Origin of the sequence: Methylobacterium sp. WSM2598 (assembly GCF_000379105.1) — a bacterium.
Lineage (GTDB): Bacteria > Pseudomonadota > Alphaproteobacteria > Rhizobiales > Beijerinckiaceae > Methylobacterium.
This window is the reverse complement of record NZ_KB900609.1, coordinates 5,368,783-5,480,005: the sequence shown is the minus strand read 5'-3', so window position 1 is coordinate 5,480,005 and position 111,223 is coordinate 5,368,783. Positions and strand designations below refer to the sequence as shown.

Sequence of the window (111,223 nt, the reverse complement as noted above, 5' to 3'; positions counted from 1 at the left end):
GTCACGCGGAACTCGGCGAGCTTGCGCTTCGGCTCGACCTTGGCGATCGCGAAGCGGCCGCGCTCGGCCTTGGACACGTTCTTGACCTTGGCCTTGCCGACGCCGACCTGCAGCGCGACGTAGCCGTTCTTCTCGACCGTGCGGTGGGCGACCACCTGGCACTGATCGACCTTGAGCACGGTGACCGGAACATGCTCGCCGGCGTCCGTGAAGACGCGGGTCATGCCGACCTTCTGTGCGATGACTCCTGAGCGCATGGTTCTCCCCCGCGCGGTTCTGCCCGAAGCTCCAGCGATCCGTCCGGATCCTAGAGCTTGATCTCCACGTCCACGCCCGCGGCGAGGTCGAGCTTCATCAGCGCGTCCACGGTCTGCGGGGTGGGGTCGACGATGTCGAGCACGCGCTTGTGGGTGCGCATCTCGAACTGCTCGCGCGACTTCTTGTCGATGTGGGGCGAGCGGTTGACGGTGAAGCGCTCGATCCGGGTCGGCAGCGGGATCGGCCCGCGGACCTGGGCCCCGGTCCGCTTCGCCGTCGAGACGATCTCGCGGGTCGACGTATCCAGGATGCGATGATCGAACGCCTTCAGGCGAATGCGGATGTTCTGGCCGTTCATGATGTTCTCGTCCTCGCGACGGGGAAGGGGCGGGCTCGAGGGCCCGCCCCCTCACCTGTCCCGTTGGCTCTGAGCGGGCTCTTGGTTACTCGGAGATGGAGGCGACGACGCCGGCGCCGACGGTGCGGCCGCCCTCGCGGATGGCGAAGCGCAGCTTCTCCTCCATCGCCACCGGCACGATCAGCGTCACGTCCATCGTCACGTTGTCGCCCGGCATCACCATCTCGGTGCCCTCGGGAAGCTGAACCACCCCGGTCACGTCCGTCGTCCGGAAGTAGAATTGCGGACGGTAGTTCGTGAAGAACGGCGTGTGCCGCCCGCCCTCCTCCTTCGTCAGGATGTACGCCTCCGCCTTGAACTTCGTGTGCGGCTTCACCGAGCCCGGCTTGCACACCACCTGACCGCGCTCGACGTCCTCCCGCTTGGTCCCGCGAAGCAGCACGCCGACGTTGTCCCCGGCCTGACCCTGGTCCAGCAGCTTGCGGAACATCTCCACGCCCGTCACCGTCGTCTTGGTGGTCGGACGGATCCCCACGATCTCGACCTCCTCGCCCACCTTGATGATCCCGCGCTCGACACGGCCCGTCACCACCGTGCCGCGCCCCGAGATCGAGAACACGTCCTCGATCGGCATCAGGAACGGCAGGTCGATCGGACGCTCCGGCTGCGGGATGTACTCGTCCACCGTCTTCATCAGCTCGAGGATCGCGTCGTGACCGATCTTCGGCTCCCGGTTCTCCAGCGCGCACAGCGCCGAGCCCTTGGTGATCGGGATGTCGTCGCCCGGGAAGTCGTACTTCGACAGAAGCTCCCGCACCTCAAGCTCCACAAGGTCGAGAAGCTCCGGGTCGTCGACCATGTCGACCTTGTTCATGAACACCACCAGCGCCGGAACGCCGACCTGCCGCGCCAGCAGGATGTGCTCGCGCGTCTGCGGCATCGGGCCGTCCGCCGCCGACACCACCAGGATCGCGCCGTCCATCTGCGCCGCCCCGGTGATCATGTTCTTCACGTAGTCCGCGTGACCGGGGCAGTCCACGTGCGCGTAGTGACGGTTCGGCGTCTCGTACTCCACGTGCGCCGTCGAGATCGTGATCCCCCGCGCCTTCTCCTCCGGCGCCTTGTCGATCTGGTCGTAGGCCGTGAACGTCGCCCCGCCCGCCTCCGCAAGCACCTTCGTGATCGCCGCCGTCAGGGACGTCTTGCCGTGGTCAACGTGCCCGATCGTCCCGATGTTGCAGTGCGGCTTCGTCCGCGAAAACTTTTCCTTCGCCATCGCCAATCTCCGTCACGATCTGTCTGGTCAGGTCGGGTCCGCGCGGGTCGCCGCGTCGGGCCCTCTCGGGGTCGGGGCGCCCGGCCGTCGGCCGGGGCCCTCGGGGTCGTCAGGCGTACTTCGCCACCACCTTCTCGGCCTCGCCGCGCGGGACCTCCTCGTAGTGGTCGAACTGCATCGTGAAGTTCGCGCGCCCCTGGGTGAAGGAGCGGAGCTGGTTCACGTAGCCGAACATGTTCGCGAGCGGCACCATCGCGTTGATGACGTTGGCGTTGCCGCGCATGTCCTGGCCCTGGATCTGGCCGCGCCGGGAGTTCAGGTCGCCGATGACCGAGCCGGTGTAATCCTCCGGGGTCACGACCTCGACCTTCATCACCGGCTCGAGCAGGACCGAGCCGCCCTTCTGAAGGGCCTCGCGGAGCGCCGCCCGCGAGGCGATCTCGAAGGCGAGCGCCGACGAATCGACCTCGTGGTAGGCGCCGTCGATCAGCTCCACCTTGATGTCGACCACCGGGAAGCCCGCCAGGATGCCCGCGGTGAGCACGCTGTTGAGGCCCTTCTCGACGCCCGGGACGTACTCCTTGGGCACCGCGCCGCCGACGATCTTCGACTCGAAGGCGTAGCCGGCGCCCGGCTCGTTCGGCTCGACCACCAGCTTCACCCGCGCGAACTGACCGGTGCCGCCGGTCTGCTTCTTGTGGGTGTAGTCGATCTCGGTCCGGCGGGTCAGCTTCTCCCGGTAGGCGACCTGCGGCTGGCCGATATTGGCCTCGACCTTGTAGGTGCGCTTCAGGATGTCGACCTTGATGTCGAGGTGGAGCTCGCCCATCCCCTTCAGGATGGTCTGGCCCGATTCCGGATCGGTCGAGACCCGGAAGGACGGGTCCTCGGCGGCGAGCTTCGAGAGCGCGATGCCGAGCTTCTCCTGGTCCGCCTTCGACTTCGGCTCGACGGCGATCTCGATGACCGGCTCGGGGAACTCCATCTTCTCGAGGATCACCGCCTTGGTCGGGTCGCAGAGCGTGTCGCCGGTGCGGGTGTCCTTGAGGCCCGCCAGCGCCACGATGTCGCCCGCGTAGGCCTCCTTGATGTCCTCGCGGTTGTTGGCGTGCATCAGCAGCATGCGGCCGACGCGCTCGCGCTTGTCGCGGGTCGAGTTCAGGAGGTTGGCGCCCGACTCGACCTTGCCGGAATAGATGCGGCAGAAGGTGATGGTGCCGACATGCGGGTCGTCCATGATCTTGAACGCCAGCATCGAGAAGGGCTCGGCGTCGGACGGCCGGCGGACGACCTCCTCCTCGGTCTTGTAGTCGATGCCCTTGATCTCGCCGCGGTCGGCGGGCGAGGGCAGGTAGTCGACCACGGCGTCGAGCAGGGGCTGCACGCCCTTGTTCTTGAAGGCCGAGCCGCAGAGCACCGGGTGGAAGGCGCGCCGCTGCACCGCCGTGCGCACGAGCCGGCGCATCGTGTCCTCATCCGGCTCGACGCCGTCGAGGTAGGCGGTCATGGCGTCGTCGTCCATCTCGACGCAGGCCTCGATGAGCTTCGTGCGGTACTCCGCCGCCTGCTCGGCGAGGTCGGCCGGGATCGCCTCCTCGGAGAAGTTGGCCCCGAGCGCCTCGCCCGACCACACGATCGCCTTCATCTTGATCAGGTCGATCACGCCGCGGAAGTTGCTCTCGGAGCCGATCGGCAGCTGCAGGCAGACCGGCTTGCCGGCGACGCGGTCGATGATGTCGGCGACGCACTTGAAGAAGTCGGCGCCGATCTTGTCCATCTTGTTGACGAAGACGACGCGCGGGACGTCGTACTTGTCGGCCTGGCGCCACACGGTCTCGGTCTGGGGCTCGACGCCCTGGTTGCCGTCGAGCACGCAGACCGCACCGTCGAGCACGCGCAGCGAGCGCTCGACCTCGATGGTGAAGTCGACGTGGCCGGGAGTGTCGATGATGTTCAGGCGCTTGTCGCGCCAGAAGCAGGTCGTCGCGGCCGAGGTGATCGTGATGCCACGCTCCTGCTCCTGCTCCATCCAGTCCATCGTGGCGGCGCCCTCGTGGACCTCGCCGATCTTATGGGACTTGCCGGTGTAGTAGAGGATCCGCTCGGTCGTCGTGGTCTTGCCGGCATCGATGTGGGCCATGATGCCGAAGTTGCGGTAGTCCTCGATCGCGTGCGTGCGGGGCATCGGGGGTGCTCCTGGAAAGCGGGAGAGACCGCTGGTTACCAGCGGTAATGCGAGAAGGCGCGGTTGGCCTCGGCCATCCGGTGGGTGTCTTCCCGCTTCTTGACGGCGGCGCCGCGGTTGTTGGCGGCATCGAGGAGTTCGGCGGAGAGGCGCTCGACCATGGTGCGGTCGTTGCGCGAGCGCGCGGCCTGGATCAGCCAGCGGATCGCCAGGGCCTGCCGGCGCTCGTGACGGACCTCGACCGGCACCTGGTAGGTGGCGCCGCCGACGCGCCGCGAGCGCACCTCGATCGCCGGGGCGACGTTGTCGAGGGCGGCGCGGAACACCTCGATCGGGTTGGCGCGGGCCCGGCTCTCGATGATGTCGAAGGCGCCGTACACGATGCTCTCGGCGACCGACTTCTTGCCCTCGTACATGACCGAGTTCATGAACTTGGTGAGGACCACGTCCCCGTACTTGGGATCCGGGATGATCTCACGCTTCTCGGCAGAGTGGCGGCGGGACATCGCGCGCTTCCTTCAGGTCTTGCAATACGATCTGGTACGCCCCGCGCAGGCCGCCTTGAGCATCGAGGCCGGCGGCATCCTTGCGGGGCAGGCGATGGGGCAACGGGTCGGAGGGGCTTACTTCGGCCGCTTGGCGCCGTACTTCGAGCGGCGCTGCTTGCGGTTCTTGACGCCCTGGGTGTCGAGCACGCCGCGCAGGATGTGGTAGCGCACGCCCGGCAGGTCCTTCACGCGGCCGCCGCGGATCATGACCACGGAATGCTCCTGGAGGTTGTGACCCTCGCCCGGAATGTAGCCGATCACCTCGAAGCCGTTGGTCAGGCGGACCTTCGCCACCTTGCGCAGCGCCGAGTTCGGCTTCTTCGGCGTCGTGGTGTAGACGCGGGTGCAGACGCCGCGCTTCTGCGGGCAGGCATCCAGGGCCGGCACCTTGTTGCGGCTCTTCTGGATCTTCCGCGGATTGGCGATCAGCTGGTTGATCGTCGGCATGCCATTCCTCTCGCAACGCATCGCCGTCCGGGGCGATCGTCAGAATTCCATCTCGTCCGGGCGGGCCGGCGCTTTCAGGTCAGCGCAACGCAAATCGCGCCCCAGGCTGAAAACCAGCCTTTGGCGCGCCATGCGAGCAGAGGACCACCGGAGCGCGAGCTCCCGCGGTCATGCCGGTCTGACACGTGTCAGTCGGTTTGAAGTTCGGTCGCGTTTAGGCGGCGTGGATCGAGGCTCGAAGGGCACGTCGATCAGCTGCCGCCTACGGCCAGCCGTTCAGTGGGAGGGGTCCTAGTCCTTCGGGGTGGCGGTGTCAAGCGTTAAGGCCGGGTTTCGCGGCGCGCGGGTGCGTGCGGCCGGACGGGAGGGGCCTTCGCGTCGCGGGAGCGTCCCCGTGCGGGCGCCTGAGGTGCAGCGTGACGCCGGCGAGGGCGCGGCGTCGTGCCCCCGCCCCTGGGATGGGACGGGCGCAAGAGAAAGGGCCGGCACCGCCCCTGGGCGGCGCCGGCCCTCGCTGGGGCGCGACGGTCTGCCCTCGCCTACTCGGCGGCGGGCAGTTCCTGCAGGGCCGCGCCGCTCTCGGCGGTCTTCTGGGCCATGATCAGCTCGTCGCGGCGCCGCGCGATCGACTTGATGTCGGCGATCATCGCGCCCGTGCCCGCCGGGATCAGCGAGCCGACGATCACGTTCTCCTTCAGCCCCTCGAGGGTGTCGACCTTGCCGTTGACCGCCGCCTCGGTGAGGACGCGGGTGGTCTCCTGGAAGGACGCCGCCGAGATGAACGAGCGGGTCTGCAGCGAGGCCTTGGTGATGCCGAGCAGGACGGGCACGCCCTGCACCGGCTTCTTGCCCTCGGAGACCAACTGCTCGTTGATCTCCTGCAGCTCCGTCCGGTCGATCTGGTCGCCGGTCAGGATCTCGGAATCGCCGCTGTCGGTGATCTCCACCTTCTGCAGCATCTGGCGGACGATCACCTCGATGTGCTTGTCGTTGATCGACACGCCCTGCAGCCGGTAGACCTCCTGGATCTCGTTGACGAGGTAGGCCGCGAGCTCCTCCACGCCCTTGATCGCCAGGATGTCGTGCGGCGCCGGGTTGCCGTCGACGATGAAGTCGCCGACCTCGACCACGTCCCCGTCCTGAAGGTGGATGTGCTTGCCCTTCGGGATCAGGTACTCGACCGGCTCGGACCCGTCATGCGGGGTGAGCGACAGGCGACGCTTGTTCTTGTAGTCGCGCCCGAACGAGATCGTGCCCGACTTCTCCGCGATGATCGCCGCGTCCTTCGGGCGCCGCGCCTCGAACAGCTCCGCCACCCGCGGCAGACCGCCGGTGATGTCGCGGGTCTTGGCGCTCTCGGTCGAGACGCGGGCCAGGATGTCGCCGGCCTTGACCCGGGCGCCCGGATCCACGCCGATGATCGCCTCCACGGGCAGCAGGGCGCGGGCGTCGGAGCCGCGGGGCAGCTTCAGCACCTTGCCGTTCTGGTCGTGGATCGCGAGCGCCGGGCGCAGGTCGGCGGTGCGCGCCGAGCCCCGCCAGTCGATGACGACGCGCTTGGCGATGCCGGTCGACTCGTCGGTGGTCTCGGTGATCGACTGGCCGTCGATCAGGTCCTCGTAGGCGACGATGCCGTCGACCTCGGTCAGGATCGGCCGGGTGTAGGGGTCCCACTCGGCGATGCGCTGGCCGCGCTTGATCGAGTCGCCCTCGTCGACCCGGACGCGGGCGCCGTATTGCAGGCGGTGGACCGCCCGCTCGGTGCCGTCCGGCCCGACGATCACCACGGCCACGTTGCGGCCGATGGCGATCAGGTCGCCGTCCGAGTTGCGGGCGAGGCCGCGGTTGCGGATCCTCACCGTGCCCTCGAAGCTCGACTCGATGAAGGACGAATCCGCGATCTGGGCCGCGCCGCCGATGTGGAAGGTCCGCATCGTCAGCTGGGTGCCCGGCTCGCCGATCGACTGCGCCGCGATGACGCCGACCGCCTCGCCCTGGTTGACGGGGGTGCCGCGGGCGAGGTCGCGCCCGTAGCAGGTGGCGCAGACGCCGTTCTTGGTGGCGCAGACCAGCACGGAGCGGATCTTCACCTCCTGGATGCCGGCCTTGTTGATGGCGTCCAGGTGGCGCTCCTCGATCATCTGGCCCTTGGGCACGATGATCGAGCCGTCCTGCGCGACGAGGTCCTCCGCCGTGGCGCGGCCGAGGATGCGGGTCGCGAGCGTCGCCACGACCTGCCCGGCATCGATGATCGCCCGCATGCGGATCCCCGCATCGGTGCCGCAATCCACCTCGCGGATGACCGCGTCCTGCGCCACGTCGACGAGGCGGCGGGTCAGGTAGCCCGAATTCGCGGTCTTCAGGGCGGTGTCGGCGAGGCCCTTGCGGGCGCCGTGCGTCGAGTTGAAGTACTCGAGCACGTCCAGGCCTTCCTTGAAGTTCGAGATGATCGGGCTCTCGATGATCTCGCCCGACGGCTTCGCCATCAGGCCACGCATCGCCGCGAGCTGCTTCATCTGGGCCGGCGAGCCGCGCGCGCCGGAGTGGCTCATCATGTAGATCGAGTTGACCTGCTTGTCGGCGCCCTTCTCGTCCTTCTGCACCGAGGAGATGCGGTTCATCATCTCGCTGGCGAGCCGGTCCGAGCACTTCGCCCAGGCGTCCACGACCTTGTTGTACTTCTCACCCTGGGTGATCAGACCGTCCTGGTACTGCTGCTCGTAGTCCTTCACCAGGGCGCGGGTCTCGTCGACGATCGTCCACTTGTTCTCCGGCACGACCATGTCGTCCTTGCCGAAGGAGATGCCGGCCTTGAAGGCGTGGCTGAAGCCCAGGCCCATGATGCGGTCGCAGAAGATCACCGACTCCTTCTGACCGCAATGGCGGTAGACGGTGTCGATCATCGCCGAGATCTCCTTCTTGGTCATCAGCTTGTTGACGACGTCGAAGGGAACCTTGGGGTGGCGCGGCAGCACGCTGGAGAGGATGACGCGGCCGGGCGTGGTGTCGTAGGTGCGCGTGACCTCCTCGCCGTCCGGGCCGAGGCCCTTCCAGCGCCACTTGATCTTGGAGTGCAGCGTCACCGCCCGCGAGGCCAGGGCGTGCTCCAGCTCGCCGAAATCGCCGTAGACGCCCTGCATCGGGTTCTGCGGGTTGTTCGACTTGTACTCGCCTGGCGCGCCGTCGGCGACGATCGACAGGTAGTAGAGCCCGAGCACGATGTCCTGCGAGGGCACGATGATCGGGGCGCCGTTCGCCGGGTGCAGGATGTTGTTGGTCGACATCATCAGCACGCGCGCTTCCAGCTGCGCCTCGAGCGACAGCGGGACGTGCACGGCCATCTGGTCGCCGTCGAAATCCGCGTTGAAGGCGGCGCAGACGAGCGGGTGCAGCTGGATCGCCTTGCCCTCGATCAGCTTCGGCTCGAAGGCCTGGATGCCCAGCCGGTGCAGCGTCGGCGCCCGGTTCAGCATCACCGGGTGCTCGCGGATCACCTCGTCGAGGATGTCCCAGACCTCCGGCTTCTCCTTCTCGACCAGCTTCTTGGCCTGCTTCACCGTGGCCGAGAAGCCCTTGGCGTCGAGGCGCGCGTAGATGAACGGCTTGAACAGCTCAAGCGCCATCTTCTTGGGCAGGCCGCACTGGTGCAGCTTCAGTTCGGGGCCGACCACGATGACCGAGCGGCCCGAATAGTCGACGCGCTTGCCGAGCAGGTTCTGGCGGAACCGGCCCTGCTTGCCCTTCAGCATGTCGGCGAGCGACTTCAGCGGGCGCTTGTTGGCGCCCGTGATGACGCGGCCGCGGCGGCCGTTGTCGAACAGCGCGTCGACCGCCTCCTGCAGCATCCGCTTCTCGTTGCGGATGATGATGTCGGGCGCGCGCAGCTCGATCAGCCGCTTCAGGCGGTTGTTGCGGTTGATGACGCGCCGGTAGAGGTCGTTGAGGTCGGAGGTCGCGAAGCGGCCGCCGTCCAGGGGCACCAGCGGCCGCAGGTCCGGCGGGATCACCGGCACGACCGTCAGGATCATCCATTCCGGCTTGTTGCCCGAGAGCTGGAACGCCTCGATGATCTTGAGGCGCTTGAGCAGCTTCTTGGGCTTCAGGTCGGAGGTGGTCGTGGCGATCTCCTGGCGCAGGTCGGCCGCGATCTTCTCCAGGTTGAGGTCCTGGAGGATGCGCCGGATCGCCTCGGCGCCGATCATCGCCGTGAAGGAATCCTCGCCGTACTCCTCCTGCGCGCGCAGGTACTCCTCCTCCGAGAGGAGCTGACGCTCCTTGAGGGGGGTGAGGCCCGGCTCGATGACGACGTAGGACTCGAAGTAGAGGATGCGCTCCAGGTCCTTGAGCGCCATGTCGAGCAGCAGGCCGATGCGGCTCGGCAGGGACTTCAGGAACCAGATATGGGCCACGGGCGCCGCGAGCTCGATGTGGCCCATGCGGTCGCGCCGCACGCGCGCGAGGGTGACCTCGACGCCGCACTTCTCGCAGATGACGCCCTTGTACTTCATCCGCTTGTACTTGCCGCACAAGCACTCGTAATCCTTGATCGGCCCGAAGATCCGCGCGCAGAACAGGCCGTCCCGCTCCGGCTTGAAGGTCCGATAGTTGATGGTCTCGGGCTTCTTGATCTCACCGTAGGACCAAGACAGGATCTTCTCAGGCGACGAGATCGAGATCTTGATCTGGTCGAAGCTCTGAGGCTGAGCCTGCTGGTTGAAAAGATTCATGACCTCTTGGTTCATGATCATCTCCTTGAAGCGGACGTGTCACCCGGGGCGGGTGGGGTGACGCGTCGCGCTTGAACTCCGCGAAGGGTCGTGTCTCCCGCAGACCGGGAGGCGCCTCCCGGCCGGGCCGGGAGGCGTGAGCGGGCGCGCGAGGCCGCGGGATAGCTCCCGCGTCGCGCCCGCCGCGTCGGGTCGGTCCTACTCGGCCGCCTCCGGCGGCGCCTCGAGCTGGTCGTTGGCGGCGCGCTTGGAGGAGATCAGCTCGACGTTGAGGCCGAGCGAGCGCATCTCCTTCACCAGCACGTTGAAGCTCTCCGGGATACCGGCCTCGAAGGTGTCGTCCCCGCGCACGATGGCCTCGTAGACCTTGGTGCGGCCGGCGACGTCGTCCGACTTGACCGTGAGCATCTCCTGCAGCGTGTAGGCCGCCCCGTAGGCTTCGAGCGCCCAGACCTCCATCTCGCCGAAGCGCTGGCCGCCGAACTGCGCCTTGCCGCCCAGCGGCTGCTGGGTGACGAGCGAGTAGGGGCCGATCGACCGGGCGTGGATCTTGTCGTCCACGAGGTGGTGCAGCTTGAGCATGTAGATGTAGCCCACCGTGACCTTGCGGTCGAAGGGCTCGCCGGTGCGCCCGTCGTAGAGCGTCGACTGCCCCGAGCGGTCGAGCCCGGCCATCTCCAGCATCGCCTCGATGTCGGCCTCCTTGGCGCCGTTGAAGACCGGCGTCGCCATCGGCACGCCGCGGCGCAGGTTGTTGCCGACCTCGGCGAGTTCGCGATCCGACAGGCCCTCCAGCTCGGAGGGGCTGTAGATCCGGCTCATCTGCTCGCGCAGGGGCTGCGCGTCCTGATTGCGCAGGTAGGCGTCGACCGCCTGCGCCACCTGGCGCCCGAGCCCGGCGGCCGCCCAGCCGAGATGGGTCTCGAGGATCTGCCCGACATTCATGCGGCTCGGCACGCCGAGCGGGTTGAGCACGATGTCCGCGTGCGTGCCGTCCTCCAGGAACGGCATGTCCTCGATCGGCACGATCCGGGACACCACGCCCTTGTTGCCGTGGCGGCCCGCCATCTTGTCGCCGGGCTGGATCTTGCGCTTCACCGCCACGAAGACCTTGACCATCTTCATGACGCCGGGGGGCAGTTCGTCGCCGCGCTGCAGCTTCTCGACCTTGTCGAGGAAGCGCTGCTCCAGGCGCTTCTTCGACTCGTCGTACTGCTTCTGCATCGCCTCGATCTCGGTCATCATCCGATCGTCGACGACCGCGAACTGCCACCATTGCGAGCGGGGATAGTCGGCCAGCACCTCGCGGGTGAGGAGCGTGTCCTTCTTGAACCCCTTCGGGCCGGCGACCGGGGACTGCCCCACCAGCACGTCGGCGAGGCGCGCGTAGGTGTTGCGGTCGAGGATCGCCTGCTCGTCGTCCCGGTCCTTGGCGAGGCGCTCGATCTCCTCGCGCTCGATGGCCTGGGCGCGCTCGTCCTTGTCGACGCCGTGCCGGTTGAACACCCGCACCTCGACGATGGTGCCGGTGACGCCCGGGGGCACGCGCAGGGAGGTGTCGCGCACGTCCGAGGCCTTCTCGCCGAAGATGGCGCGCAGGAGCTTCTCCTCCGGCGTCATCGGGCTCTCGCCCTTCGGCGTGATCTTGCCGACCAGGATGTCGCCCGCGTGGACCTCGGCCCCGATATAGACGATGCCGGCCTCGTCGAGGTTCTTGAGCGCCTCCTCGGAGACGTTCGGGATGTCGCGGGTGATCTCCTCCGGCCCGAGCTTGGTGTCGCGGGCCATCACCTCGAACTCCTCGATGTGGATCGAGGTGAACACGTCATCCTTCACGATCCGCTCGGAGAGCAGGATCGAGTCCTCGAAGTTGTAGCCGTTCCAGGGCATGAACGCGACGAGCACGTTGCGGCCGAGGGCGAGCTCGCCGAACTCCGTCGAGGGGCCGTCCGCGATGATGTCGCCCTTCTTGACGACCTCACCGACCCGGACCAGCGGCTTCTGCGTGATGCAGGTCGACTGGTTCGAGCGCTGGAACTTCTGCAGCCGGTAGATGTCGACGCCGGGCTTGGTCGGGTCGGTCTCCTCGGTGGCGCGGATGACGATGCGGGTGGCGTCGACCTGGTCGATCACCCCGGCGCGGCGGGCCGCGATCGCCGCCCCCGAATCGCGGGCGACCACCGCCTCCATGCCGGTGCCCACGAAGGGCGCGTCGGCCCGCACCAGCGGCACCGCCTGGCGCTGCATGTTCGAGCCCATCAGGGCCCGGTTGGCGTCGTCGTTCTCCAGGAACGGGATCAGCGCCGCGGCGACCGACACCAGCTGCTTGGGCGACACGTCCATCAGGTCGACGCGGTCGGGGGCGACCACGATCACCTCGCCCGCGCGGCGGCAGACCACGAGGTCCTCGGTCAGGCGGCGCTCGGCATCCATCGCGGCGCTCGCCTGCGCCACGTAGTACTTCGCCTCCTCCATGGCCGAGAGGTAGACCACCTCGTCGGTCACGACGCCGCCGCGCACCCGGCGGAACGGGGTCTCGATGAAGCCGTACTTGTTCACCCGCGCGAAGGTGGCGAGCGAGTTGATGAGGCCGATATTGGGCCCCTCCGGCGTCTCGATCGGGCAGATGCGGCCGTAATGGGTCGGGTGCACGTCGCGCACCTCGAAGCCCGCGCGCTCGCGGGTGAGACCGCCCGGCCCGAGCGCCGACAGGCGGCGCTTGTGCGTCACCTCGGAGAGCGGGTTGGTCTGGTCCATGAACTGCGAGAGCTGCGACGAGCCGAAGAACTCGCGCACCGCCGCCGCCGCCGGCTTGGCGTTGATCAGGTCCTGCGGCATCACGGTGTCGATGTCCACGGAGGACATCCGCTCCTTGATGGCGCGCTCCATGCGCAGGAGCCCCAGCCGGTACTGGTTCTCCATGAGCTCGCCGACCGAGCGGACGCGGCGGTTGCCGAGGTGGTCGATGTCGTCGATCTCACCCTTGCCGTCGCGCAGGTCCACCAGCGCCTTGACCACCGCCAGCATGTCCTCGCGCCGCAGCGTCCGCATCGTGTCGGGCGCGTCGAGGTCGAGGCGCATGTTCATCTTCACGCGGCCGACCGCCGAGAGGTCGTAGCGCTCGGCGTCGAAGAACAGCGAGTGGAACATCGCCTCGGCGGTGTCGAGGGTCGGCGGCTCGCCCGGACGCATCACCCGGTAGATGTCGAACAGCGCGCCCTCGCGGGCCGAGTTCTTGTCGACCGCGAGCGTGTTGCGGATGTAGGGACCGACGTTGACGTGGTCGATGTCGAGCACCGGGATCTCCTCGATCCCGACGTCGGAGAGCCCCTTCAGCAGCTTCTCGCTGATCTCGTCGCCCGCCTCCGCGTAGATCTCGCCGGTCTTGTAGTTGACCATGTCCTCGGCGATGTACTGGCCGACCAGATCCTCGTCGGTGGCGCGCAGCGCCTTGGTGCCCTTCTCGGCGATCTGGCGGGCGGCGCGCGCGGTCAGCTTCTTGCCGGCCTCCAGCACGACCTCGCCCGAATCGGCGTCGATGAGGTCGGTCGTGGCCTTGAAGCCCTTCAGGCGCTCGGCGTCGTAGGGCACGCGCCAGTCGCGCCCGTCCCGCGCATAGGTGATGCGGTTGTAGAAGGTCGACAGGATCTCCTCGCCGTCGAGGCCCAGCGCGAACAGCAGCGAGGTGACCGGGATCTTCCGCTTGCGGTCGATGCGCGCGTAGACGATGTCCTTGGCGTCGAACTCGACGTCGAGCCAGGACCCGCGATACGGGATGATGCGCGCGGCGAACAGCAGCTTGCCCGAGGAATGGGTCTTGCCCTTGTCGTGGTCGAAGAAGACGCCCGGCGAGCGGTGCATCTGCGAGACGATCACGCGCTCGGTGCCGTTGACGATGAAGGTGCCATTCTCCGTCATCAGGGGCATATCGCCCATGTAGACGTCCTGCTCCTTGATGTCCTTGACCGACTTGGCCCCGGTATCCGGATCGACGTCGAACACGATCAGGCGCAGCGTGACCTTCAGCGGCGCCGCGAAGGTGATGCCCCGCTGGCGGCACTCGTCGACGTCGTACTTCGGCGCCTCGAAGGTGTACTTGACGAACTCAAGCAGGGCGGTCGAGGAGAAGTCGGAGATCGGGAAGACCGACTTGAAGACGGACTGCAATCCTTCATCGGGACGGCCGCCCTCGGGCTCGTCGACCATCAGGAACTGGTCGTAGGACGCCTTCTGGACCTCGATGAGGTTCGGCATCTCGGCGACTTCCCGAATCTTGCCGAAGAACTTGCGAATGCGCTTGCGACCGACCAGCGTGTTGGCCATAGGTGACCTCGCTCCTCATCCACCGCCTCACGGGGCCGGAGGGACGCGGGGGGCCCCCTGCCGGGGCACCCCTGCCGCATCGACCTTCCCGGCCGGACCGCTTGCGGCGATCCTCACCCGAACGGAAACATATGGGGATCCATGCCCAGGATCCCGAGGGGGCGTCGAAGCAGCGCGCTCTTCGCCGGAAAACGCTCTAGCCCGCGGGCGCGAACCCGCGGGCTGGAGGGGCCGCGGCGCGCCGGCCTGAGCCGGCGGCCGCGACGCGAAGGTCCGGGCCCGTGCGGACCCGCATCGCCTTACTTGAGCTCGACCTTGGCGCCGGCCTTCTCGAGCTGGGCCTTGAGCTTGGCGGCGTCGTCCTTGGACACGCCCTCCTTGACCGGCTTCGGAGCGCCCTCGACCAGGTCCTTGGCCTCCTTGAGGCCGAGGCCGGTGATCGCGCGGACCTCCTTGATGACCTCGATCTTCTTGTCGCCGGCCGCGGCCAGGACGACGGTGAACTCGGTCTGCTCCTCGGCGGCCGGGGCGGCGGCGCCGCCGGCGGCCGGGCCGGCGGCCACGGCGACGGCCGCGGCGGCCGAGACGCCCCACTTCTCCTCGAGCATCTTCGCGAGCTCGGCGGCCTCGAGGACGGTCAGGGACGACAGGTCGTCGACGAGCTTGGCAAGATCAGCCATTTTCAGTTCCTGCGTGTTGTCGGTTTGAACGGTTGCGATGCGAGCGAAGCGCCGTCAGGCGGCCTCGTCCTTGTTCGCCGTGTCGGCATAGGCCCCGAACACGCGGGCGAGCTTCGCCGCCGGCGCGTTGACGACCTGGGCGATCTTGGTCGCGGGCGCCTGCACGAGGCCCACGATCTTGGCGCGCAGTTCGTCGAGGGACGGCAGCGTGGCCAGGGCCTTCACGCCGTCCGGGTTCAGGGCCGTCGCGCCCATGGCGCCGCCGAGGATCACGAGCTTGTCGTTACCCTTGGCGAAGTCCACCGCCACCTTGGCGGCCGCGACCGGATCGCTCGAATAGGCGAGCAGGGTCGGGCCCTTCAGGAGGGGCTTGATGGAGGCGACGTTCGTGCCGTCGAGAGCGATGTTGGCGAGGCGGTTCTTCGCGACCTTCACGGTGGCGCCGGCCTGCTTCATCTGCCTGCGCAGCTTCTGCATGTCGGCGACCGTGAGGCCCTTGTAGTGGGCCACGACGACCAGCGAGGTGGTGGAGAACACCTCGTTGAGCGACGCGACGAGATCAGCTTTTGCTGCTCTGTCCACCGGGCTCTCTCCGGTTGGCGGGACCGGGATGGTCCCACCGGTTGCACTTGCCGCCCGTGCTGAGCCGGGGCCTCGGAAGACCGCGGCGGCGCGAGCGACGCTTCACGGCCCTGTCCCCAACCGGCGGCCTTGCGGTCGCTGACGTTGGGTGAGATGGTTCAAACCGACGCCCTGCCCGCCCGCGAGGGCGGCGGGGGCGGAAAACTCGGTCTTCCCCGTCTGTGCAGGCTGGGGAATTAAGCCGGCGAGCCGGCGCCTGCAGTCTCGGACAGGACATGGCCGGACGGGGCGCGAGGGGAAACCCCTTGTGCCCGCCGGCCATTCGTCACCCGGTTGCCCGGGGACATCTCGTCAGGCCACGACCGATCGGTCGAGTCCTCTCAATGGTGTGAAAACGTGGAGCGCGGTCTATAGCGGCGTGCAAGCGCCCTGCCAAGTGGGGAGCGAGGTGGGGAACGAGGGATATTCGGTCGCAGGGCGTTGCCGCGCCCCTCCCCGGCAGCCGGCGCGGCGGCCGGCGCGCCCGGCGGCCGCCGCGGGCCGTCAGGCGGCCCGGACAGTCTCGAGGAAGCGCCGCACCTCGGCGGCGAGGTGGTCCGATTCCTCCGACAGGGCCGACGCCGCCGCCAGCACGTGGTTGGCTGCCGCCCCGGTCTCCTCCGCCGCCCCCGCCACGCTGGCGATGTTCCCCGTGACCTCGCCGGTCCCGGTCGCCGCCTGCGTGATGTTGCGGACGATCTCCTGGGTCGCCGCGCCCTGCTCCTCCACCGCCGCCGCGATGCTCGTCGCCACGTCGCTGATCTCCCGGATCCGCGAGCCGATGCCCCCGATCGCCCCCACCGCCTGCCGCGTCGAGGCCTGGATCCGGCCCACCTGCGCGGAGATCTCCTCCGTCGCCTTGGCGGTCTGGTTGGCGAGCTCCTTGACCTCGGCGGCGACCACCGCGAATCCCCGGCCCGCCTCGCCGGCCCGGGCCGCCTCGATCGTGGCGTTGAGGGCCAGCAGGTTGGTCTGGCCCGCGATCGTCGTGATCAGCGAGACCGCCTCGCCGATCTTGGCCGCCGCCCCGGCGAGGTCCTCCACCACGCCGGCCGTCGTCCCGGCCTCCGCCACCGCCGTTCGGGCGAGCTGGGTCGAGCCGGCGACCTGCCGGCCGATCTCCTGCACCGAGGCCCCGAGTTCCTCGGCGGCGGCCGCCACCGTCCCCACGTTCGAGGCGGCCTGCTCGGCGGCGGCGGCCACCGAGGCGGATTGCACCGCGGTCTGCGAGGCGGTGGCGGTCATGGTCCGGGCGGTCGCCTGCAGCTCGGAGGCCGAGCGCGACACGGCGCGCACGATGCCGCTCACGGCGCGCTCGAAACCCTCCGCCATCTCGTGGGTGGCGGCGCGGCGCTGCGCCTCGGCCCCGGCCCGCGCCAGGGCGGCCTCCTCCTCCAGGACGCGGCTGCGCAGCAGGTTGTCCTTGAACACCTGCACGGCGGCCGCGAGGGCGCCGATCTCGTCGCGGCGGCCGCCGCCCGGCACCGCCACCGCCGTGTCGCCCTGCGCGAGGCGCTCGGCCGCGACGGTCATGGCCGAGAGGGGGCGGATGATGCCGCGGGCGATGAAGGCGATGCCGCACGCCGCCAGGAGGACGCTGAGGACGAGCAGCCCGGCAAAGACGGCGAGGTTTTGGGTGGCGCTCCGCGCCGCCCGCGCGGCCGCCTCGTCGAGTTCCACCACGAAGGCGGTCGGCACGGCCCCGATGGTGTTGAGGGCGGGCGTCGAGCCCTTGCGCCACTCCGCCACGCTCGGGCGCGGCAGGTCGGGCGAGGCCAGCACCTCCTGGATCCTGCGCAGCGTGTCCTGGTAGGCTCCCTTGTAGTAGCCCGCGTCGGCGTCGGCGATCGCCGCGCGGAGCGCCGGCGCCATCCCGGTCCGGGTGCCGATCTCGCGGGCGGCCGCGAAGGCGAAATCCGAGACGCGGAACAGGGCGTTGATGCTCTGCTGCTCGGTGGGCGTCATCGGGCGCTTCTGCGTGAGCAGTTCGTTGATCTGGACGTTCGCGCTGCCGGCGAGGCTGCGCGCCGCCCAGGACATCGTGCGGCCCAGGATGAGGTCGGAGAGGGTGGGATCCTCGGCGCGGATCTCCGCCTCGACCGCCACCAGCAGCGCCTCGCCCGCCGCGACGAAGCGGTCGCGGCCGGCCATCACCCGCCCGATGATCTCCTTGTCGCGCTCCGCCAGGGGTCTGGCCAGCGCCGCGTCGCTCTCCTGGCGCAGGCGCCGCCACTCCGCCATGACCGCGCGCACCGCCTCCGCGGCGGCGCGGATCGCGGGATGCTCCACCTCTTCGAGCCGGGCCAGGGCCGGCGGCAGGGCGGCCTCCAGCGCCGCCCTCCGCTCCGCGGCCTCGCTGCGCAGGCTCGCCGCCTGGTCCACCTCGATGCGCAGGGCGGCGCTGAGGGCCCCGCCCTCGAACCGCATCGCGCTCAAGGTGTCCAGGAGGGCGCGATCGACGCTGGCGAGACGCGACACCTCCTCGGCCAAGCTCCAGCGCCGCCAGGATTCGTGCAGGCTGCGGCCGCAGAGCGCGATCACGATGATCACGAAGAGGGCGAGAATGGCATTCAGCCGATGCTTGATCTGCATGATCGACTCTGTCTCGAGGGCAGGGCGCCGCGAGCAGCACTTTCGATGCCCGTGCGTGGGCAAATTCTGCTCCCGGGAAACCTGTTCTGAAACAGTTGACGCAAGGTTAAATAAGTCTCCGGGCGAATTCGGAATCGATCCCGGGCCGCGGCCGCGCCGAATTTTCCGAGACTCGGGGATCCGCAACCGGCGCTGACGCTGGCGAAGGGCGGGAGCGGAGTGCGGCGGCGCGGCGCGAAGACTGGCGCGACGCGCCGCGGGTGCGGCGACGTCGTGCGATCAACGCGAGCGCGCGGCCCGACGCAGCGCGGGGGCGCATTCCTCAGGCGGGCTTGCGCTCGGAGCGGGTGCGGCGCCACCAGCCGACCGCGCCCTCCTTCGACCTCTCCACCGGGCGGGTGGCGTAGAAGGAGGCGTTCTGCTTGCCCTCCAGCGCCTCGCGGGTGAAGCGGATCAGGTGGTGGGCGACGAAGCCCATGTTGAACACCGCCTCGACCTGGCCGCGCCGGAGGGCGTAGCCGGCCGCCCGCCAGAAGGCGCGGCGGTAATCCGACAGCAGCCCCACCCGCACCGCGATGTTGAAGCCCATCACCAGGGCGCGCCGGAGATTGTCCCGGGTCAGGCGGTTCCGCGCCGGGATGGGGACGCGGTTGACGTAGGTCACGTCGATCTGGTGGCGGAAGCGGTCGAACAGCCGCTCGGGCGCGTAGGCGTGGGCGATGGCACGCCGCCAGCTCGCCACCACCTCGTCGTGCGGGCGCAGGAAGCGCACGTTGGATTCGAGGCGCGGGTCGTCCACCAGGCGCCCCTCCTTCGCGAGGCGGTCCCAGAGCGGCGTGCGCGGCAGCGCCTGGAGCAGGTTCATGGTCAGGACCGGCACCCCGGACCGGTCGATGAAGGCGACGAGCTTCTCCTCGGACTCGGCGGTCTCGGTGTCGAGGCCGAGGATGATCCCGGAGGTCACCTCCAGGCCGTAGGAATTCAGGGTCGCGATGCCCTCCAGCATCGGCACGGCGGCGTTGTGGGTCTTGTCGATCACCTTGAGCGCGTCGAGTTCGGGCGTCTCGATCCCGACGAACACCGTGACGAAGTTGGCCTCCCGCATCAGCGCGAGGATCTCGGGCTGCTTGGCCATGTTGAGCGTGGCCTCGCAGGCGAATTGGAGCGGGTAGCCCTTCCGCTTCTGCCACGCGACCAGGTGCGGCAGCATCTCCCGCGTGGCCTTGCGGTTGCCGATGAAGTTGTCGTCGACGAAGTAGACCACGGCCGGGTGGCCGGGCTGGGCCACGATCGCGTCGAGTTCCGCGAGGAGCTGCTCGGGGGTCTTCAGCCGCGGCTGGCGGCCGTAGAGGGCCGGTATGTCGCAGAACTCGCAGCGGTAGGGGCAGCCCGAGGAGAATTGCAGCGAGCCGATCAGGTAGCGGCGGAGCGGCACCTGCGCGTAGGCCGGGGCCGGGAAATCGGACAGGCCGAGGCGCTCCCCGGTCTCCAGGCGCAGCTGCGCGGGCGGCCGGGCGACGTCGGCGTCGAGCCGGCGGATGAGCTCGTCGGTGGCGTCGCCGATCTCGCCGATGTGGAGGTAGTCGAAGTCCGGATACTGCTCGGGCGCGCCCGAGACCGAGGGCCCGCCCAGCACCGCGACCCGGCCGGCCGCGTGGGCGCGCTCGCCGATGTCGCGGATCTGCGGCGCCTGGACGTGCATCCCCGAGACGAAGACCGCGTCCGCCCAGGCGAAATCCTCGGGCGCGGCCGGAGCGATGTTCTCGTCGACGAAGCGGACCTGCCAAGCCTCCGGCAGGTAGGCGGCGATGAGCAGCAATCCTTGCGGCGGCATGAACGCCTTGACCCCGCCCATGAGCGGGTAGGCGTGCTGGAACGTGCCGAAGGACGGCGTGTAGGCGGGGAAGACGCACAGGATGCGTCGCGTGGAGGAGACCGGGACGGTGCTACGCATACGCCCTATCTAGCACAGCAGGACGCGGCGGCGCCCCCCCGCGCCGCGCGGATTTCGCGCGCTCCGTGCACGCGGCACCTCCTGCGGGCGGGTCCCGCCGCGCGGCCAGGCGCCGCGCCGAGGCACGCGGGGGAGCGGCGCGGATGCGCCGGCCCGCGGCCGCGCCCGAAAAGAAACGCCCGGCCGCGAGGCCGGGCGCTCGGATCTCGCCGGAGCGGAGGGATCAGGCCGATTGCGCGGCGAGCACGCTCGCCGGGTCGACCTTGATGCCCGGGCCCATCGTCGAGGAGACGGCGATGCGCTGGATGTAGGTGCCCTTGGCGCCCGTCGGCTTGGCGCGCGCCACCGCGTCCGCGAAGGCGCGGGCGTTCTCGACGATCTTCTGGTCGTCGAACGACACCTTGCCGATCCCGGCATGCACGATGCCGGCCTTCTCGACGCGGAACTCGACCGCGCCGCCCTTGGCGGCGCCGACCGCGCCCTTCACGTCCATGGTGACGGTGCCGACCTTCGGGTTCGGCATCAGGCCGCGCGGGCCCAGCACCTTACCGAGACGGCCGACGAGCGGCATCATGTCGGGGGTCGCGATGCAGCGGTCGAAGTCGATCGTGCCGCCCTGGATCGTCTCCAGCAGATCCTCGGCGCCCACGATGTCGGCGCCGGCCGCGCGGGCCTCGTCCGCCTTGGCGCCGCGGGCGAAGACCGCCACGCGGACCGTGCGGCCCGACCCGTTCGGCAGGTTGCAGACGCCGCGCACCATCTGGTCGGCGTGGCGCGGATCGACGCCGAGATTCATCGAGATCTCGAAGGTCTCGTCGAACTTGGCCTTCGAGCGGTCCTTGATCATCTTCACCGCGTCGGTGAGGGAGTAGACCTTGGTCGGGTCGATGCCCTCGCGCGCGGCGCGGATGCGCTTGCCTTCACGTGCCATGCGTCCCTCCCCTTAGCCGGTGATCTCGAGACCCATGGCCCGGGCGGAGCCGCGGATCATGGCGACGGCGGAATCGACCGAATCGCAGTTCAGGTCGGGCATCTTCTTCTCGGCGATCTCGCGGATCTGCGCCTCGGAGATCCGGCCGGCGGGCGCGCCCTTGCCGGGGGTCTTCGAGCCGGAGGCCGGCTTCTTGCCGATCTTCATGCCGGCCGCCTTCTTGAGGAAGAACGAGACCGGCGGCTGCTTCATCTCGAAGGTGAAGGAGCGGTCCTGATACGCGGTGATGATCACCGGGATCGGGGTGCCCTTCTCGATCTGCGCGGTCTTCGCGTTGAAGGCCTTGCAGAATTCCATGATGTTGAGGCCGCGCTGACCGAGCGCGGGGCCGATCGGCGGGGACGGATTGGCGGCGCCGGCCGGCACCTGAAGCTTCACGTAGCCCGTGATCTTCTTCGCCATGGGACTGCTCCCGTTCTGTGCCTCGCGCCCTCAGGGGCTCGACGAGGCGGTTGCAGGTCGCGGTGCGGCCCGGATGCCCCGGCGGCGAACCGGGCGGGCCTCCCGCGGGTGAGGCGAGGGGCGAGCGGCGCGTGGCGAAGGGTCCTCGTGCCGGCGGACACATGCCGCCGGCGCGACGCCCCAATCGCTCTTGCCCGTTCGCCCTTCGCGGAACGGTCAGACCTTCTCGACCTGACCGTATTCGAGCTCGACCGGGGTCGCCCGGCCGAAGATGGAGACCGCCACCTTGAGGCGGGAGCGGCTCTCGTCGACTTCCTCGACGACGCCGTTGAAGGAGGCGAAGGGGCCGTCCGCCACGCGCACCGACTCGCCGACCTCGAAGGAGATCGAGGCCTTGGGGCGCTCGGTGCCCTCCTGGACCTGTCCCTTGATGCGCTCGGCCTCGGCGTCGGGGATCGGCACCGGCTTCGACTTGTCGGCCCCGAGGAAACCCGTGACCTTCGGGGTGTTCTTGATGAGGTGGTAGACCTCGTCGGTCAGGTCGCACTTCACCAGCACGTAGCCCGGAAAGAACTTGCGCTCGGCGTCGACCTTGCGGCCGCGGCGCACCTCCACGACCTTCTCGGTCGGCACCATCACCTCATCGAATTTGTCGAGCAGGCCGCGCTGGGCAGCCTGGTCCTTGATCGACTGCGCGACCTTGTTCTCGAAATTCGAATAGGCGTGGACGATGTACCAACGCTTGGACACGGCGTCTCTCTCCTCGGGCCCCGTTCTCGGGCCTCAGGCTCCAATGCCCAGGACCAGGGTGACGAGGTAGCGCAGCACCTGATCGACGACGACGAAGAACAGGCTCGCCAGCACCACCATGACGAAGACCATCAGGGTGGTGATCAGGGTCTCCTTGCGGGTCGGCCAGGTGACCTTCCGGCCCTCGTCGCGGACCTGCTGCAGGAACTCGAAGGGCCCGACGCGCTTGGGCGCCGGCCGCACCGGAGGCGGCGTCGGCCCGGCGCCGCGGGGCACGGGCGTGCCGCGGGTCGCATTGCGCCCGAGGTCCACTTTCTTGGTCGCTTCGTTCGATGCCATGATCCGACAGCCGTCGCCGCTCGAAACCAACAGGGGCGCGGGGCCTGGACAAACCCCCAAGCCCGCGCCGCCCGTCTGTTCGATCTGGGATGGGCGATGCCTCTAGCGCAGTTGCGCGGGCTTGTCGATGGGCCTGTGGGCCGCGACGTCACGCCACGAGCTTGGCCGCAAAGGTGATCCGGCCGCCAAGGTGATGTCGTCCGGAGCGGCCCCTGGCAGGAGTGGAGGGACTCGAACCCCCAACCCCCGGTTTTGGAGACCGGTGCTCTGACCAGTTGAGCTACACTCCTGCAGCGCCGCGGCGCGCCCGCTCCATGCCGCAACAAGGCGCCGGATGCAAGGGAAATGTCCCCCGTGATCCGGCCACGGGGCGCGCCGCCGGGCGGCGCGCGGGCTTGGCATCCGCTGTCCGGACGTGATCGTCCCGACAGCGGATCAGGCCGCGCGCACGGTCTCGACGAAGCGCGCCACCTCCGCATTCAGCCGCTCGGATTGCCGCGACAGGTCGGAGGACGAGGCCAGCACCTGGGCGGCCACCCGGCCGGCCCCCTCGGCCGTGCTCGCCACCCCGGAGATGTTGCGCGTCACCTCGCCGGTGCCGGCGGCCGCCTGGGTCACGTTGCGCACGATCTCCTGGGTCGCCGCCTCCTGCTGCTCCACCGCGGCGGCGATCGCCGCGGCGACGTCGCTGATCTCGCGGATCTGCGCCGTGATGGCGCCGATGGCCGAGACCGCCTGGCCGGTCACGCCCTGGACCTCCGCGATCTGGGACGAGATCTCGTCGGTGGCCCGGGCGGTCTGGTTGGCGAGTTCCTTGACCTCGGCGGCGACCACCGCGAAGCCGCGCCCGGCCTCGCCGGCCCGGGCGGCCTCGATCGTGGCGTTGAGGGCGAGAAGGTTGGTCTGGCCCGCGATGGTTGAGATCAGGCCGACCACGTCGCCGATCCGGGACGCGGCCTGGCTCAGGGCGCCGACGAGCCCGGCGGTCTCGTCCGCCCGCCGCACCGCCGTGCGGGCGAGCCCGGCCGAGCCCTGTACCTGCCGGCCGATCTCCCGCACCGAGGCGCCGAGCTCCTCGGCCGCGGCCGCCACGGTATTGACGTTCGAGGCCGCCTGCTCGGCCGCCGCCGCCACGGCGGCGGCCTGGCTCGCCGTCTCGGCCGCGCTCGACGTCATCCCGCGCGCGGTGTCCTGGAGTGCGCCGGCCGAGGAGGACACGACGCCGACCACGCCGCCGACCGCCCGCTCGAAGCCGTCGGCCATCTCCGCCAGCATGCGCTGGCGCGCGGTCTCCTTCGGGCCGACGTACCAGCCCCCCCTCATGACGCCGTTCGGGTGCAGGTCGCGGCTGTCGTACTCGACGAGGGGCTGGAGCGCGATCGGCCCTCCGCGTTGCGGGTCCAGTAGGGCAGCGCGCGGCCGCTCTGGTCGGATCCGGCGTCGCGCCGGCCGGCGAAGCGCGCGTCGCTGCCGTCGAGCGCGTCGGGCTCCCAGGCGCTGTAGGTTCCGTTGAATTCGGGATTGCGCTTCAGGGTGCTGAGCAGGATCTCGCTCAGCTGGCCGCGCCGCACCTCCGGGTGCGACGCGCTCGCCTTCCCGGACGCGATCACCTCCAGGGCCCCCGCGCAGGGCCCCCGCGCCGTTGCGCGCGGCCGCGAAGGCGAAATCGACCTTGGTCTGGATCACGGCCGCCTGATTGCCGGCCACCGCCCGCAGGTTCTCCTTGGCCTTGGCGTCGAGGATGCGCTCGACCGCGTCGGTGGCGAAGGCGCCGTTGCCCAGCGACGAGGAGGCGCCGAGCCCGAGGAGGAGGCCGGACACGACGATCACGCAGGCCCCCGAGACGGCGACCATCCTGAACGTGATCGACTGAAACACGCCGATTCTGCCGACCGCAGTGGTTTGCCGAGTATCCATTCCAAGCTCCCGAAGGGATCGCCGCGCGTCCGGTGCGTGACGACGGCTCCTGTCCAGGACAGGACACGATACAGGGCGAGTGCCGCAAGGTGATCTCCCAGGTCAGAGATGGCCTTCCATCATCTCTCAACGAGGCCTGGACGACGCGGCGGGCTGAATGACGTTACGTCCCAGCGCTGGGCGCCAGCATAGTCGCGCGCCCGGACAGCCGCGGGATCGCCGCCTCCACGGCCGCCGTCGAAGAATTCCTTATTGGATCGTCTTTGGTTCACAATTTTTTAACTCTATCTGACGCAGTGATATGATCGCGCCGGGGAATCTCCCTACCTGAATACATGGCCATTCCGAGGATTATCATGCTGAATCAGATCTCGATTCGAATAAAGATGATCATTTGTGCGTCAACCATGCTTCTCCTGACGATCGCGACGGCCTGGCTCGCCAACCATCAGATGAGCGTGCTGAATGAGGCGGCGTCGGATCTCCGCCTCAACGTTCTCCAGGCGACCCAGGCGCTCGGCCAGGTCCAGGCGCAGGCCTTGCGCGTGCGCATCAACGGAAGCCGCCTGCTCTCCGCGAGGACGCCGGAGCAGCAGCGCGACGCGGCCACATCGATGCAGCAGCGCTACCGGGAACTCGCCGCGGCGGAGGAGAAGTTCCGCCGCCTCGCCCTGGCCGAGGCGGCGAGCCTCTTCGACACCTACACCCGGCAATGGAAGGCCTATCTCGACCTTCAGGCGGAAGCCGTGGCGACCCTCGAACGGGGCGACGCGGCCGCGGCGATGGAACTCTACAATGGCCGGATGTCCGACGCGATCCGGGCCGTCATCGCGACTCTGGTGAAGCTCGTCGAACTCAACACCGCCTCCGCGGCGGCCAGCGGCGACGCCATGACCAGCACCTTCGACAACGCCCAGATCCAGCTCATGGGCTTCATCATGGTGGCTGCCCTGATGGCGGCGGGCGCGGCCGCGATGATGATCCTCGCGGTCAGCCGCCCCCTCGGCCGGATGACGGCGACGATGCATCGGCTCGCCGCCGGCGACACCGCGACGGAGATCGCGGGCCTCGACCGCCGGGACGAGATCGGCGAGATGAGCCGCGCCGTCCAGGTGTTCAGGGACGGCATGATCCGGGCCGCCGAACTGGAGGCCCAGACCGCCCGGGCCCGGGCCGAGGCCGAGGACCAGCGCCGCGCGGGCATGCGCGAGATGGCCGCCGGCTTCGAGGCGGTGGTGGGAGGCATCGTCGCCTCCGTGACCACGGCCGCGGCGGAGCTGCAGGCCACCGCCCGGACCATGAGCGTGACCGCGGGCGAGACCGCGAGCCAGTCGACGAGCGCCGCCGCCGCGGCCGAGGAAGCGTCCTCGAACGTCCGCACCGTGGCGGCCGCGGCCGAGGAGCTCGGCAGTTCGGTGCAGGAGATCGGCCGGCAGGTCGACGGCGCGGCCGAACTCGCCCAGGCGGCGGCCGCCGAGGCCGACCAGACGGCGACGATGGTGCAGGACCTGAGCCGGGCCGCTTCGCAGATCGGCGACGTGGTGAGCCTGATCTCGACCATCGCGGGCCAGACCAACCTGCTGGCCCTCAACGCCACGATCGAGGCCGCCCGGGCCGGCGAGGCGGGCCGGGGATTCGCGGTGGTCGCCGCCGAGGTCAAGGAGCTCGCCAACCAGACCGCCAGGGCCACGGAGGGGATCTCCGGGCAGATCGGCGCGATCCAGACCTCGACCAATCAGGCAGTCGGCGCCATCGGCGGGATCGTGCGACGGATCCAGGAAATCCGCACCGTGGCGATGGGGATCGCCGCCTCGGTCGAGGAGCAGGGCGCGACCACCCAGGAGATCGCCCGCAACGTGGCCGAGGCGGCGAGCGGCACCGGGGAGGTCACCTCGCATGTCGGCAGCGTCGCGCGGGCGGCGGAGCGGACGGGTGCCGCGGCCGGCCAGGTGCTCGACGCGGCGTCGAGCCTGTCCCGGCAGTCGCAGCAGCTCGACGCCGAGGTGGCGCGGTTCCTCGCCTCGGTGCGCGCCGCCTGAGCGGCGCGGTGCGCGCCGCCTGAGCGGCGGGACGCGGATGCGCGAACGGGGCGGGCGCGTGGCGCCCGCCCCGTTCGCGGCCGGGGGCCCGGACGGCGTCCGGGCCGATCGGGGAGTGCCTACTCGGAGATGGAGGCGACGACGCCGGCGCCGACGGTGCGGCCGCCCTCGCGGATGGCGAAGCGCAGCTTCTCCTCCATCGCCACCGGCACGATCAGCGTCACGTCCATCGTCACGTTGTCGCCCGGCATCACCATCTCGGTGCCCTCGGGAAGCTGAACCACCCCGGTCACGTCCGTCGTCCGGAAGTAGAATTGCGGACGGTAGTTCGTGAAGAACGGCGTGTGCCGCCCGCCCTCCTCCTTCGTCAGGATGTACGCCTCCGCCTTGAACTTCGTGTGCGGCTTCACCGAGCCCGGCTTGCACACCACCTGACCGCGCTCGACGTCCTCCCGCTTGGTCCCGCGAAGCAGCACGCCGACGTTGTCCCCGGCCTGACCCTGGTCCAGCAGCTTGCGGAACATCTCCACGCCCGTCACCGTCGTCTTGGTGGTCGGACGGATCCCCACGATCTCGACCTCCTCGCCCACCTTGATGATCCCGCGCTCGACACGGCCCGTCACCACCGTGCCGCGCCCCGAGATCGAGAACACGTCCTCGATCGGCATCAGGAACGGCAGGTCGATCGGACGCTCCGGCTGCGGGATGTACTCGTCCACCGTCTTCATCAGCTCGAGGATCGCGTCGTGACCGATCTTCGGCTCCCGGTTCTCCAGCGCGCACAGCGCCGAGCCCTTGGTGATCGGGATGTCGTCGCCCGGGAAGTCGTACTTCGACAGAAGCTCCCGCACCTCAAGCTCCACAAGGTCGAGAAGCTCCGGGTCGTCGACCATGTCGACCTTGTTCATGAACACCACCAGCGCCGGAACGCCGACCTGCCGCGCCAGCAGGATGTGCTCGCGCGTCTGCGGCATCGGGCCGTCCGCCGCCGACACCACCAGGATCGCGCCGTCCATCTGCGCCGCCCCGGTGATCATGTTCTTCACGTAGTCCGCGTGACCGGGGCAGTCCACGTGCGCGTAGTGACGGTTCGGCGTCTCGTACTCCACGTGCGCCGTCGAGATCGTGATCCCCCGCGCCTTCTCCTCCGGCGCCTTGTCGATCTGGTCGTAGGCCGTGAACGTCGCCCCGCCCGCCTCCGCAAGCACCTTCGTGATCGCCGCCGTCAGGGACGTCTTGCCGTGGTCAACGTGCCCGATCGTCCCGATGTTGCAGTGCGGCTTCGTCCGCGAAAACTTTTCCTTCGCCATATCCCTCACCTGCGGCAAGCCCGCCCACGACGTCACGAGCCGGGCGGAAGGCGCGGCCCGCTTAGAGGGTTAGCGGCGCCGGATCAAGCCCGGCGCTGCGGCGCCGGATCAAGCCCGGCGCTCCAGCCCGCCCCCGCGCCAGGGAGGGCGCGCGTTCCCAGCCGACCGGCCGCGTGCTACCTCGGCGCGTGGGAGAGGCGGGCCGGGCGATGGCGGGCGGGGACAGAACGGTGCGGGCGGCGATCCGAGGCCGCGTTCAGGGCGTCGGCTTCCGGGCCTGGACCCGGGACGAGGCGACGCGCCTCGGCCTCAGCGGCCACGTCCGCAACTGCCCGGACGGGAGCGTGGAGGCCCTGCTCTCCGGTCCGGCCGAGGCGGTCGAGCGGATGGTCGCGGCGCTGCGCCGGGGCCCGGCCGGGGCCCGCGTCTCCGAGGTGGCGGTGGAGGCCTCGCCGGAGACGGCGCCCTCGGGCTTCGCGATCCGGCACGGCTGAGGCCGGCGCCGCGTGGGCGACTTCTCCCTCCTCGATCTCGCCGCGGTGGTGACCTTCGCGGCCGCCTGGATCGGCTACGGCGTCGCGGTGGAGCGGCTCTCGCGGGGGCGCAACAGCCTCAACCGGATGATGAACCTCTACCGCCACGCCTGGACCGAGCAGCTCGAACTGCGCGAGAACCGGGTGGTCGACACCACCATCAACGCCTCGCTGCAGAACGGCACCGCCTTCTTCGCCTCGACCTCGCTGATCGCGCTCGGCAGCGTCCTCACCCTGACGCGCTCGGCCGACGACGTGCTGACCCTGTTCTCGACCCTGCCCTTCGGCATGCAGACCACCCGGACCACCTGGGAGATCAAGGTGGCGGGGCTGGCGGTGATCTTCGTCTACGCCTTCTTCAAGTTCGCCTGGGCCTACCGGCTGTTCAACTACGGGGCCATACTGATCGGCGCGGTGCCGCCGCGGGGCGGCGACCCGGACGCGATCCGTCACGCCGCCAAGCGGGCCGCCACCATGAACGTGGTGGCGGGGGCGCATTTCAACCGCGGCCAGCGGGCCTGGTTCTTCGCGCTGGCCTATCTCGGCTGGTTCGTCAGCCCCTACATCCTGTTCGCCACGACCGCCGCCGTGGTTTACGTGATGTGGAAGCGCCAATTCGCCTCCGAGGCGTGCCGCGCCCTGCAGGAGCCCGATGACACCGCACCCTGACGAGGCCGCCATCGCCGAGACGCTGCTGCGCCTCGTCGCGGAGCGCGGGCCGGACAAGACCATCTGCCCCTCGGAGGTCGCCCGGGCGCTGGGCGGCCCGCACCCGGACGGCTGGTCCCCCCTGATGCAGCCGGTCCGCCGTCAGGCGGTGCGGCTCATGAAGGAGGGCCGGATCGCGATCCTGCGCAAGGGACGCGTGGTTCCCGATCCGGACGCGTTTCGCGGGGTCTACCGCCTCTCCCTGCCGCGCTGACCGCGCGGAGGCGAGTGCGCGGAGGCGAGTGCTTGGCGGAGACGGCTACTTGGCGGAGACGGCTACTTGGCGGCGGTCTCGGCCTCGTAGCGCGCCCGCGTCTCGGCGTTGGGCGGGTAGAGGCCCGGCAGGGGCAGGCCCTTCTCGACCTCGCGCATGATCCAGAGTTCGAGCCGCTCCTGCTCGACGGCCGCCAGGGCGACCTCCTGGGCGATGGCGGCCGGGATCACCACGGCGCCGTCCCCGTCCGCCACGATCACGTCGTCGGGGAAGACCGCGACGCCGCCGCAGCCGATCGGCTGGTTCCAGCCGACGAAGGTGAGGCCCGCCACCGAGGCCGGGGCGGCGACGCCCGCGCACCAGACCGGCAGCCCGGTCCCGGCGACGCCCTCGCCGTCGCGCATCACCCCGTCCGTGACCAGGGCGGCGACGCCGCGCTTGTGCATCCGCGCCGCCAGGATGTCGCCGAAGATGCCGGCCTCGGTCACGCCCATGGCGTCCACGACCGCGATGCAGCCCTCCGGCATCGCCTCGATGGCGCCGCGGGTCGAGGTCGGGCTCGACCAGGATTCGGGGGTCGCGAGGTCCTCGCGGGCGGGGACGAAGCGCAGGGTGAAGGCCGGGCCGACGATGCGGGCATTCGCCGCGAAGCGCGGCTGCGGCCCCTTCATCCAGCAGCGGCGCAGGCCCTTCTTCAGCATCACCGTGGTCAGGGTCGCGGTGGTGACGGCCTGCAGCGCGTCGATGAGGGTCTTGTCGAGGGGCATGGCGTCGGTCCCGGTGGGAGAAACAGGCTGGGGCGAGGGGCTTAGCGGATGGGCGGGCGCCGCAGAAGGCCCGCCGCCGCCGGCCGGGCGGCCGCTCAGGTGATCGGAACGGTCAGCACCTTCGCGGCGGCCGGCCGGGCCGCGATCCGCGCATACCAGGCCTGCAGGTTCGGCCGGGGCTCGCGCGGGACGGCGAGGTGCAGCCAGCGATGGGCCGCGCAGCCGAGCGCGATGTCGGCCGCCGTGAAGGCGTCCCCGACCGCGAAGGGCCGGCCCGCGAGATGCGCGTCGAGGATCGCCGCGGCCGCCTCGCCCGCCGCCACCGAGCGGGCGATCAGGTCCGGGTCGCGCCCTTCGGCGGGCAGGCGGACCGTCTGCCAGAAGGCGTCGCGCATGGCGGGCGTGAAGGTGGTGGCCTGCCAGTCGAGCCACTGGTGGACGTGGCCGCGCGCCCGCTCCTCCTCCGGCATCAGGGCGACGCCGCCCCGCGCCGCCGCCGCGGGGCCGTGCGCCTCGGCGAGGTAGCGCAGGATCGCGTTCGATTCCCAGAGCACGTAGCCGTCCTCCTCGAGGACGGGAACGAGGCCGTTCGGGTTCAGGGCGAGGTAGTCGGGGTCGCGGACGCGCCCGAAGGCCCCGCCCGCCTCCACCCGCTCGCAGGCGAGGCCGAGCTCCTCGAGCGCCCAGACCGCCTTCTGCACGTTCACCGAACTCAGCCGTCCCCAGAGTCTGCGCATCGCTCGTCTCCCTCGGGCGGATAGGCGTGGGCGCGCCCCTCCGGATCGGTCACGGTGAAGCCGCCCGGCCGCGGCTCCAGGTAGGCGGGCCCCACCGGCACCTTGCCGTGCCCGCCCGGGATGTCGAGCACGTAGGTCGGCTGGCAGAGGCCGGAGACGCGCCCGCGCAGGCCGCGCATCAGCGCCTGCCCCGCGGGCAGGCTCGTGCGGAAGTGGCCCGTGCCCGGCGCGAGGTCGCCGTGGTGGAGGTAGTAGGGCTTGACCCGGTTCTCCACGAAGGCCCGCATCAGCGCGGCCAGCGTCTCGGGATCGTCGTTGACGCCGCGCAGCAGCACCGATTGCGACACGAGCGGGATGCCCGCATCGACGAGCCGCGCGATCGCGGCGCGCGCGGCCGGCGTGAACTCGCCCGGATGGTTGGCGTGCAGCGCCACGAAGACCGCCCGGCCGAAGCGCTTGAGGGCCGCCACCAGGGCGGCGTCGACGCGCTCCGGCTCCACCGCCGGCACCCGCGTGTGCAGGCGCAGCACCCGGACGTGGTCGGTCGCGGCGAGGGCCGCGCCGATCCGCTCCAGGCGGCGGGGGCTGAGCAGGAACGGGTCGCCCCCGGTGACCACCACCTCCCAGATCTCCGGCCGGGCCGCCACGTAGGCGAGGGCCGCGTCGAGCTGCGCCTCGCTCAGCGCCCCCATCCCGTCGGGCCCGACCACCTCGCGCCGGAAGCAGAAGCGGCAATAGACCGGGCAGACGTGCAAGGGCTTCAGCAGCACCCGGTCCGGGTAGCGGTGCACGATGCCCGGGAGCGGCGCGTGGGCCGCGTCGCCGATCGGGTCCGCCCGCTCGCCGGGCGCCGCGTCGAGCTCCTCGGCCCGGGGCAGGAACTGGCGGCCGATCCCGTCCTCGGGCGTCTCGATCAGGTCCGCCATCGCGGGCGTCACCGCGACCGCGTAGCGGGAGGCGACCCGCTCCAGGGCGGGGAGCGCGGCCCGCGGCACCAGCCCGGCCTCGACCAGGGAGGCGGGGTCGCGCAGGGTGCGACGGCTCACCGGCCGGGCTCCGCCACGGGGGTCCAGATCACCTCCTCGATGCGGCGCGCGCCGGTCGCGAGCATCACCAGCCGGTCGAAGCCGAGCGCGATGCCGCTCGCCTCCGGCATCCGCGCCAGGGCGGCGAGGAAGTCCTCGTCCACCGGGTAGCGCTCGCCGTAGATGCGCTCCTTCTCGTCCATCTCGGCGGCGAAGCGGCGGCGCTGCTCGTCCGCGTCGGTGAGTTCGCCGAAGCCGTTGGCGAGTTCGACCCCGCAGGCATAGAGCTCGAAGCGCTCGGCGACCCGCGGATCGGCCGGGCTCGGGCGGGCCAGCGCCGCCTCGGGGATCGGGTAGTCGCACAGGATCGTCGCCCTCCCGAGCCCGAGGTGCGGCTCGACCCGCTCGACGAGGACGCGGCTGAACAGGTCGGCCCAGGTGTCGTCGGGTGCGGTGCGGATGCCGGAAGCGGTCACGGCGGCGCGCAGCCCCTCCCGGTCGGTGGCGCCGTCCGGCGCCACGGTGGCGAGGAGGTCGATCCCGGCATGGCGCGCGAAGGCCTCCGCGACCGTCAGGCGCTCGGGCTGCGCGAAGGGGTCGGCCTCCCGGTCGCGGTAGCGCAGCCGCTCCGCCCCGGCCGCCTCGGCCGCCCGGGCGAGGAGCGCCGCGCAGTCGCGCATCAGCGCCTCGCAGCCGTCCCCCGCCCGGTACCACTCGACGAGGGTGAATTCCGGATGGTGCAGCGGGCCGCGCTCCCGGTTCCGGTAGACCGGCGCGAAGACGACGAGCCGCCGCTCCCCGGCCGCCAGCAGCTTCTTGCAGGCGAATTCCGGCGAGGTGTGGAGGTAGAGGGGCTGGCCGCGGCCGTCCGGCCCGATCGCCCGGGTGGCGAAGGCGCTGAGATGGGTCTCGTTGCCCGGAGAGACCTGCAGGGCGGCGGTCTCGACCTCGACGAAGCCGCGCTCCGCGAACCACGCGCGCAGGGCGGCCTTGATCCGGTTGCGGGCCAGCAGGCGGGGCCGGCGGTCGGCGTGGACGTGGGGGGCCCACCAGGGCGAGGCGGAGGTCATCGGGTCGGAACCGGTCGCGACTGGCGGTCGCGCGTCAGATGCGATAGGGCGGGCGCTCGGGCTCCCGCTTTCGCCAGCGGCTTGCGGGACGCCGACCGTCTCTGTCAACGCTCGCTGTTAGGACCCGACCCGTGAAGGTGATCGCCAGCTCGCTTCGCAAAGGCAACGTCGTCGAGAAGGACGGCCGCCTCTACGTGATCCTCTCCGCCGAGAACATCCATCCCGGCAAGGGCACCCCGGTCACGCAGCTCGACATGCGCCGCATCACCGACGGCGTGAAGGTCTCGGAGCGCTACCGCACCACCGAGCAGGTGGAGCGGGCCTTCGTGGAGGACCGGGAGCACACCTTCCTGTACAAGGACGGCGAGGGCTCCCACTTCATGAACCCGGAATCCTACGAGCAGGTGGCGGTCCCCGACGACGTCATCGGCGATCAGGCCGCCTACCTGCAGGAGGGCATGGCGGTGATGCTCTCGCTGCACAACGGCGTGCCGCTCGCCATCGAGCTGCCCCAGCGCGTGACCCTCGAGATCGTCGAGACCGAGCCGGTCACCAAGGGCCAGACCGCCTCCTCGTCCTACAAGCCCGCCGTGCTCTCGAACGGCGTGCGCACCCTGGTGCCGCCCCACATCACCACGGGGACCCGCGTCGTCATCATGACCGCGGACGGTTCCTACGTGGAGCGCGCCAAGGACTGACCCGCCGGGGTCACTCGGCAGCCCCGTCGTAGCAGGATTGCGACAGGGCCACGGCCCGGGCCTGCTGCGCGGGGGACAGGGCGCCCTGCCCGGCGGCCTGCCACAGACCGTCCTCGCGCAGCCGTCCGAGCAGGCAGCGTGCCGCGGCCCGGCAGCGCGCGGGGCTGCCGCCCGCCACCGCGCAGGTCTGCGCGTAGTCGCGCCGGAAGCCCGCCTCGCCGGCCCGCGGATGCGGCCCGGTCAGAGCCGCCACGCCCGACAGGAGGGCGAGCAGCAGCGGCTGGTGCAGGAGGTAGATCCCGAGGCTGCGCCGCCCCGCCCCGGCGAGCAGCCGCGCCCCCCGCGAGGCCGGTCGCCACGCCCCGAGGCGCGACGCGGCGAGGCGGGGCCGGGCGATCCGCCCGAGGGCGACGCCCGCGAGCACGCAGCCGAACCAGGGGATCATCGGCACGTAGTCGTTGGTGGCCGGCACCTCGGGGGCGAGGCCGAGGACGAGGAGCAGCGGCGCGGGAAGGGCCCACGGCGCGGCGAGCGCCGGGGCGTCGAGGAGCGCCGGCGCGGCCAGGATCGCCGCCGACGCGGCCGCGACGAGCCACGGCGGCAGGCGCAGGGCCGGCAGGGCGAGCAGGCTCGACAGGGCGATGCAGTGCAGGACCCCGAAGAAGATCCAGCTCTCCGGGAACAGGATCCGGGTGGCGAGCGAGATCCCCGCGGCGGCCGCCCCGATGCGCGCGAGCCGCCCCAGGAAGGGGCCGGGCCGGAAGACCTTGCCCTGGGCGAGGACGAGGCTCACGCCGGCGAGGACCAGGAAGCTCCCGGCGATCGCGTGCGCCGCCGCGCGGCCCGGCGGCGTCAGCGCGAGGTTCTCGGGCGTCAGCCGCAGGAAGCCGAGGTCCCAGGTGGCGTGGTAGAGCGCCATCGCGGCGAGCGCCGCCCCGCGCGCCGCGTCGATCACGGCGAGGCGGCCCGCCGCCGGGGCGGCCAGAAGGCGGCGAAGGGCCGCGACGGGGAAGCGGGGCAAGGGGGCCTCGGCTGCGTTCGGCGCGGCGCTCCTAGACGAGCCGCGGGCCGCGGTCGACCCCTGCGACATGCGGGCCGTCGCCTGCGACACGAGCGCGCGGTTCCGCCGCGGGGCCCGCGCGGCGCGCGGGGGCGATGGCCAGCCGGGCCGCGTTCTGCCCGCCCGCCATGCAGGGCCGGCGCGGATGGCGCCCGATTCGGCCCGTTTCGCCCGGCGGCGGGCTGGATTAGGCGATGATTCGGGCTTCCCCGGAGTCATGACTTTGTTAAGCTCCCGGGTGAATCGCCGCGCGCGATTCGGTGTGGGTTGCTTACGATGTCGGACGAAGTCGGTTCAGGCCCGCTCGGCCCAAGGCCGGGGAGCACGTTCGAGGCCAGCGCCAAGCGCGCCGCGGACGGCGAAGCGGACGCGCCGCTGGACCTCGTCGAGATCAGCGGCCGCATCAAGTGGTTCGACGTCGCCAAGGGCTTCGGCTTCATCGTGCCGGACAGCGGCGCGCCCGACGTTCTGCTTCACGTGACCTGCCTGCGGCGGGACGGGCACCAGAGCGCCAGCGAGGGCGCGCGCATCGTCGTGGAGGCGGTGCAGCGGGCGCGCGGCTGGCAGGCCTTCCGGGTGGTCTCCCTCGACCAGTCGACCGCCACGCACCCGGCCGAGCTGCCGATGCCGCGCACCCACGTGACCGTGGTGCCGACGAGCGGGCTCGAGACGGCGGTCGTGAAGTGGTTCAACCGCCTGCGCGGTTTCGGCTTCCTCAGCCGCGGCGAGGGCACGCCGGACATCTTCGTCCACATGGAGACCCTGCGCCGCTACGGCATCGCCGAATTGAAGCCCGGCGAGCGGGTGATGGTGCGCTACGGCGACGGCTCGAAGGGTCTGATGGCCGCCGAGGTGCGCCTCGCCGATGGCAGCCTGCCGGCCTCGCACTAGCTTCCCGCCGATGTCGCTCCGGTTCACGCGGCCCCGCGCCGCCGCGGCGCTCGCCGCCCTCGCCTTCGTGCTCGCCCTCCTGGCCGCGCCCGTGCGGGCGGAGGGTCCGACCGAACCGCTCTCCATCGTCTCGCGCGGCGGGCGCCACGCCTTCCAGGTCGAGGTGATGCGCGACGATGCGGGCCGCGCCCAGGGGTTGATGTTCCGCCGCAGCATGGCGCCGGACCACGGCATGCTGTTCGACTTCGCCCAGGTGGCACCCGTCACCATGTGGATGAAGAACACCTACCTGCCCCTCGACATGCTGTTCATCCGCGCGGACGGGACGGTGTCGCGCATCGCCGCCGACACCGAGCCGCTCTCGACCCGGGTGATCCCGTCGGGAGGGCCGGTCCTGGCCGTGCTCGAACTCAACGCCGGCACCGCCGCCAAGCTCGGGATCCGGGCGGGCGACAAGGTGGAGCACCCGCTCTTCAGGGGGCGGTGAGCGGGCGGGCTCGGCCGCCGGGTCGCGGGGCCGGACCGAGACCCATCACCGGCCGAACCGAGACCCGTCACCGGAGATGGGCGCGAGGCCGCGCTCGGACTGCGCCGGGCCCCGGGCCCGGCGTCGGGACGCCACGCCCGCATCCCGGGCCGAAACCCTCGCCCCACGCGCCTTGCCGCGCGCTCCGGTCCCGCGCGGCGCTGACCTCGGTGCGACGCGTTCAACCGCGGGGCGGTCACAATCGCAGGAAAGATGCGCGCCGCGCGTCGCGGTCCCATCCAGGGTTTCATACCCTCCCGGGGCATGATGCGACGCTGAGGAGCCGGGCCGACCTCGCCGAGGCCAGATCTCGCGACGACGGCCGCGACGCCGGAGACGCGCGACGACTTGCGCCCGGGACGACAGGGCGCTCCTTTGATTACCTCCGCGGGCGATCTGGCGAAAGATTTTCTTCACTCCCATGACCCAGGGTCAGCGCGGCCGGGTGTTGGCTCCCCTCGCCGAGTTCCGTCGGCGCCTCCAATCGTCGAGCCACGCCTCCGCCGCAGCGCGCTTGGGATCAGCAATCATGCAGCTATCGATCGGCAAGAAACTATCGTTGGCAGCCGCCCTCGGGATCACGCTGGTCTCGGGACTCGTGGCGAACCAGTGGGCCAGCGCCCAGCGCATCGCCGCGGCCAATGCCGCGGCGGGGCGCGAGCAGGTCATCCTGGACGGGATCCAGCAGGCGCGCCTGTCGCACGCCCAGATCCGGTCCGCCGCCCAGGACATCATGGCGGCCGAGACGGCCGGCCAGCTGGCGCAAGCGACCGACCAGATCCGCGCATCCCGGAACGCCGGGGTCGCGGCCCTGGACGAGCCGATCCGCATCGCGCTGCTGCCCGACGTGCTGCGCGAGCTCCAGACCAGCCTCGCGAGCTTCGCCGACCTCGCCGCGGCGAGCGCCGCCGCGATCCGCTTCGAGGACGGGTCGCGCCGCCTGGACGCGAACAGGCTCGCGCAGCTCGCTGCCGAGCGGCAGCGGGTCGGCCTCAAGCTTGAGCAGGCCGGCAATGCCTCGGTGACGAACGCCCAGCGCTTCGCCACCGAGGCGCGCCTGAACACGGCCGCCACGGTGGAATCCGCGAACCTGATCGGGCTGGCGGTCGGCGGCACCGTCATCCTGGTCCTCATCGGCTCGGCGGTGTTCTCGGCGCGCTTCGTGGCCCGGCCGGTGCGGGACCTCTCCGCCTGCCTGGGCACCCTCGCGACGGGGGATCTGCAGGTCGCGGTGCCGTTCACCGGGCGCGGCGACGAGCTCGGCGCGATGGCGGCGGCGGTTCAGGTCTTCAAGGAGACGATGCAGCGGGCGCGGGCGCTCGAGGAGGAGACCGCGCTGGCCAGGGCCGGGGCCGAGGAGCAGCGGCGCGCAACGATGCGGACCATGGCCGAGCGCTTCGAGAGCGCGATGAGCGGGATCATCGCGGCCGCGAGCGCCGCGCAGCAGGCGGCCAGCAACGTCGGCACCGTCGCGGCGGCCTCGGAGGAACTCGGCTCCTCCATCGCGGAGATCGGCCGCCAAGTGCAGAGTTCGGCGACCCTGTCGCGCAGCGCCGTCGAGGAATCCCGCCAATCCGCCGCCCTGGTGCAGGAGTTGAGCGCCGCCGCCGCGCGGATCGGCGACGTGGTGGCGATGATCACCACGATCGCCGGCCAGACCAACCTTCTCGCGCTGAACGCGACGATCGAGGCGGCGCGGGCCGGCGAGGCCGGGCGCGGCTTCGCGGTGGTCGCCGCCGAGGTCAAGGAACTCGCCAACCAGACCGCCAAGGCCACCGACGAGATCGGATCGCAGATCGGCCGCATCCAGACCTCGACCGGCGAGGCCGTGGCGGCCATCGACGCGATCTCCTCGCGCATCCGGGAGATCAGCGGCGTCGCCTCCGGGATCGCCGCCGCGGTGGAGCAGCAGGGCGCGGCGACCCAGGAGATCGTGCGCAACGTGACCCAGGCGGCTGCCGGCACCGGCGAGGTCACCGCGAACATCACCGGGGTCGCCCACGCCGCCGAGGCGACGGGCGAGGCGGCGAACCGCGTCCTCGCCTCGGCCTCCACCCTCTCGCAGCAATCCGCGCAGCTGTCCCACGAGGTCGGCCGCTTCCTGGAGACGCTGCGGGCGGCCTGACCCCGCGCCGCGCCTCAGCGGCCGAGCGCGGCGAGGCCGCGGCAGTAGCTCTCCGGCAGCCCCGCCTGCCGGGCCGCGGCGATCACCCCCTCCAGGTAGCCCGGCCGCGGTACGCCGCCCTGGCCGCGCCCGAGATAGATCAGGGCGCGGCGCACCCCCTCCCCGGTCACCACCGGCTGCTGCGCCTTGACGTAGAGGCCGCTCGCCACCCCCTCGTAGCGGTCGAGGGCCGGCACGTCGGAGAGGGCGAGGTCCCAGACGAGCCCCCAGACGGTGGCGCCGGGATCGCGCGTCACCGAGGCGTAGCCCTCGCGCATGATGACGAGGCGGTGGCGGTGGAGGCGCCCGATGCCCCGCGGCGTGGAGGCGGGGCAGCGCCGGGCCGTCGCGGCCCGGTCCATGTTGGAGCCGTACGCGAAGTAGAGCGGCACGGCGGGTCCGGTCTCAGGCGAATTCCAGGATCACGGCATCGACCGCGAGGCTGTCGCCCTCCTTGGCCTGGATGGTCTGCACCGTGGCGTCGCGCTCGGCCCGCAGCACGTTCTCCATCTTCATCGCCTCGACGATGGCGAGCGGCTCGCCCGCCTTCACCTCCTGGCCGGGCGCGACCATGATGCTCTTCACGAGGCCCGGCATCGGGCAGAGCAGCTGCTTGCCCGAGCCGCCGACCTCCTTGACCGGCATCAGGGCGGCGAGTTCGGCCTCGCGGCGGGTGTAGACCCGGGCCTCGGCCGCCGCGCCCGCATGCTGCAGGAAGACGCCGTTGAGGAGCGGGCGCACCTGCACGGCCGCCCGGGCCCCGCCGATCGTCCCGGTCCAGACCGGATCGCCCGGGCGCCAGTCGCTCTCGAGCGGCCAGGTCGTGCCGTCCGCGAAGGCGACCGCCGTCGCCCCGACCGGGGCCGCCGCGGAGGTCTCGACCGTCGCCTCGAAGCGCTGGTCGCCGAGCCAGACCACCCGGTCGCGCTCGAAGCGCAGGTGCCCCGGGTCGCGCATCTGGCCCGAGATGCCGCGCTTGCGCTCGTTGAGCATGTGGTCGATCGCCGCCGCCGCCGCGGCCATGCGCAGGGCCACCTTCCCGGCGGGCCGGGGCGCCTCGAAGCCGCCGGGGAATTCCTCCGCGATGAAGCCGGTCGAGAGGCGGCCCTCCTGCCAGCGCGGATGCTGCATCAGGGCGGAGAGGAACGGGATGTTGTGCCGGATGCCGTCGATCGCGAAGGCGTCGAGGGCCTGGGCCTGCGCGCCGATCGCCTCGGCGCGGGTCGGCGCCCAGCTGACCAGCTTGGCGATCATCGGGTCGTAGTGGATCGCGATCTCGCTCCCCTCCTCGACGCCGGTGTCGTTGCGGATCGTCGCGGCGCCCAGCGCCCCCTCGGCCGGCGGCCGGTAGGTGGTGAGCCGGCCGATCGAGGGCAGGAAGTTGCGGGTCGGGTCCTCGGCGTAGACGCGGCTCTCGACCGCCCAGCCGTTCAGCTTCACGTCCGCCTGGGAGAGCGGCAGCCTCTCGCCGGCCGCGACCCGGATCATCAGCTCGACGAGGTCGAGGCCGGTGATCATCTCGGTCACCGGGTGCTCGACCTGCAGCCGGGTGTTCATCTCCAGGAAGTAGAAGGACTTGTCCTGGCCGGCGACGAACTCGACGGTCCCGGCGGAATCGTAGTTCACCGCCTTGGCGAGGGCGACCGCCTGCTCGCCCATCTTGCGGCGGGTCGCCTCGTCGAGGAGGGGCGAGGGCGCCTCCTCGATGACCTTCTGGTTGCGGCGCTGGATCGAGCACTCGCGCTCGCCCAGGTAGATCACGTTGCCGTGCTTGTCGCCGATGACCTGGATCTCGATGTGACGCGGATCGGTGATGAATTTCTCGACGAAGACGCGGTCGTCGCCGAAGGAGGAGGCCGCCTCCGAGCGGGCGCGGGCGAAGCCCTCCGCTACCTCCTCGGCCGAGTGGGCGATGCGCATGCCCTTGCCGCCGCCGCCCGCCGAGGCCTTGATCATCACCGGGTAGCCGATCTCATCGGCGATCCGGACGGCGTGCGCGGGATCCTCGATCACGCCGAGGAAGCCCGGCACCGTCGAGACCTCGGCGGCGGAGGCCGCCTTCTTGGACTCGATCTTGTCGCCCATCGCGGCGATCGCGCCGGGATTGGGACCGATGAAGACGATCCCGGCCTCGGCCAGGGCCTTCGGAAAGGCCTCGCGCTCGGAGAGGAAGCCGTAGCCCGGATGCACCGCCTGGGCGCCGGTCTGCCGGCAGGCCGCGATGATCTTCTCGATCACCAGGTAGGATTGCGCGGCGGGCGCCGGCCCGATCGCGACGGCCTCGTCGGCCATCGCCACGTGCACGGCGTCGCGGTCGGCGTCGGAATAGACCGCGACCGTCTTGATCCCCATCCGGCGCGCCGTCTTGATGATGCGGCAGGCGATCTCGCCCCGGTTTGCGATCAGGATCTTGTCGAACATCGAAGCGCGCACTCGAGCCGTGGGAAGGATGAGACCGGGGCGTCAACGCCCAAGCTCAATTCCCGTTAAAGCATCGGCGCGCGCCGCGAAAGCAGCGAAAAGGATGGGGCGGCGGCGGCGCGCCCCCTCCCTCCGGCCTAGCCCGGGGCCCGGTCAGGCGGCGAGGGCGGGCCGCGGCGCCGGCTCCTCGGCGAGGGCGCGCAGGCGGTTGGCGCTGAGCGCGAAGGCCACCAGGGCCGGGTCGGCGGAGTGCGCCTCGCGCACCACCTCGACGGCGATGCGGGCGCCGGTCGCGGTCGGGCCCGTGCCGCAGCACAGGGAGGCGCAGAGCCAGCGCGCCGTCTCGGCGTCGACGTAGCCGGTCGGGCGCTCGCCCCAGACCGCGAGGTCGACCACGGCGCCGACCAGGAAGTCGGCGAAGTCGGCATCCGCGCCCGGCACCGCCCGGTCGAGGGCGATCAGCATGTCGGCCTCCTCGCGGCTGCCGAGGCCCTCGGGGAGGATCGTGCGGGCCAGTTCGCGCACGTCGCCCGGCCCGATCTCACCCTTCGCGACCATACGGTTACAGAAATCCTGCAGCGAGAACTTGATCATCTGTCGTGCCTCCCCGGCTTTTTTGGATGCCGGTGCTTGTCCCTGTGTGAGAAGGACTATGCACGCCGGTGATCCGCTCACCGGTTAACGCCTGAATCTGAATCAGCGTTCAGGTTAAGCTTGAGCAAGGAGGCAGCGTTGCGAGAATCTTGCGGGCCGGCTCAGCGCACGATGACCTTCGCGTCGGACGCGACGCGGTTGGAGAGGTCGACCACGTCGATGTTGCGCATGCGGATGCAGCCCGAGGAGGCGGCCTGCCCGATCCGCTCCGGCTCGTTGGTGCCGTGGATGCGGTAGAGCGTGTCCCGGGCGCCGTCCGCGAGGTAGAGGGCGCGGGCGCCGAGCGGGTTGGCCGGCCCGCCCTTCATCGGGTGGACGTGCGGCCAGCGCCTGACCATCTCGGCGGGCGGGTTCCAGTCGGGCCACGCCGCCTTGCGGAAGACCCGGGCGGTGCCGGTCCAGCCGTAGGCCTCGTCGCCCACGGTGACGCCGTACCGGATGGCCTTGCGCTCGGGCAGGACGAAGTAGAGCTGGCGCTCCCTCGTCTCGACCACGATGGTGCCGGGGGGCTCGCCGGTCGGGTCGTCGATCAGGTAGCGGGCGAAGCGCGGATCGGTCTCCCCGTCCGGCACCATCGCCATCCAGGCCGCGTCCTGCGCCGAGAGCGTCGGGTCGGGGATGCTCTTGTAGCTGCAGCCCGACAGGAGCGCGGCGGTGAGGACGAGGGCGGGGACGGGGCGGCGCATGGGATCGATCCGGATTTCGGCCAGCCTGTTCGCGTCATGGTTGACCAATGCTTACGATTAGCCCCCCGCTGCTCATCCGCGAAGGCGGCGCCCCGCCCGCCCGCACGATTGACGGCGCGTGTTGCGTCGCGGTCAGCCTCCTGCCACGGTGGAGGGACCAGACAGGGAGGGGCCCCGCGGGCCGAACCAGGCATGACGACCTTGTATCTCTGCCACCCCGCTTCCCTCGACCACGCCACGCCGCACGGTCATCCCGAGCGCGCCGAGCGGATCCGCGCCATCGAGCGCGCGCTCGAGGATGAGCGCTTCTCGGCCCTGGTGCGGGAGCAGGCGCCGCGGGCGGAACTCTCGGTCGCCACGCTCGCGCATCCCGAGGAATACGTGGCGGCGATCGCCGAGGCCTCGCCCCGCGAGGGGCTGGTGGCGATCGATTCCGACACGGTGATGTCGCCGGGCACGCTGGAGGCGGTGCTGCGCTCGCTCGGCGCGGCCGTGCAGGCGGTGGACGAGGTGATGTCCGGCAACGTGGCGAACGCCTTCGCGGCCATGCGGCCCCCGGGCCACCACGCCGAGCGCCGCCGGGCGATGGGCTTCTGCGTCTTCAACCAGGCGGCGGTGGCGGCCCGCCACGCCCGGAAGGCCTACGGGGCCGAGCGCGTCGCCCTCGTCGACTGGGACGTGCACCACGGCAACGGCTCGCAGGACATCTTCTGGCGCGACAAGTCGGTGCTCTACTGCTCGACCCACCAGATGCCGCTCTACCCGGGCACCGGCGCCACCTCGGAGCGGGGCGACCACGACACGATCGTCAACGCGCCCCTGCGCCCGGGCGACGACGGCGAGCGCTTCCGCGAGGCCTTCGAGACGGCGATCCTGCCGCGGATCGACGCCTTTCACCCCGACCTCATCGTGATCTCGGCCGGTTTCGACGCCCATTGGCGCGACCCGCTCGCCAACCTGCAATTGACCGAGGCCGATTTCGCCTGGGCGACGCGGCGGCTGATGGACCTCGCCGACCGGCACGCGGGCGGGCGCGTGGTCTCGGTGCTGGAGGGCGGCTACGACCTCGACGGCCTGTCGCGCTCCGTCGCCGCCCATGTCGAGGCGCTGATGGGGCGCTGAGCCGCCCTCGCCGGAGCGCTCACCGGTCCGGCGGCGGGAGCGATGCGGGACCGACGATCTCGGCCGAAGCGCCCCGTGCCAGCCTAGAAGCCCACGAGCCCGAGCAGGCCGAGCAGCACGAGCGGGATCGCGGCCCCGGCCAGGACCGTCTGGGCGGCCGTGATCCCGGCCATCAGGGGAGCGTCGCCGCCGAGCTGGCGGGCCAGGATGTAGGACGAGGAGGCGGTCGGGAGCGCCTGGAACAGCAGGGCGGTCGCCGCCGCGCTGCCCTGCAGGCCCGTGATCCGGCAGGCCATCAGGGTCGCGGCCGGCATCAGCACGAACTTCGCCGCCGAGGCGACCAGCACCGGCCGCAGCCAGGCGCGGGCCGCCGAGAGGTCGAGGGCCGCCCCGACGCAGAGCAGGCCGAGCGGCAGCGAGGCCTGGCCGAGGCTGCGCAGCAGCGCGTCGAGGCCGGGCGGCAGGCCGAGTCCCGTGGCCTGCAGGGCGATGCCGATCAGGCAGGCCGCGAGCAGCGGGTTGAGGGCGAGCTGGCGGGCGAGCGCGAGCGGCCGCGGGCGCCCGCCGGCGCCGAAGCGCGCGAAGACGAGCACGCAGAGCACGTTCACGGTCGGCACGATCGCCGCGTTGGCGACCGCCGCGAGCGCGACGCCCTGCGCGCCGAACAGGCCCGCCGCGGCCGAGACGCCCACGTAGTTGTTGAAGCGCACGCCGCCCTGGAAGACGGAGGTGAAGGCGGCGCCGCTGCCGCCGAGGAGGGGCCGCAGGGCCACGAGCAGGGCCGCCACCGCCAGGGTCGAGGCGACCAGCACGGCCGCGAGGCCCGCCACCGGCACGCCGTCGAGCCGCGCCGTCGCGAGCCCGTGCACGAACAGGGCCGGCAGCAGCAGGTAGTAGCCCAGGCGCTCGGCCTGCGGCCAGAAGCTCTCGGCCAGGAAGCCGGTCCGGCGCAGGCCGGCGCCGAGCCCGATCAGGAGTGCGATGGGGAGGAGTGCGAGGAGGACGGTGCCGATCATGCGGCGACCATAGGGACCTCGCCGCTTGAGGAAAAACGCGAAGATCTCGTCCTGCCCTCGAGCCGCGCTCAAGGGTTGGGCGGGCCGTGCGCCTGCGCGGCCGCCCGCACCGCCTCCGCGAGGGCGCCGGCGAGGCGCTGGGCCGGGCGCTCCTCCCGCTCCAGCAGCACCACGGCCCGGCGCCGCTGCGGCTCGCCGAAGGGCAGGCAGGTCAGCGGCGGCAGGGCGCGGCGGATGACGGGAAGATCCTCCAGGATGCGCCGCGCGCCTCCGGGCCCGGCGGGCGCGGGCGGACCGGCTCGGTGGTGACGACCGCGCCGCGGTCCCCGGTATCGACCCGCGCGGCGCGCGCCGCGGACCGGCCCGAGAGCACCTGACCCCCGAGACCACCTGACCCCCGAGACCACCTGACCCCCGAGACCACCTGACCCCCGAGACCACCTGACCCCGCGGATGCGCGTGGCGCAGCCGCGCGAGGGCATCGGCCCCGGCCGCTATTCCAGCGGCTCGTCCCCGAGGAGTTCGATCCCGAAGCCGGAGAGGCCGACATACGAGCGCGAGGCGGTGGCGAGGTTGCGGATCGACACCACCCCGAGGTCGCGCAGGATCTGCGCGCCGAGCCCGATCTCGCGCCACTGGCGCACCCGGGCCGCCTCGGCCTCGGTCTGCTCCTCGCGGAACGTGGTCGGCGGCACGCCCGCGGTGCCGTCGCGCAGGTAGACGAGGACGCCCCGCCCCTCCTGGGCGAAGCGGCGCATCACGCAGGCGATCGCCCGGCCGCCCTCGATCACGTCCGCCACCACGTTGGAGCGGTGCAGGCGCACCAGCGTGTCCCGCCCGTCGCCGATGCGGCCGTGCACGAAGGCGAATTGCTGCATCGGGTCGAAGGGCGTGGTGTAGGCGTAGCCGGTGAGCGTGCCCCACTCGGTCTTGACCGGGAAGGTGCCGACCCGCTCGACCAGCTTCTCGCGGGCCTGCCGGTAGGCGATGAGGTCGGCCACCGAGATCCGGCGCAGGCCGTGCGCCTCCGCGAAGGCCTCGATCTGCGGCCCCTTCATGACGGTGCCGTCGTCGTTGGCGAGTTCGCAGATCACCCCGACCGGCGGCAGCTTGGCGAGGCGGCAGAGGTCGACCGCCGCCTCCGTGTGCCCGGAGCGCATCAGCACGCCGCCGTCGCGGGCGATCAGCGGGAAGACGTGGCCGGGCCGCACGAAATCCGCCGCGCCCATGTTGCCGTTGGCGAGCGCCCGCACGGTGTTGCAGCGCTGCTCGGCCGAGATGCCGGTGGTGAGCCCGTGCTTGACGTCGACCGTCACCGTGAAGGCGGTGCCGAGGGGCGCGTCGTTCGAGGCCACCATCGGCTCGAGCCGCAGGCGCTTGGCCTCCGGCCCGGTGATCGGCGCGCAGACGATGCCGCAGGTGTTGCGGATGATGAAGGCCATCTTCTCCGGCGTGCAGAGGGAGGCCGCGACGACGAGGTCGCCCTCGTTCTCGCGGTCGTCGTCGTCCGTGACGACCACGATCTCGCCGCGGACGAAGGCCTCGATGGTCTCGACGACGGAAGCGTGGGGCATGGGCATCTCCTGCCGCGGGGGGCTCAGGCCCAGGAAGTCGTTCGGGGTGACGGCGCCGCCTGTCTCGCGGGCCACGAGCGCCGCCGTCTCGCGCGACAGCCAGGCGCCGGGATTGTTGCACAGGCCCGTCACCGCCGCGGGAGAGAGCCCGCAGCGGCGCGCGAAGGTGGTGCGGGACACGCCCTGCTGCCGAAGCCAGTCGCCGAGTTTCACGGGCCGCACCATAGCGGGCCGGTGTTTTCAGCGAAACTGAAATCTGCCGGGCGTTTCAGCCTGGCTGAAATCCGCCCGGGCCGCCGGGATGGGTGCCGGCGGGATCAGCGCCGGCGGGATGAGCGCCGACTTGTCCCCGGTGGCGCAGGACGTGGTCGGCCAGCACGCAGGCCATCATGGCCTCCCCGACCGGCACCGCCCGGATGCCGACGCAGGGATCATGGCGGCCCCGGGTGAGCACATCGGTCGGGCGGTTGTCGCGGGTGACGCTGGCGCGGGGCGTGAGGATCGAGGAGGTCGGCTTGACCGCGAAGCGGCAGACGACGGCCTGGCCGGTCGAGATGCCGCCCAGGATTCCGCCCGCGTGGTTGGCGAGGAAGCTCGGCGCGCCGCCGTGGCCCGGGCGCATCTCGTCGGCGTTCTCCTCCCCGCGCAGGGCGGCGGCCGCGAAGCCGTCGCCGATCTCCACGCCCTTGACGGCGTTGATCGACATCATGGCGGCGGCGAGGTCCGCGTCGAGCTTGCCGTAGACTGGGGCGCCGAGCCCCGGCGGCACGCCCTCCGCCACCACCTCGATCACGGCGCCGAGCGAGGAGCCGTCCTTGCGCACCCCGTCCAGGACCTCGGCCCAGCGCGCGGCGGCCTCGGCGTCGGGGCAGAAGAACGGGTTGTTGCCGACCTCGGCCCAGTCGAAGCGGGCGCGGTCGATGGCGTGCGGCCCCATCTGCACCAGCGCCCCGCGAATGGTCACGCCCGGCAGCACCTTGCGGGCGATGGCGCCGGCCGCCACCCGGGCGGCGGTCTCCCGGGCCGAGGAGCGCCCGCCGCCCCGGTAGTCGCGGATGCCGTACTTGGCCTCGTAGGTGTAGTCGGCGTGGCCGGGCCGGTAGGTGTCGCGGATGTCGGAATAATCCTTCGAGCGCTGGTCGACGTTCTCGATCATCAGCGCGATCGGCGTGCCGGTGGTGAGCTGGCGCCCGCCGGTGCGGTCGTCCGCGAAGACGCCCGAGAGGATGCGCACCGCGTCGGGCTCGCGCCGCTGCGTCGTGAAGCGCGACTGGCCGGGCCGGCGGCGGTCGAGTTCCGCCTGGATCTCGGCGGCGTCGAGCGGGATCAGCGGCGGGCAGCCGTCCACGACGCAGCCGAGGGCCGGGCCGTGGCTCTCGCCGAAGGTCGTGACGCGGAAGAGGTGGCCGAAGCTGTTGTGCGACATGGTGGAGGGGGTCTAGCGCGGGACGCGGGCGGGGACAAATGCTCCGGCGCGCCCGAGGCCGGACGCCGTCGCGGCGGGGCCCTGCCGGGGCCGGGCCCCGCCGGACTCGGCCCGCCCGCCGCTCGTATCTTCCCCCTGGTCACGGGCCGGGGAGACCCGGCGCCGGACGGGCCGGGCGCCGCTCCGCCCGGTCTCGGCCGCGCTCCGCGCCGTTTCCCTGCGACGATCCGGCTTGCCAATCCGGTCGAAGCCTCTGTATTGGTATTGACCCCCGCCCGCCGCCGGCTCCCGTCGCGGCCAGCGGACCTGTCCGGCCTCCGCGGGGAGGCCGGGTCCAGGCCCATCGCCGGCCCGCCGTCAGACGGATCAGCCCCAGAGCCGGGCAGGAGTCGCTTTCGCGACGGTGACGCGCTTCATGGAGCGGCGTCGCCGCCAGTTCATCGCCGGCCGGCCTCCCCGCGAGCGTCGGCCCGTCGTTTCGAGAGGTCGGTGGGAGTATGCGCGGACGCACAGCTTCGGGTTCCGTCGCTGCCGTTCCGAGCGCGCGCATCCGGCGTCGCGCCCTTCCGCGCCCCCTGCCCCCGACCGTGGTCAACCCCCCGCGCGCGAGACCGCGCGCAGCGGCGATTGACGGCAAACCCAGCACGAAATCAGCCGCCGCGATCGCAGGATCGCGGCCCATGAGAGCCTTCCGGAGGCCGGCGTCACCGCCGGGCCGGCTCGGTCGAGCTTTGCTGCCGTCACTCGCCATGCCGAAAGTTCGTCATGGCCAACAAGATGCTCATCGATGCCTCCCACCCGGAAGAGACCCGGGTGGTGACGGTCAAGGGTTCGAAGGTCGAGGAATTCGACTTCGAGGCCGCTAACCGCCGCCAGCTGCGCGGCAACATCTACCTCGCCAAGGTCACGCGGGTCGAACCGTCGCTGCAGGCCGCCTTCGTGGAATATGGCGGCAACCGGCACGGCTTCCTCGCCTTCAGCGAGATCCACCCGGACTATTACCAGATCCCGGTCGCGGACCGGCTCGCCCTCCTGGAGGAGGACGCCCGGGCCGAGCGCGAGCAGGAGGAGCGCCCCGAGCGCAACGAGCGCGCCTCCGACGACCGCCGCCGCCGGCGCCGGCGCGGCCGGCGCGCCGAGGCCGCCTCGGCCAAGGCCGATCCGGTGGTGAGCGCCCCGGCCGAGGGTCTGGAGGTCGAGGGTCTGGAGGTCGAGGGCGGCGAGGATCCCGCCGCCGAGACCGCCTCGGCGCCCGCCGGAGAGGCGCGCGGGGAGCCGGTCGCCGAGGCCGCGCCCGGCGACGCGGCCCCCGGGAGCGAGGGCGCCGCGGCGGCCCCGGAGGCGCCGGAACCCGCGCCGGCCGAGCCCGCTGCCGTGACGGCGGACGCGCCCGCGGCGGCCGACCAGGCCGCCGCGCCGACGGCCACTTCGGCGGCCGACCAGGCCGCCGCGCCGACGGCCACTTCGGCGGCCGACCAGGCCGCCGCGCCGACGGCCACTTCGGCGGCCGACCAGGCCGCCGCGCCGGCGGCCGAGGTCGCGCCGGAGCCCGACGCCGCCCCGGCGGCCGAGGCCGCGCCCCCGGCCGAGACGCTCGCGGCGATCGACACTGCCCCGACCGACCAGGCCGCCGAGGCCGCGCCGGAAACCGCGGCCGAAACGGCCCCGGGATCGGACGACGCGACGGACGCCGAAGCGGACGAGGATGAGGACGAGGACGACGCGGACGAGCACGACGAGGAGGCGGACGAGGCGCATGCCGAGGCCGCCCACGCGGACGAGCACGATTCCGAGGACGAGGACGAGGACGACGAAGGGGACGACGAGGACGGCGAGGACGAGGGCGAGGGCGACGAGGAGGAGCCGGTGGTCGAGCAGGTCGGCGGCCGCGGCGACGCGCTCGCCGAGATCCCCGACCGGCCCCGCGCGCCCCGCCGCCACTACAAGATCCAGGAGGTCATCAAGCGCCGGCAGGTGATCCTGGTGCAGGTCGTCAAGGAGGAGCGCGGCAACAAGGGCGCGGCGCTCACCACCTACCTGTCGCTGGCCGGCCGCTACTCGGTGCTGATGCCCAATACCGGCCGGGGCGGGGGCATCTCGCGCAAGATCACGAGCGCGGCCGACCGCAAGCGCCTGAAGGAGATCGCGGCCGACCTGGAGGTGCCGGACGGGATGGGCGTCATCCTGCGCACCGCCGGCGCCTCGCGCACCAAGCCCGAGATCAAGCGCGACTTCGAGTACCTGATGCGGCTGTGGGAGAGCGTGCGCGAGCTGACGCTCTCGTCCTCGGCGCCCGCCCTCGTCTACGAGGAGGGGTCGCTGATCAAGCGCGCCATCCGCGACCTCTACAACAAGGACATCGACGAGGTTCTGGTCGCGGGCGACGACGCCTATCGCGAGGCCAAGGACTTCATGCGCATGCTGATGCCGAGCCAGTCCAAGGTCGTGAAGCCCTATCGCGACCCGACGCCGCTCTTCGCCCGCTACGGCGTCGAGCAGCAGCTCGACGCGATGTTCTCGAACCACGTCGCGCTGCGCTCGGGCGGCTACCTCGTCATCAACCCGACCGAGGCCCTCGTCTCGATCGACGTGAATTCGGGCCGGGCCACCCGCGAGCACGACATCGAGGACACCGCGCTCAAGACGAACCTGGAGGCCGCCGAGGAGGTGGCGCGCCAGCTCCGCCTGCGCGACCTCGCCGGGCTGATCGTCATCGACTTCATCGACATGGAGGAGAAGCGCAACAACCGGGCGGTCGAGCGCAAGCTGAACGAGTGCCTGAAGGACGACCGCGCCCGCATCCAGGTCGGGCGGATCTCGCCCTTCGGCCTGCTGGAGATGTCGCGCCAGCGCATCCGCACCGGCGTGCTCGAATCCTCCTCGGTGCCGTGCCCGCATTGCGGCGGCTCGGGCTTCGTGCGCGCCACCTCGTCGGTCGCCCTGCAGATCCTGCGGGCGATCGAGGAGGCGCTGATCAAGTCGAGCAGCCACAACCTGATCCTGCGCACCCGCACGGACGTGGCGCTCTACATCCTCAACCAGAAGCGCGGGCACCTGCGCGAACTCGAGACGCGCTTCGGCGTGTCGATCACGGTGTCGGCCGACGAGCGCCTGCCGCCGACCTCGGCCTTCCACCTCGACCGGGGCGAGCCCGCGCAGCCGCCGGAGCCCCGCCTCCCGGTCACCAGCATCCGGGCGGAGGCGGTGCAGCCGCCGCCCCTGGAGGAGGAGGACGAGGAGGAGGACGAGACGCTCGAGCAGGCCGAGGGCGCCGCCGAGGAGGCCGGCGAGGCCGGGGGTGCGGGCACCGAGGACGAGGGCGGCGGCCGCCGTCGCCGCCGGCGCCGGCGGCGGCGCGGGCGCGGCGAGGGCCGCCCCGGCGAGATCGAGGGCGAGACCGAGATCGCCGGGCAGGAGGCTGTCGGGGACGAGGCCGCCGGGGAGGAGGCCGCCGGGGAGGAGACGGGCCTGCCCGCCGCCGGGCCCGAGGGTGACGAGGAGCCGGGCGAGGGCCCGGTCACGATCCCGATCACCGAGGGCGGCGAGGCCGTGATCGCCCGCGAGGGCGACGAGGGCGGCGGTCGCCGCCGCCGGCGCGGGCGCCGCGGCGGGCGCAGCCGCGACCGCCACGAGGAGGCGGAGGTCGGCCATATCGGCGACGAGGTCGTCGTCGGGGCGAGCGAGACCGCCGAGGCGGATCCCGCCGGCACCCTGGCGCAGGATGCGCTGGCCGAGGAGATCGTCGCGGTGGGCGAGATCAGCGGCCCCTCGCCCGAGGCGGTGGCCCCGGCGAGCCCCGCCGAGATGCCCGACCTCACCGCCACCGAGCGCGAGGCGGTCAGGGCCGACGCCATCCAGGCGCCCGAGCCCGAGCAGGCGCCCGCCGCGCCGGAGCCCGAGCCGGTCGCCGTGGTGCTGACGCCGCCCGACCCGGACCGGCCGAAGCGGGCCGGCTGGTGGTCGCGCACGAAGGCCGCGATCGGGGGCGAGTGAGGGCCGGCGCCGCCGGCATCGGGGAGCGATCGGGGCCCGGTCTCGCCGCGAGACCGGGCCTCCTCGTTTCGAGGCCGGCCCGGACCGGCCTCGCGGGGTCCGGGCCGCGGCCGGATCGGCCGCTTCCTTTCGGAAGCACACGCCGATTCCCGTCGGAGTTGCGCTCTCCGCCGACTCGGCTCGACGCGCGCTCCAGGACATCGCAAGTTGAGTGTGTTTCCGGGTGATATTGTCCCATAGTGGACAGCGAAGCCGCCCGGTCGTCGTCGTGATTGGTATTTGTTTATGATGGCCGCACCTGTCGCGGGGGGAGCGGGACGTTATTAACGGTCCGTCAACTGACTTGCACGATAAAGGAGAAATCCAACCGCGAGCACCGCTTGATGTTCCGCTCCCTGCGCCCCTCCCGCACTGCACCCGTGGCCACGATCGAGACCGCCGCGGCGGCTGAGGACCGGATCGCCGACCTGCTCGACCAAGCGATCGCCTCGGGCCAGATGACCGGCCTCGGCGGGAGGATCGGCGCGGCGCTCGCCCAGCTGGTCGCGCGCAGCCGGCGCAGCGCCGGCACCGATCTCGGGCTCAGCGCCCGCGTCTCGGCGGAAGCCTCCGAGGCCGGCACCATCCTGGTCTGGATGACGCACGACGCGTCCGAGATGGCGGCGCAGACCCGCTCGATGGCGTCGGCGGTCGAGGAGGTGGCGGCCTCCACGCGGGAATTGTGGAGCCGCTCGCAGGGCAGCGCCCAGCTCGCCGAGCAGGCGCGCGCGGGCATCGTCGGCTGCGCCTCCGACATGCAGGAGGCGACCCGCACCATGGAGGTGATCGAGGCGGGCGCCGTGCAGATGGAGCAGAGGCTGCGGGGCTTCGAATCCGCGGCCCAGCAGATCCAGGAGATCGCGGGCGCCATCGAGGCGATCTCGAGCCAGACCAACCTGCTCGCCCTGAACGCGACGATCGAGGCGGCGCGGGCCGGCGAGGCCGGCAAGGGCTTCGCGGTGGTCGCCGCCGAGGTGAAGCAGCTCTCCGGCCAGACCGCGCGGGCGACCGACCAGATCCGCACGCGCCTCGCCGCCCTGCTGCAGGAACTCGCCGCCATGCAGGGCGCGGTGTCGGAGAGCCGTCAGGCGGTCGCGACCGGGACCGCCGCCGTGGGGCGCGTCGGCGCGCGGATCGTGGAGGAGGGCCAGACGGTGGCCCATTCCGCCGAGGGCATCCGGGCGCTCGCCGACGTGCTCGGGCAGCAGCAGGCCGCCACGCAGGAAATCTCCGCGGGCGTGCAGCAGGTCGCCGCCAAGACCGAGAAGACCCGCCAGGAGATCGACGGGCTGATGAGCCAGCTCGCCCGGGCCGAAACGCTCGCGATCGAGACGCTGGACGGGGCCGCCGGCCGCGACATCGCGGGCTTCGGCTTCGTGCGCCTGCCCGCCGACCTCGCCGCCTGGAAGCGGCGCCTCGCCCTGGTGCTGATCGGCGCCCGCCCGGCGCGGCCCGAGGAGGCGGTCCTCGGCGCCGTCGACGTGCCGGCGCAGTGCGGGCTCCTCAAGGCCGACCCGGCCTATGCGGGGCTGCCCTTCGAGGCGATCCTGGCCTGCTCCAACGAGGCCCGCCGCCACGCCGCCGAGGTGGTCGAGGGGGTCAGCGCCCAGAACTGGGACAAGGCGACGCCGGCCTTCCAGGCCTTCGAGCGCACGGTGCGCGCGCTCGCGGATCACTGCCGGGCCGTCCTGCAGCGCTGACCCGCGGCAGGCGCGGCCGGCGGGATGCGGGCCGCTCAGGCCGGCGCGGGCCGGGGCGCTGCCGGCCCGGCCGGGTCGCCCGCCTCGGCCGCCCCGTAGCGACGGTTGAGGCTGCTGGCGAGCTGGTCGGCGAACTTCGCCGCCGCCACCGGCAGCATGCGGCCGCGGAACTGCCCGAGGATCATCGCCATCGTGTCGAGGTCCCGGGCGTCGATCGGCCGGGCGCAGAGGCGCGGGTCGCGCGGGATCCCGCTCGGGACCTGGAAGCTTACCACCTCCTCCCGCAGCACCAATTCGCGCAGGAATTCGAGCGAGCCCGATTCCATCGCGGGGGGCGGGGCGCCAGTCCGGGCGAGCGCCCGGTCGAGGTGATGGCGCAGCGCCAGGGAGCGGTCCGGCAGGGCGAGCGGGTGGGCGAGGCAGTCGCGCAGCCGCACCGGCCCCGCCTCCCGGGCCAGCGCGTGCCCGGCGCGCATCATGGCGCAGACCGGCTGGCGGCAGGCGAACAGCACCTGGAGATCCGACGAGGGCGGCGGCTGCAGCACCAGGGCGAGGTCCGCCTCGAAGGCGGCGAGGGCCGCCACCGCCTGGACGTGGTCGCGCACCTGGACCGTGAAGGTCACCTGCGGAAAGTGCCCCCGGTAGAGCTCCACCTCCTCCGGCACGACCTGGTTGACGAAGGCTTGGCTGCAGGCGAGCGCGACGTGGCCGCGCCGCACCCCCGAGAGGTCGGCGATCTGGGAGCGCACCCGCTCCATGTCGGCGAGCTGGTCGCGGATGTGGCGCACCAGCAGCTCGCCCGCCGCGTTGAGCCGCATGCCCTGGGCCAGCCGCTCGAAGATCGGGGTGCCGAGTTCGTATTCGAGTTCCTGCACCTGCCGGGTCAGGGCCGAGGGCGCGATGTGCAGCACCTCGGCGGCGCGCCGGATCGAGCCGCTGCGCGCGATCTCCGCCACGTAGGACAGGCTGCGCAGGTGCTTCATCGCCGTCCGAGCTCCACGGGCCCCATGGTGTTGCCGATAGCGCAACGGGTCAATCGAAAACCAGCACTCGCTCGCAACACCCGCGCGGAATAGCCTGGCCGCGTCTCAGGTTACCGGAATGCCGCCATGATCCGCCGCCGTGACCTTCTGACCGGCCTCGCCGCCGGCCTGGTGCTCAGCCCCCTGCCCCTGCGCGCGCAGGCCCCGACCGTGATCCGCATGGGCTCGCTCAAGCTCATCCACTCGATCGCGCCCCACTTCTACGACCAGTTCACGCCGGCGGGCGTGCGGGTCGAGGTGGTACCCTTCGAGAGCCCGACCGAGTGCAAGAACGCCGTCGTCACCAAGTCGGTGGATTTCGGCATGTTCGGCATCGCGGCGGCCACGCTCGGCGCCGCCGCGGGCGAGCCCCTCGTGGTGATCGCCTCCGCCTGCAACCGCGGCATGGCGATCATCGCGAGGAAGGAATCGGGCATCGCCGGCCTCAAGGACCTCCGGGGCAAGCGGGTCGCGATCTGGCCGGGCTCGACGCAGGAGGTCTTCGTCCTGGAGCGCCTGCGCATGGAGGGCATGAGCGTGAAGGACATCACGCCCGTGCGGGTCTCGTTCAGCGAGATGCACATCGCGCTCGCGCGGGGCGACGTGGACGCCTACGTGGGCGCCGAGCCGGGCCCGGGCGTCAGCCTCTCGACGGGGATCGGCAGCCTGGTCGAGTATCCCTACGGCACCGAGATGGGCGCCCTCAACATGGTGTTCGGGGCCCACCGCGACACGCTGGCGGAGAAGCCCGACCTCGTGCGCACCATGCTCGACATCCACCGCAAGGGCACCGAATACGCCGCCAAGAACCGCGACGCCATGGTGGCGATGGCGGTGGCGAAGCTCGGCCAGAAGCGCGAGGCGATCGAGATCTCGGCCCCGAACGTCGAACTGACCTGGCAGCTCGGCGAGACCGAGGTGAAGCAGGCCCGGGCCTACGCCGAGCACATGCTGGTCCTGAAGCAGATCAAGCGCCTGCCCGATTTCGCGAGCTTCATCGACACCCGCTTCGTCAGCGCGATGAGGGCCGCGTGAGCGCCGCCGACCTGACGCAGGCGCCGCCCGCCGCGGCGGGCGAGGCGCCGGTCGTCCCGCGGCGGGCGCCCGGCCTCGCGCGGCTGCGCGAGCCGCTCCTCGCCCTCGCCTTCCCGCTGGCGCTCGGCGCGGTCTGGCACCTCGCCACGGTCGGCCGGCCCTACAGCCTGATCCCGCCGCCGGGCGAGGTCTGGACGGAGCTGCGCGACCTCGCGGTCGGCGGCGTCAACGACGACGCCTTCAGCGGCACGCTCCTCACCCACCTCGCCGCCTCGGTGAGCCGGGTCCTCGGCGGCTTCGGCCTCGCGGTGCTGGCCGCCCTGCCGCTCGGCCTGCTCATCGGCCGGGTGCCCCTGGTGCGCCAGCTCCTCGACCCGACCTTCCAGATCCTGCGGCCGGTGCCGGTCACCGCGTGGCTGCCGCTCGCCATGATCCTGTTCGGCCTCGGTCCGCGCTCGGCCTGCTTCCTGGTCTTCCTCGGCGCCTTCTACCCGATCCTGGTCAACACGGTGTTCGGGGTGCGCTCGGTGGAGCCGCGGCTGTTCGAGGCCGCCGCCATGCTGGGCTGCCGCGGCTCGGCGCAGTTCACCCAGGTGGTGCTGCCGGCCGCCCTGCCGTCGATCTTCACCGGCCTCAGGCTCGGCCTCGGCTTCGCCTGGGTGGTGATCGTGGTCGGCGAGATGACCGGCGTGCCGACCGGCCTCGGCGCCATGATCATGGAGGCGCGCCAGCTCTCCCGCACCGAGATCGTGATCTGCGGCATGGTGGTGATCGGGGTGGCGGGATTCGTCTCCGACCGGATCGTCACCCTGATCGGCCGCCGCCTCCTCGCCTGGAGCCCGACCCATGGCTGACCGAATCAATGGCTGACCGAACCAATGGCTGACCGAACCAATGGCTGACCCGACCCTCCCAATCCTCGACATCCGCGGCGTCTCGAAGAGCTTCACGACCCAGGGACGGCGGGTCGAGGCGCTCCGGGGCGCGAACCTCACGGTGCGGCGCGGCGAGTTCATCTGCCTGCTGGGCGCCTCGGGCTGCGGCAAGTCCACCCTGCTGCGGATCGTGGCGGGTTTCGAGGCCGCCAGCGAGGGCGAGGCCCTGATGTGGGGCAAGCCCATCGCCGGGCCGGATCCGAGCCGCGGCATGGTGTTCCAGGATTACGGCCTCTTCCCCTGGCTGACCGTGCGCGAGAATATCGGCTTCGGGCCGAAATCCCGTGGCCGGCCCGCCGCGGAGGTGCGCGAGACCGCAGCCCGCTACATCGAGGTGGTCGGCCTGCAGCGCTTCGCCGACGCCTATCCGCACCAGCTCTCGGGCGGCATGAAGCAGCGCGTGGCGATCGCCCGCGTCCTCGCCAACGACGCCGAGATCGTGCTGATGGACGAGCCCTTCGGGGCGCTCGACGCCATGACCCGCGAGCGGCTGCAGGACGAACTCCTCGACCTGTGGAGCCGCACCGGCCTGACCGTGCTGTTCGTGACCCACGCCATCGAGGAGGCGGTCTTCCTCGCCGACCGGGTGGTGATGATGTCGCCGGGCCCCGGCCGCATCGAGACGGTGCACGAGATCGCGCTGCCGCGCCGCCGGGACGTGTCGAGCCCCGCCTTCAACGACGTGCGCCGGATGCTGGCGGGCCAGCTCCACAGCCACCACGCCCGCAGGGCCGCGTGAGCGCGGATCCCCGCCGCCCGGAGCGCCGGCTCGCCTACCGGGCGGCGGTCGACCGGCCGCGCCTCGTCCTGCCCGGGGAGAAGCGCGTCGTCGTCTGGCCCGTGGTCAACGTCGAGCACTGGCTCATCGACAACCCCATGCCCCGGCAGGTGCTGGTGGCGCCGACCGCGGCGGCGCTGCTGCCCGACCTGCCGAACTGGGCCTGGCACGAATACGGGATGCGGGTCGGGTTCTGGCGCTTCCTCGACGCGTTCGCGCGCCGTGGCATCCGCCCGACCCTGTCGATCAACGGCTCGGTCTGCGAGGCTTATCCGCGCGTCGCGGCGGCTTCCCGCGACGCCGGCTGGGAGTTCATGGGCCACGGCTTCCACCAAGTGCCGACGCAGCGGGTCGAGGACGAGCCCGCCATGATCGCCCGCACGGTCGAGGCGATCGCCCGCTTCGCCGGCGGCCCGCCGCTGGGCTGGCTCGGCCCCGGCCTGACCGAGACCCTGGACACGCCCGACCACCTCGCGGCGGCGGGCATCCGCTACGTCGGCGACTGGCCGATGGACGACCGGCCCTGCCGCCTGCGCACCCGCCACGGCCCCCTCGTCACCCTGCCCTACTCGGTCGAGCTGAACGACATCCCGGTCCTGGCGATCCAGCACCACGGGGCCGAGGAGTTCCTCGCGCGGGCCCTCGCGCAGGTCGAGCGGCTCGCGGCCGAGGCCGCGAGCGCGGGGCCGCTCGGGGGCGCCAAGGTGATGGGCTTCGCGATCCACCCCTACATCACCGGCGTGCCCCACCGGATCGCCGTGGTGGAGCGGCTCCTCGACGCCCTCGCGGCCCGATCGGACGTGCTGTTCTGGCAGGGCCGGGATATTCTCGACTGGTATCTCGGGACGGGGGACGATGCCTGACGCCGTGACTGAAGCCATGCCTGACGCCATGCCTGACGCTTGGCGAGCGATGGACCGCGCGGCCCTGAGCGCCGCCTACGACAATTCCGGCGCGGTGGCGGGCAGCGCCGCGATCGTGGCGGGCTGGCGGGAGCGCAGCGCCGCCCTCCGCCAGGCGCATCCGGCGGAGCTCGACCTCGCCTACGGGGCCGAGGCGCGCCAGCGCCTCGACCTGTTCCGGTGCGGCGCCGCCGGGGCGCCGCTGCTGGCCTTCCTGCACGGGGGCTACTGGCAGCGCAACGCCAAGGAGGGCTTCGCCTGCATGGCCGAGGGTCCCCTCGCCCGCGGCCTCGACGTGGCGCTGATCGGCTACACGCTGGCACCCGAGGCGAGCCTGACCCGCATCGCCGAGGAGGTCGGCGCGGCGCTCGCCGTCCTGCGTCGCCGCGAGGCCGGACGCCTCGTCGTCTCGGGCTGGTCGGCGGGCGGGCACCTCGCGGCGCTCGCCCTGACCCACGGACAGGCCGACGCGGCGCTCGCGGTGAGCGGGATCTTCGACCTCGCGCCGATCCGCGGGACGGCCCTGAACGACGCGCTGAACCTGAGCCCGGAGGAGGTGGAGGCGCTCTCGCCGATCCGCCACCTGCCGGCCGCGTCCGGCCCGCTCACCGTCGCCTACGGGGCGGAGGAGCTGCCGGAGCTCCGCCGGCAATCGGAGACCTACGGGGCGGCCTGGCGCGCGGCCGGGCTGCCCGGCGCGCTGCGGCCCCTGCCTGGGCACGACCATTTCTCGGTGCTGAGCGAGCTGATCCGCCCGGACGGGGCGCTGACCGAGGCGGCCGTGGCGCTCGCGCGGGGGTGAGCCGGGCGAACGGACCGATGGCTCTCCAGCCTCTCCGACGAACCCGATCGATCGCGATCGAGGAACGGTCGGCCTTCCAGGCCCCGGCGCGCGGAGAGCCCCCGTCCCGCCAGCCCCCTCACCCGCGGCACTGCACCGCCACCAGCGCCCCGGCGAGCGGCGCCGCGATGGCGCCCGCGCTCTTCGGGGCGGCGGGCCCGGAGGGTGGAAGCGCCGCGCCTTCCGCCGCCCCGAGGCCGCGCAGGGCCGCGACCCCGACGACCGGATGCGTCAGCGGCGGCATCACGCCCGCGATCAGCCGGGGCTGGGCCGGCATCTGCGCCACGAAGCCGACGAGGCGCCCGGCCCGGTCGAGCACCGGCGCCCCCGCCGCGCCCGGCTGCAGCGGCGCCACCACGCCACCCGCCGCCCCCGCGACCCCCGGCGCGACGGTCGGGGCGCCGTCGCGGCCCATCCCGAGCACGACGAGGTCCTCCCCCGGCGCCGGGGCCGCCGGCGCGGCGGGCGGGAGGGTCCCGGGGCTCAGCGGCCGCTCGGTCTCCAGGAGGGCGAGGCCCGCCTCCTGCCGCACCACCCGGGCGGGCGCCCCGGCGACGAGGGGCGCCGGGCAGGCGGCCATCGCCGCGGCGGCCGTCACGAGGCGCCGCGGCCCGACCGCGAGCCCGGTCGCCGAGCTGCCGGCCGGGGCCGGTGCGATCGGGGCCGCGGCGGCCCCGGCCGGCGCCGCGGCGGTCGCGGCTGCCGGGGGAGCGGCCGGCGCCTCGGAGGGGAAGGGCGCGAAGCTGTTCGCCACCGCGATCACCAGCCTGTCCACCTCCCGGGCCAGGGCCTTGTCGTAGGCGAGGCTGAAGCCGCGCAGCCCCGCCGGGCCGGCCGCGTAGCGGATGTAGAACTTGCCCTGAGGCGTCTCGCCGGTGACGACGACGAAGTCGGGCCGCTTGAGCTTGTAGGTCACCTTGCGCTCGGGGCTGACCGAGGCGGCCTTCTCGAACAGCGCGTCGAGGTCGGTCTCGCCCGGCGCGAAGGCCTTGGTGTCGAGGGTGACGCGGCCGTCCGGGCTCTGCCAGCGGCTGCCGTTCGGGATCCTGCCGCGCCGCGACAGCAGCCGCTCCGGCACCCCGAGGGTGATGCCCGTGGCGGCATCGGCCTGCAGGGTGAACTGCGCCGCCTGCTTGGCCGCCTGACCGGCCGCGAGGAGCCGGGCGCGGGCGCGCTCGTCGAGGAGGCCGCTGGGTTCGAGCCCGTTCTGGCCCTGCCAGGCCACGAGCGCCTCGTAGGTGCGCCGGCCGAAGGTGCCGGTCGTGACGCTGCTGTAGTCGCTCGCCCAGACGAGAGCCTCCTGCACCGCCCGGCGCTCGGCCTCGGGCCGGGCCTCGAAGGCGGCGCGGGCGGCCTCGAAGGCCGCGTCGGCGGGCGGGGCGGCGGGGGCGGGCTTGGATTCCGGAGCAGGCTTGGGCGCAGGAGCAGGCTTCGGCGCCGGAGCGGGCCCCGGCCGCGGGGCCGGCTGCTGGGCGGCGGCCGGCAGGCTGAGCAGGACGGCGAGGAGCAGGGCGAGGCGGCGCGGCATGGGCGGCTCTGTCCGGGAGATCGCGCGACCTTGGCAGAAGCCGCGCCCCGCATAAAGTGAGCCCGCCGGACCGGATCGCCGGGTCCGGCGCCGGGCGGCCTTCCCAAGCGTTGCGGCGCGCCGCCCAAATGATAGGCTCGTGCGAGGAACGCACGCGCACGAGGCCAGACGATGTTGAGAGCAACCCGGACGGGGCGCCTCGCCGGCGCCCTCGCGGTGGCGCTGACCCTGATCGTCCCGGCCGCCGCGCAGGCCCCGCAACCGCCCCGGCCCGCCCCGTCCGCCCTCGTGCCCCCGCCCAAGGACCCGGCGCCCAAGGGCTTCGTGCGCCAGGACCTCGCCAGCGAGGCGGTGCGGCTCGAGGCCGAGATCCGCAGCGACGCCGCCGGAAAGCCCCAGAAGCCCGCCGCCCAGTGGCGCCGCGAGGCCGAGAAGCTGTTCAAGGACGACGACAATGACGGGGCGCTCGCCGCCTATGCGGGGGCGATCGCGGCCGAGCCGGGCGATTGGAAGACCTGGTACGCCCTCGCCGAGACCGCCAACGGCGTCGAGAACGACGATTACGACGAGAACCAGAAGCTGCGCCGCCGCGCCCGCGCGGGCGCCTACCTCGCCTACCAGCGGGCGGCGAGCCGCGCGGACGAGGCCAAGGCCCTGGCGCTGCTCGGGCGGGTCCTGGCCGACCAGGAGAGCTGGCGCCCGGCCCTCGACGCCTACAAGGCGAGCCTCGCCCTCGCGGACGCGTCCGACATCCGCGCCGCCTACGAGGAGCTGCGCGAGAAGCACGGCTTCCGCATCACCGACTACAAGGTCGATTCGGAGGCCGCCGCCCCCCGGGCCTGCTTCACCTTCTCGGAGGACCTCTCCGCCAAGACCGACATGGCGCCCTTCGTGGTGGTGTCGGGGGCCGCGAACGCCGCCGTCACCGCCGAGGGCCAGCAGGTCTGCGTCGACGGGCTCAAGCACGGCGAGCGCTACGCCGTGGTGCTGCGCCAGGGACTTCCCTCGGCGATCGCCGGCGAGACCCTGCGGAAATCCGCCGATTACGAGATCTACGTCCGGGACCGCTCGCCCCAGGTGCGCTTCACCGGCCGCAACTACGTCCTGCCGCGCACCGGCCAGGCCGGCGTGCCCCTGGTCTCGGTGAACGCCCCGAAGCTCGACGTCGAGGTGCTGCGCATCGGCGACCGCGGCCTGCTGCCGACCCTGCGCTCGGAGGAGTTCCTGTCGCAGCTCACCGGCGCCACCGCCCGCACCCTCGCGCGCGAGAAGGGCGTGCGGGTCTGGAAGGGCACCCTCGACACCGCCGGGGCCGAGCCGAACCAGGAGGTGGTCACCGCCTTCCCGGTCCTGCAGGCGGTCGGCAAGATCGAGCCCGGGCTCTACGTGATGCTGGCGCAGCCGAGCGGGACGGCCGCCCTCGGCGACGAGGAGACCGGCGGCTACGACCAGCAGGCGACCCAGTGGTTCGTCGTCTCCGATCTCGGCCTGACCGCCCTCAAGGGCGCGGACGGGGTCCACGTCTTCGTGCGCTCGCTGGCCAGCGCCGCGACCGTGCAGGGGGCGGAGATCCGCCTCGTCGCCCGCAACAACGAGGTGCTCGGCGTCAGGACCACCGATGCGCAGGGCCACGCGGCCTTCGATCCGGGCCTGTCCCGGGGCGAGGGCGGCATCGCGCCGAGCCTCGTCGTGGCGCGGCTCGGCGACGATTACGGCTTCCTCGACCTCGCGCTCAGCGCCTTCGACCTCGCCGACCGCGGCGTGAAGGGGCGGCCCGCCCCCGCCGCGGCGGAGGCCTTCGTGTTCCCCGAGCGCGGCGTCTACCGCTCGGGCGAGACCGTCCAGATCACCGCCCTCTTGCGCGACGCGAAGGGCGCGGCGATCCCGGGCCTGCCCCTCACCCTGGTGGTGAAGCGCCCGGACGGGATCGAGTATCGCCGCGCCGCCGTGGCGGATGCGGGGCTCGGCGGGCGCGCCTTCCCGCTGCCGCTCCTCGCCGGCGCCGCGCCTGGCACCTGGCGCGTGCTCGCCTACACCGACCCGAAGGCGGCGCCGGTCGGCGAGGCGAGTTTCCTGGTCGAGGATTACCTGCCCGAGCGGCTGGAGGTGACGCTCACGCCCAAGGCTCCCGCGCTCGCCCCGAACCAGCCGGCCGTGATCGACGTCGCGGCCCGCTTCCTCTACGGAGCGCCGGGCGCGAACCTCCAGGTCGGCGGCAGCGTCGCCGTGCAGGCGGCGGCGTCGAGCGGCATCCGCGGCCTCGACGGCTTCGCGATCGGCCTCGACGACGAGAGCGTGGTGCCGACCACCGCCGAGATCGACGAGCGGGTCACCACCGACGCGCAGGGCAGGGCGACGGTGCGGGCCCCCGTGCCGGCGCTCAGCGCCCCGCGCCCCCTGGAGGCGAAGGTCTCGCTCCAGGTCGGCGAGCCGGGCGGGCGGGCCGTGCAGCGCAGCGTGACGCTGCCGATCCTGCCGGCGGGCCCGGTCGTCGCCCTGCGCAAGACCTTCGGCGACCTGCGCGAGGGCGGGACCGCGACCTTCGAGGTGGTCGCGGCGCAGCCGGACGGCACGCGCCTGCCGGCCCGCGGCGCGGCCTGGACGCTCAAGAAGGTCGAGCGGAACTACCAATGGTACCGGGCGGACGGGCGCTGGTCCTACGAGGCGGTGAGGACCAGCCGCAAGGTGGCGAACGGCGCGCTCGATCTCGCCCCCGACGCCCCGGCCCGGATCGCCGCCCCGGTCGAGTTCGGCACCTACCGGCTGGAGGTGAGCGCGCCGAACCTGCAGGCCGCGAGCCTGAGCTTCACGGTCGGCACCGGCGGCAGCGAGAGCGCCGACGCACCCGACCTCCTCGACCTCACCCTCGACAAGGCCGCCTACGCCTCCGGCGAGACGCTGAAGGCGCGGTTCGCGCCGCGCTTCGCCGGCACCGCCACGGTCGCGGTGGTGAGCGACCGGGTGCACGAGATCCGCACCCTCTCCGTGCCGGCGGGCGGCGCCGCCGTGGAGATCCCGGTCAAGGCCGAGTGGGGCGCGGGCGCCTACCTGGTCGCCACCGCCTACCGGCCCCTCGACCAAGCGGCCAAGCGCCTGCCGGGCCGGGCGCTCGGCCTCGCGTGGTTCTCCGTCGACCGGGCGGCGCGCAGCCTCGACGTCGCCGTCGAGGCGCCCGCCAAGGTGCGGCCCCGCGGGGACCTGCGCCTGCCGATCCGCCTTTCCGGCCTCAAGCCCGGCGAGGAGGCCCGGGTGACGGTGGCGGCGGTCGATGTCGGCATCCTCAACCTGACCCGCTACGCGGCGCCCGACCCCTTCGCCTTCTTCTTCGGGCAGAAGGCGCTCTCGACCGAGATCCGCGACCTCTACGGATACCTGATCGACGGCATGCAGGGGACGCTCGGCGCGATCCGCTCGGGCGGCGATGCCGGCGGGGCCGAACTCGCCGACGCGCCCCCGACCCAGGAGCCGCTGGTGCGCTATTCCGGCGTCGTCACGGTCGGGCCGGACGGGCGGGCCGAGGTGACCTTCCCGCTTCCGGCCTTCAACGGCACCGCCCGGGTGATGGTGACCGCCTGGACGGCCGGGCGGGTCGGGTCGGCCGCGGCTGACGTGATCGTGCGCGACGCCGTGGTGCTCACCGGCACCCTGCCGCGCTTCCTCAACGTGGGCGACCGCTCGCGCCTGCACGTCGCCCTCGACAACGTCGAGGGAGCGGCGGGGGATTACGCGGTCGATCTCGACCTCTCCGGGCCGGTCGTGGTCCCGGCCGAGGCGTTGACCCGGAAGATCCGCCTGGAGGCGGGCCAGCGGGGAGCGATCGAGATCCCGGTGACGGCGGCCGGTCCCGGCGTGGCGCGGCTCGACCTCAGGCTGACCGGGCCGGGTCTCGACGGCGCGGCCGGGCAGAGCTTCGCGCTCGCGGTGCAGCCCGGGACCGGGGCGCTGCTGCGCCGCTCGATGCGCTCCCTCGACCCCGGGGCGAGCGTGACCCTGTCGAACGACCTCCTCGCCGACCTGCTGCCGGGCACGGGGACGCTCACGGTCTCGGCCTCGCCGCTCGCGGGGCTGGACGTGCCGGCCCTGCTGCAGGCCCTCGACCGCTACCCCTACGGCTGCACCGAGCAGACGGTGAGCCGGGCGATGCCGCTCCTCTACGTGAACCGCCTCGCCTCCCTCGACCGGCTCGCCCTCGACGACAAGGTGGACGAGCGGATCCGCGGCGCCATCGACCGGGTGCTGTCGCGCCAGGACGCGAGCGGCAGCTTCGGCCTGTGGTCGGCCGCCAATTCCGAGGATCTCTGGCTCAACGCCTACGTGGCCGACTTCCTGACGAGGGCGCGCGAGCGCGGCTTTCCCGTGCCGCAGACCGCCTTCTCGCTCGCCCTCGACCGGCTGCGCAACGCGGTCGCCAACACCAGCGAGGTCAGCGGCGGCGGCATGGATCTCGCCTACGCGGCCTACGTGCTGGCCCGCAACGGCCGGCCGGTGATGGGGGACCTGCGCTACCTCGCCGACACGAAGCTCTCGGACTTCTCGACCCCCCTCGCCCGCGGCCAGATCGCGGCGGCGCTGGCGCTGCTCGGCGACCGCGGCCGGGCGCAGAAGGCCTTCGAGGCCGCCGTGTCGGCCCTGCGCGGGGAGAAGGACAAGGCCGAGTACCGGCCGGATTACGGCTCGCGCCTGCGCGACGGGGCCGGGCTGATCGCGCTCGCGGCCGAGACGGGACTCGTCCGCGACAGCATCGCGCCGCTCGGGGCGGTGATCGGCGAGGAGCGGGCCTCCGGGCGGGTCACCAGCACCCAGGAGAATGCCTGGATGGTGCTCGCCGCCGAGGGCCTGAGCAAGGAGGCCGAATCCATGGCCTTCGCGGTCGACGGCGAGGCGCAGGGCGGCCCCCTCTACCGCAGCTTCAAGGCGGCGCAGCTCGAGGCCAAGCCGGTCACGGTGACCAATCGCGGCACGACGAGTGCCCAGCTCGTGCTCGGCGTCGCGGGCAGCCCGATCGTCCCCGAGCCGCCGGAGGCCAGGGGCTACACGGTCGAGCGCCGCTACCACCGCCTCGACGGCTCGCTCGTCGACGTCACGCAGCTGCGCCAGAACGACCGGGTCGTGGTGGTGCTGAAGGTGACGGAGGACAAGGCCCGCGCGGCCCGCCTCCTCCTCGTCGACCGCCTGCCCGCCGGGCTGGAGATCGACAACCCGAAGCTCCTCGACGCCGACGCCGTGCCGGCCCTGTCCTTCGTGAAGAGCGACGTGCAGCCGACCCACAAGGAGTTCCGCGACGACCGCTTCGTGGCGGCCTACGACCGCGACCCGTCGCAGCCGGCCTTCCTCACGGTCGCCTACACGGTGCGGGCGGTGACGCCGGGCCGCTACGTCCACCCGGCGGCGACGATCGAGGACATGTACCGGCCCGAGCGCTACGGCCGCACCGCCTTCGGGGCCATGGAGGTGGGCGCGCCGCGCTGAGGCGGGCGGGCGCCGCCGCGCTCACGCCGCCGCGCTCTCCCGGACGAAATCCAGGAAGGCGCGCAGCGGCGGGGGCGGCTGGCGCCGGCTCGGGTGGTAGAGCAGGAAGCCCGGGAAGGACGGGCACCAGGGTTCGAGCAGGCGCACGAGCCGCCCCTCCGCCAGGAAGGGGGCGGCGTAGCCCTCGAAGACCTGGGCGAGGCCGCTCCCCTCGACCGCGGCCTGGAGCAGCAATTCCTGCTCGTTGAGGATCAGCGGCCCGTCGAGATCGAGGGCGAGAGCGCGACCGTCCCGCTCGAATTCCCAGCGCATCACGGCGCCGCCCGCGAAGCGCTGCCGCAGACAGGCATGCCCGGCGAGGTCCTCGGGCGTCGCGGGGAGGCCGCGGGCGGCCAGGTAGGCCGGGGAGCCCACCACGGCGAAGCGCTGCCGCCCCCCGAGGGGCACCGCGATCATGTCGCGCGGGACGCGCTCGCCGAAGCGCACGCCCGCGTCGACCCCCTCGCGGACGATGTCGGCGAGCGCGTCGTCGCAGGCGATCTCCAGCCGCAGGCCCGGATGCCGGGCGAGGAAGCGCGCGGCGAGCGGCGCCAGGACGAGGCGGCAGGCCGAGCGGGGGGCGTTGAGCCGCAGCGTGCCGGTGAGGCGCCCGCCGGAGGCCGCGACCTCGCCGAGCGCCCGGTCGATCTCGTCGAGCGCCGGCCCGAGCCGCGCCAGCAGGGCGGCGCCCGCCTCGGTCGGCGCCACGCTGCGGGTGGTGCGGTTGAGGAGCCGGGCGCCGAGCCGGGCCTCGAGGTCGCGCAGGGCGTGGCTCAGGGCCGAGGGCGACAGGCCGAGTTCCGCCGCCGCGCGGCGGAAGCTGCGGTGCCGCGCCACGCGGGCGAAGGCGACGAGGTCGGAGAGGTCGCTGCGCGGCATTGGTGAACGGCGCTCAGGAGGTCGTGCGGCCCGGCCGAGCTTATCGGCGCGGCGGCGAGATGCCAGATCGGGCGCGTCCCCGCAGGAGATCCCCATGCGCCAGCGCCCCCTCGGCCGGTCCGGCCTCACCGTCTCGCTCCCCGGCCTCGGCTGCATGGGCATGTCCGAGTTCTACGGGCCGGCGGACGATGCGCAGTCGCGCGCCGCCCTCGAAGCCGCCCTCGCCCTCGGCTACGACTTCCTCGACACGGCCGACACTTACGGGCACGGCCACAACGAGGCGCTGATCGGCGCGGTCCTGGCCGGGCGGCGCGAGCGGGCGGTGGTGGCGACCAAGTTCGGCATCGTGCGCGCGCCCGGCCGCTACGAACGCCGCATCGACAATTCCCCCGCCTACGTGGCGGCGGCCTGCGAGGCCTCGCTCCGGCGCCTGGGGGTCGAGACGATCGACCTCTATTACTGCCACCGGCGGGATCCCGCCGTGCCGATCGAGGAGGTGGTGGGCGCGATGGCCCGCCTCGTCGAGGCCGGCAAGGTGCGGGCCCTCGGCCTCTCGGAGGTCTCGCCGGCGACGCTGCGGGCGGCGCAGGCCGTGCACCCGATCGCGGCGGTGCAGAGCGAGTACTCGCTCTGGACCCGGGAGCCCGAGCAGGGGCTCCTCGCCGCCTGCCGCGACCTCGGCGTCGCCCTCGTGGCCTACTCGCCCCTGGGGCGCGGCTTCCTCACCGGCGCCGTCGACGTCGCGGGCCTCGCGCAGGACGATGTCCGGCGCGCCAATCCCCGCTTCCGGGACGAGGCGCTCGCCCGGAACGCGCGCCTCGCCGCGGCGCTCGGGACCTTCGCGGCGGAGCGCGGCGCCAGCGCGGCCCAGGTCGCGCTGGCCTGGCTCGTCGCCCGCGAGCCGCACGTCATCCCGATCCCGGGCACCCGCAAGGAGGCGCGCCTCGCGGAGAACGCGGCGGCGATGGAGATCCGGCTCACGCCCGAGGACCTGCGCGCCCTCGACGCGCTGTTCGCGCCCGGGGCGGTGGCCGGGTCGCGCTACGACGAGGCCGGCATGGTCGGCATCGAGACCGACTGAGACGCTCGACGCCGCCCGAGGCGCTCGACCCCGCCCGCGGCTCTGGGGCGTCGCGTCCGGACGCGAAATGCGCCATGCTCGGCCGATCGGTTCGGGCGGGCGGCGGGATGGCGGGAGGCGCGGCGGGTCGGAATGGGGCGTGGCGGCGCGTCGTCCCGGCGCTGCTGCTCGCCGCGGCGCTCGCCGCCGGCGCGGCCGGGCTGTGGCGTGAGATCGGGCGCGATCCCGGCCTCGACCTCGCGGCGGCCGAGCGCCGCTCGCCCGTGGTCCTCGACCGGGCCGGCGTGCTCCTGCGCCCCTTCGCGACGGCGGATGGCCGCTGGCGCCTGCCGCTCGCCCCCGAGGCGGTCGATCCGCGCTTCCTCACCCTGCTGATGGCCTACGAGGACCGGCGCTTCGCCCGGCATCCGGGCGTCGATCCGCTCGCGGTGCTGCGGGCCGCCGGGCAATGGCTGCGGGCGGGACGGATCGTCTCGGGCGGCTCGACCCTCTCGATGCAGGTCGCCCGGCTGGTCGAGCCGCGGGCCGAGCGCTCGCTCGCCGCCAAGCTGCGCCAGGTGCGGGGGGCGGTCGCGCTCGAGAGGCGGCTCGGCAAGGCGGGGGTGCTGCGCCTCTACCTCGCCCTCGCCCCCTATGGCGGGCCGCTCGAAGGGGTGCGGGCGGCGAGCCTCGCCTATTTCGGCCACGAGCCGGGGCGCCTGTCGCTGGCGGAGGCCGCGCTCCTCGTCGCCCTGCCGCAGGCGCCCGAGGCCCGCCGGCCCGACCGCTTCCCGGAGGCGGCGCGGCGCGCCCGCGACCGCGTCCTCGACCTCGCGGCGGCGCGGGGCGCCGTCCGCCGCGACGAGGCCGAGGCGGCCAAGGCCGAGCCGGTGCCGCAGCGGCGCCGCCCCTTCCCGATGCTCGCGGCCCATGCGGCCGAGGCGGCCCTGGCCGAGGCGCCCGACCGGGCGGTCCACCGCCTGACCATCGACGCGCGCCTGCAGGCGAGCCTGGAGGCGCTCGCGGCCGAGCGCGTCGCCGCCCTCGGTCCCGGCCTCTCGACGGCGATCCTGGTCGTCGACAACGCCACCGGCGCGGTGCGGGCGCATGTCGGCAGCGCCGGCTACCTCGATGCCGGCCGCGCGGGCGCCATCGACATGGCCGCCGCCCTGCGCTCGCCGGGCTCGGCGCTGAAGCCCTTCGTCTACGCGCTGGCCTTCGAACTCGGCCTCGCCCATCCCGAGACGCTGATCGAGGACCGGCCCTCGCGCTTCGGGGCCGCCTACGCGCCGGAGAATTTCGACCTCACCTTCCAGGGCACGGTCACGGCCCGGCGCGCCCTGCAGATGTCCCTCAACGTGCCCGCGGTGGAACTGATGGAGTTGGTCGGCCCGGCCCGCTTCATCGCCCGGCTGCGGGCGGGCGGGGCGGGGATCGCGCTCCCCCGCGACGCCGCCCCCGGCCTGCCGGTGGCCCTCGGCGGGCTCGGCATCACGCTGACCGACCTCGCCCGGCTCTACGCGGGCCTCGCCCGGGGCGGCCTCGTGCCCGATCTCGTGCGGCGGCCGGAGGCCGGGCCGCCGGCCCGCGAGCCGCCCCGCATCGCCGAGGGGGTGGCGGCGTGGTACGTCACCGACATCCTGCGCGGCACGCCGCCGCCCGAGAACGCCCTGCCGAACCGCATCGCCTACAAGACCGGCACCTCCTACGGCTACCGCGACGCCTGGGCGGTGGGATTCGACCGCCGCATCACCGTGGCGGTCTGGGTCGGCCGCCCGGACGGGGCGAGCGTGCCCGGCCTGGTCGGGCGCGTGGCGGCGGCCCCGATCCTGTTCGACGCCTTCGCGCGCTGCGGCGGCGAGCCGGAGCCGGTGCCGCCGGTCCGCGACGCCCTGGTGACCAGTACGGCCGGCCTGCCGCCGCCGCTCCGCCACCTGCGCCGCGACGCCGCCAAGGTGGCGGGCGAGGCGCCGGGAGCCCCGCTCAGGATCGCCTATCCGCCGGACGGCGCCCGGGTCGATCTCGGCTTCGCGGAGGGGGCGCCGGCCGGGCTCGCCCTGAAGGCGCTGGGCGGCACCCTGCCCCTGACCTGGATGGTGAACAGCCTGCCCCTGCCCGAGGCCGCCCGCCGGCAGGCGGAGTGGCAGCCGGACGGGGCCGGGTTCGCGCGGATCTCCGTGATGGACGCGACGGGCGCGAGCGACAGCGTCGTGGTCCGGCTGGAATAGGACCGACGATGAGAAGTCCATGAAACACAACTCATGGCATCCGCGCAGGTCCTGCCGGAGGCCCGAGCCGCTTCGCGGCAGGCCTCATCCGGGGTCCCGGATCACACCGCCGCGTTCCCGTCGTGCGGATCCCGCCCTATTGCAGGTGCCGGCGATAGGTCTCGCCCGCCTGCGCCTTCAGGTCCGCCCCGGCCTCCCGGCCGATCGAAGCGGCCTCCGCGGCCGGGCCGCTGCGGGTCGTGGCCCAGTGCGCGCTCCCGTCCGGCAGGAACAGCAGCCCGTCGAGGGTCAGCCGGTCGCCGTCGATCTGCGCCAGCGCCGCGATCGGCGTGCGGCAGGACCCGTCGAGTTCCGCGAGCAGGCCCCGCTCGGCGGCCAGCGCCGTCGTCGTGCGCGGGCAGGCCACCGCCTGCAGCAGGGCGATGACGTCCTCGTCCGCCGCGCGGCACTCGATGCCGAGCGCGCCCTGCGCCACGGCCGGCAGCATCTCCTCGACCGGGATCACGGTCCTGGCGAGATGCGCCAGCCCGAGCCGCTCCAGCCCCGCGATGGCGAGGAGGGTCGCGTCGCAGACCCCCTCCTCCAGCTTGCGGATGCGGGTATTGGCGTTGCCGCGCAGGGGCACGATCCGCAGGTCGGGCCGGCGCATCAGCACCTGCGCGCCCCGCCGCAGGGACGAGGTGCCGACGCGGGCGCCGGCGGGCAGCTCGGCGAGGCTGCCGGAAGCGAGCGACAGGAAGGCGTCGCGGGGGTCGTCCCGCTCCAGGATGCAGGCGATGACGAGCCCGTCCGGCAGCCAGGTCTCGACATCCTTCATCGAGTGCACGGCGACGTCGATCTCGCCGGCGAACAGCGCCTGTTCCAGCTCCTTGGTGAACAGACCCTTGCCGCCGATCGCCGAGAGCGGCCGGTCGAGGATCCGGTCCGCCACCGTGTTGACGACGACGAGCTCCATCGCCCCCGGCTCGGCGAGGTGCGGATGCGCGGCGGCGATGCGGTCGCGGACCATGCCGGTCTGCGCGAGCGCCATCGGGCTGCCGCGGGTGCCGATGCGCAGGGGGCGATGAGCCATGGCCGCGTGCCTCGCCGTCAGAGAACCTTCACGTTCCCGAGCGAGTAGCCGCAAGCCAAGGTCCTGTCACCTGCGGCGAAATCCTAATCCCTGGGGATCTGCTCGTCGGCGACCGGCTCGCCCTGCGGCGTGCCGGCCGGATGGGGCGGCTCGGCCGGCTGGCCCGGCGCGTGCCCGGCCGGGCGGCGGCTGGTGGCGAGGCTGGATTCCGCGAGGCCCTCGCGGCGGGGCTGGTCGCCCCCGCGGCGGGGCTGGTCGCCCGCGCGGCGGGGTTGGTCGCGGTCGGGCTGGGTGCGGTCTGCAGTCATGGGGGCGCCTCCGGCCGGATCAACCGCCGAAGGCGGCCGGCGTTCAGAACCCGGCGGCGGTGGTGGTCGTGTGCTCGACGGCCGGGGGCGCGGCGAAATGGTCGGAGACCAAGTCGCGCCAGGCCTGGAAATCGGGCGAGCTGCGGAAATCGACCGTGTGGTTCTCAAGGGTCTCCCACTTCACCATCAGGCGGTAGCGGGTCGGATGCTCGATCGAGCGGTGCAGCTCCATGCCCTTGCAGCCCTTGGCGCGACGAAAGAGGGCGGCCGCCTCGGCGACCCCGTCCTCGAAGGCGGCCTCGTGGCCGGGCTTCACCTCGATCTGCGCGATTTCCAGGACCATGACGTTCCTCCGGTCAACGCCCCCGCATGCGGCATCCGCGCCGGCAAGTCCATGTCGGCAAGTCGATGCCGACAAGTCCGTCTCGGCAAGTCCATGCGGCTCCTCCATGCGGCCGCCGCGGCGGCCGTCGCCCGACATCGGGCGCCGCGACCGCGCCGCGAGAGCAGTGGATGACGCGCCCGCGCGGTTGCGTCCGGCCCGGCCGGCGCGCACAAACCGTGATCGCCCCGCGGCATCCGACCCCGCCCCAGGCGGGATCGTCGCGCCGATCCGTCGATCCGAGGATGCGCCGATGACGACGCTGAAGGAATTCGAGGAGGCCCTGCGCGAGCACGGGATGCTGATGGCGCTCGCCCTCCTGGAACGGCTGCGCGAGCGCGACCGGGCGAACCGGACCGTGAAGCCGGGCCGGCGCATCGTCGGCAAGAAGATGACCCCGGAACTCGCCCGGGCCATCCTCGACCTGCACGGCTCGACCGAGATGACGCAGCAGGAGATCGCCTTCAAGCTCGGCGTCAATCAGGGCCGGGTGAACGAGGTGATCAAGCGCGGCAAGTGGCTCTCCGGCGACCAGGCCGCGCCGGAGGCGGTGGCGCGCGACAAGGGCAAGGCGCGCATCCGCGGCACCGACGTCAAGCGCCCGCGCAAGGGGAAGGAGAAGGCGCCCACCCCCCGCAAGCCGAAGGCCCAGACGGAGCTGCTGTTCGGGGATCCGTGAGGGGGAGACCCGACGCGCGGCCGGGACGCCCGATGCAAGAACGCCCCGGCCTCCGCCGGGGCGCTCCGCTCTTGCGTGAATACGCCCCGGCTTCCGCCGGGGCGCTCGGCTCTGACGTCAAAACGCCCCGGCCTCCGCCGGGGCGCTCGGCTCTGATGTCAAAACGCCTCGGCCTCCGCCGGGGCGCTCGGCTCTCAGGTCAGGGTGAGGTCGCTCACGCGGCCTGCTGGACCGTGCCCTCGATCGACCGCGGGGCGCTGCCCGTGGCGATCTGGATCTGGCGCGGCTTCTTGGCCTCCGGGATCTCGCGCACGAGATCGACGTGGAGCAGGCCGTTCTCCAGGGTCGCGCCCGTCACCTGGACGTAATCCGCGAGCTGGAAGCGCCGCTCGAAGCTGCGCGCCGCGATGCCCTGATGGAGGAACTCGCCCTTGCGGGCCTCGGCGGCCTTGCGCTCGCCCTTGATCGTCAGCGCGTTCTCACGAACCTCGATCGACAGATCCTGGTCGGTGAAGCCGGCGACGGCGACCGTGATGCGGTACGCGGTCTCGCCGGTGCGCTCGATGTTGTAGGGCGGGTAGGTCGGGGCCGCTTCCGCGCTCACGAACTGGTCGAGCGCCGAGAACAGCCGGTCGAAGCCGACAGTCGAGCGATAGAGGGGAGCAAGGTCGAACTGACGCATGACATATTCTCCGTCCGAAGCAATATGTGATCTTACGGTCCGCCGTAGGGCCGGACCTGTGGTCTTGTCTGCACCGCCTGATGGCCGGCGCAACCGTGATATCGGGAGGGGCTCCTCTTCGTTCAAGAGGGGATTGCGGGAATCGCGAGGGGCCCGCGCTTGATTTTGCCGGCCGGACGGGGTGCTCTCGGGAGACGCATCCCCGAGGCCGCAGCCCCGAGATCCCCGCCCGTGACCGTTCCGCTCATCGCCACGCCGGACAACCCGATCCCGCCCGGCGCCCGCACCCTCGCGGTGCCGACCCGGGACGGGCTGACCCTGCGGGCCGCGACCTGGACGGCGGCCACCCGCACCACCAAGGGCACCGTCTGCCTGGTGCAGGGCCGGGCCGAGTTCATCGAGAAGTACTACGAGACGGTCCAGGACCTGCGGGCGCGGGGCTTCGCCGTGGCGGCCTTCGACTGGCGCGGCCAGGGCGGCTCCGACCGCACCGTCGCGGACGCGCGCAAGGGCCATGTCGGCGATTTCGAGGAGTACCGGCTCGACCTGGAGGCGGTCGCCACGCAGGTGCTGGAGCCGCTGATGCCGCGGCCCTATTTCGGGCTCGCCCACTCGATGGGCGGGGCGGTCTGCCTGGCCGCGGCGCGGGAGGGATGGCTGCCCTTCTCCCGCCTCGTCACGCTCGCGCCGATGCTCGGCATCGTGATGGTGCGCCACCCGCGGGCCGCGATGCGGGCGGCCGCCCTCCTCAACGGGCTCGGCCTCGGCCCGCGCTTCGTCCCGGGCGGCAGCCCGGTCTCGATCGCCACGAAGCCCTTCCCCGGCAATCGCCTCACCACCGATCCGGCGCGCTACGCCCGCAACGCGGCGGCGGCGCTCGCGGTCGGGGCCGGCGCGGTCGGGGATCCGACCGTGGCCTGGCTCGCCGCCGCCTTCCGGACGATGCGCCGCCTCGGCGACCCGCGCTACCCGCTCGCGATCCGGCTGCCCGTGCTGGTGGTGGCGGCGGGCGACGACCCGGTCTGCAGCACGCCCGCCATCGAGCGCTTCGCGGCGAGGCTCAAGGCCGGCCACAGCATCACCCTGCGGGGCGCCCGGCACGAGATCCTGATGGAGCAGGACGCGATCCGGGCCCAGTTCTGGGCCGCCTTCGAGGCCTTCGTCCCGGGCACGCCGCTCCCGGAGCCGCGCGAGGAGGACCTCATCGCGCTCGAGCGGCTGCCGCCCGGCTAAGCGGAATTGCGCCGTGCAATTCCGCTTAGTCCCTTGCTTTGGCAGCATTCTTGCCGCCGAACCGGTGACCCCTTCGGCGAACGATGCTCAGGGCAGGGCCCGGTCACGCGGCCATCGGGTCCTGCGCCAGGTTCTTGCCGTGCGGCCCGAAGCGCCGGTCTCAGCGGTTGAGCATCTCCAGCGCCGCCTCGTGCAGGCGCTTGTCGCCGGCCGCCACGACGTTGCCGCCGCCCGCGGCCGGGCCGCCGTCCCAGCTGGTCACGATCCCGCCCGCGCCCTCCACGATCGGGATCAGCGCGACGATGTCGTAGGGCTTCAGGCCGGCCTCGATCACGAGGTCGATCTGCCCGGCCGCCAGCATGCAGTAGGAGTAGCAGTCGGTGCCGAACCGCATCAGGCGCGTCGCCGCCTCGACGCGGCCGTAGGCCTCGCGGTCCCGGCCCTCGCCGAACAGGCGCGGGTCGGTCGTCGCCGCGATCGCCTCGGAGAGCGCGGCGCGGCGGCGGGTGAGGAGCTTGCGGGTGCCGTTCGGGCCGCGATACTGCGCGCTCCGGCCGTCGCCCGAGAAGCGCTCGCCCAGGAAGGGCTGGTGCATCAGCCCGTAGCAGGGCGTGCCGGCCCGCGTCAGGCCGATCAGCGTCCCCCAGAGCGGCAGGCCGGCGATGAAGCCCCGCGTGCCGTCGATCGGATCGAGGACCCAGACGTACTCCGCCTCCTCCCCCTCGGTGCCGAATTCCTCGCCGAGGATGCCGTGGTCCGGGAAGGTGCGGCGGATGATCTGGCGCATCACCGCCTCGCCGGCCCGGTCCGCCTCCGTCACGGGATCGAAGGGCTTGGGGCCGATCGCCTTGTCCTCGGTGACGAAGGCCGCGCGGAAGAAGGGCAGGATCGCCTGTCCGGACTGCGTGGCGAGCTCGTCCACGAACCGCGCGAAATCGACGACGCTCATTGCGCACCCCTCAGGCCGCTCCCCGGGCCGGCCGCCCCGGCCGGCTCCTCGCGGCGCGCAAGGATCGAAAGGACGCCGCGAGCCCTGCGTCAAGCCCTCAGGCGGGAGCACCCGCCGGGAGGGAGGCCGAACGCGGCGCCGGCGCCACAGGCGCGGGCCGGCCGGCGGACGCCGCCTCGCCCGTCGCGGCCGCCAGGCAGGCCTCCACCGCCTCGCGCAGGGAGGTGACGTGATCGTCCGCCCCCAGGGCGGCGCGGGCCTCCGGATCGGCCAGGGCGAGGTCGTCGGTCGGCCAGAGGCCGACCAGGATGCGGGCCTGCGGCAGGCGCCGCCGCACCCGCTGCACGAGGTAGCGCAGGTGCGCCGGGGTGCCGCTGATCTCCAGGTAGGAGATGCAGACCATGCGGGCCTCGCCCGCGTCGAGGTCGGCGATCCGCGCCCGCGACACCGCCGCGAACGGCACGACCCGGGTGCCGAGGCCGTTCTTCTCCAGGAGCTGCGAGAGCATCGTCGAGGCGGCCTCGTCGAGCGGGCCGCGGCCCGCCACGCAGAGCACGGCCCCCTTCTGCCGCCAGGGCGCCGGCAGGGTCTCCGGGGCCGGCGCGCCCGGCACGGCCGGCTCGCCGTCGCAGGGGGCGGCGGCGTCGGCATCGCGCCCCAGGAGCCGCCCGGCGAGACTGGTCTGGGCGGCGGGCGCGACGTCCTCGCGGTCGGCGAGGTCGGTGACGAGCTCGTCGATCGCCGTGCGGATCCGCTCCAGCTGCTCCTCGGTCAGCACCCCGCGGCGGGCGTCGGAGGCCGCGAGTTGCAGGCCCTTGAGCACCACGTCGTCGTAGTAGGAGGAGAGCGAGCACTCGCTGAGGATCGATTCCGCGAGCTCCTGCGCCTCGTCGGGGTCGTCCGCGAGGAGGCGCTGGTAGAAGTTCTCCACCGGGGTCAGGGCCGGCCGGTCGCCGAACAGGACGTCGAGGAATTCGAGCTGGTCGACGTGGCGGCCGAGCACGACGAGGCAGACCGTGAGCGGGGTCGAGAGCAGCAGCCCGACCGGCCCCCAGAGCCAGGTCCAGAACAGGGCCGAGACCAGGACCGCGAAGGGCGAGAGCCCGGTCGAGTGCCCGTAGAGCAGCGGCTCGACGACCTGGCCGACGATCGGTTCGAGGATCAGGAACAGGGCCGCGGTGGCCAGCACCATGTGCCAGCCCGGATCGACCGCGGCGGCGAGCAGCAGCGGCAGCAGGGCCGACAGGAAGGCGCCGACATAGGGCACGAAGCGCATCAGCGCGGTGAAGATCCCCCACAGGATCGGGCTCGGCACGCCGATGATCCAGAGCCCGATCCCGATCGCCACCCCGAATCCGGCGTTGAGGGCGAGCTGCACCAGGAAGAAGCGGCTCAGGCGCCGCGCCGCGTCGTTCATCGCCACCGTGGTGCGGTGGAGGTCGCTCGACCCGGCGAGGCGGATCAGGCGGTCGCGCAGGTCCTCGCGCTGGCCCAGGATGAACATCAGCACCACGAAGACGATGCCGGTGGTGGCGAGCGGCGCGAGGGCCGGCGAGAGCAGGCGCTCGGCGAGTTCGAGCGGGGTGAGTTCGCGCTCGCGCACCTCGACCAGCACCGGCTTGTCGGGGTTCTGCACGGTGGGGGCCGGCCTCGGCGCGGTCGGGTCCTGCGGCTTGGCCTTGTCCTCCGGGATGCTCCCGGCCTGCTGCAGGTGCTTGCCGATGCTGCGCATGTAGCCGGCGACGGAGCCGACCGGGCCCTCCCTGAGATTCTCGAGCTTGCGCTCGATCGTGCGCTGGTACTGGGGCAGGTTGCTGCCGAGATCGGCGACCTGCAGGCCGATGATGAGGGTGAGCAGGCCCACGACCCCGAGGCAGGTGAGCACCGACAGGCCGATCGAGGCCGTGCGCCCGAGGCGCAGCCGCCGCAGCAGGCTCACGAGCGGCCAGAGCACGAAGCTCAGGAGCACCGCGATGGCGATCGGGATCAGGATCTCGCGGCCGAAATACAGGGCCGCCACGATGAGGGCGGCGATGAGCAGCGGCAGGGCGAAGCCGCGGCCGGGCGTCTCGGCGGCGGCAATGCGCTTGGGCACCGCCGGGATCAGGGAGGCCTGCCCACCATCGTCACGCGCCATGCACCGCCCCACGCTCGCGCCCGGCGGGTCAAGCCGGGCCGTACCCGTGTCAGGAACGGCCGGGAGACCGATTGGATCCCCGCGCGGGGGGCGCGGCCGGGGCGGAAAACCGCTTGCCGCAGCGGCAGATAGCCGTGCGCCTGGGGGCCGCCCGGGCGGCGCGCCGGATCACACCAGGAGCGGCTGGGCCACCTGCGCCCCGACCGAGAACACGCGCTTGTAGCGCTCGACCTCCTCCTCCGGCCCGAGCGCCTTGGTGGGGTTGTCGGAGAGCTTGACGGTCGGGCGGCCGTTGGCCGAGATCACCTTGCAGACGATGGAGATCGGGTCGAGGCGCCCGTCCGGCGCCAGCCCGCGGAAGTCGTTGGTGAGCAGGGTGCCCCAGCCGTAGCCGATGCGCAGCCGCCCGTGGAAGCGGTGGTGGATGGTCTCGATCGTCTCGACGTCGAGCCCGTCGGAGAAGATCGCGAGCTTCTCCCGCGGGTTGCGCCCGTTCTCGCGCCACCACGCGATCACCTCCTCGCCGCCGATGATCGGGTCCTTCGAGTCGATGCGGATGCCGGTCCAGTCCGCCATCCAGGCGGGGCCGTTGGCTAGGAAGCCGGTCGTCCCGTAGGTGTCCGGCAGGATGACGAGCAGGTTGCCGGCGTAGTCCTGCTGCCAGTCGGCCAGGACCGCGTAGGGCGCCCGGGCCAGGGCCGCGTCGTCCTCCGCCAGGGCGGCGTAGACCATCGGCAGTTCGTGCGCGTTGGTGCCCACCGCCTCGATGTCGTGGCGCAGCGCGATCAGGCAGTTCGAGGTGCCGAGGAAGGCCGGGCCGAGCCCCTCGATCATCGCCTCGACGCACCAATCCTGCCACAGGAAGCCGTGGCGCCGCCGGGTGCCGAAATCGGCGATCGAGAGCCCGGGCAGCAGCTTGAGCCGCTCGATCTTCTCCCAGATCCGCGTCATCGCCCGCGCGTAGAGGATCTGCAGGTCGAACTTGCCCATCCCCTTGAGCACGCCCCGCGAGCGCAGCTCGTTGAGGATCGAGAGCGCCGGGACCTCCCACATCGTGGTCTCGATCCAGGGCCCGTGGAAGGTGAGGACGTACTGGCCGTCCTGCTTCTCCAGCAGGTAGTCGGGGAAGCGGAAGTTCTCCAGCCAGTCCATGAAGTCCGGCGAGAACATCTGGCGCTTGCCGTAGAAGGTGTTGCCGCGCAGCCAGGTCGACTCGCCGCGGGTGAGCCGCAGGGAGCGACAATGGTCGAGCTGCTCGCGCAGCTCCCCCTCGTCGATGATCTCGCCGAGCCGGACCCGCGTGGTGCGGTTATGGATGCCGAACGTGACCTCCACGTCGCGATGGCGGCGAAAGATGGTCTGCGCCATCAGGAGCTTGTAGAAATCGGTGTCGAGCACCGAGCGGATGATCGGGTCGATCTTCCAGGTATGGTTGTAAACCCTGGTGGCGAGGTCGAGCATCACCCGTGCCTGACTGGCCCGGCACCACGGGCCGGGCGGGGTGGCGCACCCCGCACGGTTCAGGCGCCGAAGTCAAGCTGGCGCGGGCGGATCCGCGCCGAACCGCTCCGGCCCGCTCCGGCCCGCGCCGGGCCCGGCCTCCCGGATCCGGCGCGGCCGCTTTCAGCGCGCCGAGAGATCGACCGCCTTCTTCTCGGTCTTCGGCGACTCGCCCGTCACCGCGGCCTTCACGTAGCCGTAGAGGTGCAGCATGGTGGCGTTCGGGCTGTCCCAGTACTCGCCCTTCTCGGGATGCACGCGGATCAGCGTCACGGAGGGATCGTCCTTGCCCTTCGGGAACCAGGTCTTCAGGCTCTCGTTCCACTTGGAGTCGATCGTCGCCTTGTCGCGCACGATCTCGGCCTTGCCCGACACCGAGACGTAGTTCTGGTTCGACGGGTCCGCGTAGGCGAGGTTGACCTGCGAGTCGCGGCTGATCTCGCCGGTCACCGGCGCGTCGAGCCTGACGAAGAACCAGAGGTCGCCCTGCGGGTCCGCCTCCTGGCTCCACATCGGGCGGCTGCGCAGCTGGCCGTCCGAATCCACGGTCGTCATCATGGCGACCTTGACGTCCTTGATCAGGCTGAAGAGTTTCTGCGCGCCCTCGTGGTCGCGGTGGCTGCCCTGATGCATGGATCTCCTCGATGGTTGGCCGGCCGGCGCGGCGCCGGCGGCGGGTCGGCGAATCGGCGGGACAACATGCGAGGCCGGGCTTGGTTGCGGTGCGTCACCCGGGCCCTCCCCGCGGCGCACCCTCCCGCTATGTCAGGGGCTGCGGCCGCCAGGGGGCCGCGGGGACCGGCACGATGAGGATCAGCGCGCGCAACCAGCTCTCGGGCACGATCACGTCCGTCACCAAGGGCACGACCACCGCCCACGTCACGCTGGAACTGCCCGGCGGCCAGGTGGTGACGGCGGCGCTCACCAACGACTCCGTCGACGGGCTGCACCTCGCGGTCGGCAAGCCGGCCGTCGCGGTGATCAAGTCCGGCGACGTGACGATCGCGGTCGATTGAGGCCGATGGCCCTCGACCGGCGCGCCCTGCTGCTCGGCCTCGCCGGCCTCTGCGCCGCGGGACGCGCCCGCGCGGCGGGGCGAACCCGCGCGGCGGGGCGAACCCGCGCGGCGGGGCGAACCCGCGCGGCGGGGCGAACCCGCGCGGCGGGGCGAACCCGCGCGGCGGGCCTCGACGAGGCCGGCAGGCCGCTCCCGGCACCGTCCGGCCCGGTCACCCGGGTCTTCCCGGCGGGGCCGCCGGCCGCGATCCTGCTCTACACGCTCGCGCCCGACCTCCTGGCCGGCTGGCCGCGCGCGATCCGGCCGGCCGAGCGGCCCTACCTCCTGCCGGAGGCCGCCGCGCTGCCGGAGGTCGGCCGCCTGACCGGGCGGGGCAACACCGCCAATCTCGAGACGGTGCTGGCGCTCAAGCCCGACCTCGTCGTGGATACGGGCGACACGGGCGAGACCTACCGCTCCCTCGCCGACCGGCTGCAGCAGCAGACCGGCATCCCGGCGCTCCTGTTCGACGGGCGGCTCCCGGCCGTCCCGGCGACCTATCGGCGGCTCGGCGCGGTGATCGGGCGGGCCGAGCGCGCCGAGCGCCTCGCCGCCCGCTGCGAGGCCATCCTGGACACCGTGCGGGGCCGCCTCGCCGCCGTGCCGCCGGAGGCGCGCCCCAGGGTCTACTTCGCCCGGGGTCCGCGGGGCCTGGAGACCGCGCGGGCGGGGGCGATCAACGTCGAGGTCCTGGATCTGCTCGGCGCCGTCAACGTCGCGGGGGCGGGCGGCAGCCTCGCGCGCGTCTCGCCCGAGGACGTGCTCGCCTGGGCGCCCGAGGTGATCGTCGCCCTCGATCCGGGCTTCGCGGCCGCCGCCCGGACGGATCCCCTCTGGCAGGGCGTGCCGGCGGTGGCGGCCGGGCGCCTCCACCTCTCCCCCGCCCTCCCCTTCGGCTGGGTCGATTCGCCGCCCTCGGTGAACCGCTTCCTGGGCCTGTGGTGGCTCGGCAAGGCGCTCTACCCGTCGCTCTTCCCGGAGGACCTGCGGGCGCTCGCCCGCGACTTCCACCGCGACTTCTACCACGTGGTCCCGGACGAGGCGGCCCTCGACCGCCTGCTCGCGGGGGCCTCGTGAGCGGCCCGCCGGCGCGGGCGGAGGGCCGGATCGGGGCGCGGCGCGCGCCCGGCCTCGGCCCGGCGCTGGCGCTCCGCGCGCTGATCCTCGCGGTCGCCCTCGCCTTCGGGGTCGGGCGCTACCCGGTCGGGCTCGGCGACGTCGCCCGGGTGCTCGCCGCCAAGCTGACCGGGGCCCCCTCGGGGGCACCCGCCGCCGTGGAGGCGGTGGTGCTGCAGATCCGCGGGCCGCGCATCCTCGCCGCCATCCTGATCGGCGCCGCCCTCTCCCTCGCCGGGGCGGCCTTCCAGGGCCTGTTCCGCAATCCCCTGGTCTCGCCCGACATCCTCGGCGCCTCCTCGGGGGCGGCCTTCGGGGCGGTGCTCGGCATCTGGCTGTCGCTCGGGGTGCTGGCCATCGAGGTCCTGGCCTTCGCGGGCGGGCTCCTCGCCGTCGGGGCGGTCTACGCGGTCGGGGCCGTGCTGGCGCGGCGCGACCCGGTCCTGGTGCTGGTCCTGGCGGGCGTGGTGATCGGCTCGCTCCTGGGGGCGGGGGTCGGCCTCGTGAAGTTCCTCGCCGATCCCTACAACCAGCTGCCGGCCATGACCTTCTGGCTGCTCGGCAGCCTCTCGGCGACGCACGCGACCGACCTCGCAGCGCTCGCCGTCCCGGTGGCGGCCGGGACGGCGCTGCTCCTGCTCCTGCGCTGGCGGCTCGACGCGCTCTCGCTGCCCGACGAGGAGGCGCGGGCGCTCGGCCTCGCCACCGGCCCCCTGCGGCTCGCCGTGGTGGCCGCCGCCACCCTGGTGACGGCCGCGAGCGTGGCGGCGGCCGGCATCGTCGGCTGGGTCGGGCTGGTGGTGCCGCACCTCGCCCGCTTCCTGGTCGGGCCGGGCTCCGCGCGGCTGCTCCCGACCGCGGCCCTCCTCGGGGCCGGCACGCTCCTCGTCATCGACACGCTGGCGCGCACCGTCGCGCCGGTCGAGGTGCCCCTCGGCATCCTCACGGCCGTCGTCGGCACGCCGGTCTTCCTGTGGTTGCTCGCGGGCGCGGAGCGGGACTGGTCATGAGCCTCCTCGCCGCACGGGACCTCGCCTTCGGCTATCCGGGCCGGGAGATCGGGCGCGGCATCGACCTCGCGGTGGCGGGGGGCGAGGTGCTGGCGCTGCTCGGCCCCAACGGCGGCGGCAAGACCACGCTCCTCAAGACGCTGCTCGGCCTGCTGGCGCCGCTCGGCGGCACCGTCGCGGTCGCGGGCAGGCCGCTCGCCGCCCTCTCGGCCCGCCAGCGCGCCCGGGCGATGGCCTACGTGCCCCAGAGCGCCGCCAGCCCCTTCGCCTTCACGGCGCGGGCCGTGGTGCTGATGGGGCGCAGCGCCCATGCGGGGCTCCTCGCCGCCCCCTCGCGGGCCGACCGCGCCGCCGCGGACGCGGCCCTCGCCCGGCTCGGCGTGCTCCACCTCGCCGAGCGGCCGGTCACCCGCCTCTCGGGGGGCGAGCGCCAGCTCGTGCTGATCGCCCGGGCACTCGCCCAGGAGCCGCGCCTCGTGATCCTCGACGAGCCGACCGCCAGCCTCGATTTCGGCAACCAGGGCAAGGTGATGCGCGAGATCGCGCGCCTGCGCGCGGACGGGCTCGGCGTGGTGTTCACGACCCACGACCCGAACCAGGCGGCGCGCTACGCCGACCGGGCGCTGCTGCTGCGGGGCGGCACCCGCCTCGCCGAGGGGCCGGTCGCGGAGGTGCTGGAGCCGTCGCGCCTGCAGGGGCTCTACGGGGCGCCGGTGGAGCTGGTGCGGGACGCGCGCAGCGGGGCCTCGGCCTTCCTGCCGGGGTGAGCCGCCGCGCGGGCTGCGGGCCCGCCGCGCGGGCTACGGGCCCGCCGCGCGGCCCCGCTCAGGCGGCCCGGGCGAGGCTCTCGAACAGGCCGCGCCCGTCGGTGCCGCCGACCAGGTCCTCGACGAAGTTCTCAGGGTGCGGCATCAGGCCGAGGACGTTGAGCTCGTCCGAGTAGATACCCGCGATCGAGTAGAGCGAGCCGTTGCGGTTCGCCGTCTCGGTGAGGTCCCCGGCGGCGTCGCTGTAGCGGAAGGCCACGCGGCCCTCGCCCTCCAGGCGGGCGACCGTCTCGGGATCGGCGTAGTAATTGCCCTCGCCGTGCGCGACGCAGACGTCGATCACCTGGCCCTGCCGGTAGGCGCGGGTGAAGGCGGTGTCGGCGCGCTCGACCCGCAGGGTCTGGCGGTGGCAGATGAAGCGGCGGTTGACGTTGCGCATCAGCACGCCGGGCAGCAGGCCCGACTCGCACAGGATCTGGAACCCGTTGCAGATGCCGAGGACGAGCCCGCCCCGGGCCGCGTGGGCCCGCACCGCGTCCATGGCATTGGCGCGGCCGGCGATGGCGCCGCAGCGCAGGTAGTCGCCGTAGGAGAAGCCGCCCGGGAGCACGGCGAGGTCGGTGCCCGAGGGCAGCGCCGTGTCCGCGTGCCAGACCTTCGCGACCTCGGCGCCGGCGAGCCGCAGGGCGCGCGTGACGTCGGCGTCGCGGTTCGAGCCGGGGAAGACGATGACGGCGGCCTTCATCGCGCGATCTCGACCCGGTAGTTCTCCACCACCGTGTTGGCGAGGAGCTTGTCGCAGGCGGCCTTCACGGTCGCCTCGGCGGCGGCCGGGTCGCTGCCGTCGACCTCGACCTCGAAGAACTTGCCCTGGCGCACGCTGGCGATGCCCGCGATGCCGAGCGAGCGCAGCGCCCCCTCGATGGCCTTGCCCTGCGGGTCGAGGACGCCGGTCTTCAGGGTGACGGTGACGCGCGCTTTCATCGGCAGGCCTTCGGCAGCGGGAAGGAGGCCCACCGGATAGTGCGGATCCGGCAGGGAGGCAACGGCGGGTTGGCGGGCCCGCCCGATCGTGCGAGGCCGTTCGTCCCGAGAGCAGGGAGGCGGGGCCGATGCGCAGCGAGAAGGAGAAGATGCTGGCGGGGGACCTTTACCGGGCCGACGACCCGGAGCTGGTCGCCGACGCCGCCCGCAACGCGGAATGGCTCGCCCGCTACAACGCCCCGGCCGCCCTCTCGCCGGAGGCGCGTCGCGCCCTGCTGCGCGCCCATCTCGGCGCGGTCGGGGACGGGGTGGTGATCCGGCCGCCCTTCTCCTGCGATTACGGCCTCCACATCCGGCTCGGGCGGGGCGTGTTCCTCAACTTCAACTGCGTGATCCTCGACGTCTGCCCGGTCGAGATCGGCGAGGCGACGCAGGTCGGGCCGGGGGTGCAGATCCTGGCAGCCGATCATCCGCGCGACCCGGCGCTGCGCCGCGCGGGCCTCGAGACCGGCAGGCCGGTGCGGATCGGGGCGAATTGCTGGATCGGCGGCGGGGCGCTGATCCTGCCGGGCGTGACGATCGGGGACGACGCGATCGTGGGCGCGGGCAGCGTGGTCACCCGCGACGTCCCGGCCGGCGCGACCGTGGTGGGCAACCCGGCGCGCCCCGCAGCGCCGGGCGGGCGGCGGCCCGCCGGCTGAGCCGCGCAGGGCCGCGGCGCTCGCGCCGCCGCGGGGACGCCGACGGATTGCGTCGCCATGCGGATCACGAGCCCGCGCGGGACCGTCCGGCGGCGAGGTCGTCGAGGTGCGGCGGGTCGATGCGGCGGTAGCGGGCCTGGACGAGGCCGAAGGCGCCGAAGGCCGCCAAGCCCGCCGCCGTCAATCCGAGCAGCACCGGGCCGTAGGGCTGGTCGCGCAGGGCGGCGAGCGCCCCGCCGAGCCCCCTGACCTCGCTCGACCGGCTCTCGACGGCGGCGAGGATCAGGAAGCCGCCGATCAGCCAGAACACCACGGCGCGGGCCGCGTAGCCGAGGCGGCCCGCCGCCCCCGCCCAGCTCCTTGCATCGACCGGCAGCGCGAGCTGGCGGGTCACGTCCCCGCGCCAAGCCTTGAGCAGGAAACCCGCGCCCGCCCCGATCACCACCGCGCCCGCCGCCGCGACCGCGACGGCGCCGAAGGGCTCGCCCAGCAGCCACGCCGTCCAGTCCCGCGCCGTCTGGTCCTGCGGGCCGCTCCCGCCCCAGCCGAGCGCCGCCCGCGCCACCGAGACGGCGAGGCCCGCGTAGATCACCCCGCTGACCCCGTGCCCGGCCCGCACCGCGAGGCCCCTGGCCGAGCGCCCGCGCCGGTCCGCGTCGGTCGCGGCCTCGATCCAGCGCCACAGGGCGAAGCCCATCAGGCCGAAAGCCACGGCCCCGAGCATCAGCCGGCCGAAGGGCTTGTCGAGGAGCACCATCAGGGCGCTGCGGCTTCCCCCCGTCCGCCCCCCCTCGCCGAGGGCGGCGAGCAGGGCGAGGCCGCCGACCAGGCAATAGGTCAGGCCCCGGGCGCCGTAGCCGGCCCGGGCGAGGATCTCGAGGAGGGGGGGACGGGGCTCGTGCATCGGGCTGCGCGTCAGGCGCCGACCTCGCGCTCGATCCGGGCGACGGCGTCGGGATCGACGTCGAGGGCCTCGGCGAGCCGGTTCAGGAAGCTCCGCTCCTGGACGGTGTCGGGGTCGATGGCGAGGCGGGCCGCGGCGTAGACCCGCGCCGCCGTCTCGGGATCCGAGACCCGGTCGGCGATCTCGTCCACGTCGGGGGGCTCGCGCAGCAGACCCTCGAAGGCGCTGCGGGCGGGGGCGTCGAGGCCGGCCTCGTCCAGGGCGGCGTCGAGCCGGGCGCGCTCCTGCGCGTCGATCATGCCGTCCGCCACGGTCGCCGCCACCATCGCGCGCAGGAACAGGTTGGCATCGTCGTCGCTGACCTCCTCCGCCCGGAAGGGCTGCCGCGCCGCCCCGCCTGCCGCGCCGCCCCGGGCAGGCGCGGCGCCCGGCCCGGGCGCGGAATCCTGCGGACCGGCTTGCTGCGGACCGGCTTGGCGGCTGAAGGCACGGTAGCCGAGCCCGGCGATCAGGGCGAGGCCCCCGAGGGCCGCGCCCGCCGCCGCGCCGCCGAGCCCCCCGCGCCGGGACCGCACCAGCGCGTCGACCAACCCTCTCGCGTCAACCATGCCGACCTCCATCGCAATCGTCTCGCGCCCGACAACGGCCCGGCCACCCCGGCAGTTCGCCACGCGGCGGGTCGACGCTTCCGGTTGCGCGGCCCGGCGCGACGCCCATCTCAAGGCCATGCTGCTCGCGCTGGCGGCCCTGCGCCTCGTCACCCTCGCCGTCCTCCTCCTCTTCCTGGCTCCCCTGGCCGCCCACGCCCTCTGGTGGTGGTCGCGCGACGACCTCGCCCCCGACTGGGCGACGGCCGATTGGTCGAGCGCGCGCCTGCTCCCGCCGGCCGCCGCGGTGCCGGGCGCGGTGGTCCGGGTCTACGCCGCCCGGGTCGGCCGCTGGCGCGGCATCTTCGCCCATCACAGCTGGCTCGTCGTGAAGGAAGCCGGCGCGGCCCGCTACACGCGCTACGACGTTGTCGGCTGGGGCCGGCCCGTGCGCACCGACGCCTATCCGGCCGACGGGCGCTGGTTCGGCAACCCGCCGCAGGTCGTGCTCGCCCTCGACGGCGAGGCCGCCGCGCGCGCGGTGCCGAAGCTGCGCGAGGCGGTCGCCGCCTACCCGTACCAGGACTTCGGGAGCTACCGCGCCTGGCCGGGGCCGAACTCCAACACCTTCGTGGCGCACCTGCTGCGCGCCGTGCCGGAGGTGCGGGCGGCGCTCCCGCCCACCGCGCTCGGCAAGGACTTTTCCGAGGCGCTCGTTGCGCTCACGCCGAGCCGCACCGGGCTGCAGCTCTCGTGGCGGGGCTATGCGGGCCTCACGCTGGGATGGGTCGAGGGGGTCGAGGTGAACCTCCTCGGCGCGGTGGCGGGCCTCGACCTGCGCCGCCCGGCCCTCAAGCTCCCCGGCTGGGGCCGCATCGGCATGGAGCCGGCGGGGGCGACCGGGACGCTGATCGCGCCGACCGCGCGCCCGTAGCGGGCCGTCCCGGTCGCGCCCGCCCGGGCACGGAACCGGGAGCGCCCTACTCGGCGGCGATGCGCGGCGGGGGCGCGTAGGGCGCCGCCGCGTGCGGGTGGGCGGGGGCCTCGTCCACCGCCCCGACGAAGCGGCCGAACAGCCGCACGAACAGCCGGGCGAGGTCGTCCATCAGCACGAAGATCGCCGGCACGAAGAGCAGCGACAGGAGCGTCGAGACGATCAGCCCCGAGATCACCGCGATCGCCATCGGCGAGCGGAACTCGCCGCCGATGCCGAGGGCCATCGCGGAGGGCACCATGCCGGCCGCCATGGCGATCGTCGTCATCACGATCGGGCGGGCGCGCTTGCGGCCCGCATCGGTGATCGCGGTGATGCGGTCGACGCCCCGGGCCATCTCCTCGACGGCGAAATCCACCAGCATGATGGCGTTCTTCGTCACCACGCCCATCAGCATCAGGATGCCGATCACGACCGGCATCGAGATCGGCCGGTTGAAGATCAGGAGGCCGAGGATCGCCCCGCCGATCGAGAGCGGGAGCGAGAACAGGATGGTGAGCGGCTGCAGGAACGAGCCGAAGAGCAGGATCAGCACGCCGAGCACCATCATCAGGCCGGCGCCCATGGCGAGGGCGAAGCCCTCGAAGACCTCGCCCATCACCTCGGCGTCGCCGGTCTGGCGCAGCGCCACCCCCGGCGGCAGAGTCTTCGCGGCCGGGGTCGCCAGCGCCTTGGCGATCGCCTCGGCGAGGGCGTCCGAGCCCTGGAGATTGGCCTCCAGCGCCACCCGGACGGCGCGGTCGTAGCGGTCGATCGCGGTCGGGCCGCGGCCGAGGCTGATGTCGGCCACCGCGGTCAGCGGCACCGCGGCGCCGGTCTTCGTCGGCACCTTCAGCGCCTCCAGCGCCTGCAGGTCGCCGCGGGCCTCGGCCGGCAGCTGCACCCGGATCGGGATCTGCCGGTCGACGGCGTTGAACTTGGCGAGGTTGGCGCCGATGTCGCCGATCGTGCCGACGCGCACGGTCTCGGCGATGGTGTCGGTCGAGACCCCGAGATCGGCCGCGACCGCGGGTTTGGGGCGGATGCGCAGCTCGGTGCGGTCGAGCGGCGCGGTCGACATCACGTTGACGAGGTTCGGCACCTGCGCGACCTCGCGCTGCATCCGCTCGGCCACGTCCCGCACCACCTCGGTGTCGGGCCCCGCCACGATCAGGGTGAAATCGCGCTGGCCGCCCTCGCGCAGGGACCAGTAGCGGATGTCGGGCTCGTCGCGCAGCGCGGCCATGATCGCCGCCTCAAGGTCGCCCTGCGTGCGCGTGCGGGTGTTCTTCGGCGTCAGGTTGATCGTCAGCGTGGCGAGCCGGATCTCCTTCTTGCCCGGGAGCTGGCGCCCGCCATCGACGAAGACGGAGCGCACCTCGGGCAATGCGCGGATCTTCTGCACCACCCGGTCCGAGACCGCGATCGTGTCGTCGAGCTTGGCGCCGGGCGGCAGTTCGAGCACCATCAGGGTGCGCGCCGCGTCCTCCTTCGGCAGGAAGCCGGCCGGCAGCAGCTTGGTCGACATGAGGGAGCCGGCGAACAGCGCGAGGCCCACCACCAGCGTCACGAACTTGTGCCGCACCGACCACGCCACCACGCGGGTGTAGGTGCGCATCACCGGGCCGGGCGTCTCCTCCTCGTGGCCGTGGTCGCGCATGAAGTAGGCCGCCATCATCGGGGTGATCAGGCGGGCGACGAGCAGCGACATGAACACCGCGGCCGCGATGGTGAGGCCGAACTGCTTGAAGTACTGGCCGGCGATGCCGCCCATGAAGCTCACCGGCGCGAAGATCGCCACCAGCGTCGCCGTGATGGCGATGACCGCGAGGCCGATCTCGTCGGCCCCCTCGATGGCGGCCCGGTAGGGCGACTTGCCGAGCCGCACGTGCCGGACGATGTTCTCGATCTCCACGATGGCGTCGTCGACCAGGATGCCGGTGACGAGGGTGATGGCGAGCAGGCTGACCGCGTTGAGCGAGAAGCCCATGGCGCTCATCGCCCAGAAGGTCGGGAAGACCGAGAGCGGCAGCGCCACCGCGGCGATCAGCGTCGCCCGCCAGTCGCGCAGGAACAGGAACACCACCAGCACCGCCAGGGCCGCCCCCTCCATCAGGCCGTGCATGGCGGATTCGTAATTGCCGATCGTGTTGGTGACCGAGGTGTCGATCAGGTCGAAGCGGACGTTCGGGTGGGCGGCGCGCAACTCGTCGATCTTCCGGGCCACCAGCTGGGCGACCGAGGCGTCGCTGGCGCCGCTGGCGCGGGAGATCGCGAAGGCGACGACCGGCTCCCCGTTGAGGCGCGCGAAGACGCGGGGCTCCTCCGCCCCGTCCGTCAGGGTGGCGAGGTCGTCGAGGCGCACCTTGCGCCCGCCCGGCAGCACGATCGAGGTGGCCGCGAGCGTGTCGAGGCTCGCCGAGGCCGCGAGGGTGCGGATCGACTGCTCCTGGCCGCCGAGCTCGGCCCGCCCGCCCGCCATGTCGGCGCTGGTGAGGCGCAGCTGCCGGTTCACGTCGGCGGCGGTGATGCCGAGCGAGAGCAGCCGGTCGGGCTTGAGGGTGACGCGCACCTCGCGGTTGACGCCGCCCAGGCGCCCGACGCCGCCGACCCCGCGCAGGCCCTGGATCTGCCGCGCCACCACGTCGTCCACGAACCAGGACAGGTCCTCGGGGGCCATCGCGGGCGCCGTGGCGCCGTAGACCATGATCGGCAGCCCGGCGATCTCGACGCGGTTGACGATCGGCTCCTCGATCGTCCGCGGCAGGTTCGTGCGGATCTTGGCGACCGCGTCCTTGACGTCGTTCACCGCCCGATCGGTGTTGACCTCGAGCCGGAACTCGACCGTGGTGGTCGAACTGCCCTCGGTGATCGCCGAGGTGATGTGCTTGACGCCCTTCACGCCCGCCACCGCGTCCTCGACCCACTTCGTCACCTGGGTCTGGAGCTCCGAGGGCGCGGCGCCCGGCTGGTTGATCGACACCGAGACGAGCGGCACGTCGATGTTGGGGAAGCGGGTGATCGGCAGGGTGCGGAAGCTGACGAGCCCGAGCAGCCCCAGCACCAGGAACAGCACGATCGAGGGGATCGGCTTGCGGATCGCCCAGGCGGAGACGTTGAGGCGCATCGGGTCTCAGTCCTTCGGCAGGTGCCGTCAGCGCCGTGGATCAGGGGCGCGGGAGGGCGTCGGCGCTGACCTGCTGGGCGGGAAAGACCGGGCGGACCCGGTCCCCGTCGCGCAGGAAGCTGCCGGCCCGGGCCACGACGGCGTCGCCGGCCCGCACCCCGTCGCGGATCTCGATGAAGCCCGCCGCCGAGAGGCCGGTGCGGACCCGGCGCGCCTCGACCCGGTCGCCCGCCACGACGAGGACGGTCGCGCCGCCATTGCCGTAGACCACCGAGGCGACCGGCACCGCGACGCCGGTGCGGCGCGCCACCTCGACGCTGCCGCGGGCGAAGGCGCCGATGCGCAGGCGCGGATCGGGATCGAGGCGCACGCGCACCTTGCCGAGGCGGGTCGCGCGGTCGATCTCCGGATAGACCGCGCGCACGCGGCCCGGCACGCCGACGGACCCGTCCGGCGTGTCGAGATCGAGCTGGGCGGGCGCGCCGGGCTTCAGGCGCGGCATGCCGGTCTCGGTCACCTCGCCCTCGAGTTCGATCTCGCCGCGGGCGATCAGCCTGAACAGCGGCTCGGCGGTCGCGCTCGCGGTGGCGCCGACCCGGGCGGTGCGGCGGCTGACGATGCCGCCCTCGGGCGCGCGGATCTCCGTGCGGGCGAGCTTGAGGTCGAGTTCCTTGCGCTGGGCCCGGGCCTGGAGGAGCTCGGCCTCGGCGATCGAGAGCCCGTTGCGGGCCGCGGCGAGCCGCCCCTCCGCCGAGCGCGCCGCCGAGGTGCGCTGCTCCATCTGCACCTCGGTCGCGTTGCCGGTCCGGATCAGGGTCCGGGTGCGCTCCAGCGCCAGGGCCGCCTCGACCTGCGCCGCCTCGGCCTGCACGATGGTGCTGCGGGCCTGCTCCACGGCGGCCTCGGCCCGGGCGATGGCGGCGGCGTTCTGGGCGAGCTGGGTGTCGATCATCTCCCGGGACAGGCGGGCGAGCACCGCGCCCCTGGCGACCCGATCCCCCTCCTCGACCAGGAGTTCGGTGATGCGGCAGCCCTCGATCTCGGGCGAGACCATGATCTCGTCGCGCGGCACCAGGGTGCCGGTGACGACCGTGCGCTCGACGATCTCGCGCTCGGCCGCCACCACCACGGTCACGGCGGGCACGGGCACCTCGGCCCGCGCGGCCGGTGCCGCGGCCTCTGCGGCCCGGGACTCCAGAGTCCAGGATACCAGGGGCGCGAGGGCGAGGGCGGCGAGGGTCCCGGCGAGGAGGCGCAGGCGAGGCATCACGGGCGGTCCTGTCTGGCGGATGCGGGGCCTGGCCCCCCGGTCGGATCGAATTGCCCCGACAGAGCCGCCTCGATCAGCCGCGCCATGGCGTCCAGAACGGGGCCGGGATCGAAATCGGGGATGAGGGCGCGGCGGGCGATGACGCCGTCCGCCATCACCATGACGATCTGGGTCAGGGCCTCGGCATCGACCGCGGGGCCGCCGGCTTCGCGCAGGATTCCGGCGATCATGCCGCGCATCTCGCGCTCGAAGTCCCGGCAGATCGCCGCCATGGCGGGATTGCGCGTCGCCTCCGCCCACATCTCGACGCAGAGGATCGCCTTCTCGGCCGGCTCGTCCGCGAGGTGGCGGCGGGCGAGGCCGACGAAGGCCCCGACCAGGTCGGCGCCGAGGGGCAGGCCGGCGAAGTCCACCGCCACCGCCCCGCGGTCGCGCTCGGCGAGGCCGGCCACGATCGCGTCCTTCGAGGGAAAGTAGCGGTAGAGGTTGCCGGGGCTCATCCCGACCTCGGCGGCCACGTCCTGCATCGTCGTGCGATGGAAGCCGCCGCGCACGAAGCAGCGCTCCGCCGCGTCGAGGATGCGGCCGCGCCGCTCCTCGGCGGGGTCGATGCGATCGGACAGGGTATCGGCCAGCACGGGACGAAGGGGGGTGAGAATGAACGTTCATTCTCTACCGTGGATCGCCCCGCGCCGCAATCCCCGGCCAAGCAACCGGCCCGGCGACGCGGCGTTATGTCAGGGGCGGGTGCCCGGAGGGAGAACGAGCCGCATGACCATCTTCCAGATCAGGCAGGCCGCGACCGGCGCGGTGCTGTGGACAGGCTGCGCACAGGACGAGCAGCACGCCCTCGACGCCATGGCGCGCGAGGCGGGCTACCGCGACTACGCCTCGCTTCCGGAGACGCTGCGGGGCTCCGGCGCGCGGGTGGACCGGCTGAACCTCGGCTGAGGCCGGGGGCGCCCGACAGGCTCGCCCGTCATGGTTGACGGATCGTGAAGGGCGATCGGCGCGCGCGTCCCGATCCGGGACGGGCCCGCGCCGGCCCCGCGGCGAGGCCGGACCGGCGATGGCCGGATCGGGAGCGGGGCGGCGTCACGCCCCGACCAGCAGTTCCTCGCCCAGGTACCCGTCCGGCGCCGTCACGCCCGGCAGGGCGAAGAAGTAGCCGCCCCCGACCGGCCGGATGTACTCCTCCAGCGGCTCGCCGTTGAGGCGGTTCTGCACGGCCACGAAGCCGGCATCGAGGTCGCGCTGGAACGACACGAAGATCAGCCCCATGTCGAGCTGGCCCGAGGCCGTGATCCCCGCCGAGTAATTGTAGCCGCGGCGCAGGATCAGGTTGCGCGCCGTCTCGGCCTTGCGCGGGTTGGCGAGCCGGATATGCGCGTCGAGGGGGGTGCGCTCGCCCTTCGGGTCCGAGGCGTAGTCCGGCAGGGCGTGCTCGCGGGTCTCGCCGAGCGGAGCGCCGGTGTCCTTGTGGCGCCCCATGATGCGCTCCTGCTCGCCGAGCGGCGTGCGGTCCCAGCGCTCGACGAGGTTCCGCACGAGGCGGATCACCTGGTAGCTGCCGTTGCGCGCCCAGGCCGGCTCGCCGTCCTCCGGCCCGACCCAGACCTGGCGACGCATCAGCTCCGCGTCGCGGGTGTCGAGGTTGGCGGTGCCGTCCTTGAAGCCCAGCATGTTGCGCACCGTGTCCTGCCCGGCGCGCTTGACGACCTGGGGCGGCAGGAAGCCCTCGCGCTTCCAGCGCAGGGACAGGAGGCCCGGGGTCGTGCGGATGACGTCCCGGAGGGCGTGGATGGCGGTGTCGGCCGTGTTGGCGCAGAGCTGCAGCAGCAGGTCGCCGTGGCAGAGCTTCGCGTCGAGGGAATCGTTCGGGAAGCGGTCCATCGGGCGCAGGCGGCGCGGCCTCGCCGCGGCGAGGCCGTAGCGCTCGTCGAACAGGCTGGCACCGACCGTGAGCGTCGCCGTGAGGTTGTCGGGGCGCACGACCGGGCCGAGGATGCCCGAATCCGCCGGCGGAAGGCGCGGATCGAGGCCCGGCACCGGCCCGCCCTCGGTCAGGTAGGCGAAGCGCTCGGTCAGGATGCGCAACAGGCGCGCGAGCTCGCCGCGATCCTGCGCCAGGACGTCGAAGGCCACGAAGAGCGCGGAGGCTGGCTGGGGCGTCAGGATGCCGGCCTGGTGGAGGCCCCGGAAGGGCTGGCGGTCGGCGGTGCCGTCCGCCTCCTCCAGGGAGGCGGCCCGGCCGGGGACCGGCGCCAGGGCGGCGGCGCCGGTGCCCGCGGCGAGGGCGCGCAGGAGGCTGCGGCGGGAGGGAGCGTCGGTCATCGTCCTGGCCTCAATCGAGCCCGAGCTTGCCGCGCAGGGTCGAGAGATCCTCGGCCAGCACGGTGATGGGGGCCTTGAGGGCCTGCCGGTCGCGCTCGCTGAGCTTGTCGTAGGGCGCGAAGCTGCCGTCCTCGGACCGGTACTTCAGCAGCAGGGCGTCGACGCGGGCGAAGTTCTTGTCGGTGCGGGCGACGAGGTCGGGGTCCCGCTTCTCCACCAGCGGCCGCAGCAGGTCGTAGATCTTGCGCGAGCCCTCGACGTTGGCGTGGAAGTCGGACAGGTCGGTGCGGCTGTAGCGGTCCTCCTCGCCGGAGATCTTGGTGGCCGCGACCTCCTCGATCAGGCCCGCGGCCCCGCCCACCATCTTGGCGGGCGGGATGGTGAGGTCGCGGACGCGGCGCTGCAGTTCCTCCGCATCGGCCAGGAGCTTGTCCGCGTGCGGGCCGAGCCCCTCCGTGCTGTTGTCGGCCCAGAGGCCCTTCTCGATGCGGTGGAAGCCGATGAAGCCGGGATCGGCCTCCTTGTGCTCGAAATCGTCCGCCCGCACGTCCATGCTCTTGTCGAGGTCGTTGAACAGCGAGGCGACCGGCTCGATCCGCTCGTAGGGCTGGCGGGCGGCGGCGTAGAGGGCCTTGGCCTCGGCGAGGCGGCCGGCCTTGACGGCCTCCGCGAAGGCCCGGGTGCGGGCCACGAAGGTGTCGACCTGCGTCGAGACGTAGTGCTTGTAGGCGGCGAGCGGCCCGACCAGGGCCAGCGGATCCGGGGGCCCGCCGGGCGCGGTCTCGGCGGCGGCCAGCACGGTCAGCGTGCCCTTCGGGTTGCTGAGGAGCCCGCAGGTCATCTGGTAGGAGCCGGGCTGCAGCGTCGCGCTCAGCGTCTGCACGAAGCCCGGCACGATGTTCTCGCGCTCCTCCACGATCATCGTGCCCTGGAGGATCTCCCATTCGAGCACCCGCCGGCTCTGGTTGCGGATGCGGAAGACCGACTTGCCGGCCGGCACGGTGAGGCTCGCCGGCTCGCAGCCCTTGTCGGTCACCGTGACGGCGACGGGCGGCGGAGCCTCCGCGAGGGCGCCGCCCGGCAGGGCGAGGAGGGCGGCGAGGGCCGGGAGGCGACGGGGCGGCATGGGACGGCGCTCCAGAGACGATCAGGCGTGGAGGGTTTCGGGGCGGGGCGGGGCGGCGACCGCCGCGGGGGACGCGGCCAGGAAGAGCCAGAGGCTCGGGATCAGGAAGGCGAGGTAGGCCAGCACCTCGCCCCAGGCCGGCGCCTCCTGGTAGCCGAAGATGCCGGTGAGCAGGGTGCCGAGCACCGTGTCGGCGGGCAGCACGCCGCTGAGATCGAAGGCCGTCGCCTGGAGGTGGTTCCAGAGTCCCGCCTCGTGGAAGGCCCTGAGCGCGCTCGCGATCAGGCCGGCGGCGACGAACAGGATGAAGATCCCGGTCCAGCGGAAGAAGCGGCGCAGGTCGAGGCGCACGCCGCCGCGGGCGATGCCCCAGCCGACCAGGACCGAGGCCGCGATGCCGAGGGCCGCCCCGGCGGGAACGCCCCAGCCCACGTCCTGCTGCACCGTGGCGAGCAGGAAGAACACCGATTCGAGCCCCTCGCGCCCGACGGCCAGGAAGGCCATCAGCACGAGGCCGAAGGCGCCGCGGTGCAGGGCCGCGTCGACCGCCCCGTGCAGGTCGGCCCGCACCGAGCGCGCGGCCTTGCGCATCCAGAACACCATCCCGCTCAGCATGCCGGCGGCCAGGAGCGCGATGGCGCCCTCCACCATTTCCTGCTGCTTCTGGGGGAATTCGGCGCCGACCCGGTCGAGGACGAGGCCCAGCGCGAGGCACAGCAGGGCGGCGAGCACCACGCCCGTCCACACCGCCGGCATCCAGGCGCGCCGGCCGGTCTGCGCGAGATAACCCGCGATGATGCCGACGATGAGCGCGGCCTCGATCCCCTCGCGCAGCATGATCAGGAAAGCGATGAGCACGATCGGGCACCCGCGCAGCGTTACGACAGGCCCCGGCTCTTAATCCCCGATCGCGCGGCCGAGAAGCCGACAATTGGAAGCAAAGCTTCTTTATAACAAATCGAAATTGGCCCGGGTCGGCGCGGCGAGGGTGGGGGCGCGTTCTCAGATTCGCCGCTTTCGGCGCTTAGGGCCGAGGCTCGGCAGGGAGCGCCGCGCGCCGCCCGTCACCACCGATCGTACCATGATCCGCTTCGAGAACGTCACCAAGATCTACAGGACGAGCGGGCATCGCCGCACCGTCCTCGACCGGGCCTCGTTCACCATGCGCTCCGGGGTGAGCTACGGCATCCTCGGCATCAACGGCGCGGGCAAGTCCACGATGATCCGCATGATGGCGGGGTCCGAGGGCCTGACCAAGGGCCGGATCATCCGCACCTCGCGGGTGTCCTGGCCGCTCGGCTTCTCGGGCGGCTTCCACCCGAACATGACCGGCAAGGAGAACGCCATCTTCGTGGCGCGCGTCTACGGCGAGGACCCCTACAAGGTGCTCGACTTCGTCAGCGATTTCGCCGAGATCGGCGACTACATGAACGTTCCGATCCGCACCTACTCCTCGGGGATGGGATCGCGCTTCAATTTCGGGATGAGCATGGCGATCCCGTTCGACACCTACCTGATCGACGAGATCACCTCGGTGGGCGACGCCCGCTTCCAGCAGCGCTGCGAGGAGGTGTGGAGCAAGCGGCGCGCGAACGCCGACATTATCATGTGCTCCCACAACATGGACGTGATCCGCCAGTTCAGCTCCGAGGGCATCGTCCTGGCGAACGGGCGCGCGGTCATCTACTCGGACGTCAACGACGCCATCGAAGTCTACCAGAGGCTGAACCAGTAGCGCATTTTCCGACGAAGCGGATGCCGGGTCGTCGGAGACGATGCGGCACGATCGATGACCGAGAGCAGCGCCCGATCGCCCCGTGATCGGGCGCTGCTCTCGCGCAGAGCCCGGCGGGCAATCCGCGCCCGACCGGCGATGCGGACAAGTCCCCCTCTCGGCGCGGGATCCGGCCCTCGCCGGACCGCCCTTCCCGCCCGTCGCGCCGATCGCGCGTCGCGCCTGCCACGGATCCCCGCATGACGGTCGATGCCCGCAACCCGACTGGCCAGCCGCTCGACTCGGCCGAGCGGTCGCGCCTGATCGCGGAATCGCTGCGCCAGATGGCGCGCGTGTCGCGCCACAACGACCCGCGCGCGGTCGTCCGCGGCGGCGGGCTGCTGCGGGGCCGGGACCTCGTCACCCCGCTCCTGTTCCTGGCGCTCTGCGTCCTGCCCTCGCTGCTCGCGACCGCCTTCTTCGGGTTCTACCTCTCGGACCGCTACGTGACGGAGGTGCATTTCGCGATCCGCCCGGCGCTCGGCGCGGCCGAGAACGCCGCCCGGGACGGGATGGGGATGACGGCGGCCATTCCCCGCGAGATGATCGCGCAGGACACGCTCCTGCTCGCGGATTACATCGCGAGCCGGCCGATGGTGGAGGCGATCGAGCGCCAGCTGCCGCTGCGGGAGATGTTCTCCCGCCCCTCGATCGACGCCCTGTCGCGCTTCGACCCGAAGCGGCCGGTGGAGAAGCTCGTGCGCTACTGGCGCAACCGGGTCGCGGCGAAGATCGAGGGCACCTCCGGCATCATCTCGGTGACCGTCAACGCCTTCGAGGCGGGGGAGGCGGTGGCGATCAGCCGGGCGGTCCTGGCCGAGAGCGAGCGGATGGTGAACGACCTCAACGCCCGCGCCCGCCAGGACGCGCTCGCCGCAAGCGAGAGCGCGCTCGCGCGCATCAAGGAGCGCCTCGACGCGGCCGAGGAGGCGGTGCGGGATCTGCGCAACCGGGACCGGGTTCTCGACGCGCTGAAGACCAACGAGGCCACGATCAAGACCATCGGGCAGCTGCGCGAGCAGCGCATCGCTCTCAGCGTGAAGCAGTCGCTGCTGCTGCGCGACCTGCGGGAGGACGCGCGCAGCGTCCAGGATCTCAAGGCCCAGATCGCGCAGCTCGACGGCTCGATCCAGCGCCTGGAGCGCGAGGCGACGACCCCGGATCCGACGCGGCGCCAGGCGCTCGCCGACGCGCTGACGCGCTTCGAGGAGGCCGACACCGAGCGCAAGAACGCCCAGGCCCTCTACAACGCGGTGCTGGCGGCGCGCGACCGGGCACGGATGATCCTCGACCGCCAATTCGAGTTCTTCAGCGTGGTGGTGGCGCCGGTCGAGGCGCAATCCCCGCAGCAGCCGCGGCGCGGCCTGTGGATCGGCAGCATCGTGGCCGCCTCCGCCCTCGCCTTCGCGGCCGTCGTCATGACCCGCAAGATCCTCGCCTGACAGGGTGCCGCCATGCTCGACCTCTCCGCGATCGCCGCCCGCCACGGGGTGAGCGTCGACGCCGCCCGCCACCTCGCCGAGGCGCTCGCGCAGGGCGGCGGGACGGCCGCGCAGTTCAACCACCCGGACCTTGGCGGGATGGGGCAATGGTCGTCCGGCGGCATGATCATGATCGGCGACATGTTCAATGCCGGCCTCAAGGCCCGCGTCGCCGCGCTCTGCGCCGACCTCGCCCCGATCGCCGGGAGGCTGGCGGCGCCGGCCGGCTGGTGGCCCGCCGAGCTCGGCCACCCGGCCTCGGCCGGGTCGCAGAACGGGCTGCGCTACGCCTACTTCCCCGACACGCGCCGCCTCGCCGTGGAGGCGGGAGGGCAGCTCGCCGTCTACGACACCGGCGAGCACCGGATCGGCGGCGTGTCGCAGCAGCAGGGCGGCGCGTCCTCGCTGCTCTTCACGAGCCAGTTCGGCCCGGTGCGCCCGGAGGATCTCCCGCTGGTGAGCGGCGGCGCGGCGCAGGCCCCCGCGCCGCCGGTCCCCGCGCCGCCGCAGCTGCAGGTCCAGGGATGGGCGCAGCCGGCTCCCCCTCCGGCGGCCCCGCAGGCCCCTCCGGCGGCCCCGCAGGCCGAACCGCCGATCCCGGCCCCCGCGCCGGCGGCGGCCGCGGTGCCCGCCGCGGCGGGCGATCCGCTAGCCCTGATCGAGCGCCTCGCCGAACTGCACCGCAAGGGCGTGCTGACCGAGGCGGAGTTCACCACCAAGAAGAGCGAGCTGCTCGGGCGGCTGTGAGGCGCGACCGGGCGCCCCGCCGGCCGGGCCCTGGCGGCGCGGGTCCCGGGGCGCCATATCGGGCGGCGACGGCGCCGCGGGCGCCCCGCGCCGAGGCCCGCCCCTGCCCTCCTCGCCCCATTCCCCCTCGCCCCATTCCCCCTCGCCCCTGGCCATCGACACGATCTACCTGGAGCCCGCCGTCGAGGCGTACCGGCGGGGCCGCGAGATCCTCGCGCGCTTCCCCGAGGCGCGCCGCATCCCGGTGCGGTCGCACTGGGCGATCCCCGAGCTGCACGGCAATGCCGGTGCCGCCGAGGAGTGGCTGCGGATCAAGCGCAGCACCCTGGTGCTCGGGGTCAAGAAGGGGCTCGGCCTGCGCCCGAACGGGCGCAGCGCCCATTTCATCGCGCCGTCGAGTTCGAACGGGTGCGCGATGGCCTGCGCCTACTGCTACGTGCCCCGCCGCAAGGGCTTCGCCAACCCGATCACGCTCTTCGCGAACACGGAGGAGATCGCCGCGGCGATCGCGCGCCACGCCGCGCGCCAGGGTCCCCTCCCGGCCCCGGACCAGATCGACGAAAGCTGCGTCGTCTACGACATCGGCGAGAACGGCGACCTCTCAGTGGACGCCCTCGCCTGCGACACCCTGCGCGACCTCGTCGCCCTGTTCCGCGAGCTTCCGCACGCGAAGGGCTCCTTCGCGACCAAGTTCGTGAACCGCGACCTCCTGGATTACGCGCCGGCCGGCAAGACGCGGATCCGCTTCTCGCTCATGCCGGAGCGCGTCGCGCGGGTCGTCGACGTGCGCACCTCGCGGATGGCCGAGCGCATCGCGGCGATCGACGACTTCGTGCGCGCCGGCTACGAGGTCCACGTCAACTTCTCGCCCGTGATCCTGTACGAGGGCTGGGAGGCGGATTGGCGCGACCTGTTCCGGGCCCTCGACGCGGGGATCGGCGCCGCCGCGCGGGCCCAGCTCGCCGCCGAGATCATCTTCCTGACCCACAATGCGGCGCTGCACGCGGTCAACCTGCGCTGGCATCCGCGGGCCGAGGAATGGCTGTGGCGCCCCGACATCCAGGAGACCAAGCGCTCCGAGGGCGGCCAGGAGAACCTGCGCTACCGGAGCGCCTGGAAGGGGCGCTGGCTGGCGCGGTTCCGGGCGCTCCTCGCCGCCGAACTCCCCTCCTGCCGGGTCCGCTACGCCTTCTGACGGATTGCCGGCGCGGTCAGTGGGTCCAGGGCGCGGTGCGGTTGTACTTGAAATTGTCCGCGTAGGAGAGGCCCTTGCGCAGCAGGGGCTTGGGCTCTTCGAGGCGGTAGGCGATGCCCTCGCGGGTGGCGTACGCGACCGCCTCCTCGCGCGTGTCGAATTCCAGGCGCACCTGCTGGAGCATGTCGGACGACGAGGTCCAGCCCATCAGCGGATCGGTCTCGCGCGGGGCGGTCTGGTCGAATTCCAGCACCCACTGCTTGGTCCGGGCCATGCCGGACTGGGACGGATCCTTGGCGGGCTTGTAGATGCGGGCGCTCGGCATGCCGTGTCGATCTCACGAGGGAGCCGGAAAGGGGGGAGCCGGTGGTCGGGGCGGCCGGATTCGAACCAGCGACCCTCTGGTCCCAAACCAGATGCGCTACCAGACTGCGCTACGCCCCGCGAACCGGCTACGGGGTTGATCCTGTATCGGTTCGGGCCCCGCGCCGCAAGCGGCGCGGGCCGCACGGAGGGGCGCCGAGGGACGCGGGGGGGAACCGGGAAGCCAAGCCGGGACGGGAAACCCCAACCGGGCCTCCCGGCCCGTTCGCCCAACCCGCCCCGTCCTCGACGGAGGATCCGCGGACGGGGCTCGCCGGCGCGCCCCGATCGTGGCGCGACCGCTCTGCTCCGAGCGGCACTCCGCGCGGTGGCCGCAGCGTCGGAGCAGCCCTACCATCCTGAGGGGGGGCGGAGCGGACGAGCGATGCTGGGAGACGTCACCAAGCTGTCGATGGGAGCGGGCGCGGTCCTGGTCGCCTCGGCTCACCCCGCGCCTGCCGAGCCCATCGCCAACTGGGCAGAGATGCGGGCGGCGCTCGCCGCCTGCTGGACAATCCCGTCCGGCACCGAGGGATCACTGATCGCGTTCCGGTTCGGACTCGACAAGACGGGCGCGATGCGCGGCCAGCCGCTCGTCACCGCGCGTCGCTTCAAGGGCGACAGGGGCGCTGCCGAGCACTTCGAGGACGCGGCCCGCGCGGCCCTGGCGCGCTGCTTTCCCATGCGGGTGACCCCGTCATTCGGCGCGATCCTCGGCGAGAGCCCGATCCGCCTTCGCTTCGTCAACACCCGGCCGTCGAACGCCTACCAGATCAACAGCAATATCACGATCTTCGCCCCGCAGAACGATGCGTCACCGGCAACTCCGTCCCGGCCGTGAGTTGCGGCGATCGATTCCGGATCAGGCGTGCACCGGATGGGGCGCGGAACAAGGGCTCGCTGCCCGCGACGGGATCGACCGGCAGAGGGGATGTCTCGCCGCGAGCGTGAGCAGGCCGCCCGTGAACTGGCAATCGGACGGGTGTCCCCGCCGCCCGCGGCGGGGGCCGACCACGCCGCGATCCGATACGGATCCGGGACATCGAAGGTGGAGCGACGCCCACGATGAGCGGGCGTTCCCCCGGGGGGAGTTCGCCGAGAGTCATGCCCGCGCGCCGGCCAAGGGCGGCAGGGCGGCGGGATCGGGGGCGAGCCAGCGACGCTCGCGCAGGTGACGGCCTGCGAGGCGCGAGATGCCGCGCGTTCCGAAAATTGAAGACAGGCCGCGCGCGAGGCGCCCTGAGCCGGACAAAGCTAATTCCGCCCCGCGCCCCAGAGCGAGGACCTCACCCGAACGCGTTCATTACCGTTGACAAACAGGACACCCCACGCAATGAAGAGTCGGCTGCACATGCGAGGCGCGCACCTATGCCGACAATTTCTGGTGTCATGCTGGTTCTGAATGAGCTTCCTTTCTTAGAAATCAACGTTCCTCTATTGGTGTCTTTGCTGGACGAGCTCATCATTGTCGATATGGGCTCAACCGACGGCAGCAGAGATTTCATCAGCGCAACCAACAGCATTCCTGCCAAGCTGGTTGATTATCCAAGGTCAAACCTCTTTCGATTCGGCTTCGCCCACGCGAGAAACTATGGCGCCGGATACGCCCGCGGCGACTGGATCTTCTCGATCGACGCCGACGAGATCATCCTGGACGACGCCCTGCGCGCGGCCGTGAGCTCCTGCGATCACCAGACGAATTGCCTCCTGGTCGAGAGAAAAAACTATAAACTAAACCCAGAACTCAAATTATCGGAGCCGCGCGCGATCGTCCGCTCGGCAGAATATTCCGTTGAACATCATAAAAGAATCTACAGAAACGTTTCTTCTTTAGAATATAGAGGAATCGTGCACGAGGAACTGCATGAGAACGGCGTCAGCCCCGTCGTCAATCAAAAGTACACCGACCTGACATTACATCACCTTTCAGCTTACCGCCCCGGGAATGATTCGAACGAGAAGCATCTACTCTACAGTTATTTATTAATGAAAGCATATCATTACAAGAGTTTCCGAGCCGGAATGAACGATTGGTATTTTAAAGAATACATTCCGAAATATTTCCAAGACATCAACCACATGGCAGTCGCCTTCGCCGACGCGAATGGACTGGAACGCTACGACGCCGATCCTGTCCCCCTCGGCCGGGCGGCGGGATGACGCGTCTCAGCGGGAGCGCCGCTCGGCCTTCATCGATTTCAGCAGATTGACGACGTTCTGCTTGGCGATCCAAACGCTCGCGTGATGGTAGCCGGGAAGCGCGCGGTGAACCGTGTCGAAGCCGAGTCGGGTGAGGTTGTCCAAGAAGTAGCTGCGCTGAAACCCGAACTCGACCCATCCGACATCCCTGATGGCGCTGAGAGCGCCACCGTCCATGCGAAATCCCCAGGGGAAGGGGACCACCGGATCGTCGTCGTCGCAGATCGGCTCGGCGCCGAAGATGAACACACCCTCCGCGGACAGATGGTTCCTAAGTTGGCGCACGATCCCCCACGGCGACGGCATGTGGTGAAACGACTCGTAGAAGACGATCGCGTCGAACTCTTTGTCGAACGTCATGTGTTCGACTTCGCCGGCACGGGCGTCCACCGTCCCGCCGAAGCTCTTGACGCGCTGCTCCAGGTAGTCGCAATTGCTCTGACGCACCTCGACGGCGGTCACGTCGAGGCCGCACCTCACCATGAGTTCCGCTAGGCCGCCGGCGCCGAAACCGATCTCAAGCACCCTGCTGCCGCGGCTCAACGAGGCCATCTGGATCAGGTGAGCATAACAGATCTCCCAATATGCTGCGTCGCTCGGTCCGCCCCCAAACGGAAACGCGGTCATAGCATCGAAATTTACCGTATCATGCCCCTCAAAATTCAATTCATGCCGCCTCCCGGCGATCGGTTCATAGATAAGCCTGAGCTGAGCCTCATAGTATGATTGCGTTCCGATGGCATATTGAGACAATTCGCGCCGCATCTCGTCCGGCGGAACGAACATAACTTGAGACAGGATCTCGGATCCTTTTTGGATATCGGACCTCCGCACCGCCAATCCTTCATCAAGAGCGCGAATCAAATCTTCTATATTATCAATATATTTCACAGCACGATCCCTGATCCTGGACGATCCGAATCTCTCGGTGCCGCGGAACATGATGCTTGTCGCGCGGCACCGGGGAGTCGGGCCGCGCACGCGACGTCGCTGCCAGCGTTCCCCGAGCCAGGCTAGTACCGGGCGCGGCGCCCGAAGGGCAACAGGCGAGTGAGGGGGCGCGACGCCGGCGCAGGACGGCGCCGCGGCACCCGCTCCCGGCGGCGGCCGAGCGCGCCTCCGACCCGGAGCAGAATGACGGTCGCAGAACCGTCCGGACCGCCGTGCCTCGCACCGGCCGCGCCCGCGAGGGTCGCGAGGAGACCGCGGAGGCGGGCCCGCGACCGTGCCACCGTCGCTCGATCGGTCCGAGGCTGCCGGAGCGGGCTGACGCCTCACCCCGGCTTGACCTCGCCCCCGCCCCACACCACCTCCGCGGCGGTCCGACCCGGACTCTGCCGCGGAGCGCAGGATGATCGACCTCTACTACTGGACGACGCCGAACGGTCACAAGGTGACGCTGTTCCTGGAAGAGACCGGCCTGCCCTACACCATCAAGCCCGTGAACATCGGCAAGGGCGAACAGTTCCAGGCGGACTTCCTCAAGATCGCGCCCAACAACCGGATCCCGGCCATCGTCGATCACGCGCCCGCGGATGGCGGCGCGCCGGTGTCGCTGTTCGAGTCGGGCGCGATCCTGCTCTACCTCGCGGAGAAGACCGGGCGCTTCATCCCGGGCGAGCTGCGCGGCCGGGCCGAGGTGCTGCAATGGCTGTTCTGGCAGATGGGCGGGCTCGGGCCGATGGCGGGCCAGAACCACCACTTCGTCCAGTACGCCCCCGAGCCGATCCCCTACGCGATCGACCGCTACGTCAACGAGACCAACCGGCTCTACGGCGTCCTCGACCGGCGCCTGGCCGACCGGACCTTCGTGGCGGGCGAGGAATACAGCATCGCCGACATGGCGATCTATCCCTGGATCGTGCCGCACGAGCGCCAGCGCCAGAACCTCGACGCGCACCCGCACCTGAAGCGCTGGTTCTCGGCCATCGCCGAGCGCCCGGCCACCAAGGCCGCCTACGCCAGGGCCGCCGAGATCAACCAGCAGCCGACGATGTCGGAGGAGGCCAAGACGATCATGTTCGGCCAGACCGCCGCCAACACGAAGCGCTGAGCGGGCGCGGCATGACGGGCCGTCCGACGCGGGGCCGCAGGCTCCTGCGGCTCGCCCTCACGGCCGGCCCCTCGCCGGCATCGTCCTGATCGGTCAGGCCGTCGTGGCCTCGATCGGGGGCGACATCCGCCACTGGGAATTCGCCCTCGGCTTCGCCGGGCGACGGGTCCCGGAGGGCTGAGCCCGCCCGGCGGGACGGCTCAGACCGGCCCGCCGCCTCCCCCGGACGCCCGAGTGTCCGTCAGCGTCCCCGCCCCGTCGACGTCCACGAAGGCCTGCGGCGCCCTGCGCGCGATGTCGGGCTCGTGCAGCGCGCCCGCGTGCAGGATGACCTCGCCCCCTCCTCGGCCAGGACGCGCGACGAGCGCCCGATCGCGGACCGAGCCGAGCACCCGGGTCTCGGGGCCGCGCGCGATGTCGAGCCCGACCATCGCGTGGCCCGCCGCGCGCCGGCGCGGTGCCCGGGCCCGGCCGAGCCGGCCCGACGAGTCGGTGAGGAGGACGCGCAGCGGCCGCTCCCGCGAAGCCGAGGCCCGAAGCGCCCGGCCGCGATCGACCCGGCGTCAGGCGCCGGTCATGCCGGGTCCGCGGCCTCCTCCCGCGGCGCCAGCACCTTCTCGTAGCGCCAGGCCGTGGTGCCGTCCTCGTAGTAATCCGGCACCGTCTCGAAGCGGACGTAGCCCGCCCGCTCGTAGAGGCGGATGCCCGGGCCGTTATCCTCGCGCACCTCCAGGCGCAGGCGGGTGCAGCCGTGGCGGCGCGCCTCCGCCTCGGCGGCGTCGAGGAGGAGGCGGCCGAGCCCGGTCCCGGCCCGGGCGGGCGCCACCGCGATGGAACTCAGGCGCGCCCGCCGGCTGGTGCGCCGGCGCTCCAGCGTGGCGGCCCCCACCAGCACCGGCCCGTCGAGGGCGACGAGGAGCGAGATCGTCGGCGAGCCGATGGCGTGCCGGATCGCCCGCCGCTCCGCCCGGTCGGTCGCGAAGGTGGCCGCCTCCAGGGCGACGAGCGCGTCGAGATCGGCGGGCGTCGCCGGGCGGACCGTCACGCCCCGGCTCACGCGGCCTTCCACGGGAAGGTCCAGGTCTCCGAGAGGGTGCGCCCGCCGGCCCGCAGGAAGGCCCGCAGGTCGGTCGCCTGGCCCGGATCGTCGAGCCGCACGTCGAGGGCGGCCCGGAATCCCTTCACGTGCAGGTTCGGCACCAGCGAGGTCGCCACGATCCGCCCCCGCGTGGTCGAGGGCACGATCTCGACCGCCTTCGGGTCGCCGAGCCAGTAGGCGAGGTCGCCGCCCGAGAAGTCGATCAGGAAGCGCCGGCTCAGCGGGTCGGGCGCCTCGGCCGGGCCGCCGCTCGCCGCCGGCCGCGCCACGTAGGTGTTCACGACCCGGGCGCCCGGATGCAGGCTCTCGGATTCGCCGATCGCCCGCAGCAGGTAGGAGAGCTCGACCGCCTGGCCGGCCGCGAGGGGCTGGCGCGGCTGCCAGTAGGCGACGACGTTGTCGTGGGTCTCGTTCCCGGTGGGCAGTTCGACGAGGTGCACCGCCCCCTCCCCCCAGGCGCCCTGCGGCTCGACCCAGTAGCTCGGCCGCCGGTGGTAGAAGGCCTCGAGATCCTGGTAGTTCTCGAACACCCGGTCGCGCTGCATCAGGCCGAACCCCTTCGGGTCGCGGTCCTGGAACGCGGAGATCCAGCGCTCCTGCGGGTTGCGCAGGGGCCGCCAGATCCACTCCCCGCTCCCCGACTGCATCAGCAAACCGTCCGAATCGTGCAGTTCGGGCCGGTAATCGTCCGAGCGGTGGCGGTCGTTCTCGCCGATGAAGAACATCGAGGTGAGCGGCGCCAGCCCGATCCCCGCCACCTCCCGCCGCGGATGCAGCGAGACGCGGACGTCCACCACCGTCTCGTCGCCCGGATAGACCAGGAACTGGTAGGCGCCGGTGCAGGCGGCGCCGTCGAGCAGCCCGTAGATCACCGCCCGGTCGGCGTTCTTCGGCGGCACCTCGATCCAGAACTCGCGGAAGAACGGGAATTCCTCCGGCCCGCCCTGGGCCTCGACGTTCACCGCGAGGCCCCGCGCCGAGAGGCCGTAGAGCTGGTCGCGCCCGAGGAAGCGGAAGTAGCTCGCGCCCAGGAAGGCGATCAGCTCGTCGAGGATCCCGGGCCTGTTGAGGGGATAGTGCAGGCGGAAGCCCGCGAAGCCGAGATTGAGCGGCAGCGGGCCGTCGAGCTTGGTGCGCCCGAGGTCGAACAGGGCGGCCTGGTAGGGGATCGGCGTCGGCACGCCCTCGCGCACCACGTTCACGGTGACGGGGCGCTTGAACAGGAAGCCGAGGTGGAAGAGCTGCAGGCGGAACGGGCCGTCCCGGTCGCCGAGCAGCGCCTTGTCGGGCCGGAAGCGGATGTCGCGCCACGCGTCGTAGTCGAGCCCGGCGAGCGGCCCCGGCAGCGCCGGGACGCCGCCGTCGAAGGGCGCGTTGGCGAGGTCGCGGGCGCGCCGGACCACGTCGTCGAAGCGGAACGGCGTCGGCCCGGCCGGCGGTGGGGACGGCAGGGCGCTCGGCCCCGGCTGGGTCGGCCCGACCTGGGCCCGACCGACCTGGGCCCGGGCGGGGAGCGCGGCCCCGGCCAGCAGGCCGGCGAGCAGGGTGCGGCGCGACGGCTCGCGCGATGGCTCGATCGTCATGGAACCTGGGATGTCACGGGAGACGGGACCTCTCCGCTTCGGGACCCGGTGAATGAACGCTTCCCGCCTGCTTGAGAAGGGGCGGCGGCCCGAAACGCCCGTCCCCGTGGCCGATCCGCCACCCGGCGGATTTTCTGCGGAACGCCGCGATTTCGGGGTTGCGATCCGGCCCCGCTGACCGTATCTACCCCCTTGCCCAATTTCGCACGTGCCTGTGGCCGCGTGCCGGTTGGTGGGCATCCGGACAAGAGGCCGGACAGCCGCCAGGGGTCTTAAAGGATCGATGGTCGACAGGGTGGATCCCTCCGGCCGGCATCCAGGTGGTGACACCGGACCCCGACAACAACCGGCAGCCGGAGGCGAAACCGGCGAACCCCGCTCTCCACGGGGGACGCAGCTTAAAGCAACGACGAACGGGCTTTTTTGGTCTCGTCGGCCCTCCAAAGGTCGACACCGAAGAGGCTTGTTTCTCCTTGCCCCATGTGCGGATCGGGTCATCCCGCTCCAATCCAAGGCAGCTTCCGGGTGCTCTGCGCCCGCGTCGCCCAGCGTGTCTCCACAGCACGCCCGCGACGCGTCGCATCGCCCCCTGACGCCGGACGGCTGCGCGCCGTCTGATCTTCGACATCGGGTTCCCGCGCGGGACCCCCTTGAGCCTTTGGTGGGGATGATCATGACCGATCGCATCCGCGATTTCCTGCGCGCTCGCCGTGACCTCGGCCGTGACGAGGGGCCGGTGATGGTCCTCGACCTCGACGTCGTGCGCGACAATTACCACGCCTTCGCCCGCGCCCTGCCCGACACCCGCGTCTTCTACGCCGTGAAGGCGAATCCGGCGCCGGAGGTGCTCGGCCTGCTGGCCTCGCTCGGCTCCTGCTTCGACACCGCCTCGGTGGCCGAGATTCAGATGGCGCTCGCCGCCGGCGCCACCGCCGACCGCATCTCCTTCGGCAACACCATCAAGAAGGAGCGCTGCATCGCCCGCGCCCTCGCGCTCGGCGTGCGCCTGTTCGCGGTGGATTGCGAGGCGGAGGTCGAGAAGATCGCCCGCGCGGCCGCTTGCGCCGACGTGGCGCCCGAGGAGGTGCAGGTGTTCTGCCGCATCCTCTGCGACGGGGCCGGCGCCGAGTGGCCGCTCTCGCGCAAGTTCGGCTGCGTGCCCGACATGGCGGTCGACGTGCTGGAGCACGCGCACCGGCAGGGCCTGCGCGCCTACGGCGTCTCCTTCCACGTCGGCTCGCAGCAGGGCAATACGGAAGCCTGGGACGGGGCGCTGGCCTCGGCCGCGATGATCTTCCGGGAATGCGCCGAGCGCGGCATCGCGCTCGCGATGGTCAATCTCGGCGGCGGCTTCCCGACCAAGTACCTCAAGGAGGTGCCGGGCGTGGAATCCTACGGCGGCGCGATCTTCCGGGCGCTCACCAAGCACTTCGGCAACCGCATGCCGGAGACGATCATCGAGCCGGGCCGCGGCATGGTCGGCAACGCGGGCATCATCGAGGCGGAGGTCATCCTCGTCTCGAAGAAGTCCGAGGCCGCCGACGAGGTGCGCTGGGTCTACCTGGACATCGGCAAGTTCGGCGGGCTCGCCGAGACGATGGACGAGTCGATCCGCTACCGCATCCGCACCGACCACGACGAGGACCGCATGGTCCCCTGCGTGCTCGCCGGACCGACCTGCGATTCGGCGGACGTGCTCTACGAGAAGATCCCCTACCCGCTGCCCGTGTCGCTCTCCATCGGCGACAAGGTGCTGATCGAGGGGGCCGGCGCCTACACCACCACCTACGCGGCGGTGGCGTTCAACGGCTTCCCGCCGCTGCAATCCTACGTGATCTGACCGGTCCGATCCGCGCCGCCCGCCGGCGCCGTGGCGGCGCCTGCCGGCGCCGTTCGTCTCGCGCCGGCCCCCGCCCCGACCGGGCGGCGGGCCGGGCGCGTCCTGCACCCCACCCGGTCCCGGACGGCCCGCGGGCGCTGCGCGCCCAGGCGGGTGCGAGGGCTGTTCTCTCCCCTGACCTTCGGGAGGCTACGGCCGTGATCCAGATCCGCGACGAGCGCGCCACCGACATCGCCGCCCGCGAGCGGCTCCTCGACACCTGCTTCGGCGAGGCGCGCTTCACCAAGACCTGCGAGCGCCTGCGCGAGGGCCGCCTGCCGGCCGAGGGCCTCGCCCTCGTGGCCGAGCAGGACGGGCGCCTCGTCGGCACGGTGCGCCTGTGGGACGTGGCGGCCGGCCCGCGCCGCCCGGCCCTGATGCTGGGCCCGCTCGCCGTGGAGCCGGGCCTTCAGGGCCTCGGCGTCGGGGGGACGCTGATGCGCGCGGCGCTGGCGCGCGCCGCCGCCCTCGGCCACCGGGCCGTGATCCTGGTCGGGGACGCGCCCTACTACGCCCGCTTCGGCTTCGCGGCCGAGGCGGTGGGCGCCCTCTGGCTGCCGGGCCCCTACGCCCGGGAGCGCTTCCTCGGGCTGGACTTGGCGCCGGGAGCGCTCGCCGGCGCGGCGGGCCTCGTCCAGGCGACCGGCCGGCCGGCGCCGGCGCCGGACCTCGCCGCGCTGGTGGCGGCGGAGGCCGCGCGGCCGCTCGCGCTGGCGGCGTGAGCATGGCGAAGCGCGGCCCCGCCGGAACGGGGCCGCGCCCTGGCGGGTCCCTCAGGGCAACGCCGCAGGGTCGCGGAACCTGCCGGCGCGCACCTCGGCCGGATCGTCTCCGGCCGGGGGGTGACACGATTCTCGATCCCAAGCCAAAGGGTTGGCGACGATTCGAGAACCGAACCGGCGGTCACGGGACGTGACTGCGGGCATCGGACCAACGTCGGAGGCCGGGATCGTGCGCGAGCGCCGCACGATCCCGAACCGCTCGGGCGGAAATCCCATGACGGATGCGGATCGGGTTGCTGCACCGAGCCCGGATCCGAGAGATCCCCGATGGCCGACGCGGTGATGAGCCTTGGGGCGCTGTCCGAGAAGCGCTTCGGCCCCGATCAACGGCGCGAGATGGGCGGCAGCCCGCGATGCGGGCTGGCGCATGACAGCAAGCTCACCGCGAGACACACGATGGCGTCCTGGCCGGCGCCAAAAGAAAACGGCCGGCCGATGCCAGCTCTCGACCGCGATATGGCAATGTCTATCGTTCCGGCGGGTCAAGTCCGCGCGCAACACGATCGAAGATCAGCGGAGCGCTTCCACCGAGATAGATCGCACTCCAGACATTCTGCGCGTCGAGTGCGATCGGAAGGGCACCCGCAATGAAAGCAAATGCGACCTTCAAGGTCAGGAAAGAGATCCTGTGGTATTTCTTCGGCAGGATCCGCCATTGGCCCCCGCCGCAGTCAGAGCCGCAGCAACCTCGACACTTATACTTCCCAGAACGCCCCAGAGATAGATATTCGGAACATCAAGCCCTGAGACGATCATTCCGGCAGTCGTCCTCGCTGTCACGTCCGACCTTGAACAGCCATGTGACGCGAGAGGCAAGGCTCGTGATGCGCCGAGCCAGTCGATCGCGATGGGTCAGGCGGGCCACGAGCAGCGCGATGTTCGCCGCCACGAGCACGCCAAGGCCCGAAGCGAACACCACGAACACCCCATCTGCAATTCGGTCCGTCACGGCCGACGTCCTCCGATACAGAACGGATCGCGGAATCGACACCGCGTCATGCGGTAACGCGATCCGATCGGGGCGATCGGGTGAGGGCAGGAGGTGGCAAGGGAGGCGAGTTCTGAATCGGCCGGCGACCCTGGCCGGGATTGGCGGGCCGGGGGTTTCGACGCGACGGCGCTCCTCGATGACCTTGCGGACAGGCCCGATCCCCGACAGCCGGGCAAAGTCGCCGGCCGCCCCTTCCGTCGGCGCCTCCCGGGCAGGCCTGCCACACCGGCGGCCTGACCGCGCCGGCCCGGACGGTCATCGGGGTGGGTCTGCCATTAGCCACCCCGCGGCCCGGGGCGCGATCCTTCGCGTGGTCGCAGCCCAATGCCGGCGAGGCATGACGCCGCCGCGGCTCGGGGCGGGCGGCGGCTCGCGCCGGCCCGCCCGGGCCCGATCAGCAGAAATACTGCCCGATCTGCCGCTCGATGTCGTCGGTGACGCGCCCGCCATGGGCCTGGATGAAGCCGCCGATCTGCGCGTCGCGCCGACGCAGGCGCTCGGCATGGACGGCCTGCACGATGCGGCTGATCAGGGCGAGGAAACCGGGCTCGGCCTCGGCGGCGGTGGGGGTGCGGTGGGGAAGAGCGTGGCTGAGAACCGCGAGCATGGGACACTCCTGAAAGTGATGTGCGCGCGGGCGTTTCCATCTGTTTGTTGCAACGCAATATGGGATATGACGCGGCGCACACGAAGGCCCGCCGCCGCAGCGGAGCCATGCGGCT

At 72.4% G+C, this 111,223-nt stretch carries 96 protein-coding genes, 2 tRNA genes and 1 pseudogene (1 of these 99 cut by a window edge); 38 read left to right on the top strand and 61 right to left on the bottom strand.

Going from position 1 to position 111,223, the window contains the following annotated elements:
* The 19 genes and pseudogenes from rplC to MET2598_RS43075 form a co-directional block, all read right to left on the bottom strand.
* Positions 1-257: the 5' end (the start) of a 50S ribosomal protein L3 gene (rplC, locus tag MET2598_RS0125785; RefSeq protein WP_012330342.1), read on the bottom strand. Its footprint begins 484 nt before the window's first position; only the first 257 of its 741 coding nucleotides appear in the window; the start codon lies at positions 255-257; its stop codon lies off the left edge, out of view.
* A 50-nt stretch (positions 258-307) separates the two neighbouring features.
* Entirely contained in the window at positions 308-616 is a 309-nt protein-coding gene (gene rpsJ / locus MET2598_RS0125780) for a 30S ribosomal protein S10 (RefSeq protein WP_018262845.1), read from the bottom strand.
* Positions 617-701: 85 nt separating this feature from the next.
* Positions 702-1,892, bottom strand: coding sequence for an elongation factor Tu (tuf, locus tag MET2598_RS0125775; protein WP_012330344.1), 1,191 nt, complete (start codon positions 1,890-1,892; stop codon positions 702-704).
* A gap of 109 nt (positions 1,893-2,001) precedes the next feature.
* Complete coding sequence (gene fusA / locus MET2598_RS0125770) at positions 2,002-4,077, bottom strand: elongation factor G (RefSeq protein WP_018262844.1); 2,076 nt, start codon at positions 4,075-4,077, stop codon at positions 2,002-2,004.
* A 35-nt stretch (positions 4,078-4,112) separates the two neighbouring features.
* On the bottom strand, positions 4,113-4,583 hold the full coding sequence (gene rpsG / locus MET2598_RS0125765) for a 30S ribosomal protein S7 (protein WP_012330346.1): 471 nt from the start codon (positions 4,581-4,583) through the stop codon (positions 4,113-4,115).
* Positions 4,584-4,700: 117 nt separating this feature from the next.
* On the bottom strand, positions 4,701-5,072 hold the full coding sequence (gene rpsL, locus MET2598_RS0125760) for a 30S ribosomal protein S12 (RefSeq protein ID WP_012330347.1): 372 nt from the start codon (positions 5,070-5,072) through the stop codon (positions 4,701-4,703).
* Between the two features lie 539 nt (positions 5,073-5,611).
* On the bottom strand, positions 5,612-9,814 hold the full coding sequence (rpoC, locus tag MET2598_RS0125755; RefSeq protein WP_018262843.1) for a DNA-directed RNA polymerase subunit beta': 4,203 nt from the start codon (positions 9,812-9,814) through the stop codon (positions 5,612-5,614).
* A gap of 183 nt (positions 9,815-9,997) precedes the next feature.
* Complete coding sequence (rpoB, locus tag MET2598_RS0125750; RefSeq protein WP_012330349.1) at positions 9,998-14,122, bottom strand: DNA-directed RNA polymerase subunit beta; 4,125 nt, start codon at positions 14,120-14,122, stop codon at positions 9,998-10,000.
* A 299-nt stretch (positions 14,123-14,421) separates the two neighbouring features.
* Entirely contained in the window at positions 14,422-14,802 is a 381-nt protein-coding gene (gene rplL, locus MET2598_RS0125745) for a 50S ribosomal protein L7/L12 (protein ID WP_012330350.1), read from the bottom strand.
* Between the two features lie 54 nt (positions 14,803-14,856).
* On the bottom strand, positions 14,857-15,384 hold the full coding sequence (gene rplJ / locus MET2598_RS0125740; RefSeq protein ID WP_012330351.1) for a 50S ribosomal protein L10: 528 nt from the start codon (positions 15,382-15,384) through the stop codon (positions 14,857-14,859).
* Positions 15,385-15,927: 543 nt separating this feature from the next.
* Positions 15,928-18,015, bottom strand: coding sequence for a methyl-accepting chemotaxis protein (locus tag MET2598_RS0125735; RefSeq protein WP_018262841.1), 2,088 nt, complete (start codon positions 18,013-18,015; stop codon positions 15,928-15,930).
* Between the two features lie 322 nt (positions 18,016-18,337).
* Complete coding sequence (locus MET2598_RS0125730) at positions 18,338-19,969, bottom strand: B12-binding domain-containing radical SAM protein (RefSeq protein ID WP_012330353.1); 1,632 nt, start codon at positions 19,967-19,969, stop codon at positions 18,338-18,340.
* Between the two features lie 223 nt (positions 19,970-20,192).
* The gene (gene rplA / locus MET2598_RS0125725; protein ID WP_012330354.1) at positions 20,193-20,900 is read right to left on the bottom strand and encodes a 50S ribosomal protein L1; all 708 of its coding nucleotides are present in this window, start codon (positions 20,898-20,900) and stop codon (positions 20,193-20,195) included.
* Between the two features lie 12 nt (positions 20,901-20,912).
* Entirely contained in the window at positions 20,913-21,362 is a 450-nt protein-coding gene (gene rplK, locus MET2598_RS0125720) for a 50S ribosomal protein L11 (RefSeq protein WP_012330355.1), read from the bottom strand.
* Positions 21,363-21,578: 216 nt separating this feature from the next.
* On the bottom strand, positions 21,579-22,112 hold the full coding sequence (gene nusG, locus MET2598_RS0125715; RefSeq protein ID WP_012330356.1) for a transcription termination/antitermination protein NusG: 534 nt from the start codon (positions 22,110-22,112) through the stop codon (positions 21,579-21,581).
* Between the two features lie 33 nt (positions 22,113-22,145).
* The gene (secE, locus tag MET2598_RS0125710) at positions 22,146-22,451 is read right to left on the bottom strand and encodes a preprotein translocase subunit SecE (protein WP_012330357.1); all 306 of its coding nucleotides are present in this window, start codon (positions 22,449-22,451) and stop codon (positions 22,146-22,148) included.
* A gap of 213 nt (positions 22,452-22,664) precedes the next feature.
* A tRNA-Trp gene (locus tag MET2598_RS0125705) sits at positions 22,665-22,741 on the bottom strand.
* A gap of 145 nt (positions 22,742-22,886) precedes the next feature.
* Positions 22,887-23,720: pseudogene (locus MET2598_RS43080) on the bottom strand (methyl-accepting chemotaxis protein); the annotation flags it as partial.
* Positions 23,721-23,770: 50 nt separating this feature from the next.
* Complete coding sequence (locus MET2598_RS43075) at positions 23,771-24,061, bottom strand: hypothetical protein (RefSeq protein WP_036270533.1); 291 nt, start codon at positions 24,059-24,061, stop codon at positions 23,771-23,773.
* Positions 24,062-24,724: 663 nt separating this feature from the next.
* On the opposite strand from MET2598_RS43075, the gene MET2598_RS0125695 reads away from it, so the two are divergent.
* On the top strand, positions 24,725-26,407 hold the full coding sequence (locus MET2598_RS0125695) for a methyl-accepting chemotaxis protein (protein ID WP_026190946.1): 1,683 nt from the start codon (positions 24,725-24,727) through the stop codon (positions 26,405-26,407).
* A 119-nt stretch (positions 26,408-26,526) separates the two neighbouring features.
* Here the strand turns inward: MET2598_RS0125695 and tuf (MET2598_RS0125690) are convergent, their stop codons facing one another.
* Positions 26,527-27,717: an elongation factor Tu gene (tuf, locus tag MET2598_RS0125690; protein WP_012330344.1), complete on the bottom strand. Its 1,191-nt coding sequence runs from the start codon at positions 27,715-27,717 to the stop codon at positions 26,527-26,529.
* A gap of 209 nt (positions 27,718-27,926) precedes the next feature.
* On the opposite strand from tuf (MET2598_RS0125690), the gene MET2598_RS0125685 reads away from it, so the two are divergent.
* From MET2598_RS0125685 to MET2598_RS0125675, 3 genes are read left to right on the top strand one after another with little or no spacing between them, the layout of a single operon-like run.
* Positions 27,927-28,211, top strand: coding sequence for an acylphosphatase (locus tag MET2598_RS0125685; RefSeq protein WP_018262837.1), 285 nt, complete (start codon positions 27,927-27,929; stop codon positions 28,209-28,211).
* 12 nt (positions 28,212-28,223) lie between these two features.
* Complete coding sequence (locus tag MET2598_RS0125680; protein ID WP_018262836.1) at positions 28,224-28,919, top strand: DUF599 domain-containing protein; 696 nt, start codon at positions 28,224-28,226, stop codon at positions 28,917-28,919.
* The gene (locus tag MET2598_RS0125675; RefSeq protein WP_012330361.1) at positions 28,903-29,172 is read left to right on the top strand and encodes a DUF3253 domain-containing protein; all 270 of its coding nucleotides are present in this window, start codon (positions 28,903-28,905) and stop codon (positions 29,170-29,172) included. The genes MET2598_RS0125680 and MET2598_RS0125675 overlap by 17 nt, the downstream gene beginning before the upstream one ends.
* A gap of 62 nt (positions 29,173-29,234) precedes the next feature.
* On the opposite strand, the gene MET2598_RS0125670 is transcribed toward MET2598_RS0125675, so the two are convergent.
* The 4 genes from MET2598_RS0125670 to epmA form a co-directional block, all read right to left on the bottom strand.
* The gene (locus MET2598_RS0125670; protein ID WP_012330362.1) at positions 29,235-29,939 is read right to left on the bottom strand and encodes a ribonuclease activity regulator RraA; all 705 of its coding nucleotides are present in this window, start codon (positions 29,937-29,939) and stop codon (positions 29,235-29,237) included.
* Positions 29,940-30,034: 95 nt separating this feature from the next.
* The gene (locus MET2598_RS0125665) at positions 30,035-30,676 is read right to left on the bottom strand and encodes a glutathione S-transferase family protein (RefSeq protein WP_018262835.1); all 642 of its coding nucleotides are present in this window, start codon (positions 30,674-30,676) and stop codon (positions 30,035-30,037) included.
* Positions 30,652-31,722, bottom strand: a complete 1,071-nt coding sequence (locus MET2598_RS0125660) for a lysine-2,3-aminomutase-like protein (RefSeq protein ID WP_018262834.1) — start codon at positions 31,720-31,722, stop codon at positions 30,652-30,654. The genes MET2598_RS0125665 and MET2598_RS0125660 overlap by 25 nt, the downstream gene beginning before the upstream one ends.
* Positions 31,719-32,771: an EF-P lysine aminoacylase EpmA gene (gene epmA, locus MET2598_RS0125655; protein WP_018262833.1), complete on the bottom strand. Its 1,053-nt coding sequence runs from the start codon at positions 32,769-32,771 to the stop codon at positions 31,719-31,721. The genes MET2598_RS0125660 and epmA overlap by 4 nt, the downstream gene beginning before the upstream one ends.
* Before the next feature lie 131 nt (positions 32,772-32,902).
* Between epmA and efp the strand changes: the two genes are divergently transcribed.
* Positions 32,903-33,469, top strand: a complete 567-nt coding sequence (gene efp, locus MET2598_RS0125650; protein WP_012330366.1) for an elongation factor P — start codon at positions 32,903-32,905, stop codon at positions 33,467-33,469.
* 10 nt (positions 33,470-33,479) lie between these two features.
* On the opposite strand, the gene MET2598_RS0125645 is transcribed toward efp, so the two are convergent.
* On the bottom strand, positions 33,480-34,490 hold the full coding sequence (locus MET2598_RS0125645; protein ID WP_018262832.1) for a heparan-alpha-glucosaminide N-acetyltransferase domain-containing protein: 1,011 nt from the start codon (positions 34,488-34,490) through the stop codon (positions 33,480-33,482).
* A 315-nt stretch (positions 34,491-34,805) separates the two neighbouring features.
* Here MET2598_RS0125645 and MET2598_RS0125640 point away from each other — a divergent pair, with 315 nt between their 5' ends.
* From MET2598_RS0125640 to MET2598_RS0125630, 3 genes are all read left to right on the top strand, one after another.
* Positions 34,806-35,420 carry a cold-shock protein gene (locus MET2598_RS0125640; RefSeq protein WP_012330368.1) on the top strand — a complete coding sequence of 205 codons (615 nt, stop codon included), beginning with the start codon at positions 34,806-34,808 and terminating at the stop codon, positions 35,418-35,420.
* A gap of 10 nt (positions 35,421-35,430) precedes the next feature.
* Positions 35,431-35,907, top strand: coding sequence for a DUF192 domain-containing protein (locus tag MET2598_RS0125635; RefSeq protein WP_018262831.1), 477 nt, complete (start codon positions 35,431-35,433; stop codon positions 35,905-35,907).
* 568 nt (positions 35,908-36,475) lie between these two features.
* Positions 36,476-38,071, top strand: coding sequence for a methyl-accepting chemotaxis protein (locus MET2598_RS0125630; protein ID WP_018262830.1), 1,596 nt, complete (start codon positions 36,476-36,478; stop codon positions 38,069-38,071).
* 14 nt (positions 38,072-38,085) lie between these two features.
* Here MET2598_RS0125630 and MET2598_RS0125625 read toward each other — a convergent pair whose 3' ends face one another.
* From MET2598_RS0125625 to MET2598_RS0125610, 4 genes are all read right to left on the bottom strand, one after another.
* Positions 38,086-38,502, bottom strand: coding sequence for a gamma-glutamylcyclotransferase family protein (locus MET2598_RS0125625; protein WP_018262829.1), 417 nt, complete (start codon positions 38,500-38,502; stop codon positions 38,086-38,088).
* Between the two features lie 13 nt (positions 38,503-38,515).
* Positions 38,516-40,531 carry an acetyl-CoA carboxylase biotin carboxylase subunit gene (locus MET2598_RS0125620; RefSeq protein WP_018262828.1) on the bottom strand — a complete coding sequence of 672 codons (2,016 nt, stop codon included), beginning with the start codon at positions 40,529-40,531 and terminating at the stop codon, positions 38,516-38,518.
* A gap of 153 nt (positions 40,532-40,684) precedes the next feature.
* On the bottom strand, positions 40,685-41,125 hold the full coding sequence (locus MET2598_RS0125615; RefSeq protein ID WP_018262827.1) for a hypothetical protein: 441 nt from the start codon (positions 41,123-41,125) through the stop codon (positions 40,685-40,687).
* Between the two features lie 161 nt (positions 41,126-41,286).
* Positions 41,287-41,871 carry a L,D-transpeptidase gene (locus MET2598_RS0125610; RefSeq protein ID WP_012330374.1) on the bottom strand — a complete coding sequence of 195 codons (585 nt, stop codon included), beginning with the start codon at positions 41,869-41,871 and terminating at the stop codon, positions 41,287-41,289.
* Positions 41,872-42,063: 192 nt separating this feature from the next.
* On the opposite strand from MET2598_RS0125610, the gene MET2598_RS0125605 reads away from it, so the two are divergent.
* Entirely contained in the window at positions 42,064-42,993 is a 930-nt protein-coding gene (locus MET2598_RS0125605; RefSeq protein ID WP_018262825.1) for a histone deacetylase family protein, read from the top strand.
* A gap of 83 nt (positions 42,994-43,076) precedes the next feature.
* Here the strand turns inward: MET2598_RS0125605 and MET2598_RS0125600 are convergent, their stop codons facing one another.
* Positions 43,077-44,009: an AEC family transporter gene (locus MET2598_RS0125600; RefSeq protein ID WP_012330376.1), complete on the bottom strand. Its 933-nt coding sequence runs from the start codon at positions 44,007-44,009 to the stop codon at positions 43,077-43,079.
* 86 nt (positions 44,010-44,095) lie between these two features.
* Here MET2598_RS0125600 and MET2598_RS41570 point away from each other — a divergent pair, with 86 nt between their 5' ends.
* Complete coding sequence (locus MET2598_RS41570) at positions 44,096-44,386, top strand: hypothetical protein (RefSeq protein ID WP_018262824.1); 291 nt, start codon at positions 44,096-44,098, stop codon at positions 44,384-44,386.
* 117 nt (positions 44,387-44,503) lie between these two features.
* Here the strand turns inward: MET2598_RS41570 and ribB are convergent, their stop codons facing one another.
* Positions 44,504-45,583, bottom strand: coding sequence for a 3,4-dihydroxy-2-butanone-4-phosphate synthase (gene ribB, locus MET2598_RS0125590; protein ID WP_026190945.1), 1,080 nt, complete (start codon positions 45,581-45,583; stop codon positions 44,504-44,506).
* A 268-nt stretch (positions 45,584-45,851) separates the two neighbouring features.
* Positions 45,852-47,009, bottom strand: a complete 1,158-nt coding sequence (gene aroC, locus MET2598_RS0125585; protein ID WP_018262822.1) for a chorismate synthase — start codon at positions 47,007-47,009, stop codon at positions 45,852-45,854.
* Positions 47,010-47,774: 765 nt separating this feature from the next.
* Here aroC and MET2598_RS0125580 point away from each other — a divergent pair.
* Entirely contained in the window at positions 47,775-51,002 is a 3,228-nt protein-coding gene (locus tag MET2598_RS0125580) for an Rne/Rng family ribonuclease (protein ID WP_018262821.1), read from the top strand.
* 383 nt (positions 51,003-51,385) lie between these two features.
* Positions 51,386-52,741, top strand: a complete 1,356-nt coding sequence (locus MET2598_RS0125575) for a methyl-accepting chemotaxis protein (protein ID WP_018262820.1) — start codon at positions 51,386-51,388, stop codon at positions 52,739-52,741.
* A 35-nt stretch (positions 52,742-52,776) separates the two neighbouring features.
* Here MET2598_RS0125575 and MET2598_RS0125570 read toward each other — a convergent pair whose 3' ends face one another.
* Entirely contained in the window at positions 52,777-53,724 is a 948-nt protein-coding gene (locus MET2598_RS0125570; RefSeq protein WP_018262819.1) for a LysR family transcriptional regulator, read from the bottom strand.
* A 126-nt stretch (positions 53,725-53,850) separates the two neighbouring features.
* Here MET2598_RS0125570 and MET2598_RS0125565 point away from each other — a divergent pair, with 126 nt between their 5' ends.
* Genes MET2598_RS0125565 through MET2598_RS0125545 form a run of 5 tightly spaced genes read left to right on the top strand, consistent with a single transcriptional unit; the run spans position 53,851 to position 58,215 of the window.
* Positions 53,851-54,798: an ABC transporter substrate-binding protein gene (locus MET2598_RS0125565; protein ID WP_012330382.1), complete on the top strand. Its 948-nt coding sequence runs from the start codon at positions 53,851-53,853 to the stop codon at positions 54,796-54,798.
* On the top strand, positions 54,795-55,652 hold the full coding sequence (locus MET2598_RS0125560; protein WP_012330383.1) for an ABC transporter permease: 858 nt from the start codon (positions 54,795-54,797) through the stop codon (positions 55,650-55,652). The genes MET2598_RS0125565 and MET2598_RS0125560 overlap by 4 nt, the downstream gene beginning before the upstream one ends.
* Before the next feature lie 40 nt (positions 55,653-55,692).
* Positions 55,693-56,472: an ABC transporter ATP-binding protein gene (locus MET2598_RS0125555; protein ID WP_018262818.1), complete on the top strand. Its 780-nt coding sequence runs from the start codon at positions 55,693-55,695 to the stop codon at positions 56,470-56,472.
* Positions 56,469-57,374, top strand: coding sequence for a polysaccharide deacetylase family protein (locus tag MET2598_RS0125550; RefSeq protein WP_012330385.1), 906 nt, complete (start codon positions 56,469-56,471; stop codon positions 57,372-57,374). The genes MET2598_RS0125555 and MET2598_RS0125550 overlap by 4 nt, the downstream gene beginning before the upstream one ends.
* Before the next feature lie 16 nt (positions 57,375-57,390).
* The gene (locus MET2598_RS0125545) at positions 57,391-58,215 is read left to right on the top strand and encodes an alpha/beta hydrolase (protein ID WP_026190943.1); all 825 of its coding nucleotides are present in this window, start codon (positions 57,391-57,393) and stop codon (positions 58,213-58,215) included.
* A 118-nt stretch (positions 58,216-58,333) separates the two neighbouring features.
* On the opposite strand, the gene MET2598_RS0125540 is transcribed toward MET2598_RS0125545, so the two are convergent.
* Positions 58,334-59,782: a peptidoglycan-binding domain-containing protein gene (locus tag MET2598_RS0125540; protein ID WP_018262816.1), complete on the bottom strand. Its 1,449-nt coding sequence runs from the start codon at positions 59,780-59,782 to the stop codon at positions 58,334-58,336.
* A 171-nt stretch (positions 59,783-59,953) separates the two neighbouring features.
* Here MET2598_RS0125540 and MET2598_RS0125535 point away from each other — a divergent pair, with 171 nt between their 5' ends.
* Positions 59,954-65,251: an alpha-2-macroglobulin family protein gene (locus MET2598_RS0125535; protein WP_018262815.1), complete on the top strand. Its 5,298-nt coding sequence runs from the start codon at positions 59,954-59,956 to the stop codon at positions 65,249-65,251.
* 21 nt (positions 65,252-65,272) lie between these two features.
* Here the strand turns inward: MET2598_RS0125535 and MET2598_RS0125530 are convergent, their stop codons facing one another.
* On the bottom strand, positions 65,273-66,169 hold the full coding sequence (locus MET2598_RS0125530) for a LysR family transcriptional regulator (RefSeq protein ID WP_018262814.1): 897 nt from the start codon (positions 66,167-66,169) through the stop codon (positions 65,273-65,275).
* A 94-nt stretch (positions 66,170-66,263) separates the two neighbouring features.
* Between MET2598_RS0125530 and MET2598_RS0125525 the strand changes: the two genes are divergently transcribed.
* Together MET2598_RS0125525 and pbpC are read left to right on the top strand one after the other, a co-directional pair.
* Entirely contained in the window at positions 66,264-67,250 is a 987-nt protein-coding gene (locus MET2598_RS0125525; RefSeq protein ID WP_018262813.1) for an aldo/keto reductase, read from the top strand.
* 74 nt (positions 67,251-67,324) lie between these two features.
* Positions 67,325-69,457 carry a penicillin-binding protein 1C gene (gene pbpC / locus MET2598_RS0125520; RefSeq protein WP_018262812.1) on the top strand — a complete coding sequence of 711 codons (2,133 nt, stop codon included), beginning with the start codon at positions 67,325-67,327 and terminating at the stop codon, positions 69,455-69,457.
* 136 nt (positions 69,458-69,593) lie between these two features.
* Here the strand turns inward: pbpC and hemC are convergent, their stop codons facing one another.
* The 3 genes from hemC to MET2598_RS0125505 form a co-directional block, all read right to left on the bottom strand.
* Positions 69,594-70,529: a hydroxymethylbilane synthase gene (hemC, locus tag MET2598_RS0125515; RefSeq protein WP_012330392.1), complete on the bottom strand. Its 936-nt coding sequence runs from the start codon at positions 70,527-70,529 to the stop codon at positions 69,594-69,596.
* A gap of 83 nt (positions 70,530-70,612) precedes the next feature.
* Positions 70,613-70,837, bottom strand: a complete 225-nt coding sequence (locus MET2598_RS0125510) for a hypothetical protein (protein WP_012330393.1) — start codon at positions 70,835-70,837, stop codon at positions 70,613-70,615.
* Between the two features lie 43 nt (positions 70,838-70,880).
* Complete coding sequence (locus MET2598_RS0125505; protein WP_012330394.1) at positions 70,881-71,180, bottom strand: antibiotic biosynthesis monooxygenase family protein; 300 nt, start codon at positions 71,178-71,180, stop codon at positions 70,881-70,883.
* 292 nt (positions 71,181-71,472) lie between these two features.
* On the opposite strand from MET2598_RS0125505, the gene MET2598_RS0125500 reads away from it, so the two are divergent.
* A complete protein-coding gene (locus MET2598_RS0125500) occupies positions 71,473-71,898 on the top strand; it encodes a hypothetical protein (RefSeq protein WP_012330395.1) in 426 nt (141 codons plus the stop codon).
* A gap of 214 nt (positions 71,899-72,112) precedes the next feature.
* Here the strand turns inward: MET2598_RS0125500 and MET2598_RS0125495 are convergent, their stop codons facing one another.
* Positions 72,113-72,580 (bottom strand): Hsp20 family protein, encoded by a 468-nt coding sequence (locus MET2598_RS0125495; protein ID WP_012330396.1) that lies wholly within the window; start codon positions 72,578-72,580, stop codon positions 72,113-72,115.
* 231 nt (positions 72,581-72,811) lie between these two features.
* Here MET2598_RS0125495 and MET2598_RS0125490 point away from each other — a divergent pair, with 231 nt between their 5' ends.
* A complete protein-coding gene (locus MET2598_RS0125490; protein ID WP_012330397.1) occupies positions 72,812-73,813 on the top strand; it encodes an alpha/beta fold hydrolase in 1,002 nt (333 codons plus the stop codon).
* Positions 73,814-73,973: 160 nt separating this feature from the next.
* On the opposite strand, the gene hisN is transcribed toward MET2598_RS0125490, so the two are convergent.
* The 4 genes from hisN to MET2598_RS0125470 all read right to left on the bottom strand — a co-directional run bounded on the left by hisN (position 73,974) and on the right by MET2598_RS0125470 (position 79,032).
* Entirely contained in the window at positions 73,974-74,762 is a 789-nt protein-coding gene (gene hisN, locus MET2598_RS0125485; protein ID WP_012330398.1) for a histidinol-phosphatase, read from the bottom strand.
* A gap of 97 nt (positions 74,763-74,859) precedes the next feature.
* Positions 74,860-76,899, bottom strand: coding sequence for an AI-2E family transporter (locus MET2598_RS0125480; protein WP_018262811.1), 2,040 nt, complete (start codon positions 76,897-76,899; stop codon positions 74,860-74,862).
* A 168-nt stretch (positions 76,900-77,067) separates the two neighbouring features.
* Positions 77,068-78,360, bottom strand: a complete 1,293-nt coding sequence (gene pncB, locus MET2598_RS0125475) for a nicotinate phosphoribosyltransferase (RefSeq protein WP_018262810.1) — start codon at positions 78,358-78,360, stop codon at positions 77,068-77,070.
* A 162-nt stretch (positions 78,361-78,522) separates the two neighbouring features.
* Positions 78,523-79,032, bottom strand: a complete 510-nt coding sequence (locus MET2598_RS0125470) for a pyridoxamine 5'-phosphate oxidase family protein (protein ID WP_012330401.1) — start codon at positions 79,030-79,032, stop codon at positions 78,523-78,525.
* A 173-nt stretch (positions 79,033-79,205) separates the two neighbouring features.
* Here MET2598_RS0125470 and MET2598_RS0125465 point away from each other — a divergent pair, with 173 nt between their 5' ends.
* Genes MET2598_RS0125465 through MET2598_RS0125450 form a run of 4 tightly spaced genes read left to right on the top strand, consistent with a single transcriptional unit; the run spans position 79,206 to position 82,349 of the window.
* Complete coding sequence (locus MET2598_RS0125465; RefSeq protein ID WP_012330402.1) at positions 79,206-79,415, top strand: TOBE domain-containing protein; 210 nt, start codon at positions 79,206-79,208, stop codon at positions 79,413-79,415.
* 5 nt (positions 79,416-79,420) lie between these two features.
* Positions 79,421-80,533, top strand: coding sequence for an iron ABC transporter substrate-binding protein (locus tag MET2598_RS0125460; protein WP_018262809.1), 1,113 nt, complete (start codon positions 79,421-79,423; stop codon positions 80,531-80,533).
* Positions 80,530-81,582, top strand: coding sequence for a FecCD family ABC transporter permease (locus MET2598_RS0125455; RefSeq protein WP_018262808.1), 1,053 nt, complete (start codon positions 80,530-80,532; stop codon positions 81,580-81,582). The genes MET2598_RS0125460 and MET2598_RS0125455 overlap by 4 nt, the downstream gene beginning before the upstream one ends.
* Positions 81,579-82,349, top strand: coding sequence for an ABC transporter ATP-binding protein (locus tag MET2598_RS0125450; protein WP_018262807.1), 771 nt, complete (start codon positions 81,579-81,581; stop codon positions 82,347-82,349). Before MET2598_RS0125455 ends, MET2598_RS0125450 begins: the two co-directional genes overlap by 4 nt.
* A 58-nt stretch (positions 82,350-82,407) precedes the next feature.
* On the opposite strand, the gene purQ is transcribed toward MET2598_RS0125450, so the two are convergent.
* Positions 82,408-83,094, bottom strand: coding sequence for a phosphoribosylformylglycinamidine synthase subunit PurQ (purQ, locus tag MET2598_RS0125445; RefSeq protein ID WP_018262806.1), 687 nt, complete (start codon positions 83,092-83,094; stop codon positions 82,408-82,410).
* A complete protein-coding gene (purS, locus tag MET2598_RS0125440; protein ID WP_012330406.1) occupies positions 83,091-83,333 on the bottom strand; it encodes a phosphoribosylformylglycinamidine synthase subunit PurS in 243 nt (80 codons plus the stop codon). The genes purQ and purS overlap by 4 nt, the downstream gene beginning before the upstream one ends.
* A 128-nt stretch (positions 83,334-83,461) precedes the next feature.
* Here purS and MET2598_RS0125435 point away from each other — a divergent pair, with 128 nt between their 5' ends.
* The gene (locus MET2598_RS0125435; RefSeq protein ID WP_018262804.1) at positions 83,462-84,034 is read left to right on the top strand and encodes a sugar O-acetyltransferase; all 573 of its coding nucleotides are present in this window, start codon (positions 83,462-83,464) and stop codon (positions 84,032-84,034) included.
* A 64-nt stretch (positions 84,035-84,098) separates the two neighbouring features.
* On the opposite strand, the gene MET2598_RS0125430 is transcribed toward MET2598_RS0125435, so the two are convergent.
* Positions 84,099-84,938 carry a DUF1206 domain-containing protein gene (locus tag MET2598_RS0125430; RefSeq protein WP_018262803.1) on the bottom strand — a complete coding sequence of 280 codons (840 nt, stop codon included), beginning with the start codon at positions 84,936-84,938 and terminating at the stop codon, positions 84,099-84,101.
* A gap of 11 nt (positions 84,939-84,949) precedes the next feature.
* Complete coding sequence (locus MET2598_RS0125425; RefSeq protein WP_026190942.1) at positions 84,950-85,546, bottom strand: tellurite resistance TerB family protein; 597 nt, start codon at positions 85,544-85,546, stop codon at positions 84,950-84,952.
* Positions 85,547-85,664: 118 nt separating this feature from the next.
* Between MET2598_RS0125425 and MET2598_RS0125420 the strand changes: the two genes are divergently transcribed.
* Entirely contained in the window at positions 85,665-86,459 is a 795-nt protein-coding gene (locus MET2598_RS0125420; RefSeq protein ID WP_036270526.1) for a DUF3750 domain-containing protein, read from the top strand.
* Positions 86,460-86,505: 46 nt separating this feature from the next.
* Here MET2598_RS0125420 and MET2598_RS0125415 read toward each other — a convergent pair whose 3' ends face one another.
* The 3 genes from MET2598_RS0125415 to MET2598_RS0125405 are packed head-to-tail and all read right to left on the bottom strand — an operon-like array spanning position 86,506 to position 91,533.
* Positions 86,506-89,625, bottom strand: a complete 3,120-nt coding sequence (locus MET2598_RS0125415) for an efflux RND transporter permease subunit (protein WP_018262800.1) — start codon at positions 89,623-89,625, stop codon at positions 86,506-86,508.
* A 40-nt stretch (positions 89,626-89,665) separates the two neighbouring features.
* Positions 89,666-90,892: an efflux RND transporter periplasmic adaptor subunit gene (locus MET2598_RS0125410; protein WP_018262799.1), complete on the bottom strand. Its 1,227-nt coding sequence runs from the start codon at positions 90,890-90,892 to the stop codon at positions 89,666-89,668.
* Positions 90,892-91,533, bottom strand: coding sequence for a TetR/AcrR family transcriptional regulator (locus MET2598_RS0125405; protein ID WP_012330413.1), 642 nt, complete (start codon positions 91,531-91,533; stop codon positions 90,892-90,894). Before MET2598_RS0125405 ends, MET2598_RS0125410 begins: the two co-directional genes overlap by 1 nt.
* Positions 91,534-91,666: 133 nt before the next feature.
* Between MET2598_RS0125405 and MET2598_RS0125400 the strand changes: the two genes are divergently transcribed.
* Entirely contained in the window at positions 91,667-91,846 is a 180-nt protein-coding gene (locus tag MET2598_RS0125400) for a hypothetical protein (protein WP_012330414.1), read from the top strand.
* Positions 91,847-91,990: 144 nt separating this feature from the next.
* Here MET2598_RS0125400 and efeB read toward each other — a convergent pair whose 3' ends face one another.
* The 3 genes from efeB to efeU are packed head-to-tail and all read right to left on the bottom strand — an operon-like array spanning position 91,991 to position 95,213.
* Entirely contained in the window at positions 91,991-93,229 is a 1,239-nt protein-coding gene (gene efeB / locus MET2598_RS0125395; RefSeq protein ID WP_018262798.1) for an iron uptake transporter deferrochelatase/peroxidase subunit, read from the bottom strand.
* A gap of 10 nt (positions 93,230-93,239) precedes the next feature.
* Positions 93,240-94,355, bottom strand: coding sequence for an iron uptake system protein EfeO (gene efeO, locus MET2598_RS0125390; protein ID WP_018262797.1), 1,116 nt, complete (start codon positions 94,353-94,355; stop codon positions 93,240-93,242).
* A gap of 21 nt (positions 94,356-94,376) precedes the next feature.
* Positions 94,377-95,213, bottom strand: coding sequence for an iron uptake transporter permease EfeU (efeU, locus tag MET2598_RS0125385; protein ID WP_018262796.1), 837 nt, complete (start codon positions 95,211-95,213; stop codon positions 94,377-94,379).
* Between the two features lie 223 nt (positions 95,214-95,436).
* Here efeU and MET2598_RS0125380 point away from each other — a divergent pair, with 223 nt between their 5' ends.
* The 4 genes from MET2598_RS0125380 to MET2598_RS0125365 all read left to right on the top strand — a co-directional run bounded on the left by MET2598_RS0125380 (position 95,437) and on the right by MET2598_RS0125365 (position 99,552).
* Positions 95,437-96,090 (top strand): ABC transporter ATP-binding protein, encoded by a 654-nt coding sequence (locus tag MET2598_RS0125380; protein WP_012330418.1) that lies wholly within the window; start codon positions 95,437-95,439, stop codon positions 96,088-96,090.
* A 239-nt stretch (positions 96,091-96,329) separates the two neighbouring features.
* A complete protein-coding gene (locus MET2598_RS0125375) occupies positions 96,330-97,571 on the top strand; it encodes a capsule polysaccharide transporter (protein ID WP_012330419.1) in 1,242 nt (413 codons plus the stop codon).
* Positions 97,572-97,583: 12 nt separating this feature from the next.
* The gene (locus tag MET2598_RS0125370; RefSeq protein ID WP_012330420.1) at positions 97,584-98,357 is read left to right on the top strand and encodes an SHOCT domain-containing protein; all 774 of its coding nucleotides are present in this window, start codon (positions 97,584-97,586) and stop codon (positions 98,355-98,357) included.
* A 148-nt stretch (positions 98,358-98,505) separates the two neighbouring features.
* The gene (locus tag MET2598_RS0125365; protein WP_026190941.1) at positions 98,506-99,552 is read left to right on the top strand and encodes a spore photoproduct lyase family protein; all 1,047 of its coding nucleotides are present in this window, start codon (positions 98,506-98,508) and stop codon (positions 99,550-99,552) included.
* Between the two features lie 16 nt (positions 99,553-99,568).
* On the opposite strand, the gene MET2598_RS0125360 is transcribed toward MET2598_RS0125365, so the two are convergent.
* The gene (locus MET2598_RS0125360) at positions 99,569-99,877 is read right to left on the bottom strand and encodes an ETC complex I subunit (protein WP_012330421.1); all 309 of its coding nucleotides are present in this window, start codon (positions 99,875-99,877) and stop codon (positions 99,569-99,571) included.
* 42 nt (positions 99,878-99,919) lie between these two features.
* A tRNA-Pro gene (locus MET2598_RS0125355) sits at positions 99,920-99,996 on the bottom strand.
* 304 nt (positions 99,997-100,300) lie between these two features.
* Between MET2598_RS0125355 and MET2598_RS0125350 the strand changes: the two genes are divergently transcribed.
* Entirely contained in the window at positions 100,301-100,756 is a 456-nt protein-coding gene (locus MET2598_RS0125350; protein WP_012330422.1) for a hypothetical protein, read from the top strand.
* Between the two features lie 548 nt (positions 100,757-101,304).
* Positions 101,305-102,075 (top strand): glycosyltransferase, encoded by a 771-nt coding sequence (locus tag MET2598_RS39860; protein WP_157182262.1) that lies wholly within the window; start codon positions 101,305-101,307, stop codon positions 102,073-102,075.
* A 6-nt stretch (positions 102,076-102,081) separates the two neighbouring features.
* On the opposite strand, the gene MET2598_RS0125345 is transcribed toward MET2598_RS39860, so the two are convergent.
* Entirely contained in the window at positions 102,082-103,056 is a 975-nt protein-coding gene (locus tag MET2598_RS0125345; RefSeq protein ID WP_236728815.1) for a class I SAM-dependent methyltransferase, read from the bottom strand.
* A gap of 409 nt (positions 103,057-103,465) precedes the next feature.
* Here MET2598_RS0125345 and MET2598_RS0125340 point away from each other — a divergent pair, with 409 nt between their 5' ends.
* Positions 103,466-104,167 (top strand): glutathione binding-like protein, encoded by a 702-nt coding sequence (locus MET2598_RS0125340; protein WP_012330424.1) that lies wholly within the window; start codon positions 103,466-103,468, stop codon positions 104,165-104,167.
* A 200-nt stretch (positions 104,168-104,367) separates the two neighbouring features.
* Here the strand turns inward: MET2598_RS0125340 and MET2598_RS0125335 are convergent, their stop codons facing one another.
* The 3 genes from MET2598_RS0125335 to MET2598_RS0125325 form a co-directional block, all read right to left on the bottom strand.
* Positions 104,368-104,598 carry a hypothetical protein gene (locus MET2598_RS0125335; RefSeq protein WP_018262793.1) on the bottom strand — a complete coding sequence of 77 codons (231 nt, stop codon included), beginning with the start codon at positions 104,596-104,598 and terminating at the stop codon, positions 104,368-104,370.
* Positions 104,599-104,741: 143 nt separating this feature from the next.
* A complete protein-coding gene (locus tag MET2598_RS0125330; protein WP_012330425.1) occupies positions 104,742-105,236 on the bottom strand; it encodes a GNAT family N-acetyltransferase in 495 nt (164 codons plus the stop codon).
* Positions 105,221-106,849 carry a glucan biosynthesis protein G gene (locus MET2598_RS0125325; RefSeq protein ID WP_012330426.1) on the bottom strand — a complete coding sequence of 543 codons (1,629 nt, stop codon included), beginning with the start codon at positions 106,847-106,849 and terminating at the stop codon, positions 105,221-105,223. Before MET2598_RS0125325 ends, MET2598_RS0125330 begins: the two co-directional genes overlap by 16 nt.
* A 673-nt stretch (positions 106,850-107,522) precedes the next feature.
* On the opposite strand from MET2598_RS0125325, the gene MET2598_RS0125320 reads away from it, so the two are divergent.
* Both MET2598_RS0125320 and MET2598_RS0125315 read left to right on the top strand, forming a co-directional pair.
* On the top strand, positions 107,523-108,689 hold the full coding sequence (locus tag MET2598_RS0125320) for a type III PLP-dependent enzyme (RefSeq protein ID WP_026190940.1): 1,167 nt from the start codon (positions 107,523-107,525) through the stop codon (positions 108,687-108,689).
* A 197-nt stretch (positions 108,690-108,886) separates the two neighbouring features.
* Positions 108,887-109,450, top strand: coding sequence for a GNAT family N-acetyltransferase (locus MET2598_RS0125315; RefSeq protein ID WP_018262792.1), 564 nt, complete (start codon positions 108,887-108,889; stop codon positions 109,448-109,450).
* Between the two features lie 796 nt (positions 109,451-110,246).
* Here the strand turns inward: MET2598_RS0125315 and MET2598_RS0125310 are convergent.
* Together MET2598_RS0125310 and MET2598_RS0125305 are read right to left on the bottom strand one after the other, a co-directional pair.
* On the bottom strand, positions 110,247-110,459 hold the full coding sequence (locus tag MET2598_RS0125310; protein ID WP_236728814.1) for a hypothetical protein: 213 nt from the start codon (positions 110,457-110,459) through the stop codon (positions 110,247-110,249).
* Positions 110,460-110,895: 436 nt separating this feature from the next.
* A complete protein-coding gene (locus MET2598_RS0125305; RefSeq protein ID WP_018262790.1) occupies positions 110,896-111,108 on the bottom strand; it encodes a hypothetical protein in 213 nt (70 codons plus the stop codon).
* Positions 111,109-111,223: the final 115 nt, after the last annotated feature.

Excerpts from the sequence above, each read along its gene's own strand:
- rpsJ (WP_018262845.1), bottom strand. The coding sequence starts at position 616 with ATGAACGGCCAGAACATCCGCATTCGCCTGAAGGCGTTCGATCATCGC.
- tuf (WP_012330344.1), bottom strand. The coding sequence starts at position 1,892 with ATGGCGAAGGAAAAGTTTTCGCGGACGAAGCCGCACTGCAACATCGGG.
- fusA (WP_018262844.1), bottom strand. The coding sequence starts at position 4,077 with ATGCCCCGCACGCACGCGATCGAGGACTACCGCAACTTCGGCATCATG.
- rpsG (WP_012330346.1), bottom strand. The coding sequence starts at position 4,583 with ATGTCCCGCCGCCACTCTGCCGAGAAGCGTGAGATCATCCCGGATCCC.
- rpsL (WP_012330347.1), bottom strand. The coding sequence starts at position 5,072 with ATGCCGACGATCAACCAGCTGATCGCCAATCCGCGGAAGATCCAGAAG.
- rpoC (WP_018262843.1), bottom strand. The coding sequence starts at position 9,814 with ATGAACCAAGAGGTCATGAATCTTTTCAACCAGCAGGCTCAGCCTCAG.
- rpoB (WP_012330349.1), bottom strand. The coding sequence starts at position 14,122 with ATGGCCAACACGCTGGTCGGTCGCAAGCGCATTCGCAAGTTCTTCGGC.
- rplL (WP_012330350.1), bottom strand. The coding sequence starts at position 14,802 with ATGGCTGATCTTGCCAAGCTCGTCGACGACCTGTCGTCCCTGACCGTC.
- MET2598_RS0125735 (WP_018262841.1), bottom strand. The coding sequence starts at position 18,015 with ATGCAGATCAAGCATCGGCTGAATGCCATTCTCGCCCTCTTCGTGATC.
- MET2598_RS0125730 (WP_012330353.1), bottom strand. The coding sequence starts at position 19,969 with ATGCGTAGCACCGTCCCGGTCTCCTCCACGCGACGCATCCTGTGCGTC.
- rplA (WP_012330354.1), bottom strand. The coding sequence starts at position 20,900 with ATGGCACGTGAAGGCAAGCGCATCCGCGCCGCGCGCGAGGGCATCGAC.
- rplK (WP_012330355.1), bottom strand. The coding sequence starts at position 21,362 with ATGGCGAAGAAGATCACGGGCTACGTGAAGCTTCAGGTGCCGGCCGGC.
- secE (WP_012330357.1), bottom strand. The coding sequence starts at position 22,451 with ATGGCATCGAACGAAGCGACCAAGAAAGTGGACCTCGGGCGCAATGCG.
- MET2598_RS0125695 (WP_026190946.1), top strand. The coding sequence starts at position 24,725 with ATGCTGAATCAGATCTCGATTCGAATAAAGATGATCATTTGTGCGTCA.
- tuf (WP_012330344.1), bottom strand. The coding sequence starts at position 27,717 with ATGGCGAAGGAAAAGTTTTCGCGGACGAAGCCGCACTGCAACATCGGG.
- MET2598_RS0125685 (WP_018262837.1), top strand. The coding sequence starts at position 27,927 with ATGGCGGGCGGGGACAGAACGGTGCGGGCGGCGATCCGAGGCCGCGTT.
- MET2598_RS0125675 (WP_012330361.1), top strand. The coding sequence starts at position 28,903 with ATGACACCGCACCCTGACGAGGCCGCCATCGCCGAGACGCTGCTGCGC.
- MET2598_RS0125670 (WP_012330362.1), bottom strand. The coding sequence starts at position 29,939 with ATGCCCCTCGACAAGACCCTCATCGACGCGCTGCAGGCCGTCACCACC.
- MET2598_RS0125665 (WP_018262835.1), bottom strand. The coding sequence starts at position 30,676 with ATGCGCAGACTCTGGGGACGGCTGAGTTCGGTGAACGTGCAGAAGGCG.
- epmA (WP_018262833.1), bottom strand. The coding sequence starts at position 32,771 with ATGACCTCCGCCTCGCCCTGGTGGGCCCCCCACGTCCACGCCGACCGC.
- MET2598_RS0125640 (WP_012330368.1), top strand. The coding sequence starts at position 34,806 with ATGTCGGACGAAGTCGGTTCAGGCCCGCTCGGCCCAAGGCCGGGGAGC.
- MET2598_RS0125635 (WP_018262831.1), top strand. The coding sequence starts at position 35,431 with ATGTCGCTCCGGTTCACGCGGCCCCGCGCCGCCGCGGCGCTCGCCGCC.
- MET2598_RS0125630 (WP_018262830.1), top strand. The coding sequence starts at position 36,476 with ATGCAGCTATCGATCGGCAAGAAACTATCGTTGGCAGCCGCCCTCGGG.
- MET2598_RS0125620 (WP_018262828.1), bottom strand. The coding sequence starts at position 40,531 with ATGTTCGACAAGATCCTGATCGCAAACCGGGGCGAGATCGCCTGCCGC.
- MET2598_RS0125615 (WP_018262827.1), bottom strand. The coding sequence starts at position 41,125 with ATGATCAAGTTCTCGCTGCAGGATTTCTGTAACCGTATGGTCGCGAAG.
- MET2598_RS0125610 (WP_012330374.1), bottom strand. The coding sequence starts at position 41,871 with ATGCGCCGCCCCGTCCCCGCCCTCGTCCTCACCGCCGCGCTCCTGTCG.
- MET2598_RS0125605 (WP_018262825.1), top strand. The coding sequence starts at position 42,064 with ATGACGACCTTGTATCTCTGCCACCCCGCTTCCCTCGACCACGCCACG.
- MET2598_RS0125600 (WP_012330376.1), bottom strand. The coding sequence starts at position 44,009 with ATGATCGGCACCGTCCTCCTCGCACTCCTCCCCATCGCACTCCTGATC.
- ribB (WP_026190945.1), bottom strand. The coding sequence starts at position 45,583 with ATGCCCCACGCTTCCGTCGTCGAGACCATCGAGGCCTTCGTCCGCGGC.
- aroC (WP_018262822.1), bottom strand. The coding sequence starts at position 47,009 with ATGTCGCACAACAGCTTCGGCCACCTCTTCCGCGTCACGACCTTCGGC.
- MET2598_RS0125580 (WP_018262821.1), top strand. The coding sequence starts at position 47,775 with ATGGCCAACAAGATGCTCATCGATGCCTCCCACCCGGAAGAGACCCGG.
- MET2598_RS0125575 (WP_018262820.1), top strand. The coding sequence starts at position 51,386 with ATGTTCCGCTCCCTGCGCCCCTCCCGCACTGCACCCGTGGCCACGATC.
- MET2598_RS0125570 (WP_018262819.1), bottom strand. The coding sequence starts at position 53,724 with ATGAAGCACCTGCGCAGCCTGTCCTACGTGGCGGAGATCGCGCGCAGC.
- MET2598_RS0125565 (WP_012330382.1), top strand. The coding sequence starts at position 53,851 with ATGATCCGCCGCCGTGACCTTCTGACCGGCCTCGCCGCCGGCCTGGTG.
- MET2598_RS0125555 (WP_018262818.1), top strand. The coding sequence starts at position 55,693 with ATGGCTGACCCGACCCTCCCAATCCTCGACATCCGCGGCGTCTCGAAG.
- MET2598_RS0125545 (WP_026190943.1), top strand. The coding sequence starts at position 57,391 with ATGCCTGACGCCATGCCTGACGCTTGGCGAGCGATGGACCGCGCGGCC.
- MET2598_RS0125540 (WP_018262816.1), bottom strand. The coding sequence starts at position 59,782 with ATGCCGCGCCGCCTCGCCCTGCTCCTCGCCGTCCTGCTCAGCCTGCCG.
- MET2598_RS0125535 (WP_018262815.1), top strand. The coding sequence starts at position 59,954 with ATGTTGAGAGCAACCCGGACGGGGCGCCTCGCCGGCGCCCTCGCGGTG.
- MET2598_RS0125530 (WP_018262814.1), bottom strand. The coding sequence starts at position 66,169 with ATGCCGCGCAGCGACCTCTCCGACCTCGTCGCCTTCGCCCGCGTGGCG.
- MET2598_RS0125525 (WP_018262813.1), top strand. The coding sequence starts at position 66,264 with ATGCGCCAGCGCCCCCTCGGCCGGTCCGGCCTCACCGTCTCGCTCCCC.
- pbpC (WP_018262812.1), top strand. The coding sequence starts at position 67,325 with ATGCTCGGCCGATCGGTTCGGGCGGGCGGCGGGATGGCGGGAGGCGCG.
- hemC (WP_012330392.1), bottom strand. The coding sequence starts at position 70,529 with ATGGCTCATCGCCCCCTGCGCATCGGCACCCGCGGCAGCCCGATGGCG.
- MET2598_RS0125510 (WP_012330393.1), bottom strand. The coding sequence starts at position 70,837 with ATGACTGCAGACCGCACCCAGCCCGACCGCGACCAACCCCGCCGCGCG.
- MET2598_RS0125505 (WP_012330394.1), bottom strand. The coding sequence starts at position 71,180 with ATGGTCCTGGAAATCGCGCAGATCGAGGTGAAGCCCGGCCACGAGGCC.
- MET2598_RS0125500 (WP_012330395.1), top strand. The coding sequence starts at position 71,473 with ATGACGACGCTGAAGGAATTCGAGGAGGCCCTGCGCGAGCACGGGATG.
- MET2598_RS0125495 (WP_012330396.1), bottom strand. The coding sequence starts at position 72,580 with ATGCGTCAGTTCGACCTTGCTCCCCTCTATCGCTCGACTGTCGGCTTC.
- hisN (WP_012330398.1), bottom strand. The coding sequence starts at position 74,762 with ATGAGCGTCGTCGATTTCGCGCGGTTCGTGGACGAGCTCGCCACGCAG.
- MET2598_RS0125480 (WP_018262811.1), bottom strand. The coding sequence starts at position 76,899 with ATGGCGCGTGACGATGGTGGGCAGGCCTCCCTGATCCCGGCGGTGCCC.
- pncB (WP_018262810.1), bottom strand. The coding sequence starts at position 78,360 with ATGCTCGACCTCGCCACCAGGGTTTACAACCATACCTGGAAGATCGAC.
- MET2598_RS0125470 (WP_012330401.1), bottom strand. The coding sequence starts at position 79,032 with ATGCATCAGGGCAGCCACCGCGACCACGAGGGCGCGCAGAAACTCTTC.
- MET2598_RS0125465 (WP_012330402.1), top strand. The coding sequence starts at position 79,206 with ATGAGGATCAGCGCGCGCAACCAGCTCTCGGGCACGATCACGTCCGTC.
- MET2598_RS0125460 (WP_018262809.1), top strand. The coding sequence starts at position 79,421 with ATGGCCCTCGACCGGCGCGCCCTGCTGCTCGGCCTCGCCGGCCTCTGC.
- MET2598_RS0125450 (WP_018262807.1), top strand. The coding sequence starts at position 81,579 with ATGAGCCTCCTCGCCGCACGGGACCTCGCCTTCGGCTATCCGGGCCGG.
- purQ (WP_018262806.1), bottom strand. The coding sequence starts at position 83,094 with ATGAAGGCCGCCGTCATCGTCTTCCCCGGCTCGAACCGCGACGCCGAC.
- purS (WP_012330406.1), bottom strand. The coding sequence starts at position 83,333 with ATGAAAGCGCGCGTCACCGTCACCCTGAAGACCGGCGTCCTCGACCCG.
- MET2598_RS0125435 (WP_018262804.1), top strand. The coding sequence starts at position 83,462 with ATGCGCAGCGAGAAGGAGAAGATGCTGGCGGGGGACCTTTACCGGGCC.
- MET2598_RS0125430 (WP_018262803.1), bottom strand. The coding sequence starts at position 84,938 with ATGCACGAGCCCCGTCCCCCCCTCCTCGAGATCCTCGCCCGGGCCGGC.
- MET2598_RS0125425 (WP_026190942.1), bottom strand. The coding sequence starts at position 85,546 with ATGGTTGACGCGAGAGGGTTGGTCGACGCGCTGGTGCGGTCCCGGCGC.
- MET2598_RS0125420 (WP_036270526.1), top strand. The coding sequence starts at position 85,665 with ATGCTGCTCGCGCTGGCGGCCCTGCGCCTCGTCACCCTCGCCGTCCTC.
- MET2598_RS0125415 (WP_018262800.1), bottom strand. The coding sequence starts at position 89,625 with ATGCGCCTCAACGTCTCCGCCTGGGCGATCCGCAAGCCGATCCCCTCG.
- MET2598_RS0125410 (WP_018262799.1), bottom strand. The coding sequence starts at position 90,892 with ATGCCTCGCCTGCGCCTCCTCGCCGGGACCCTCGCCGCCCTCGCCCTC.
- MET2598_RS0125400 (WP_012330414.1), top strand. The coding sequence starts at position 91,667 with ATGACCATCTTCCAGATCAGGCAGGCCGCGACCGGCGCGGTGCTGTGG.
- efeB (WP_018262798.1), bottom strand. The coding sequence starts at position 93,229 with ATGACCGACGCTCCCTCCCGCCGCAGCCTCCTGCGCGCCCTCGCCGCG.
- efeO (WP_018262797.1), bottom strand. The coding sequence starts at position 94,355 with ATGCCGCCCCGTCGCCTCCCGGCCCTCGCCGCCCTCCTCGCCCTGCCG.
- MET2598_RS0125380 (WP_012330418.1), top strand. The coding sequence starts at position 95,437 with ATGATCCGCTTCGAGAACGTCACCAAGATCTACAGGACGAGCGGGCAT.
- MET2598_RS0125375 (WP_012330419.1), top strand. The coding sequence starts at position 96,330 with ATGACGGTCGATGCCCGCAACCCGACTGGCCAGCCGCTCGACTCGGCC.
- MET2598_RS0125370 (WP_012330420.1), top strand. The coding sequence starts at position 97,584 with ATGCTCGACCTCTCCGCGATCGCCGCCCGCCACGGGGTGAGCGTCGAC.
- MET2598_RS0125360 (WP_012330421.1), bottom strand. The coding sequence starts at position 99,877 with ATGCCGAGCGCCCGCATCTACAAGCCCGCCAAGGATCCGTCCCAGTCC.
- MET2598_RS0125350 (WP_012330422.1), top strand. The coding sequence starts at position 100,301 with ATGCTGGGAGACGTCACCAAGCTGTCGATGGGAGCGGGCGCGGTCCTG.
- MET2598_RS39860 (WP_157182262.1), top strand. The coding sequence starts at position 101,305 with ATGCTGGTTCTGAATGAGCTTCCTTTCTTAGAAATCAACGTTCCTCTA.
- MET2598_RS0125345 (WP_236728815.1), bottom strand. The coding sequence starts at position 103,056 with ATGTTCCGCGGCACCGAGAGATTCGGATCGTCCAGGATCAGGGATCGT.
- MET2598_RS0125340 (WP_012330424.1), top strand. The coding sequence starts at position 103,466 with ATGATCGACCTCTACTACTGGACGACGCCGAACGGTCACAAGGTGACG.
- MET2598_RS0125335 (WP_018262793.1), bottom strand. The coding sequence starts at position 104,598 with ATGGTCGGGCTCGACATCGCGCGCGGCCCCGAGACCCGGGTGCTCGGC.
- MET2598_RS0125325 (WP_012330426.1), bottom strand. The coding sequence starts at position 106,849 with ATGACGATCGAGCCATCGCGCGAGCCGTCGCGCCGCACCCTGCTCGCC.
- MET2598_RS0125320 (WP_026190940.1), top strand. The coding sequence starts at position 107,523 with ATGACCGATCGCATCCGCGATTTCCTGCGCGCTCGCCGTGACCTCGGC.
- MET2598_RS0125305 (WP_018262790.1), bottom strand. The coding sequence starts at position 111,108 with ATGCTCGCGGTTCTCAGCCACGCTCTTCCCCACCGCACCCCCACCGCC.